Annotated in this window: 89 protein-coding genes and 3 tRNA genes (2 of these 92 cut by a window edge); 52 read left to right on the forward strand and 40 right to left on the reverse strand. The window is 66.1% G+C overall.

The features are described 5' to 3' along the window. Together hrcA and ABLE38_RS04530 are read right to left on the reverse strand one after the other, a co-directional pair. Positions 1 to 822, reverse strand: the 5' portion of a protein-coding gene (gene hrcA, locus ABLE38_RS04525) for a heat-inducible transcriptional repressor HrcA (protein WP_348972964.1). Its footprint begins 222 nt before the window's first position; only the first 822 of its 1044 coding nucleotides appear in the window; it begins with the start codon at positions 820 to 822; its stop codon lies off the left edge, out of view. 48 nt (positions 823 to 870) lie between these two features. Then, positions 871 to 1371 (reverse strand): DUF6438 domain-containing protein, encoded by a 501-nt coding sequence (locus ABLE38_RS04530; RefSeq protein WP_348972965.1) that lies wholly within the window; start codon positions 1369 to 1371, stop codon positions 871 to 873. A gap of 92 nt (positions 1372 to 1463) precedes the next feature. Here ABLE38_RS04530 and rph point away from each other — a divergent pair, with 92 nt between their 5' ends. The 4 genes from rph to ABLE38_RS04550 all read left to right on the forward strand — a co-directional run bounded on the left by rph (position 1464) and on the right by ABLE38_RS04550 (position 6001). Continuing rightward, a complete protein-coding gene (rph, locus tag ABLE38_RS04535; RefSeq protein WP_348972966.1) occupies positions 1464 to 2177 on the forward strand; it encodes a ribonuclease PH in 714 nt (237 codons plus the stop codon). Beyond that, a complete protein-coding gene (gene rdgB, locus ABLE38_RS04540; protein ID WP_348972967.1) occupies positions 2174 to 2809 on the forward strand; it encodes an RdgB/HAM1 family non-canonical purine NTP pyrophosphatase in 636 nt (211 codons plus the stop codon). The genes rph and rdgB overlap by 4 nt, the downstream gene beginning before the upstream one ends. A 97-nt stretch (positions 2810 to 2906) precedes the next feature. Continuing rightward, positions 2907 to 3089, forward strand: coding sequence for a hypothetical protein (locus tag ABLE38_RS04545; RefSeq protein WP_348972968.1), 183 nt, complete (start codon positions 2907 to 2909; stop codon positions 3087 to 3089). A 347-nt stretch (positions 3090 to 3436) separates the two neighbouring features. Next, a complete protein-coding gene (locus ABLE38_RS04550; protein ID WP_348974449.1) occupies positions 3437 to 6001 on the forward strand; it encodes a TonB-dependent receptor in 2565 nt (854 codons plus the stop codon). Between the two features lie 62 nt (positions 6002 to 6063). Here ABLE38_RS04550 and ABLE38_RS04555 read toward each other — a convergent pair whose 3' ends face one another. The 3 genes from ABLE38_RS04555 to ABLE38_RS04565 form a co-directional block, all read right to left on the reverse strand. Next, on the reverse strand, positions 6064 to 7398 hold the full coding sequence (locus tag ABLE38_RS04555; RefSeq protein WP_348972969.1) for an ATP-binding protein: 1335 nt from the start codon (positions 7396 to 7398) through the stop codon (positions 6064 to 6066). Positions 7399 to 7400: 2 nt separating this feature from the next. After that, the gene (locus tag ABLE38_RS04560) at positions 7401 to 8150 is read right to left on the reverse strand and encodes a response regulator transcription factor (protein WP_348972970.1); all 750 of its coding nucleotides are present in this window, start codon (positions 8148 to 8150) and stop codon (positions 7401 to 7403) included. A gap of 69 nt (positions 8151 to 8219) precedes the next feature. Beyond that, positions 8220 to 8305 (reverse strand) — tRNA-Tyr (locus ABLE38_RS04565). A gap of 124 nt (positions 8306 to 8429) precedes the next feature. Between ABLE38_RS04565 and ABLE38_RS04570 the strand changes: the two genes are divergently transcribed. Genes ABLE38_RS04570 through ABLE38_RS04580 form a run of 3 tightly spaced genes read left to right on the forward strand, consistent with a single transcriptional unit; the run spans position 8430 to position 11577 of the window. Continuing rightward, the gene (locus tag ABLE38_RS04570) at positions 8430 to 10046 is read left to right on the forward strand and encodes a M20/M25/M40 family metallo-hydrolase (RefSeq protein WP_348972971.1); all 1617 of its coding nucleotides are present in this window, start codon (positions 8430 to 8432) and stop codon (positions 10044 to 10046) included. Continuing rightward, entirely contained in the window at positions 10046 to 10795 is a 750-nt protein-coding gene (gene rlmB, locus ABLE38_RS04575; RefSeq protein WP_348972972.1) for a 23S rRNA (guanosine(2251)-2'-O)-methyltransferase RlmB, read from the forward strand. The genes ABLE38_RS04570 and rlmB overlap by 1 nt, the downstream gene beginning before the upstream one ends. A 17-nt stretch (positions 10796 to 10812) precedes the next feature. Further along, positions 10813 to 11577 (forward strand): hypothetical protein, encoded by a 765-nt coding sequence (locus tag ABLE38_RS04580; protein WP_348972973.1) that lies wholly within the window; start codon positions 10813 to 10815, stop codon positions 11575 to 11577. A gap of 151 nt (positions 11578 to 11728) precedes the next feature. Here ABLE38_RS04580 and ABLE38_RS04585 read toward each other — a convergent pair whose 3' ends face one another. Continuing rightward, positions 11729 to 12046 (reverse strand): 2Fe-2S iron-sulfur cluster-binding protein, encoded by a 318-nt coding sequence (locus ABLE38_RS04585; RefSeq protein WP_348972974.1) that lies wholly within the window; start codon positions 12044 to 12046, stop codon positions 11729 to 11731. Between the two features lie 63 nt (positions 12047 to 12109). Here ABLE38_RS04585 and ABLE38_RS04590 point away from each other — a divergent pair, with 63 nt between their 5' ends. Then, a complete protein-coding gene (locus ABLE38_RS04590) occupies positions 12110 to 12733 on the forward strand; it encodes a DNA-3-methyladenine glycosylase 2 family protein (RefSeq protein ID WP_348972975.1) in 624 nt (207 codons plus the stop codon). A 72-nt stretch (positions 12734 to 12805) separates the two neighbouring features. On the opposite strand, the gene ABLE38_RS04595 is transcribed toward ABLE38_RS04590, so the two are convergent. From ABLE38_RS04595 to ABLE38_RS04605, 3 genes are all read right to left on the reverse strand, one after another. After that, positions 12806 to 13687: an ROK family protein gene (locus ABLE38_RS04595; RefSeq protein WP_348972976.1), complete on the reverse strand. Its 882-nt coding sequence runs from the start codon at positions 13685 to 13687 to the stop codon at positions 12806 to 12808. Positions 13688 to 13845: 158 nt separating this feature from the next. Continuing rightward, positions 13846 to 16992 (reverse strand): TonB-dependent receptor, encoded by a 3147-nt coding sequence (locus ABLE38_RS04600; protein ID WP_348972977.1) that lies wholly within the window; start codon positions 16990 to 16992, stop codon positions 13846 to 13848. Positions 16993 to 17056: 64 nt separating this feature from the next. Next, positions 17057 to 17275, reverse strand: coding sequence for a hypothetical protein (locus ABLE38_RS04605; protein ID WP_348972978.1), 219 nt, complete (start codon positions 17273 to 17275; stop codon positions 17057 to 17059). 40 nt (positions 17276 to 17315) lie between these two features. On the opposite strand from ABLE38_RS04605, the gene ABLE38_RS04610 reads away from it, so the two are divergent. After that, entirely contained in the window at positions 17316 to 18347 is a 1032-nt protein-coding gene (locus ABLE38_RS04610) for an aldo/keto reductase (protein WP_348972979.1), read from the forward strand. A 32-nt stretch (positions 18348 to 18379) separates the two neighbouring features. Then, a complete protein-coding gene (locus ABLE38_RS04615; protein WP_348972980.1) occupies positions 18380 to 19048 on the forward strand; it encodes a hypothetical protein in 669 nt (222 codons plus the stop codon). A 1-nt stretch (position 19049) separates the two neighbouring features. On the opposite strand, the gene ABLE38_RS04620 is transcribed toward ABLE38_RS04615, so the two are convergent. Genes ABLE38_RS04620 through ABLE38_RS04630 form a run of 3 tightly spaced genes read right to left on the reverse strand, consistent with a single transcriptional unit; the run spans position 19050 to position 23484 of the window. Then, complete coding sequence (locus ABLE38_RS04620; protein ID WP_348972981.1) at positions 19050 to 20285, reverse strand: cytochrome P450; 1236 nt, start codon at positions 20283 to 20285, stop codon at positions 19050 to 19052. Beyond that, entirely contained in the window at positions 20282 to 21868 is a 1587-nt protein-coding gene (locus ABLE38_RS04625) for a hypothetical protein (RefSeq protein WP_348972982.1), read from the reverse strand. The genes ABLE38_RS04620 and ABLE38_RS04625 overlap by 4 nt, the downstream gene beginning before the upstream one ends. Next, a complete protein-coding gene (locus tag ABLE38_RS04630) occupies positions 21850 to 23484 on the reverse strand; it encodes a hypothetical protein (protein ID WP_348972983.1) in 1635 nt (544 codons plus the stop codon). Before ABLE38_RS04630 ends, ABLE38_RS04625 begins: the two co-directional genes overlap by 19 nt. Before the next feature lie 220 nt (positions 23485 to 23704). Here ABLE38_RS04630 and ABLE38_RS04635 point away from each other — a divergent pair, with 220 nt between their 5' ends. Then, entirely contained in the window at positions 23705 to 25267 is a 1563-nt protein-coding gene (locus ABLE38_RS04635; RefSeq protein WP_348972984.1) for a family 43 glycosylhydrolase, read from the forward strand. 245 nt (positions 25268 to 25512) lie between these two features. Here the strand turns inward: ABLE38_RS04635 and ABLE38_RS04640 are convergent, their stop codons facing one another. Next, entirely contained in the window at positions 25513 to 29451 is a 3939-nt protein-coding gene (locus tag ABLE38_RS04640; protein ID WP_348972985.1) for a tetratricopeptide repeat protein, read from the reverse strand. A gap of 167 nt (positions 29452 to 29618) precedes the next feature. On the opposite strand from ABLE38_RS04640, the gene ABLE38_RS04645 reads away from it, so the two are divergent. Further along, a complete protein-coding gene (locus ABLE38_RS04645) occupies positions 29619 to 31244 on the forward strand; it encodes a hypothetical protein (protein WP_348972986.1) in 1626 nt (541 codons plus the stop codon). Between the two features lie 356 nt (positions 31245 to 31600). Here ABLE38_RS04645 and ABLE38_RS04650 read toward each other — a convergent pair whose 3' ends face one another. After that, the gene (locus ABLE38_RS04650) at positions 31601 to 32257 is read right to left on the reverse strand and encodes a TRIC cation channel family protein (RefSeq protein WP_348972987.1); all 657 of its coding nucleotides are present in this window, start codon (positions 32255 to 32257) and stop codon (positions 31601 to 31603) included. A gap of 122 nt (positions 32258 to 32379) precedes the next feature. Here ABLE38_RS04650 and ABLE38_RS04655 point away from each other — a divergent pair, with 122 nt between their 5' ends. Beyond that, entirely contained in the window at positions 32380 to 33885 is a 1506-nt protein-coding gene (locus ABLE38_RS04655; RefSeq protein WP_348972988.1) for a tryptophan halogenase family protein, read from the forward strand. 150 nt (positions 33886 to 34035) lie between these two features. On the opposite strand, the gene ABLE38_RS04660 is transcribed toward ABLE38_RS04655, so the two are convergent. Beyond that, positions 34036 to 35244 (reverse strand): alginate export family protein, encoded by a 1209-nt coding sequence (locus ABLE38_RS04660; RefSeq protein ID WP_348972989.1) that lies wholly within the window; start codon positions 35242 to 35244, stop codon positions 34036 to 34038. A 58-nt stretch (positions 35245 to 35302) separates the two neighbouring features. After that, positions 35303 to 36670 (reverse strand): cation:proton antiporter, encoded by a 1368-nt coding sequence (locus ABLE38_RS04665; RefSeq protein WP_348972990.1) that lies wholly within the window; start codon positions 36668 to 36670, stop codon positions 35303 to 35305. Positions 36671 to 36875: 205 nt separating this feature from the next. On the opposite strand from ABLE38_RS04665, the gene ABLE38_RS04670 reads away from it, so the two are divergent. The 3 genes from ABLE38_RS04670 (at position 36876) to ABLE38_RS04680 (ending at position 38189) form a co-directional block, all read left to right on the forward strand. Further along, complete coding sequence (locus ABLE38_RS04670; RefSeq protein WP_348972991.1) at positions 36876 to 37100, forward strand: type II toxin-antitoxin system Phd/YefM family antitoxin; 225 nt, start codon at positions 36876 to 36878, stop codon at positions 37098 to 37100. Further along, a complete protein-coding gene (locus ABLE38_RS04675; RefSeq protein WP_348972992.1) occupies positions 37101 to 37598 on the forward strand; it encodes a PIN domain-containing protein in 498 nt (165 codons plus the stop codon). It begins immediately after the preceding gene. A 72-nt stretch (positions 37599 to 37670) separates the two neighbouring features. Next, entirely contained in the window at positions 37671 to 38189 is a 519-nt protein-coding gene (locus tag ABLE38_RS04680; protein WP_348972993.1) for a GAF domain-containing protein, read from the forward strand. Between the two features lie 52 nt (positions 38190 to 38241). On the opposite strand, the gene ABLE38_RS04685 is transcribed toward ABLE38_RS04680, so the two are convergent. Continuing rightward, positions 38242 to 38634 (reverse strand): response regulator, encoded by a 393-nt coding sequence (locus tag ABLE38_RS04685; RefSeq protein WP_348972994.1) that lies wholly within the window; start codon positions 38632 to 38634, stop codon positions 38242 to 38244. Positions 38635 to 38637: 3 nt separating this feature from the next. Next, the gene (locus tag ABLE38_RS04690) at positions 38638 to 39006 is read right to left on the reverse strand and encodes a response regulator transcription factor (protein ID WP_348972995.1); all 369 of its coding nucleotides are present in this window, start codon (positions 39004 to 39006) and stop codon (positions 38638 to 38640) included. Positions 39007 to 39193: 187 nt separating this feature from the next. Between ABLE38_RS04690 and ABLE38_RS04695 the strand changes: the two genes are divergently transcribed. The 7 genes from ABLE38_RS04695 (at position 39194) to ABLE38_RS04725 (ending at position 51176) form a co-directional block, all read left to right on the forward strand. Then, entirely contained in the window at positions 39194 to 41740 is a 2547-nt protein-coding gene (locus ABLE38_RS04695) for an ATP-binding protein (protein ID WP_348972996.1), read from the forward strand. Between the two features lie 258 nt (positions 41741 to 41998). After that, positions 41999 to 45187, forward strand: a complete 3189-nt coding sequence (locus ABLE38_RS04700; protein ID WP_348972997.1) for a TonB-dependent receptor — start codon at positions 41999 to 42001, stop codon at positions 45185 to 45187. A 184-nt stretch (positions 45188 to 45371) separates the two neighbouring features. Beyond that, complete coding sequence (locus ABLE38_RS04705) at positions 45372 to 46079, forward strand: SapC family protein (protein ID WP_348972998.1); 708 nt, start codon at positions 45372 to 45374, stop codon at positions 46077 to 46079. Continuing rightward, positions 46076 to 47113 carry a cupin-like domain-containing protein gene (locus ABLE38_RS04710; protein ID WP_348972999.1) on the forward strand — a complete coding sequence of 346 codons (1038 nt, stop codon included), beginning with the start codon at positions 46076 to 46078 and terminating at the stop codon, positions 47111 to 47113. Before ABLE38_RS04705 ends, ABLE38_RS04710 begins: the two co-directional genes overlap by 4 nt. A 13-nt stretch (positions 47114 to 47126) precedes the next feature. Continuing rightward, on the forward strand, positions 47127 to 48608 hold the full coding sequence (locus ABLE38_RS04715; RefSeq protein WP_348973000.1) for a tryptophan halogenase family protein: 1482 nt from the start codon (positions 47127 to 47129) through the stop codon (positions 48606 to 48608). 336 nt (positions 48609 to 48944) lie between these two features. Further along, entirely contained in the window at positions 48945 to 50039 is a 1095-nt protein-coding gene (locus ABLE38_RS04720) for a hypothetical protein (RefSeq protein ID WP_348973001.1), read from the forward strand. A 111-nt stretch (positions 50040 to 50150) separates the two neighbouring features. Next, positions 50151 to 51176: a hypothetical protein gene (locus tag ABLE38_RS04725; RefSeq protein WP_348973002.1), complete on the forward strand. Its 1026-nt coding sequence runs from the start codon at positions 50151 to 50153 to the stop codon at positions 51174 to 51176. Positions 51177 to 51219: 43 nt separating this feature from the next. Here the strand turns inward: ABLE38_RS04725 and ABLE38_RS04730 are convergent, their stop codons facing one another. After that, a complete protein-coding gene (locus ABLE38_RS04730; RefSeq protein ID WP_348973003.1) occupies positions 51220 to 53580 on the reverse strand; it encodes a TonB-dependent receptor in 2361 nt (786 codons plus the stop codon). Between the two features lie 199 nt (positions 53581 to 53779). On the opposite strand from ABLE38_RS04730, the gene ABLE38_RS04735 reads away from it, so the two are divergent. Next, the gene (locus ABLE38_RS04735) at positions 53780 to 54538 is read left to right on the forward strand and encodes a GntR family transcriptional regulator (protein WP_348973004.1); all 759 of its coding nucleotides are present in this window, start codon (positions 53780 to 53782) and stop codon (positions 54536 to 54538) included. Between the two features lie 74 nt (positions 54539 to 54612). Then, positions 54613 to 54972 (forward strand): hypothetical protein, encoded by a 360-nt coding sequence (locus ABLE38_RS04740; protein WP_348973005.1) that lies wholly within the window; start codon positions 54613 to 54615, stop codon positions 54970 to 54972. A gap of 12 nt (positions 54973 to 54984) precedes the next feature. On the opposite strand, the gene ABLE38_RS04745 is transcribed toward ABLE38_RS04740, so the two are convergent. From ABLE38_RS04745 to ABLE38_RS04755, 3 genes are all read right to left on the reverse strand, one after another. Then, a complete protein-coding gene (locus tag ABLE38_RS04745; protein ID WP_348973006.1) occupies positions 54985 to 56874 on the reverse strand; it encodes a DUF4157 domain-containing protein in 1890 nt (629 codons plus the stop codon). 234 nt (positions 56875 to 57108) lie between these two features. Then, positions 57109 to 57300: a hypothetical protein gene (locus ABLE38_RS04750; RefSeq protein ID WP_348973007.1), complete on the reverse strand. Its 192-nt coding sequence runs from the start codon at positions 57298 to 57300 to the stop codon at positions 57109 to 57111. Between the two features lie 39 nt (positions 57301 to 57339). Continuing rightward, positions 57340 to 57468, reverse strand: coding sequence for a hypothetical protein (locus ABLE38_RS04755; RefSeq protein WP_348973008.1), 129 nt, complete (start codon positions 57466 to 57468; stop codon positions 57340 to 57342). A gap of 386 nt (positions 57469 to 57854) precedes the next feature. On the opposite strand from ABLE38_RS04755, the gene ABLE38_RS04760 reads away from it, so the two are divergent. After that, a complete protein-coding gene (locus ABLE38_RS04760) occupies positions 57855 to 58898 on the forward strand; it encodes a rod shape-determining protein (RefSeq protein ID WP_348973009.1) in 1044 nt (347 codons plus the stop codon). 48 nt (positions 58899 to 58946) lie between these two features. Here the strand turns inward: ABLE38_RS04760 and ABLE38_RS04765 are convergent, their stop codons facing one another. Continuing rightward, positions 58947 to 59339, reverse strand: coding sequence for a DUF3597 family protein (locus ABLE38_RS04765; RefSeq protein ID WP_348973010.1), 393 nt, complete (start codon positions 59337 to 59339; stop codon positions 58947 to 58949). A gap of 142 nt (positions 59340 to 59481) precedes the next feature. Between ABLE38_RS04765 and ABLE38_RS04770 the strand changes: the two genes are divergently transcribed. After that, positions 59482 to 60051 (forward strand): DUF4142 domain-containing protein, encoded by a 570-nt coding sequence (locus tag ABLE38_RS04770; RefSeq protein ID WP_348973011.1) that lies wholly within the window; start codon positions 59482 to 59484, stop codon positions 60049 to 60051. Positions 60052 to 60096: 45 nt separating this feature from the next. Here the strand turns inward: ABLE38_RS04770 and ABLE38_RS04775 are convergent, their stop codons facing one another. Continuing rightward, the gene (locus ABLE38_RS04775; protein WP_348973012.1) at positions 60097 to 65904 is read right to left on the reverse strand and encodes an IPT/TIG domain-containing protein; all 5808 of its coding nucleotides are present in this window, start codon (positions 65902 to 65904) and stop codon (positions 60097 to 60099) included. An 82-nt stretch (positions 65905 to 65986) separates the two neighbouring features. Here ABLE38_RS04775 and ABLE38_RS04780 point away from each other — a divergent pair, with 82 nt between their 5' ends. From ABLE38_RS04780 to ABLE38_RS04795, 4 genes are all read left to right on the forward strand, one after another. Next, positions 65987 to 66187 (forward strand): hypothetical protein, encoded by a 201-nt coding sequence (locus tag ABLE38_RS04780; RefSeq protein ID WP_348973013.1) that lies wholly within the window; start codon positions 65987 to 65989, stop codon positions 66185 to 66187. Positions 66188 to 66369: 182 nt separating this feature from the next. Further along, entirely contained in the window at positions 66370 to 66972 is a 603-nt protein-coding gene (locus tag ABLE38_RS04785) for a response regulator transcription factor (RefSeq protein WP_348973014.1), read from the forward strand. Continuing rightward, positions 66969 to 68741 carry a hybrid sensor histidine kinase/response regulator gene (locus ABLE38_RS04790; protein WP_348973015.1) on the forward strand — a complete coding sequence of 591 codons (1773 nt, stop codon included), beginning with the start codon at positions 66969 to 66971 and terminating at the stop codon, positions 68739 to 68741. The genes ABLE38_RS04785 and ABLE38_RS04790 overlap by 4 nt, the downstream gene beginning before the upstream one ends. Before the next feature lie 1175 nt (positions 68742 to 69916). After that, on the forward strand, positions 69917 to 71026 hold the full coding sequence (locus tag ABLE38_RS04795) for a hypothetical protein (RefSeq protein WP_348973016.1): 1110 nt from the start codon (positions 69917 to 69919) through the stop codon (positions 71024 to 71026). A 1270-nt stretch (positions 71027 to 72296) separates the two neighbouring features. Here ABLE38_RS04795 and ABLE38_RS04800 read toward each other — a convergent pair. From ABLE38_RS04800 to ABLE38_RS04820, 5 genes are all read right to left on the reverse strand, one after another. After that, entirely contained in the window at positions 72297 to 73334 is a 1038-nt protein-coding gene (locus tag ABLE38_RS04800) for a CHAT domain-containing protein (RefSeq protein ID WP_348973017.1), read from the reverse strand. A gap of 56 nt (positions 73335 to 73390) precedes the next feature. Beyond that, the gene (locus ABLE38_RS04805) at positions 73391 to 74551 is read right to left on the reverse strand and encodes a S8 family serine peptidase (RefSeq protein ID WP_348973018.1); all 1161 of its coding nucleotides are present in this window, start codon (positions 74549 to 74551) and stop codon (positions 73391 to 73393) included. 33 nt (positions 74552 to 74584) lie between these two features. Then, complete coding sequence (locus ABLE38_RS04810; RefSeq protein ID WP_348973019.1) at positions 74585 to 75517, reverse strand: TIR domain-containing protein; 933 nt, start codon at positions 75515 to 75517, stop codon at positions 74585 to 74587. Beyond that, the gene (locus tag ABLE38_RS04815; RefSeq protein ID WP_348973020.1) at positions 75517 to 76143 is read right to left on the reverse strand and encodes an E2 domain-containing protein; all 627 of its coding nucleotides are present in this window, start codon (positions 76141 to 76143) and stop codon (positions 75517 to 75519) included. Before ABLE38_RS04815 ends, ABLE38_RS04810 begins: the two co-directional genes overlap by 1 nt. Before the next feature lie 106 nt (positions 76144 to 76249). Further along, positions 76250 to 77851, reverse strand: coding sequence for a hypothetical protein (locus ABLE38_RS04820; RefSeq protein WP_348973021.1), 1602 nt, complete (start codon positions 77849 to 77851; stop codon positions 76250 to 76252). Between the two features lie 112 nt (positions 77852 to 77963). Here ABLE38_RS04820 and ABLE38_RS04825 point away from each other — a divergent pair, with 112 nt between their 5' ends. The 7 genes from ABLE38_RS04825 (at position 77964) to ABLE38_RS04855 (ending at position 84333) form a co-directional block, all read left to right on the forward strand. Next, entirely contained in the window at positions 77964 to 78452 is a 489-nt protein-coding gene (locus ABLE38_RS04825) for a hypothetical protein (protein WP_348973022.1), read from the forward strand. A 3-nt stretch (positions 78453 to 78455) separates the two neighbouring features. Further along, the gene (locus ABLE38_RS04830) at positions 78456 to 78923 is read left to right on the forward strand and encodes a helix-turn-helix transcriptional regulator (RefSeq protein WP_348973023.1); all 468 of its coding nucleotides are present in this window, start codon (positions 78456 to 78458) and stop codon (positions 78921 to 78923) included. Between the two features lie 12 nt (positions 78924 to 78935). Further along, positions 78936 to 79430, forward strand: a complete 495-nt coding sequence (locus tag ABLE38_RS04835) for a hypothetical protein (RefSeq protein ID WP_348973024.1) — start codon at positions 78936 to 78938, stop codon at positions 79428 to 79430. A gap of 362 nt (positions 79431 to 79792) precedes the next feature. Next, positions 79793 to 80749 (forward strand): DnaJ domain-containing protein, encoded by a 957-nt coding sequence (locus ABLE38_RS04840; protein ID WP_348973025.1) that lies wholly within the window; start codon positions 79793 to 79795, stop codon positions 80747 to 80749. Positions 80750 to 80930: 181 nt separating this feature from the next. Further along, positions 80931 to 82040 (forward strand): helix-turn-helix domain-containing protein, encoded by a 1110-nt coding sequence (locus ABLE38_RS04845; protein ID WP_348973026.1) that lies wholly within the window; start codon positions 80931 to 80933, stop codon positions 82038 to 82040. Positions 82041 to 82121: 81 nt separating this feature from the next. Then, positions 82122 to 83630, forward strand: a complete 1509-nt coding sequence (locus ABLE38_RS04850; RefSeq protein ID WP_348973027.1) for a S41 family peptidase — start codon at positions 82122 to 82124, stop codon at positions 83628 to 83630. Between the two features lie 370 nt (positions 83631 to 84000). Then, positions 84001 to 84333, forward strand: a complete 333-nt coding sequence (locus ABLE38_RS04855; protein ID WP_348973028.1) for an excalibur calcium-binding domain-containing protein — start codon at positions 84001 to 84003, stop codon at positions 84331 to 84333. A 270-nt stretch (positions 84334 to 84603) separates the two neighbouring features. Here the strand turns inward: ABLE38_RS04855 and ABLE38_RS04860 are convergent, their stop codons facing one another. The 3 genes from ABLE38_RS04860 to ABLE38_RS04870 form a co-directional block, all read right to left on the reverse strand. Beyond that, entirely contained in the window at positions 84604 to 85365 is a 762-nt protein-coding gene (locus ABLE38_RS04860) for a nucleotidyltransferase domain-containing protein (protein ID WP_348973029.1), read from the reverse strand. A 67-nt stretch (positions 85366 to 85432) separates the two neighbouring features. Then, complete coding sequence (locus ABLE38_RS04865; RefSeq protein ID WP_348973030.1) at positions 85433 to 85669, reverse strand: sigma factor-like helix-turn-helix DNA-binding protein; 237 nt, start codon at positions 85667 to 85669, stop codon at positions 85433 to 85435. A 54-nt stretch (positions 85670 to 85723) separates the two neighbouring features. Next, positions 85724 to 87475, reverse strand: coding sequence for a ParB N-terminal domain-containing protein (locus tag ABLE38_RS04870; protein WP_348973031.1), 1752 nt, complete (start codon positions 87473 to 87475; stop codon positions 85724 to 85726). A gap of 700 nt (positions 87476 to 88175) precedes the next feature. On the opposite strand from ABLE38_RS04870, the gene ABLE38_RS04875 reads away from it, so the two are divergent. The 3 genes from ABLE38_RS04875 (at position 88176) to ABLE38_RS04885 (ending at position 89751) form a co-directional block, all read left to right on the forward strand. Continuing rightward, positions 88176 to 88385 (forward strand): AlpA family phage regulatory protein, encoded by a 210-nt coding sequence (locus ABLE38_RS04875; protein ID WP_348973032.1) that lies wholly within the window; start codon positions 88176 to 88178, stop codon positions 88383 to 88385. Positions 88386 to 88498: 113 nt separating this feature from the next. Further along, on the forward strand, positions 88499 to 88765 hold the full coding sequence (locus ABLE38_RS04880; protein ID WP_348973033.1) for a helix-turn-helix domain-containing protein: 267 nt from the start codon (positions 88499 to 88501) through the stop codon (positions 88763 to 88765). Between the two features lie 86 nt (positions 88766 to 88851). Beyond that, positions 88852 to 89751: an HNH endonuclease gene (locus ABLE38_RS04885; protein ID WP_348973034.1), complete on the forward strand. Its 900-nt coding sequence runs from the start codon at positions 88852 to 88854 to the stop codon at positions 89749 to 89751. A gap of 263 nt (positions 89752 to 90014) precedes the next feature. On the opposite strand, the gene ABLE38_RS04890 is transcribed toward ABLE38_RS04885, so the two are convergent. From ABLE38_RS04890 to ABLE38_RS04905, 4 genes are all read right to left on the reverse strand, one after another. After that, positions 90015 to 90314: a helix-turn-helix domain-containing protein gene (locus ABLE38_RS04890; RefSeq protein WP_348973035.1), complete on the reverse strand. Its 300-nt coding sequence runs from the start codon at positions 90312 to 90314 to the stop codon at positions 90015 to 90017. Between the two features lie 3 nt (positions 90315 to 90317). Further along, positions 90318 to 90665, reverse strand: coding sequence for a type II toxin-antitoxin system RelE/ParE family toxin (locus ABLE38_RS04895; RefSeq protein ID WP_348973036.1), 348 nt, complete (start codon positions 90663 to 90665; stop codon positions 90318 to 90320). 247 nt (positions 90666 to 90912) lie between these two features. After that, entirely contained in the window at positions 90913 to 92103 is a 1191-nt protein-coding gene (locus ABLE38_RS04900; protein WP_348973037.1) for an integrase arm-type DNA-binding domain-containing protein, read from the reverse strand. 227 nt (positions 92104 to 92330) lie between these two features. After that, positions 92331 to 92417, reverse strand: a tRNA-Leu gene (locus tag ABLE38_RS04905). 645 nt (positions 92418 to 93062) lie between these two features. On the opposite strand from ABLE38_RS04905, the gene ABLE38_RS04910 reads away from it, so the two are divergent. From ABLE38_RS04910 to ABLE38_RS04930, 5 genes are all read left to right on the forward strand, one after another. After that, on the forward strand, positions 93063 to 96761 hold the full coding sequence (locus ABLE38_RS04910) for a DUF4132 domain-containing protein (RefSeq protein ID WP_348973038.1): 3699 nt from the start codon (positions 93063 to 93065) through the stop codon (positions 96759 to 96761). Positions 96762 to 96859: 98 nt separating this feature from the next. Then, the gene (locus tag ABLE38_RS04915) at positions 96860 to 97849 is read left to right on the forward strand and encodes an AAA family ATPase (protein ID WP_348973039.1); all 990 of its coding nucleotides are present in this window, start codon (positions 96860 to 96862) and stop codon (positions 97847 to 97849) included. A 19-nt stretch (positions 97850 to 97868) separates the two neighbouring features. After that, positions 97869 to 100247, forward strand: coding sequence for a DUF5682 family protein (locus tag ABLE38_RS04920; protein ID WP_348973040.1), 2379 nt, complete (start codon positions 97869 to 97871; stop codon positions 100245 to 100247). Then, the gene (locus tag ABLE38_RS04925; protein WP_348973041.1) at positions 100244 to 101374 is read left to right on the forward strand and encodes a VWA domain-containing protein; all 1131 of its coding nucleotides are present in this window, start codon (positions 100244 to 100246) and stop codon (positions 101372 to 101374) included. The genes ABLE38_RS04920 and ABLE38_RS04925 overlap by 4 nt, the downstream gene beginning before the upstream one ends. Positions 101375 to 101391: 17 nt before the next feature. Continuing rightward, entirely contained in the window at positions 101392 to 103356 is a 1965-nt protein-coding gene (locus ABLE38_RS04930; protein ID WP_348973042.1) for an SWIM zinc finger family protein, read from the forward strand. A gap of 42 nt (positions 103357 to 103398) precedes the next feature. On the opposite strand, the gene ABLE38_RS04935 is transcribed toward ABLE38_RS04930, so the two are convergent. Beyond that, positions 103399 to 103474: transfer RNA gene (locus ABLE38_RS04935), tRNA-Thr, on the reverse strand. Between the two features lie 194 nt (positions 103475 to 103668). Here ABLE38_RS04935 and ABLE38_RS04940 point away from each other — a divergent pair. From ABLE38_RS04940 to ABLE38_RS04965, 6 genes are all read left to right on the forward strand, one after another. After that, positions 103669 to 104961, forward strand: a complete 1293-nt coding sequence (locus ABLE38_RS04940; RefSeq protein ID WP_348974450.1) for a hypothetical protein — start codon at positions 103669 to 103671, stop codon at positions 104959 to 104961. A gap of 106 nt (positions 104962 to 105067) precedes the next feature. Beyond that, entirely contained in the window at positions 105068 to 109666 is a 4599-nt protein-coding gene (locus ABLE38_RS04945) for an NAD-glutamate dehydrogenase domain-containing protein (protein ID WP_348973043.1), read from the forward strand. A 410-nt stretch (positions 109667 to 110076) separates the two neighbouring features. Then, the gene (locus ABLE38_RS04950; protein WP_348973044.1) at positions 110077 to 110748 is read left to right on the forward strand and encodes a PepSY-associated TM helix domain-containing protein; all 672 of its coding nucleotides are present in this window, start codon (positions 110077 to 110079) and stop codon (positions 110746 to 110748) included. A gap of 11 nt (positions 110749 to 110759) precedes the next feature. After that, positions 110760 to 111287 carry a DUF2271 domain-containing protein gene (locus ABLE38_RS04955; RefSeq protein ID WP_348973045.1) on the forward strand — a complete coding sequence of 176 codons (528 nt, stop codon included), beginning with the start codon at positions 110760 to 110762 and terminating at the stop codon, positions 111285 to 111287. 12 nt (positions 111288 to 111299) lie between these two features. Continuing rightward, positions 111300 to 112247, forward strand: a complete 948-nt coding sequence (locus tag ABLE38_RS04960) for a DUF4198 domain-containing protein (RefSeq protein ID WP_348973046.1) — start codon at positions 111300 to 111302, stop codon at positions 112245 to 112247. A 113-nt stretch (positions 112248 to 112360) separates the two neighbouring features. Continuing rightward, a complete protein-coding gene (locus tag ABLE38_RS04965) occupies positions 112361 to 113350 on the forward strand; it encodes an FAD:protein FMN transferase (RefSeq protein WP_348973047.1) in 990 nt (329 codons plus the stop codon). 276 nt (positions 113351 to 113626) lie between these two features. On the opposite strand, the gene ABLE38_RS04970 is transcribed toward ABLE38_RS04965, so the two are convergent. The 3 genes from ABLE38_RS04970 to ABLE38_RS04980 form a co-directional block, all read right to left on the reverse strand. After that, positions 113627 to 114310 (reverse strand): Fe2+-dependent dioxygenase, encoded by a 684-nt coding sequence (locus ABLE38_RS04970; RefSeq protein ID WP_348973048.1) that lies wholly within the window; start codon positions 114308 to 114310, stop codon positions 113627 to 113629. Then, positions 114304 to 114897, reverse strand: a complete 594-nt coding sequence (locus ABLE38_RS04975; RefSeq protein WP_348973049.1) for a tetratricopeptide repeat protein — start codon at positions 114895 to 114897, stop codon at positions 114304 to 114306. The genes ABLE38_RS04970 and ABLE38_RS04975 overlap by 7 nt, the downstream gene beginning before the upstream one ends. Before the next feature lie 101 nt (positions 114898 to 114998). Further along, positions 114999 to 115343, reverse strand: the 3' end of a protein-coding gene (locus tag ABLE38_RS04980) for a TonB-dependent receptor (RefSeq protein ID WP_348973050.1). The gene runs 2187 nt beyond the window's last position; 345 of the gene's 2532 nt are visible here — the last part of the coding sequence; the start codon falls outside the window, past its right edge — the gene reads right to left on this strand; its stop codon occupies positions 114999 to 115001.

Below are 115343 nucleotides of genomic sequence, written 5' to 3' on the forward strand. Positions count from 1 at the left end.
CAGGCGGGCGATTTCCTCCTGCCCCTCGAGCTGGTCGAGCAGCTGGCTGACCTTGTCGAGGTCCTCGGCGGCGGCGGTGTCGATCAGCCGCGCCTGGCCGCGCACGATCAGCACCGGGCGGCGATCGCTGTCCTCGCTCCACACGGCGAGCCCGCGCGCGACCAGCGCGGCCGCCACGCTGTCGAGCGCGGCGCGCTGCTGGCCGAGATCGCGCTCGACCCGGGCGAGCGCCTGGCTGAGCGTAAGCCCGCCGCAGGTGGCGGAGAGGTAGTTGGCCGCGCGCTGGAGCGCCGCCGGGTCCATCCCGCCGGCGAGCTCGACCACGCGGTTCTCGACCGAGCCGTCCTCGCCGACCAGCACCGCGAGCGCGCGATCCGCACTTAACGGCACGAAGCCGAACTGGCGCAGGATCGGCTCGGCCTTGGGCACCAGCACCAGGCCGGCACAGGCCGACAGGCCGGAGAGCGCAGCGGTGGTGTTGGCGAGCGCCGCCTCGACCGGCCCGCGCTCGGCGGCGTTGCGCTCGATCGCGGCGCGCTCTTCGAGCGAGGGCTCGTTCGCCTGCATCATGCCGTCGACGAACAGCCGCAACCCGGTCTCGGTCGGCATGCGGCCGGCGCTGGTGTGCGGCGCGGCGAGCAGGCCGAGCTCCTCGAGATCCTGCATCACGGTGCGGATCGAGGCAGGCGAGAGGTTGAGCCCGGAGATCTGCGCGATCGTGCGCGAGCCCACCGGCACGCCGGTGTCGATGTACGACTCGACGACCATGCGGAACACGTCGCGGGCGCGGTCGGTCAGTTCGCGGATCGGCGGGGTGGTCATCAGGCGTATGTAGTCACCGATCGTTCCACCGTCACCCCGACGCCGGAATCAGGGCCGCTCGCCGATCAGCTCCTGGATCGGCAGGCCTTCCGCCGCCTCGCCCAGCGCCTGCTTGATCGCCTGGTTCTGCATCACGCAGCCATAATAGACATAGAGGTGCTGGCTGTCGCCGATCGCGCGGGTCCAGGTGACGTCGACGCTCGGCATGTCGGTGGCGACATGCGGGCAGGTCTTCTCGCCGGGCGCATAGCGGACCTCGCCGCTCGTGGGGCGCCAGGGGCCGAGCTTGGCCGCGAAGGCATCATATTGGGCGCGGCTGAGCGTGAACGCCTTCTCGCCGGTGACCGCGGTGAAGCGCTTGCCTTCGAACATGCCGGTGCCGTCGGGCCGCACGGTGACGGTGTAGACCGGGCAGCGGCCGAAGCACGGGCCGGTCTCGTAGCGGATCGAATCGGCTTCGATCGGCACCGGCCTGCCCGGCCCGACCTCGTTCTTCGCGCAGCCCGCCAGCGCCAGCGCGCCGAGCCCGATAATCGCAAACCTGCGCATTCCCTGTTCTCCCACGGATCGCGGACCGAGACTGGCGCGTTCCCATCGTTCCGTCTACGTGCCGCTTCAAACCTTGCAGGAGACTGAAGCAGATGCGCCCATCCGGCCGCGCCCCCGACGAAATGCGTGCGATCACGATCGAGCCCCACTTCACCCGCCACGCCGAGGGCTCGGTGCTGATCAGCTTTGGCGACACCCGCGTGCTCGTCACCGCCAGCGTCGAGGAGCGGCTGCCGCCCTGGCTCAAGGGCAAGGGCGAAGGCTGGGTCACCGCCGAATACGGCATGCTGCCGCGCGCAACGCACACCCGCGGCCAGCGCGAGGCCGCCAAGGGCAAGCAGTCCGGCCGCACCCAGGAAATCCAGCGGCTGATCGGCCGTTCGCTGCGCGCGGTCACCGACCTCAAGAAGCTCGGCGAGCGCCAGATCACGCTCGATTGCGACGTGATCCAGGCCGATGGCGGCACGCGCACCGCGGCGATCTCGGGCGCGTTCGTCGCGCTGCGCATCGCGGTGAACAAGCTGATGGCGCAGGGCCTGATCAAGGAAGACCCGATCATCGCCCAGGTCGCCGCGGTGTCGTGCGGCATCTATCAGGGCAACCCGGTGCTCGACCTCGACTATGTCGAGGACAGCGGCGCCGATGCCGATGCCAATTTCGTGCTGCTCTCCAACGGCAACATCGCCGAGGCGCAGGCGACCGCCGAGGGCGCGACCTATGACGAGGAAGGGCTGCTCCGCCTGCTCCGCCTCGCGCGGATCGGCTGCACCCAGATATTCGACGCGCAGCTGAAGGCAATCGGATGACCGGTGAAGGCGAGACTCCGCAAGCGATCCGCAAGCTGAAGCCCGGCAAGCTGGTGATCGCCAGCCACAATGCCGGCAAGGTGCGCGAGATCCGCGAGCTGCTCGGTCCCTATGGGATCGAGCCGGTCTCGGCGGCCGAGCTCGACCTGCCCGAGCCCGAGGAAACGGGGACGACCTTCGTCGCCAATGCCGAGCTGAAGGCGCTGCAGGCGGCGGACCTGTCCGGCCTGCCTGCCCTCGCCGACGATTCGGGGCTGTGCGTCGAGGCGCTGAACAACGATCCCGGCATCTTCTCGGCGCGCTGGGCGGGCCCGGGCAAGGACTTCGGCGTGGCGATGCAGCTGGTCGAGGACAAGCTCGCCGCCCTGCCGCCCGAGACCAGCCGAGACGCGCATTTCGTCTGCGCGCTCGCGCTCGCCTGGCCCGACGGGCATGTCGAGTGGTTCGAAGGCCGCGTCGACGGCACCTTGGTGTGGCCGCCGCGCGGGACGAGCGGGTTCGGCTATGACCCGGTGTTCCTGCCCGAGGGACATGACCGGACCTTCGGCGAGATGGAGCCCGCGGCCAAGCACGCGATGAGCCACCGCGCCGATGCGTTCCGCCAGCTGGTTGGCGCGGTACTCGACGCATAAAGGTGATTCGCGCCGCGTTAACGACGTATTCCCCGCATCTTCGCGTCCGGACTTGGGCTATGACCCCTCGCAACAAGAGTTCAGCGAGGGGTCGCACATGGGTTCAATCCGCCAATGGGCGACGATGATACGACACGTCCACAAGACGCATATCGAGGACGGGATCGAGGAAGAGACGGGCGAGACGCTGGCCCTGTCGCCTGACGAAGCGGACGCGGCCGAGCGCCGCGCAGAAGAAAACCGAGTATCGCTGGTCGAAACGGGGCCCGCGCTGGCCTAAACAGCGCCGTGCCCAACCGATTCATCGCACAGATGTCGGGCAGTTGCATCGCTGAACTGGCGCAGCACCCCACGCACATGTGGTCATTGCGTCACTATTTGACGATATTTTACGCTTAAATTACCTTAGCCGTCGAGCAATCTCGCCGCAGCTTACTCTGAATCTACTCGCAATAACTCGATTATGAACCGAAAATGACACGGCATATCTTAGATTGTTACAAGTGATGTAACAATACTGCCACCGCACTTACTTAGTTGCGCTCCCCGACACCAACACTTGCGGGGAATCAACCAGTGGCAACCACCCATACTCAACGCCTATCGCTGCTGCTGTGCGGCGTGGCCCTGTTCACGGCGACCGCACCGGCGCTTGCAGCGACCTCCAACGACAACAAGCCGGCCGCGCCGCAGGCCGATGCGCCCGCGCCCCAGGCCCAGTCGAGCGACGACCAGAGCGGCCTGGCCGACATCGTCGTGACCGCGCAGCGCCGCGAAACCAACCTCCAGGCGACGCCGATCTCGATCTCGGTGCTGAGCACCGAGAACCTCCAGGATCGCCACGTCCAGAGCCTGTTCAACCTGGCCGACGGCTCGGTGCCGTCGCTGCGCGTCGCTACCTTCGAGGCGCGCCAGTCGGCGCTGACGATCGGCATCCGCGGCATTGTCCCCTACGACCAGAACCAGACCGCCCGTGACGGCGGCGTCAGCGTCTATATCGACGGCGTCGCGCTCGGTAAGACCCAGGGCCTCAACGCCGCGCTGTTCGACATCGAGCGCATCGAAGTGCTGAAGGGACCGCAGGGCACGCTGTTCGGCCGCAACACCGAAGGCGGCGCGCTGTCGATGGTCACCAAGGCGCCCACCGGCGTGTTCGACGGCCGCGTCGTCGCCGGCGTCGGCAATTATGGCAGCCGCAATGCCGAAGCGCATCTCGACCTGCCCTCTTTCGCGAACATCGCGCTGAAGTTCGACGGCGTCTACCAGCACCAGGATCCGACCGTGAAGGATCCGCTCGCGGGCTCGACCGGCTGGAACTATTACGACCGCAAGGGCGGCCGCGCCGCTGCGCGCTGGACCCCGGTCGACGGCCTGACGGCGGACTTCTCGTATGACTATGCGAAGGACGACAACACGCCGCAGTACAGCCAGCTGATCAACTTCAACCCGAAGGGCTACGTCGTCGGCACCTACACCAACCCGAATACGGGCGCCGTCGGCACGCAGCTGTACCTGCCGGGCACCGGCACGGTCGCCACGCCCTGCGGCGGCACCTTCGCGCCGGGCGCGCTCGTCACCAGCTCGAACAACGTCTCCTCGACGCGGGTGGGTTGCATCGCGCCCAAGGCGCCCCTCGTCGGCGTACACCCGGATCGCCAGACGGTTGCCGATGTCGGCGTGCCGCAGCAGCCGAGCGTCGACATCACGCACGGCGCCACCGCGAACCTGAAGTACAAGGTCGCACCGGGCATCGAGCTGCGCTCGATCACCGCATGGCGCGGCGTCAGCACCGACCAGTGGGACAATTCGGGCGGTCCGGAGCGCAGCGTCTTCGCGCCGAACGCGAACTTCAGCCGCTACAGCCTGTCGTACCTCGACCAGCACCAGTTCAGCCAGGAATTCCAGGCGGTCGGCAGCTTCGACCAGTTCGATTTCGTCGTCGGCGCCTATTACTACACCGAGCACGCGACCGAATATGCCGCGACGCCGCTCAGCAACCTGTGGAACGCGGACGGCACTGCCTACACGATCCGCAGCCCGATCGTCACCGGCACGGTCACCAGCGCCAACTCGGGCGCCCAGCCCTATGCCGCCTCGTGCGTGAACACGCTGGCGACCACGGTTCCGCAGTTCGCGAACAGCTGCCAGTTCATCACCCGCGCCAGCCAGGCCTGGGACCACAACTACTCGGCATTCGGCAACCTGACCTTCTCGCCGGAAGGCACCGGGCTGCACTTCACCGCCGGCGGCCGCTTCACCAACGACAAGCGCCACGGCGGGCTCTACGTCGTCAACAACGCGGTGCAGGGCTACACCTTCTCGAACAGCGTCAGCCGCTTCGACCCGATGCTCAACATCGCGTTCGATGCGAGCCCGGACATGCACTTCTACGCGAAGTATGCGACCGGCTTCCGCGCCGGCGGCGCCAATGACCGCTCGCTGACGTTCAACGCGTTCGGTCCGGAATCGGTGAAGTCGTACGAAGTCGGCGCGAAGATGGACTTCTTCGACCATCACGCCCGCCTGAACCTGGCCGGCTACATCATGAACCGCAGCAACACGCAGTTCGACTTCGACCAGTTCGACACCACGTCGGGCCCGACGAGCGGCGCGCATGTCGAGCAGACGCAGAACGCTGGCGACACCAAGATCCGCGGCATCGAAGCCGATCTGACGGTGAAGCCGACCCGCGAGCTGACGCTGTCGGCATCCTATGCCTATACCTACTGGAAGGCGCCTTCGGCAGTGAACCCGCTGACCGGCGGCCTGCCGCAGCAGCTCTACATCGTCTACACGCCGAAGAACGCGGCGTCGGGCGCGATCGACTATCAGCTGCCGATCACCATCGGCGGCGGTGCCAATGTGCGCCTGCACCTCGATGCGAACTATGCGAGCAGCCAGTACAGCTTCCAGCTCGAGCCGACCAAGACCGACTCCAGCTTCGTCGTGAACGGCCGCATCGCACTGGCGGACATCAAGATGAACGAGACCAGCCAGGTGACGCTCTCGCTCTGGGCGCGCAACCTGCTCAACAACACCTATATCTACCGCCGGTCGGACGCGAACTCGTCGCCGGTGCTCAACTACACCGGCTCGACCCTGACGTCGTCCAACTATGGCGGCATCCTGGGCGACTATGCCAACTTCAACCCGCCGCGCACCTGGGGCGCGGAAGCCAGCATCCAGTTCTAAACTGGGTTCAGGCTGAAGATTGCGAGCGGCCCGGAGGGAAACCTCCGGGCCGTTTCGCTTTTCTAGGGTACCAGCGGCAGGTCGAGATGCACGGCAAGCCCCGGCGCGGCGTCGGCGAGCTCGAGGGTGCCGTGATGCAGCCGCGCGATCGCCTGGACGAGCGGCAGGCCGAGACCGTGGCCGGGGCGGTTGCGGCTCGCCTCCAGCCGGCCGAAACGGCGCAGCGCATGGGTGCGTGCTTCCTCGGGGATGCCAGGGCCGTCGTCGCGCACGGTGAGCCGGGCCAGGTCGCCGTGGCGCCGGACGCCCAGCGTGATGCGCGTGCCCGGCGGCGTGTGGTTCACGGCATTCTCGATCAGGTTGACCAGTGCCTGAGCGAGCAGCCGGGCATCGCCCTCCACCGCCAGCGGTTCGCCCGGCGCGATCGTGAGGACATGGCCGCTTTCCTCGATCACCGGATCGAGCGCGGCGCCCGCCTCCTCGATCAGGTCGCCGAGATCGATCCGGGCGAACAGCGCGCGGCGATCGCCGCCCTCGACTTCGGTGATACGCAGGATCGCGGCGAACATCTGGAGGATCTCGCCATTCTGCGCCGCCAGCGCCTCGATCTCGCCGCGCACGGCCTCGGCCTCGGGCCGCACGGCAAGCGCCTGGATGCGGCCGTGGAGCCGGGCGAGCGGAGTGCGCAGGTCATGCGCGATATCGTTCGAGATGCCGGTGAGGCTGACCATCAGCGCGTCGATGCGATCGAGCATGTGGTTGAACGCCTCGGCCTGGCGCTCGAACGGCCCGCCCAGCCCGTCGATCGGCACGCGCGCCTGCATGTCGCCGTCGACGATCGATTCGGCGGTGGTGCGCAGCCGGTCGATCCGGGCAGTGATCGCGCGGCTCAGCGCCCAGGTACCGGCAATCAGCAGTAGCAGGATCGTGCCGAAGCCGGCGGCAAGGATGCGCAGCCGCTGCGCGTCGTGATGCTCGATCGGCTCGCTCTCGGCGACGAGGGTAAGCGCTGCGCCGCCGGGGAGCCGCGTCAGCAGCGCCTGGCCGCGGGTGAGCCCGGCAATGCCCTGCTCCTTGCCGATCGTTGAGATACCGGGCGGCACCGGCGCGGGGAGCACGATGTTGCCCGCCAGGTGCTTCCCGTCCGGCGCGCGCAGCAGGAAGCCGATATCGGCGCTGTCGCGGCGGCGCATCTCGCCGGCGATCCGCTCGACCAGTTGCGCGACCGGGGGATTGCCCTCGAGCAGCTCCGCCGCCTCGCGCTCGAGCCGCTTGTCGACCTGGACGTCGATCGCCCCCATCAGCGCGAAATAGACGGCAGCGGCGGTCAGCAGGGTTGCCAGCGACAGCATGGCGATGAAGGCGATGACCATCGCCCGGAGCGAGCGCAGCGGCATGCTCAGCCGCGAAACATATAGCCCACGCCGCGCACCGTCGCGATCGGATCGGGCAGGCCCGGCACTTCCAGTTTCAGCCGCACCCGGCGGATATAGGCATCGACGATGTTGGTGGTCGGCACGAAATCATAGCCCCACACCTTCTCGAGCAGCATCGCGCGGGTGACGACGCTGCCTGCGGCGCGGACCAGCTCGGCGAGCAGCTTGATCTCGGTCTTGTGCAGCTCGATCGGCTGGCCGGCACGCGTGACGCGGTGGCGCAACAGGCTGACGGTGACGTCGCCCGCGCTCACCGTGGAGTTGTCGGCATTCGGCGACACCCGCCGGCGCAGCACGGTGCGGATGCGCGCGACCAGCTCGTCGATCTCGAACGGCTTGACGATATAGTCGTCGGCACCGGCATCGAGCCCCTCGACCCGCTCCGCCAGCCGGCCGAGCGCGGTGAGCAGGATCACCGGCACGTCCACCTGCTCGCGCCGCAGACGCTTGAGTACATCGACGCCGTCGATCGCCGGCAGCATGCGATCGAGCAGGATCACGTCGAACGGGCGGACCGCGACCAGGTCGATCGCGGCGCGGCCATCCGCCTCGATCTCCACCTGATAGCCCGCGGCACCCAGCTGCTCGGCGAGAAGCTGGGCCAGCTCGGCGTCATCCTCGACGACGAGGACCGAAAGGGGGGAGGCATTCTCGTCCATGCGAAGACCCGATACCGTCGGCTGCGCCTGCGCGGCGGCCGTTCGTTTCCGCATTAGTTTCGCGGGCGAAGCGGGTCGAGGAAGAAGTTGCCCCGAGGGGCGGGTTTGTCGCTGCCGGGGAAATGGTGGACAGGGCTGGATTCGAACCAGCGTACGCTTGCACGGGCAGATTTACAGTCTGCTGCCTTTAACCACTCGGCCACCTGTCCATGGCGCCGTACGGGCGAGAGGGGGCCCATTGCCGAAGCGGCGGGCACCTGTCAACGCCTTGCGCAGAGTCTTTGCGCAGCATAGCGTCCGCCGCTTCCAGAGATTCCACATTCCGGGGGCCCAATGCGCCGACTTTCCTTCGCCATCGCCACTTTGCTCGCCGCCACCGCGGCGGTTCCGCTCGCTGCCCAGGGTCCCGACGGCCCCAGCGCGCCGGTCGACAAGATCGTCGACGAGGGCACCAATCGCAGCGAAGTGATGCGCATCGCCCAGTATCTGACCGACGTGATCGGCGGCCGCCTCACCAACTCGCCTGCGATGCGCCAGGCCGAGGACTGGACGCAGACCAAGTTCCGCGAATGGGGCCTGGCGAACGTCCACAAGGAAGGCTTCGAGTTCGGCCGCGGCTGGTCCGCGCGCAACGCCAGCGCCAAGATGGTCGCGCCGCGCCCGCTCACCCTGGTCGCAGCCCCGCTCGCCTGGACGCCCGGCACCAACGGCCCGATCACCGGCCAGGTCGCGCTCGCGCCGATGGCCGACGAGGCGGCCTTCGCCCAGTACAAGGGCAAGCTGCAGGGCAAGATCGTGCTGATCAGCGAGCCCACCGAGATCGAGGATGCGACCGATCCGGCGTTCAGCCGCAAGACCGATGCGGACCTCGACCGCGCCGACACCTTCCAGCCCCAGAACGGCGCGAACGCCGCGCGCCGCCCGAGCAGCGCCAGCCGCCTCGCCTTCGCCGCCAAGCGCGATGCCTTCCTGAAGGCCGAGGGCGCGATCGCCTATGCGACGATGTCGAGCCGCAACAACAAGCTGGTGCACGGCCAGAACAGCCAGTTCCAGGTCGGCGCCACCCCGCCCCTGCCCGGCTTCGAGCTTGCCGCCGAAGATTATCGCCGCCTCGCGCGTTTGACCAAGATGGGCGCGACGCCCAGCCTCGAGCTCAACAGCGACGTCACCTATGACGACAGCGACACCAAGGCGTACAATATCCTGGCCGACATCCCGGGCACCGATGCCAAGGCGGGCTATGTGATGGCCGGCGCACACATGGACAGCTGGGCGATGGGCGACGGCGCGGCGGACAATGGCGCCGGCGTGTCGATGGTGATGGAGGCCGCACGGATCATCAAGGCATCGGGCATCAAGACCAAGCGCACGATCCGCTTCGCGCTGTGGGCCGGCGAGGAGCAGGGCCTGCTCGGCTCGATGGCCTATGTCGAGAACCATGTCGCCAGCCGCCCGGTCGATGCCGGGCTGACCGGTACTGCGCGCTACATGGGCTGGAGCAAGGCCTTCCCGATCACCCCGGGCGCCGATCATTCCAAGCTCGCGGCCTATTTCAACCTCGACAACGGCTCGGGCAAGATCCGCGGCATCTATACCCAGGGCAACACCGCGGTGGTGCCGATCTTCCGCGAATGGATGGCGCCGTTCAACTCGATGGGCGCGACCAAGGTCGGCACGGGCCGCACCGGCAGCACCGATCACGTGTTCTTCGACGCGGTGGGCATCCCGGCCTTCCAGTTCATCCAGGACCCGCTCGACTATGGCTCGACCGTGCACCACAGCAATGTCGACACGTTCGACCATCTGAAGTCCGAGGACCTGCGCCAGGGCGCGATCATCCTCGCCGCCTTCCTGGTCGATGCGGCCAATGCCGAGGCGTTGCCGCGCGTGCCGGTGGCGCAGGCGCCCAAGCCGTCCGATGAGTTCTACGCAGCACCGGGAGCGCATTGATGGCCAAGCGCGGTCACCGTCCGAGCCAGGCATCGTCGAACCGGCCCCGTTTCTACGGGCGCCACGCGGTGCTTGCCGCGCTCGAAAACCCGGAGCGCACCGTCCGCAAGATCTGGGGCACGCACGAGGCGCTGGCCGGGCTCGACATTCCGTCGACGATCCCGATCATCTTCGCCAATGCCGCCGATCTCGGCCGGCTGGTGCCGAATGACGCGCCTGCCCAGGGGCTGGTCGCCGAAGTCGATCCGCTCGAGGACATGTGGCTGGGCGACCTGCTCGCCCAGGGCGCCGACGACAATCGCCCGCTGGTGATCCTCGACCAGGTGACCGATCCGCACAATGTCGGCGCGATCCTGCGCACCGCGGCGGCGTTCGACGCGCTCGGCATCGTCACCCAGGACCGGCACTCGCCGAGCGAGACGGGCACGCTCGCCCGCGCCGCAGCGGGGACGCTGGAAGTGGTGCCGTGGTGCCGGGTGGTCAACCTGGCCCGCGCACTGGACGAGATCGCCGAGGCGGGCTTCTGGCGCATCGGGCTCACCGGCCATGCCGAAAGCACCCTCGCTGAAGTGATGGGCGAGCAGCGCAAGATCGCGCTGGTGGTCGGCGCCGAGGGCGAAGGCATGCGCCAGAACACCGAAGCGCATTGCGACCTGCTTGCGAAGCTGCCGATCTCGGATAAGGTCGAGAGCCTGAACGTTTCCAATGCCGCGGCGATCGCCCTCTATGCGGTGGCGACCCGCGGCTGACGCCAAAGGGGGATTCCATGCTGCATCGTTTGAGGGCCATCGCCTTCGCGCTGGCCGCGCCGCTGGTGCTGGCGAGCTGCCTGTTCGTGCCGGGGAAATATGAGTCGGCGCTGACCATCCATGCCGACCGCAGCTTCACCTTCGCCTACAAGGGCGAGGTGATGGCCGTCGACCTCCAGGCCTTCATGGGCAAGGCGATGCAGGCCGGCATGGCGCAGGGCGCCAAGGGCCAGGCGGGCAAGAAGGACGCGCCCTCCGCCGAGCCGGACTTCACGCTGACCCCGGCGGAAAAGGCCAAGCAGGATGAGAATTTCCGCAAGCTGGCGGTCGAGGTCGCCAAGGAAGCCGGCTATCGCACGGTCGAATATCGCGGCAACGGCACCTTCTGGGTCGATTACCAGATATCGGGCGTGCTCGATCACGGCTTCGTCTTCCCGTACAATCTCGACAACCAGATGATCATGCCGTGGATCGCCGTGGAGCTGCGCGGCAAGGACGTGATCCGCGTCAAGGCGCCGGGCTATGTCCGGATGAGCGGCAGCAGCACCGGCATGGGCAATATGGGCGACATGAGCGCGCTGGCGATGATGCCGGGCGGCATCGGCGACGCCTTCAACCGGCTCGAGGGCACCTTCACCCTGACCACCGACGCCGAACTGGTGAGCCAGAACAACGAGAACGGCGCGGAGACGGTCGGCAAGGACAAGACGGTCGTCTGGAAGACCGACACCAACACCCATGATGCGCCGATGGCGTCGATCCGGGTGCGGGCGCTGCAGTGACCTTTTCCCCTACCCTCCGAGGAGAGGGAGGGGAACCGTGAAGCAGCGAAAGAAGAGGGGCAGAACGAGAGGTGATCGCTCGCCTCTCGTTCTGCCCCTCTTCCGGCTTCGCCTCACCACCCTCTCCCCGGCGGAGAGAGGGTGAATAAGATCAATCCTCTTCGGCGATCTTGACGCGCAGGCCGTCCAGTTCATCCGTGAACGGGATCTGGCACGACAGGCGCGAGGTCGCGTCGCGGTCGCTGGCGCTGTCGAGCAGGTCGTCCTCGTCCATGCTCATCTTCGGCAGTTTGGCCGCAAATTCCGGATCGACATGAACGTGGCAGGTCGCGCAGGAGCAGCAACCGCCGCACAGCGCGAGCAGCTCGTCGAAGCCGCTCTCGCGGATCACTTCCATCACGCTCAGGCCCGCCGCACCCATGACCTCGCGCTCTTCTCCATCCCGGGTCACGACGATAAGCTTGGGCATGAGATTCTCCTGTTCCGGCTTCGTCCATGCCGCCGAAAGCGGCGCTTCGCAAGGCGCGCTCCCATGGGCCTGAGCGCGGATCAACTCAAGGCATCGCTCGATGCACTGGCTGCACGCGAGCCGCTGATCGCCGCCGCGATCGGCCGGGTCGGCTATCCCCCGCCCCGCATCCGCGCGCGCGGCTACGAGACGTTGCTGCGCACGATCATCGGCCAGCAGGTGAGCGTCGCCGCGGCGGGCTCGATCTGGAACAAGATGGCGGCGCAGCTGGGCGAGCTGACCGACCCGGCCACGATCGCGCGCGCCAGCGACGAGGATCTGCGCGCCGCCGGGCTCTCTCGTCAGAAGGCTGCCTATGCGCGCAGCCTGGCCGAGGAAGTGACCAGCGGACGGCTCGACCTCGCGCATCTGCCGGCGGACGACGAGGAAGCGATCGCGGCGCTCACCCGGATCAAGGGCATCGGCCGCTGGTCCGCCGAGGTCTATCTGCTCTTCGCCGAAGGGCGCCCCGACATCTGGCCGGCAGGCGACCTGGCTGTGCAGATCGAGGTCGGGCGGATCCTGGGGCATCCAGAACGCCCGAGCGAGAAGCTGACGCGCGAAGTGGCCGAAGCCTGGCGCCCGCACCGCGGCGCGGCGGCGGTGCTGGCGTGGCATCACTACAACAGCGAGATGGATGTGATTTGAGGGAGGGTGCTTCCCACCTTACTCGTCACTCGTCATCCCCGCCTTCGCGGGGATGACGATTTTCTTTTTGGCCTAAGCCCCCAGCCCCACCGCGATCGCGCCCAGCGGGCCGGCCATCGTGCCCAGTCCCGGCGCCCCCACCCGCATATCGATCGTCTCCGCCCATTCGGCGAGCGCGCCATAGCCGCCCAGGCTCTCGACCAGCCGGGCGCGGATGCGGGGGAACAGATAGTCGCGCGACGCCACCACGCCGCCACCGATCGCGATCCGCTCGGGCGCTGCGGTGACGACGAGATTGTGGAGCATGGCCGCGAGATCGTGGACGAACAGGTCCCATGCCGGGCCGTCGTCGGGCAGCTGGTCGCCCGGCATGCCGAAGCGCGCAGCGAGCGCGGGGCCGGAGATCAGCCCCTCAAGGCAATCGCCATGGAAGCGGCACCAGCCGGCATAGCTGTCGCCCGGCGCGCGCGGCAGGCGCATATGCCCGGCTTCGCCATGCGCCCAGCCCATCATCGGAACGCCGCCGGTGACCAGCCCGACGCCGACGCCAGTGCCGACCGTGATGTAGGCATGCGCGCGCATGCCCTGCGCGGCGCCCCAGCGTGCCTCGGCCAGCGCAGCGCCGCCGACATCGGTCTGGAAGCCGATCGGCTTGCCGTAGCGCGCCGTGAGGCGGCGGATCAGGTCCGTGCCGCTCCAGCCCGGCTTGGTGGTGGCGGTGATCGAGCCATAATCGGCGCGGGCGGGATCGAGGCCGACCGGGCCGAAGCTCGCCACGCCGATCGCATCGAATGCCCAGCGATCGAGCGCCGCCTCGATCGCCGCCAGCGTCGCCTCGGGATCGGTCGTGGCTATAGTCACCCGGTCGCGCACGTCGTCCGGCCCGGTGGCGAGCAGCGCCACGCACTTGGTGCCGCCCAGCTCCAGGCCGGCGATCAGCTTCGGTTGCGTCATGCGCCCCGGTAGCGCGGTTCGCGCCTGCACAAAAGGCTCTGCAAAACTTGCGCAAAAAGAGGCCGCCCGGAAGCGGCCTGATTTCCCATGGAGGTGGGTTCGGCAGTGGCGGCCGGTTGAAAGGGCCCGGCCGCCACTCCCCCTTTACTGCGAGACCGTCAGAACCGGCCGCGCAGCCCGATCATGACCTGGCGGCCCGGATCGTAGAGCGTGAAGGCAGCATTGTTGAACTGGAAGTAGCTGCGCTGCTTTTCCTTTGTGAGGTTGATCACGTCGAGCGTCAGTTCCGGCGCCCATTTCATGTCGAACACCTTGGCGAAGTCGACGCTCGCCGAGAGGTCATACTGCTGATAGTCGTTCGAATAGAGCCGGGCGAGCGCGATGCCGTTCTGATTGGCGTCGGACGAGACCGAGCCGCGCTGGAACGTGGTCGATGCGCGGATGTTGACGCCGCCATGCTCGTAATAGGCAGTGATGTTGTAGGTCACCGGCGAGACGCCCACTGCGACGGCCGGCGCCGCACCCGAGCCGGTCTGGTCGATCAGCGTCAGGTTGGCGTTGAAGCCGAAGCCGTTGAGGCCGAGCCCGCCGAGCAGGAAGTCGAGCGGCTGCACCCAGTTCACTTCGAGGCCGTTGACCTTGAGCGTGCCGGTGGCGTTGACCTGCTGCTGGAGCACCACGGTGGCGCCGGTGGGGCCGCCGCGCGAGTTGATCGCCGCCTGCTGGGTGGGCGTCAGCGTATCGAAGGTGACGCCGTACGCCGCCAGCGCCGCGAAGGGCACCGTCACCGTGCCGGTGGTGGTGAAGCCGGTCACTGCCTTGCGGAAGGCAGTGAAGCCGACATAGCCCTCATGGCCGGTATAATATTCGAAGCCCAGGTCGATATTGGTCGAGAGATAGGGCTGGAGCGACGGGTTGCCGACCGAGCCGACATCGGCCGAGGGGCTCGAGAAGTTGAGGCCCGGCAGCATCGTGTTGGGATTGGGCCGGGTCAGCGTCTTCGAAACCGCGGCGCGGACCACCGCAGCGTCCCCGAGATGGAAGGCCGCGCTCGCCGAGGGCAGCCAGTTCTCGTAGTTCGAGTCGGTGTACACGAAGTTGGTGATGTTCGGGTAGCAGCTGCCGTCGCGGACATTGCCGGTGCCTGGGCAGGCCGCGGGCAGCGGGCCGGCGCCGTCCGGATCCTGCGAGTTGCGCGGATCCGAGATCGAGACGCGCCCGCCGATCGTCTGATCGGTGTGCACATAGCGGACGCCGACATTGTAGTTCAGGTGGTTGGGCCCGAGCTGCAGGTCGCCATTCGCCTCCGCATAGGCGCCGAGCACCTTCTCGCGGACATAGCCGCCGCTGGCGCCCGTGTTCGATGAGCCAGCCTCGGGCGCGGCGTCGTGGAAGGCGTCATAGTTGGACGCCTTCTTGAACGCGTCCCAATCGACAGTGACGAAGCCCGCCGAGGTAGGCCGGAGCAGGCCCGGCAGCTGCGCATTCGAGATCAGCGAGCCGCCATAGGTGACCGGGCCGGTGGCGCCGGAGGAATAGCCGGTGCCATAGGCCGGGTAGGTCGGATAGCCCGCCGGCGCCGCGCCGGTCTGGACCAGGCCGTTGCAGGGCGGCTGGGTGTTGGGCGAGGGCACGAAAACGCTCGGGCGATCGCCGCACACGGCGTTCTGCCAAGCCTGGCTGTTGTCATAGGCGTTGATCCGGCGCGACGTGTCGTCATAGGCGGCGCCAACCTTCAGGTTGAACGCATTGTCGCCCCAGGCGAGGTTGCCGCGGATGCCCTTGGTCTCGGTGACGCGCTTCTCGTCCTGGATGTTCACGCGGCCGCCCGGCCAGGAGAAGTTGGCGGGGTTGTTGAGATCGATATTGGTGGTGATCGACGGCATCTCGCCGGCGGTGTTGTCGTAATTGACCACGACGCCCGCGCCGGGCGTGGTGAGCACCACGACGCTGGGCGACTCGCGGTGGAAGCTCGACCAGGTATAGTTGGCGGCACCCTCGAACTTGAGCTTGTCAGCGATCTGCCAGTCGAAGCCCGGGTTCACGCCCCAGAACTTGGTCTTCTCGATGAACGGGCGATATTCGAGGAACCACTGCGCATTGGCATAGGTGCCCTTGGTCACCGTGCAGCCTTGCGAGCAGTCGGTCTTGTCGTAGGTGGTGTTGAGCGGGATGGCGGCGCCGTTGCGGCCTACCCAGTTCATGTCGACGCGCTCGAGCTCATTGTCCTTCCAGCCGAACATGCCGTCGACATAGGCGTGGAAGCTCTCGCCCTTGTACTCGAGGCTGGCGATCGCGTTGATGCGGTCCTTGGTACCTTCCTCGAACATCTTGCGGCCGAGGCGCGGGATGATGCCGTTGTCGATCTGGCCGATATTGGCGCCAGGATTGCGGGCGAGCAGGAAGGCCTGGTCGATCGGCGTGCCGGTGATCAGGCCGGCACCGGAGCCGGCGGGCACAGTGGCCGGGATCGTCCAGTTGCCGCCGCCGGTCGGGTTGCATCCGGTCGCCGCGCCGCACTGAGCGGCGGAGAGGTTCGGGTTGGTCCAGCCGATCGTCTCGAAGCCGGTGGTGCGCACCTTGTTGTGCACGCCCGCGACGCCAAGCAGGATGCCGAAATCGCCCATCGTGGTGCTGCCGAGCAGCGAGCCGCGATAGCCCCAGTCATCCGAATTGGTGTTCTTGGTCAGCTGCGCGCCGTAGGTGACGTGCGTGCCCGTGCGATCGAACGGCCGGGCGCTGCGCATGTTGACCGTGCCGGCGGCGCCGCCCTCGACCTGGTCGGCGATGCCGCTCTTGTTCACCGTCAGCGAGGTGAACAGCTCGGTCGGGAACATGTCGAGGTCGACTTCGCGGTTGGTGTTCTGCGAGTCGGTGCGGCCGGTCGAGGCCACCGCGACCGGCGCGCCGTTCAGCAGCACGCGGGTGAAGTTGGTGCCGAGGCCGCGGATCGTGACGTTGACGCCCTCGCCCGTCACTTCGCGGGCGATCGTCACGCCGGGGATACGGTTGAAGCTCTCCGCGATGTTGGTGTCGGGGAACTTGCCGATGTCCTCCGCGAAGATCGAATCGGTGAAGCCGACCGAGTTCTTCTTGGCGTTGGTCGAGCTCTGCAGCGAAGCGCGATAGCCGGTGACGACGATGCTCTGCTCTTCCTCGGGCACGCTCTGTGCCTGCGGGGCGGGCGCGTCGGCGGCCGTGCTGGTGTTCTGGGCGAGCGCAGGCCAGGCCGTTCCGGCGAGCAGAGCCGCGCCGAGGATTGCCAGACGACGCGCAGCGAAACCGGATGCAACTCGGGCGTGCATATATCCCCTCCTGTAAGGGCCTCTTGCGGGCCATTGCTCGCATCGCACCACGCGATGTTAGCGGTCACATTTGGCTATGCCCGACCGGCTTGGCTGTCAACTCATACATTTGCAGCGCATTAGTTTTCAGCCCTTGCAGCCACTTACCGCGCCACAGCACGGGATATTGCCGCATCGCGGCATATTGTCTGAGTTTGCTGACACCGTTGCCATGGCGCCGACTCACGGCGCGGCCGCACAAAAATCCCGCGCGCCGCCATTGCAGCGCAGCGCGGCGGACCACATTTGCGGAGCTCCTCCCCTTCCGCCCAAGAGGTCCTCCCATGCGCTACAACCAGCTCGGCCGCTCCGGCCTGATCGTCTCCGAACTCTGCCTCGGCGCCATGACCTTTGGCGGCGAAGGCGGCATGTGGGGGCGGATCGGCCAGCTCCAGCAGGAAGAGGCCGATGCGCTGGTCAAGGCGGCGCTCGACGCGGGGATCAACTTCTTCGACACGGCGAACGTCTATGCCGAGGGTCGCTCGGAGAAGATCCTCGGCCAGGCGCTCAAGAACCTCGGCGTGCACCGCGACGAAGTGGTGGTGGCGACCAAGGTGCTCGGCCGGATGCATGACGGCCCCAACGGCGCCGGCGCCTCGCGAGGCCATGTCATGGCGCAGGTGGAGAAGAGCCTCGATAGGCTCGGCACCAGCCATATCGACCTCTACCAGATCCACGGGTTCGACAGCGTCACGCCGATCGAGGAGACGCTCTATGCACTCGACAGCCTCGTCCGACGCGGCACGGTGCGGTATATCGGCTTGTCCAACTGGGCAGCGTGGCAGGTGATGAAGGCAGTCGGGATTGCGGCCGCGCGCGGCTACGCCTCGATCGCATCGCTCCAGGCCTATTACACCATCGCCGGGCGCGACCTCGAGCGCGAGGTGATCCCCGCGCTGGAGAGCGAAGGCGTTGGGCTGATGGTGTGGAGCCCGCTCGCCGGCGGCTTCCTTTCGGGCAAATATACCCGCGACGGCGAAGGCGAAGGCCGCCGCGCCGGGTTCGACTTCCCGCCGGTCGACAAGGACCGCGGCTATGACGTGGTCGACGTGCTGCGCGACTTGGCCGAGGCCAAGGGCCGTTCGGTGGCGCAGCTCGCGCTGGGCTGGCTGCTGCACCAGAAGGCGGTGTCGAGCGTGATCGTCGGCGCCAAGCGGCCCGAGCAGCTGGCGGACAATCTCGGCGCGGTAGAGGTGGAATTCACTGCGGAGGAGCTGGCGAAGCTCGACGCGGTGAGCAAGCTGCCGGCGGAATATCCCGGCTGGATGCTCGAGCGCCAGGGCGGCTATCGCGGCGGACCGAGCCCGCGGCGCTAGCGCGGGCCGCGGTGCTCCGCTAGTTCGGGTTCGTGGAAGACCCCGCCCCCGAAGCGCCCGCACCGGCGCAAGCCGATCCCGAAGCCCAGGCGCGCGCCGCCGAATCCGCTGCCATCCGGCGGCGATGGATAACGCTGGGCGAGATCCTGGCGGTGCTCGCCGTCGTCATCCCAGGCCTGGCCTTGTGGAACAGCTGGAGCGAGCGGAGCGACACCAAGGCGGAGCAGGTCGCGGACGCGCAGCGCGCCTCGGCGCGCGCCGGCACGCTGGTGCTGGTCGCCGCCGATGCGGGCAAGCATGTGCTGACGCTCAAGACGGCATCCTCCGCCCAGTCGGTACAGAGTCAGAAGATCCTCTTCCCCACTGCGCTCGGCGCGGCGCCGGCGGAAACCACCGGCGAGCCGCGGATCGAGGCCGGCTGGTTCGAGCATCCGCTCGAAAAGGCCCGCGAAGCCGCGGGGCTGCCGGACAACAGCCGCGGCGACGAGCGCCTGCCCGTCGTCATCGTCACGCGATTCCTCGTGGACGGCGACCCGCATGAGGATGTCGCGATCTACGATATCGGCTACACGATCAGCGGCCGTTTGCTGAGCGGCCATAGCGTTGCCCTGCGCGGCATCTCGCTGGTTTCCCGGACCAAAACCGCATCCGCCCAGGCCAAGCTCGACGCCCGCTGGAAGCAGCTGATCCCGGCCAAATGATCTAGTCGAACGCTACCGTCAGCGATTCCGCGAAGGGGCCGTTCTTGACCAGCTTGCCCGCCTTGCCGGGCGCCCGGCGGAGGTTGCCGCGCTTGAGCAACGGCTTGAGCATCAGATGCAAGGTCGCGCGGTTGATGTGGCGGCCGAAACACTGGTGCAGCTCATATCCGAAATGGATGTAATCGCTGGCGGGGCGGTGCGGATCGAAGCGTGACGGATCGGTCACGCGCCGCGGGTCCATCATCGCGGAGGCGAAGGCGGCGAGCACGGTATCGCCTGCCTTCACTTCTGCCTGGTGCGAGGTGCCGCGCGCAATCACGCCGTCAACCAGCACGTTGCGCGGCAGGCCCGGCGCCAGCGGATCGAAGCGCATCGCCTCGACGACAAAGCCCCAGAGCAGATCGTCATCCCCTGCCCGCGCCGCTGCCTGCGCGCCGGCAAGCGCGTCGGGCCGGCGAAGCAGCTGCTCCATCGCCTGGGGCACGACCATCGGCGGCTGGGGCGGGCCGCCGACGATGAAGCCCATCAAATTGGTGCGGATCTCGACGTCCGAGAAACCGGGCACACCTTTCGTCTGCAAGGCTAGGCAGCGCGACAGCACGTCGTCGCGGCCGGGCGAGACCTTCCGCGCGGCGATTTCCCGGTCGATATGCGCGCGCAGCGCCGGGGCGATCTGGTCGACATCGGCGCGCAGCGCAGGATCGCCCTTGGGATCGGCGAACTGGAACTCGAACAACCGGGTACCCCATACGCGCAGATCGCCGCCGGTCGGCTCGGGCACGCCGAAATAATCGGCGAGCACCGAGAAGGTGACGCGGCGCACCAGCGTGTCGACCACTTCGACCCGGCCCGGCGCGGCGGCGACGATCGCCTCGGCCATCGCCTCGACCTTGTGACCGAGTCCGGGCAGGTCGCCGGGGCGCACCACCATGCGCATCGCATCGGTGTCGCGGTGATAGAGCGGGGTGTCGGCCATGCCGAGGAAGAAGGGCTCGCCGCCCATGATCACGTCGAGCTTGGGCTTGTAGGGTGCGCCGAACACCGGATCGGTGCCGAACACTTCCTTCACGTCGTCATAGCGCGAGGTGAGCGTCATCCCGCCGAACTTCACCACCGGTTTCCAGTGGCGGAAAAAGGCGAAGGCATAGGGCATCAGCGCGAACACCCTGCCCTCGATCCAGCGCGCCAGCCCCTTCTTGCCGGGGCGCAGCACGTCGCGCGAGGTGAGCGCGTTCATAGCGAGCCGAGATAGTTGAGCGCCGGCATGCTCGGCAGGAAGAAATATTCGCCGCCCGCCATCTGCACGAAGGTCTCGACATCGATGATCCGGCGATAGGGCTCCTCGGGGATCGTCATCTTGCCCTTGGGGCCGATCAGCGGATCGGTCTCGTCATAGAGCACGGCGAAGTTCGGATTGAGGATCCAGGTCTGCTGGACGAACTCGAACTGGCGCGTGATGTCGGTGTTGAGGCAGACGAACAGCAGCCCGCGATCGACGTCGTCGGGCGTGGGCGGCACGCTGATCGTCGCGCCATATTTGCGGCCGCGGCGCAGGATGCGGTGATTGTTGGCCGCATCGAGCAGCGTCTGCTTGTCCGCCGGGGTGGGCGCGAGGCCGTCGCGCGGATTGGCGCGGCGGACATGGCTGCCCAGAGGGCAACCGGCGCCGTGGCGATCGCGGTCCCAGAAGCCGAAATCATTGTTCTCGACCGGGATCGTGCCGCCGAGCGGACAGAGCAGATTGCCATGCGTGTCGCGCCCGACCACGCGCTCGGCGAGCCAGGTGGTGGTGACGTGCCCCGACCCCTCGGGATCGCGCTCGCGGATATGCGCCGCGCCGGCGCGCATCGACTGCCAGAAGGCATAGACGTCCTGCTTGAGCTCGCGGACGACCATGTAGCTGCCGTTCAGCCCGAGGTCGCAGAAGCCGACGCCCTTGGGATGCGCGGGCAAGCCGCTGGTGTCGCCGATCCCGTCGGCGATCACCGGCCCCTGCGCGACTTCGTTATGTCCGTTGAGGTGCCCCATCAGGATCTCGCCAAGCGGCACGCCGTTCCAATGGTCTTTGGGGACGTTCTCGCCGGTCTTGTAGACCACGGTGCCGTCCTCGAACGGGATCGGCTGCGAGACGCCATCGGCAAAGCCGAAATGCTCGCGGGCTATGCCCTGGGCGTCGAGCCGGAGGTCGAGCGGCAGGCGGTGGACCACCTTCACTTCGAGCGGCTCGAGCGCGTTGCTGACCTCAGCGCACCAGGCCTCGGCCGCCTCGTCATGCTCGCAATAGAGCAGCAGCAGCGCGTGGACCGTCACCGGCGTCTTCACCCGCTCCTCGCGAATCTCCTCGCGATCATCGAAGGCGCGCGCCTCCTCATCGACCGCGGCATCGTCGAGCGGGGTGTTGCCGCTCCACTTGGGGCCGCCCGGGATCACCGTGCCCTGCCATTCCTCGCCGCGCCGATCACCGAGACGGCGCAGGCGATCCTCCTGGAACATGCCCTCCTTGAAGGGCCGGTCGAACGAGGCGAGCGCATTGGCGTTGAGCCCCATCTTCTGGAGGCCCGACCAAGTGAAGCCCATCGCCACCGCGCGCGGATCGCGGCCATCGGCGTCGGTCACCTTGGCGACTTCCTGCAGCGCCTTGAGCCAGGCGCCGCCGCCCTTCTTCTTCACGCCCTTCCAGCCGAGCTCGAGGAACAGCGCGCGGCCGGTGGGCAGATTGGCGAAACCGCTCACCACCAGGCCCTGGGCCTGGGTGTTGGCGGGTGCGGAGAGATGCCAGCTCGGCGTGCCGCCGCCCTCGCTCACAGGTCGTTGATCCACGCGGCGGCCTCCTTCTCGCTGAGCTGCTTCTTCCGGAGACCGCAGGCGATGCGGTAATTCCGCTCGACCTGCTCCGCGGTGAGATCCTTGTAGGCCGAATACCAGAAGCGGCTGACCGCCATCGAGTGGCGCGCCCATTCCTTGAACTGGCGGCCATGGCTGGCGCCGTCCTTCACCAGGAAGCGCGTCGGCGGGAAGCCCACCCCGCAGCACCAGGCGAGCGTGAGCCCGGCATGCGCTTTCTCGATGAAGTCATCGAGATAGCTTTCCCAGGTCTGGTCGAAGTTCGAGAAGAACATCAGCCGGCTGTCGTTGTTGACCCGCGCCCAATGCGCGAAGTGGATCGTGCGCATCGAGCCGAGATAGCCGTTGCGGGCCGCCTTCTGCGCGCGGAGCAGCAGATGCAGGCCGTGATGGCCGACGCGGATCAGGATCGCGCGCAGCACGCCCGGCTTGATCAGCACCACCGAGCCCATGTGGTTCTGCGGGATCCAGTCCTCGCGCCGCGCCATCTCGCGCAGCATCTTGGGATCGACCGGGGGCGCGTCCTGAGAGGCGTCGCGCCGCTCGAGCCAGCGCAGCCAGACGAGGATGCCGGCGACCGTCACCGCGATGCTGCCCGCGCTCCAGCCGGCCCAGATCGCCATGTCCCACCAGGCCGGCCAGAAGGGCTTGTGGCTGAGCCACGACCAGACCGGCGCGGCGACGAAGGCGGCGATCGCGGCATAGACCGCGGCGGCGATCACCGCCGGCACCAGCACGTGCCGCAGGAAGAAGGTGAGGAAGCTGAACCGCGTCGGCGTCGCCGTGCCCGGCAGCGGCTTGCCCATCTTGTAGAGGATGCCGGTGAAGACCGCGAACAGCGCGACGCAGAGCCCGACATACCATTGCCAGGCGAGCTGGCTCTTGAGGATCAGCCCGGGGACCGACAGCGCGGCGACCACCAGCAGCACGAAGCCGGCGAGCCGGGCATAGTCGCCGAGGCTCTGGGCGAGCGGGATGCGGGCGGGCGCGGGCTGATCGAGCCAGCCGAACTGGGGGACGAGCGCGGCGCGCAGCCTGGCGTGGATCTCCACCGGCCGGAGCTTGCGATAGGGGCTGGGGCCGCCGTCATTGCTGTGCGCGAGCTCGGCGCGGGTGCCGAGGAACAGCTTCTCCTCGGCCAGGATCCGGTCGCGGGTCATGCCGCGATTGCCGTGGTGATAGACCGTCGGGGTGAGCGTGCGCGCCTCGAGATAGGGGGCGATCGGAGCGCGGCTGTCGGGTGCGGTCACGGCGGTGAACAGCGCGCTGGTGTCGTCGAGCGGGCATTTGCAGCAGCGCAGGAAGTTGCGCAGATCGGGGCCGATCGCGGTCTCGAGCTGCGCCCAGAAGGGCCCCGGGGCACCGTCGAAATTGGCCTCGATCACGAAGAGCGGGTCATAGTCGAAGCCGGGAAACGCGGTGAGCGACATGAAGTGCACCGCGGGCACCGTCGTCAGGAAGTCGGCGAAGGGCCCGGTGCCGCCCGAGGGATTCTGGCTGCGCCGGTCGCGCAGCGCGTCGAGCAGGCCCGACAGATGGTCGAAGCTCTCGGGCTTCACCTCGAGTGCCACCGATAGCGTGGTCTGCCGCATCCCCGTCCGCCCCCTCAAGCCTTGCCCGACTGTAGGGTCTGCATTTCGATGAAGGATAGGAAATATTCGACTTCGCGCCAAAGTGGACGCAACGGTTACCAAGGCGCCCTAAGGTGGCACCCGCGAACTGCCCTTCCCCAGAAATGACATCGGTGTCATAACCGCCTGAAAGGGAGAGGAACGGATGGACATCAGCCGGCGCGGAACATTCGGAGCGCTAATGTTGGCAGGCGCCGCGCCGCTGCTTCGGCCGGACGAGGCGGCTGCGGCGGCAGTGGACGCTCCGGTCCCCGAGCGGAAGCGCGGCTTCGACAACCAGCGCATCGCCGACCTGGGCGACGGGCGCTTCCGCAACCCGCTGCTCGCCGGCGACCACCCCGATCCCGCCATCCTGAAGGACGGCGCGGACTATTACATGACCTTCTCGAGCTTCGACTCGTACCCCGGGCTGACGATCTGGCACAGCCGCGACCTGGTGAACTGGCAGCCGCGCGGCGCCGCGCTCACCAAGAACATCGGCGCGGTGTGGGCGGTCAGCCTGGAGAAGCATGCCGGGCGCTACTTCCTCTACGTGCCGGTAAAGGCCAGCCCCAACTCGATCTTCGTGATCTGGGCGGACCATATCGACGGACAGTGGAGCGACCCGATCGACCTGGGGCTGCACAGCCATATCGACCCCTGCCACGCCGTGGGCGAGGACGGATCGCGCTGGCTGTTCCTCTCCGGCGGCGACCGGGTGCGGCTTTCGGAGGACGGACTGTCGACGGTCGGGCCCGTCGAGCATGTCTACGACCCCTGGCACTATCCCGAGGACTGGGACGTCGAGGGCTTTTCGCCCGAGGGACCGAAGATCCACCGCCACAAGGACTGGTTCTACATGATCACCGCGGTGGGCGGCACGGCGGGACCGCCGACCGGGCACATGGTGATCGCGGCTCGGTCGCGCTCGATCCACGGGCCCTGGGAGCAATGCCCGGCCAACCCGCTGGTCCGCACCACGAGCAACGACGAGGCCTGGTGGTCGCGCGGGCACGCCAGCCTGGTCGAGGCGCCCGACGGCAGCTGGTGGGCGGTCTATCACGGCTTCGAGAACGGCTATTGGACGCTGGGGCGCCAGGCGCTGCTCGACCCGATCGAATGGACCGCCGACGGCTGGTTCCGGATGAAGGGCGGCGACCTGTCCAAGCCGATCCGCAAGCCCCGCGGCGGCGCCGCGCTGCCGCACGGCCAGGCGCTGTCGGACGATTTCAGCGGGCCGCTCGCGCTCGGGCGCCACTGGAACTTCTTCAAGCCCGCCCCCGGCGAGGCGGACCGTGCGCGCACCGAGGGTGGCGCGCTGATCCTGAGAGCTTCGGGCAAGGCGCCGGCCGACTCCTCCCCGCTCCTGCTGATCGCCGGCGACACCGCCTATGAATTCGAATGCGACATCGAGATCGCGCCGGGCGGCACGGCGGGGCTGGTGCTGTTCTACGACGAGAAGCTCTATTGCGGGCTCGGCTTCGACGAGAAGCGCTTCGTCACCCACCAGTACGGCATGGAGCGCGGGCGCCCGGCCAACCCCTATGGCCGACGGCTCAGGATGCGGGTGCGCAACGACAGGCACATCGTGTCGTTCCACCTCTCGGGGGATGACGGGAAGAACTGGAAGCGCTTCGACCGCGGGATGGAAGTGTCGGGCTACCACCACAATGTGCGGGGTGGGTTTTTGATGCTGCGGCCGGGGCTCTATTCGGCCGGCGAGGGCGCGGCAACGTTCCGGGATTTCCGGTTCCGGGCGCTTTGACTTCGTGAGACCGAGGAGAGCGATGGGGCGACCGGGTCGGGAACTCATAAGCGACAGCTGCAAGTACAACGGCTGAACGGCTGACACTGGGTGGTTAGCGGACTTGGCCTAGATCAAGCCGTCAGGTCAGCTTTGCGCTCAGTACTCAGTCATTCGGCCAGGTTCGCCGCGTCCCTGAAACCTGCCATTCGTTCAGGCGATCGCAGGACGTCGATTATTGAGTGGTTGATCTAGCGCGTCAGCGGTCACGCGAATCCCGGCAGGAAATGCCCCCTGGCCCAGTCCCTGACGTACTGCTGGGCACCTGGAAAACGTACCGTATACTTGATGACCACCGCGAGAATGTTGCGCCATTCGTCACGCTCGCGGATCAGCCTTTCGAGTATCAGGCCGGTCGCGGGTTCCCGCACGGCCCTGACACTCTGCGTCGACCACAGGTGGGCGATCGCCTCGCAGGCGGCCTGGACGTGCGACCGCACTTCGGCCTCCTTGCCCCCGAGGCGGCTGACCAGCGCAGTCGCCCGGCCGCCCAGCCTGCCGTGCTGAAGAGAATCCATCTCCATCCCGAGCGCGATCATGCTGCCGGAGACGCCGAGGTAGGATTGGCCACTCGCGATCATGTCCACCGTGAGCTGGGTAAACTCCTCGCTCGGAAGCGCGCCGATGTCTGCGGCATGGGTGAGGGCCGAATGGAGCCACGCGGACCTGTCGCCGCCGAGACCCTTGTGCATCGCTCGAAGGGCTAGGTCGTCGCATAGCAGCAGGTGTCCCGACCTCAACGATATGGCAATGGCGTCCAGCATGTCGCTGCGGCCCGACCGGACGTGGTCGCGAACGACGGGAGGCAGCGTCTCGTCCAGAACCACAGGCCTCGCGGCATCATTGACCTCAATCCAGGCGAGCGCTGCGGAGACGTCATCACGCAATTCGGCGACCCGCTCCGACGGAATCTCCGTGTGCAAGATCTTGCCGTCCTGATACGCGATCGACCCGTGTCCCGAGGTTATTGACATCGCCAGCCGCTCTCGTCGGGCCTGCAGTCGGTCGACGACACTCTGCGGCACTGATATCGGGCCACACAATCTCGCCAGCCGATCCAGTACCTTCAGCCGCCATGCCGACCAGAACGCGAGCAAGTCGAGCACGCACCCCTGGCCCGAGTTGGCAATGATCGAATCGCGCGAAGAGAGGCGCTCCTCCTCGTTCCCTGCGGCGACGGAGAGCCTCAGCCCCTGCTCGACGATGCCGGCAGCCACATCGATGGTGTCGAGCCCGAGTCGAGCTGCCAGCACATCGATCGGCATCCCACTAGCAAAATGGCTCTCCTGTTCGGCGAGCACCCAGTCGTGGCGCTCCTTGAGCGACGCGATCAGGTCGTCCAGGCCGTTCGGGCTCGTTGGATCGATCGTCATCGACTTGAAGCCGAAGACTTCTGGGAAGCGCTTCTCGTAGTTCTCCAACACGTAGTGGAAGCGCGCGACAATCTTGTGGCGCAGCTTGGTGATGGTGCCGCGGCGACCGTCAGGCGCCGTGAAAGCGTCACCGACGGCAAGCCCCATGACGGCGCGGACCAGCGGGTGCTCCGGCTCCCAGGAGTCGGAGTCCATTGATCGCAGACGGGAATCCGGCTCCACGATGAAGAAGGCGGTGCCGCCGTCATCATACTCGACATCGACGGCGACCTCAGGTGCCACGACCTCGGGCGACCAGGCGTCGGGACGCACGCCCGGCTCCTGCCCCTCCCGTATAGTCATCGACGAGAGGGTCATCCAGGCCCTCGGCTTGTCGCGGTGAACAAGGAAGAGCTTGTACGCGTAGCGGGCTGCGCGATCATGATGGCCGAAGTGGCTGAGCAGGTTAGCTACGCGGAAAGGGTCACGCGATCCTTTCCACGGCAAATCCTCGATCGGCTCGTCGATAGCCTCGAGCACCTGCCGGGACCGGTCTAGGCGCAGCAGCGCCTCGATCCGGAGGAGGACGGCCTTCGGGAGGTCTGGTTTCAACTGGAGCAGGCGCTCCGCATTTACCAGCGTACGCTCGACATCGCCCGCGTTCCAGGCATGACGCGCGTCGAGCCAGAGTACGTCCGGGTGTCCACGCACAGCGTCCGAGGCGGCGGCGAGCGCGTCGCGGTACTCGCCGTCTCGTCGCGCGTCGGCGAGCGCCGTGAGAAACAGGAACGTCGCCGGCCTCGGGCTCGACAGGTCGATGTGATCCGTGACCAGATCGGCCGCATCGCCGGGCATCCCTGCCTCGAGCAAGGCCTCGGCCACGAGGAACCGGTCAATCGGGTTGACGTCGTCGCCCAGTTCCGACGCGATCCGCAGCAACCTGTCGTTCGCCTCCTCGTCCAGGATGCCTGTCTGCCGGTCCCTCTGAACCTGCAGCAGCTTGGCCGCCACCACGTCGCCGGGGTGACGAAACATGTCCTCGATCGCTTGGTCCGCTGCCTCCAGGTCCTTCGCCATCAGGGCAAGTTCCACAGTGAGCCTGCGCCGCATCCCGGCGACCCGGTCGTCGGCAGGCTCGGACATGCGCTGCAGGATCGCCAGACGATCTGCCGCGGTCCCGGTCCTGGAGAACTGCGCCTTCATGAGCACCGTCTCCGGCTCCGTTCCCGGCTCCAGGACGGAGAGCGCTTCGTCGAGATGCCCGCGGTCGATCAACGACATCGCGAGCAGGCGCATCAGCTGGTCCTCGCTGGGCGCGGCCCTCAAGCCCTCCCTCAGGAGGCCCTCTGCTTCCTCGTTGCGCCCAGCGAGCCTGAGGAGGAGAGCCCCGTTGCTCACGTGAGCCATGAGGTCGTGATGATGCTGGTACCCGTTGCGCAGGAAGTGAACCGCGTGGGAGTGCATCTCGGTGGCCGCCGAGTCGATCTGCGCGTCCGTCACTGCATCTTTGCCGCCCACGACGTGCACGCGACTGTCCACGGCGATCGACAGGACAGCAAGCGCCTTCTGTCGGCCGATGTCGTCGAAGTCGCTCTCGCCATCGGGCAGCGCAAGCGTCCTAGCCTCCCACCCGGGAAGCCAGCGCTTCCTCAGGAAGTCGGCGACCGCCAGCTCAGCCGTGGCGGTGCCGCGCAAATCCTCCGGCACCAGGCTGTCCGGATCGCCCTGCCAGTCAGAGCGGGACGCCGCTTGAAGCAGTGCGCTCAGCGCGAACGTTGTCCTGTCGGGTCGGGCCAGCACCTCCCGCGCGATCCTCATGCCCTCGTCGGGATCTCCCTTGATCGTCTTCGCTATGGAGAGGTTGGCGAGTGCGCCCGGGTCGTCAGGCCGCATCGCATGCGCGCGCTCGTAGGTCTCGGCGGCGTCGAGCTCCCGGCCCTGGTCCATCTGCGACGCGGCAATGTTGGTCTCGATGCGGTAGCGCGCCCACGGCGCGTCGGCGGCCTCCGGACTGTCGCGCAGCGCGATCAGGCGCTGTTCCAGGGATTTGCCGCCGCCCTCGCGGACTAGGTCCCGGAGCACGTCTATCTTCGCGTGCAGGGCTGGACTCTCGTCGCCAATGCCTCCCGGTCCAGCTGGCTGCGCGTCTGGCTGCGGCGCGAGCTTGTAGCCCCTCATCTGCTGGGCGATCGTGTCGGCTATGATGGCCATCAGCCCTTCGGCTTCCGTGCCGGAGCTCGGATCCGGCTCGACGGGCCGCGCCGACGCCACCACGCCGGGCATGAAAGCGTTGTACGCCGGCTCGTGCATCGCGATCAGCGTCTGGAGCTGCCCCCAGCCATAGACGTGCACGGTGAGGTCGTGTCCCTCGGCCCGCAGCTCGCGCTCCACTGCCTTGGCGGCCTGGTCCGACTTCGTGTCGTCCGGCGCAGTAGTCGCGAAGATGATCTCCTTAAGGCCGAACTCCAGCGCTAGCGCGCTACGGCAGTCCTCCATGATTACGGACTGCTTGAGGCTCTTGCCTATGTTGCGGCACTGGATTCCGACCGCATGCGCGGGATCTGCGTTCCGGTAGCCCAGTATGTCGATGCCGCCCTGCTTCTGGCCGTTCCGCCCGTACTCCTTCGTATTGGGATCGCGCAGCTCCTCCCTGAAGAGGACGACGCAATTCCGCTGCAGGGCGCCCCAGTCCCTGGGCTTCACAATCTCGCTCGCCAGCCGCGCACCCAGTGGCACTGCGCCGTTCGTGGCGAATCCGCTCGTTCCGCCATCGCTCTTGATCTTGGATGCCATGGTGCGATGTTAGGGAACATGTCAGGAACTACAATTCCGAAAGCGATGCTGCCGCGGCCCATGCACAGGTGTTTCATCGGCTTGTGGTCGAAAGCGCAGTGCAGGTGGTCCCAACCCGCCTAGGCTCGCGATAGAGGGGGGGCAGCGTGGGTCGCCTAGGAAGGGATGTGTACCGGCGGAAGCTCGAGCGCCATCTTTCGCAAAGCATCGATGAGCCGATGATCAACCTGGTCTCGGCGGTTGTGGCGGCGCAGGCCGGAAACGCCAGTGCGCTCCAAGCAGTGGCCGACCTACCGCCGGAGGCGCTCGGCGCCAAGCTAGGCTCGCCCTACCACATTCCGCTTTGGATGCTCGAGACGCTCGTGAACGAGCTGCTCGCGACGCCGAAGGCCAAGGGGCTCGGCGTGGCCCGAACCCGACTCTTGCGCACTGACTCCTTCGGGACGCTGCGCGCGCTCCAGTCGATCCTGATCAACCTGGAGAACGCGGAGGACGGGATATTCCTGGAGCGGCACGACGTGTTCTACGAGATGGCGCGCATCGCCCAGCGGCAGTTCCCCTGGCAGCGCGGCGTCGCCAACGGACCCCACATCTACAGGTCCGTGCTGCTCTACGGTTCGGGCAGCGCGAAGGAGTTCTTCGAGGCGGATTTAGGGATATCCGTTGCCGACTTCATCAAGACGGGCGTGTGCATGTACGGCGGACTCGCCAGAGCCGACTTCGTCCCTCGGGAACGCGACCTATCCAAGGTCAACATCTCGCCCGAGGTGCGGGAGGCCGCACTCGCCCGTATCTGCGTCGACCTTGCTGAGGCACGAAGACTCGCCGCCAGCATGCGACGACACAAGCGGCACACGGGCTACAGTCCGAGTTTAATGCGCGACTACCCCATCATCGCCTTCGGGGAAGGTGGGCAGCGCCTGCGATCGCCGATTCCCCAGCTCATCATGTACCGCTACACCTCAGGCCTCTACCTCGACGTGGTGAAGGGCGGTCCATCCGTCTGGACCGGGATCGGCAAGCGCTTCGAGGGCTATGTGCTCGAATACCTGCAGGCGATGATGGATGAGCACACTGTCACGCCAGAGATCGAATACGGTCCGAAGAAGTCCCGCTACCGAACACCCGACATCCTCGTTTCGAAGGGACCGGCCGTTGTCGCCGTCGTCGAGTGCAAGGCCAAGCGTATGTCCTTCGACGCGCGATACGCGGACGATCCGGTGGCGGCGGCCTCGGTCGGCTTCGAGGAGCTCGCCAAGGGAATCTTCCAGATCTGGCGCTTCTTCGCGCACGCGCGGAAAGCAGTGGCAGGCGCCCCCGTCCTGGCGGCCAACTGTCAGGGTATCATCGCGACCGCCGACAGCTGGCTGGCGATGGCGAGCAACCAGGCTGAGGACGTCATCGCAAACGCGCATGCACTCGCTGACGCCGAGGGTGGCATAGAGCCAGAGGACCGTAGGGAGATCGCGTTCTGCCAGATCGAGGACATTGAGTTCGCATTGCAGACCGGCGACGGTGACAGCTTCCTCACGGCGTGCCGGGAGATCGCCTCCGGCCCGAAGAAGGGCTTCATGCTGTCCGTCGCACATGCGGCAAGCAAGGGGCTCGAGCGGCCTTTCCCGTTCCGCGACAGGATGCACGAGCTCCTTCCCTGGATTGAGGACCCACAAAGTGAACTGACTCGGCGGGCTGGCATCTGCCGGGTGGCGCTCCGCTCCAATCCTGACACCGATCTCCAAAACCAGTCGACGCGGTCGGGCAACCAGCCACCATTCGAACCCGCAGAGGACTGACCATGACAGCAATCCGATAGTCGACACCTTCATCAACGGATGCCGTTTCCGGGGCAGTGCATGCTCCCACCGCCTGTCGCCGTCGAGGTCATCGAACGAAGGTCTGCTCTCAACACTTGTTGACCTTAAAGCGGTCAGTCCCCAAGCGGCCCAAATCCGGTCGTTTACGAACGACAGGTGCAGTGTCCGCTATTGGGGCGAAAGACGACGGGCCGCTTAATGAGCCGACGTCCTAGTGCCGATCGGGCGGCCGGACTCCGTGCGCCACGGCACCGCCTGACACGCCCGGGTAGCGCGCGGCAGTGGCGGGGAGGTCGGCGGGTTCGCCGGTGAGCGGGCCGGCGAGGAAGGATGGGCTAGCGCAGATGCGGCAGGCGCCACTCGCCGAGCAGCGCGGCGGTGCGCAAGGCGAAGATGGCGATGCCGGCGACCGCGCCGGCCAGGTCCGGGCGGACGGCGAAGCGGCGCACCAGCACAAGGAACAGGGTCGCCCCCGCCACCGCCACGGTCGCGTAGAAATCCTCGTGCAGGACGGCCGGCACGCGCGCGATCAGCACGTCGCGCAGGATGCCGCCGCCACAGCCATTGACCGTGGCGATGATCACGACCGACGCGCCGTTCAGCCTGTAGTCGAGGCTCTTGCGGGCGCCGGCGACCGCGGCGAGCGCCAGGCCGATCCCCTCGAAGATGTCGACTGCGACGGGCGGGGTATAGGTGCCGATGCCGCCGGTCAGCACCGAGGCGACGATCACGCCCGAGGTCGCCGCCAGCGCGAGCGCCGCATAGCGCCAGTCGCGGAACGGCGCCGGGGGATGCTCGCCGAGCAGCAGGTCGCGGATCACCGCCCCGCCGACCGAGCCGACGAACGACAGCACGAGGATACCGAACAGGTCGAAATCGGCGTGGACCGCGGTCAGCGCGCACTCGGCGGCAAGGATGAAGGTCGCGGCGAGATCGACGCCGTCGAGCACACGGTCGCGGATGCGGCTGGTGGCGAGATCGTCGAGTCTCATGGCGCGGCGCCCCCTTGTCTCAGGGTGCGAGCGTAGAGCGAGCGCCCGCCCCGCTCAACCAGCCAGTGGCCTTGCCGCGATCCCCGCGCTAGGCTGGGCGCGACATGGGCAAGAGGCGCATCTTGATCGTCGGCGGGGGGACTGCCGGGTGGCTCACCGCCGCCTATCTGGCGCGCTTCCTCGACCTGGCGGACCAAGCGCAGATCGAGATCACGCTGCTCGAATCGCCCGAGCTTGGCATCATCGGCGTGGGCGAAGGCGCCTTCCCGACGATCCGCACGACGCTGCAATTCCTCGGCATCGACGAGACGCGCTTCATCCGCGCCGCATCGGCCACCTTCAAGCAGGGCATCCGCTTCAACGACTGGCTGCACGCGCCGCAGGCGGACGGCACGCGGCACCATTATCTCCACCCGTTCGAGGCGCCCTTCTATACCGAGGGCAGCAGCCTGGTGCCCTATTGGCTGCTTCAGGATCCGGAGAGCCGCCCGCCCTTCGCCGAGGCGGTGACGATCCAGAACCGCGTCGCCGAGCGCCAGCGCGCGCCCAAGAAGGCGGGCGAAGGCGAATATTCGGGGCCGCTCAACTATGCCTATCATTTCGATGCGGCGCGGCTGGCCAAGGTGCTCCAGGCGCGCGCCGAGGAGCTGGGCGTGCGGCACGTCACCGGGCTGCTCACCGGGGTCGAGCTGGGCGGGGACGGCGCGATCGCGCGGGTGCGCACCCGCGAGCAGGGCGCATTGGAGGCGGACCTCTATGTCGATTGCTCGGGCTTCCGCGCCGAGCTGATCGGCAAGGCGCTAGGCGCGCCGTTCAAGTCGGCGAAGCACGTGCTGTTCACCGACCGGGCGCTGGCGTGCAAGATCCCGTATGGCGATCCCGACGCGCCGATCGAGAGCTTCACCGTCGCCACCGCGCACCCGGCGGGCTGGACCTGGGACATCGGGCTGGAGGGCGCGCGCGGGATCGGCACGGTCTATTCCTCCGCCCATATGTCCGACGACGAGGCGGCGCAGGTGCTGCGCGGCTATATCGGGCATGACGCGTATCGGGCGCGGATCATCCCGTTCGAGCCCGGCTACCGCGAGGCGCAATGGGTGAAGAACTGCGTGGCGGTGGGGCTTGCGGGCGGGTTCCTCGAGCCGCTCGAATCGACCGGCGTGGTGCTGATCGAGGCCGCGGTGGGGATGATCGCCGAGCTGTTCCCGCATAGCGGGCCGATCGACGCGCCGGCGAAGCGCTTCAACGAGCTGATCGTCGCGCGCTTCGAGCGGATCATCAACTTCCTCAAGCTGCATTATTGCCTGAGCCGGCGCGACGAGCCGTTCTGGCGTGACAACGCCGATCCGGCGTCGATCCCCGCGGCGCTGCAGGAGCTGCTGCGGCAATGGCGCCACCGCCCGCCGGGGCGCTTCGACTTCACCCTCGACCTCGAGAGCTTCGCCTTCTTCAACTACCAGTACATCCTCTACGGGATGGACTTCCGCACCGACCTGTCGGGCGGTCGCGGCGATTTCCCGAACGTGGCGGCGGCGGAGAAGCTGTTCGCGCGGATCCGCGGGTTCGCCGAGCGGGCGACGGAGGACCTGCCGAGCCACCGCGCGCTGATCGCGGCGATCAATGCCTAGGAGCTGAAATCCTCCCTCGCGCAGCGGGGGAGGTGGCACGCGCAGCGTGACGGAGGGGGCCGAGCCGCGTGCGTGACGCGCGGGGAGATGCCCCCTCCACCACTCGCTACGCGAGCGGTCCCCCTCCCCCGCTTCGCGAGGGAGGATTGTTCAGAGCGTCCAATCGAACTGCAGCCAGGCCTTGTCGGTGTCGGTGGCGAAGGCGTCCGCCCTGTAGTGCGCGTAGCGAGCCGAGAGCGCGTAGTGGCCGCGCTTCACCCCTGCGATCAGGTCGAGCTCGTCGCCATAATGCTGGCCGAGCCGGTCGCTGTCGAAGCGGTGCCAGGTCGCGCCCAAGTTGATCGCGTCGAGCGGGCCGATTTTCTTCCAGCTATAGCCCGCGGTGCCGTAGAGGTCGCGCAGGCCGTTCGGCGGGGTGGTGCCGAACTTGCCGGCCCAGCCGTTGAACTTGAAATAGGAGGCGAGCGGGGTCTGGACGCTGGTCAGCGCGACGCCCTTGTCCGCGCCGAGGACCTCGTAGCCGGCGGTGAGGCTCAGCGCCTTCGCGTTGAGGCTGAGCTCGCCCAGCCAGTAATCGGCGGCGTAGCGATTGGGGTTGCGGCGATAGTCGCTCTGGCTGGCCCAGCTGGCAGCGTAGCCGAGCGTCACATCCTTCGCGAGCTGCTGCCTGCCGGCGAAGCGGACGCCATAGGTCTGGCTGGAGAGGCGATAGCCCTGCACCGCGGCTTCGTCCTGGTCGACCAGATAAGCGAAGCCGGTGAGCGTGCCGGCGCGGGTGCCGTAGCCGAGGTTGACGAAGACATTATTGCCGCCGATCGCGCGGGGCCGGGCGCCGGTGCCGTTGCGGCCGTTCACCGTGAGCACGTTCCAGCTGTATGCGAGGTCGAAGGCCAGGCCCTGCGCCTTGCCATATTGGATGCGGAGCGCGTCATAGGTCTGGTCGCTCTGCCGCCAGGGCGCGGTGCCGACGAAGCGATCGTCAGCGAAGTTGAGGCGCTGGCGGCCGGCGGTGAAGGACTGGCCGTCCTTGCCGGCATAGCGGATCTGGGCGCGGTTGAGCTCGACGTTCTCGGGGTCGACGACGAGCGGATAGGCGGTCTTGCCGTTGGTGCCGTCGTTGTAGAGGTCGGCGAGTGCGACCACGCCCTCGGCCTCGACCAGCGCCGACCAGCCGTTCCAGCTGGCGGTGAGGCCGGGGCGGACGCGCAGGGTGACGGCATCGGCGTCGTTGGGCAGGCCGTCCTGGTCGACATGCTCGTAGCGCAGGCGGACCTCGGCGCTGGGGGTGAGCTTGACCTGCTGGGCGTGCGCGGTGCCGGCGGCGAGCAGCGCCGTGGCGCAGAGAAGCGCGTTCCTCATGTTGTTGCTCCGGAAAATTCCCCGTCCCGCGGATGCGCGGGACGGGGGGAGGAGGACCTCAGGCGACGGCAGCGAGCTTCGGCTCGAGCGTTTCCAGCTCGCCGCTTGCGCGTGCCTTGCGGCCATAGACCGCTTCGAACAGGGGGGTGGCCATCACGGTGGTGACGATCGCCATCAGCACCAGCATCGAGAACAAGGTCGGGCCGATGATGCCCTTTTGCAGGCCGATGTTGATGATGATCAGCTCCATCAGCCCGCGCGAGTTCATCAGCGCGCCGATGCCGAGTGCGGTGCGGTTGTCCTCGCCGGCGACGCGGGCGGCGGCATAGCAGGCGCCGAACTTGGCGAGCACCGACACCGCGAGCACGCCTGCCGCGATCAGCAGCAGCTCGACCGAATTGACCATGTCCATCCGGGTGTTGAGGCCCGAATAGGTGAAGAACATCGGCAGGAGCAGGACGACCGCGATCGGCTCGACCTTCTTCTTGAGCTCCTCGACGAACAGGCCGCGCGGCATGCAGACGCCCATCAGGAAGCCGCCGAAGATCGCGTGGATGCCGATCGCGTCCATGATGAAGGCCGAGGTGCAGAACAGCATCATCGTGACCGCGAGCATGCCCGTGGTCATTTCGCCCTTCTCCTCGACGATGCGGCCGAGCGGGGCGAGCAGCTTGCGGCCCCAGAGAAGCATGAAGCCGGTGTAGATCACCGCGCCGCCGATCGCGAGCACGGCGACGCCGGCACCCGCGCCGAAGGTGGCGAGCACGATCGCCAGCACGCACCACGACGCGGCGTCATCGAACGCGCCGGCGGTCAGCGACAGCGTGCCAAGCGCCGAATTGGCGAGGCCGCGCTCGTTGATGATGCGGGCGAGCATCGGGAAGGCGGTGAGCGCGATGCAGGCGCCCATGAACAAGGTGGCGTTGGCCTGGCTGATGCCGGGGGTGAACAGGCCGGGCACGGTCAGCAGGAACGGCGTGATCAGCGCGGCAAGCAGGAACGGCGCGACGATGCCGGCCGCCGAGACGCCCGCGGCGCTCTTCGCCTTGGACTGGAAATGATCGAGCCGCAGCGTGAGGCCGACCATGAACATGTAGAGCCCGACGCCGAGCTGCGCGCCGGTGTAGAGCACGTTGCGCGCCTCCTTGGGGAAGATTGCGAGCTGAAGATCGGGGAAGAACAGCCCGAGCAGCGACGGCCCGAGCACCACGCCCGCGATCATCTCGCCGACGACCTGGGGCTGCTTGAGGAACTTCTGGCCGAGCCAGCCGACCACGCGGCAGGCGAGGATGATGATCGCCAGCTGGAGGAAGAAATGGATGCTGAAATCACCCGGCGCATAGCTCTTCGCGGCGTTCACCGCGGGGCCGTGCGGGCTGAGCACATCGGTCAATGCGTGCCAGGCACCGTTCAACAAATCGAGCATAAAACCTCCCCCGAAATCCTCTCTGCGCGGCGCCATTTGCGCCTTTCGCAGGACTGAGGGAGCCCACGCCAAGGGCGCTGCGCAACCGTAAATTGTCTGCGCACATGCATTTTCCGGGGTGCCGGGAGGTTTCTGTTGCATGTCGCCCACACAGTAGTAACGTACCTACATGACAACGCGGACAATCTAGGTACGTAGGCACGAAATGAAGGTCGTCACCAGCCGCGAATTCAACCAGGACGTCAGCGCCGCCAAGCGAGTCGCGCGCGGCGAACCGGTGTTCGTCACCGATCGCGGACGCCCGACGCACGTGCTGATGAGCATCGACCAGTTCCGCCGCCTGACCGGCGAGCGCGAGAGTATCATCGACCTGCTCGCCCTGCCGCCGGGCGCGCCCGACGCAGCCTTGAGCCCGCCGGAGCGCTGGTAGATGTTCCTGCTCGACACCCCGATCGTCTTCGAACTGCGCCACGCGCGCAGCGGCGGCGCCGAGGCGGGGCTGACCGCCTGGGCATCGAGCGTGGCGCGCGAGCGGCTGTTCCTCTCGGCGATCAGCCTGGTCGAGCTCGAGACGAGCGCCGCCGACGCCGCGCGGCGCGACAAGGCGGCGGGCGCGGCGATCCGGGGCTGGATCGACGAGCGGCTGGTGCCGGCATTCGAAGGACATATCCTGCCGCTCGACGCAGCGGTGGCACGCCGGCGCGGCCAGCTGGCGATTGCCGAGACGCGCGACGCGCTGTTTGCCGCGACCGCGCTCGAGCATGGCCTGACGCTGGTGACGCGCAACTCCGCCGCGTTCAAGGGCGCGCGGGTGAAGCTGTTCGACCCCCGGGGCTACACCGCCGATGCGGCCGACGACGAAGGCGATTGGCGCGAGGCCGGGCGCGCCGGACCGTTGTGGCTCAAAAATCTGTTCGTGCGCGGCTGAACCCGGATACGCGGATACGCGTATTCTCCCTTCACCAAGTGGTTAGACAATCTGTGGCAAGGAGCTGCCATGGTGCCCAAGTTGAAACCGATCTTCCACGCGCTCGCGCCCTTGCTGCGCAACGAGAAGCAACGCCAGGCCGCGGTCGACAAATATGGCAACACCGCGAAGGAGCCGTCGCCCGAGCTGCGTGCGATCGTCGAGGAAGTGGCGGAGCTGTTCGGCAGCGAGATCGGCGTCGCCACGGTGATCGACCGCCAGCAGCAGCACATCCTCGCCTGCCACGGCGCGCAACTGGGCTCGACCGATCGTGACATCTCGTTCTGCGGGCACACGATCGCGCGGCCCAACGAAGTGATGTGCGTATTCGATGCGGCGAACGACCCGCGCTTCGCCGGCAACCCGCTGGTGCTCGGCACGCCGCATATCCGCTTCTATATCGGCGCGGCGCTGATCTCGCCCGAGGGCGAGGCGCTCGGCGCGCTGTGCGCGATCGACAAGAGCCCGCGGATGAAGCTGCTGCCCGAGCAGAGCAAGCGGCTGCGCGAGCTGGCCGACCGGGCCGCCGCGCTGCTCGCCGCGGAAGTCTAGGATCGCCCTATCCCCTCCCTGCAAGGGAGAGGGAATTCAGGGAGGGAATGCGTCAGGCGCTGGCTTCGCGGCGGAAGCTGTTGTTGCGCAGCACGTCGGTCACCCGCTCGACCAGCTGATCGGGCTCGAACGGCTTGACCAGATAGTCATTGGCGCCCGCGCCCATCGCCTCGTCCACCGCGGCTTCGCTGCCCTTGGCCGAGAGCATCAGGATCGGGGTGAGGTAGAGTGCCGGCAGCCGGCGCAGCGCGCGCAGGATGTCGAGCCCCTGCATGCCGGGCAGCGACTGATCGAGGATCACCAGATCGGGCTTCTTGAACGCGATGGTATCGAAGGCGAGCGTGCCGTGGTGGATGACGCCGACGATATGCCCGGCCTTGCTGAGGATCTGCTGCACCACCGCGCCGACCAGCTCGTCATCCTCGACATAGATGATCCGCGCCATGATTCAGGCCTTTCCCAGCATTTCCTCGACGCGGAAGACGAGCTCGTCCGGATCGAAGGGCTTTTTGAGATAGTCGTTGGCGCCGGCGAACCGCGCCAGTTCCTCGTCGCGCTCGCTACGGCGGCCGGTGAGCATCATCACGGGGAGATCGGCGAAGTCCGGCATCTTGCGCAGCTCCTGAACCAGGAGAACGCCCGAAAGCTCCGGCATGTTGCAATCGAGTATGACGAGGTCCGGACGACGCGCCTTGATCACGCGCAGCGCCTCTGCACCGTCCTTGACCAGCCCCGCGCCATGCCCCGCGGCGATCAGCGCATCGCGGGCGATCTCGCCCACGATCTCGTCATCGTCCGCAATGATGATCCGCGCCATTGTTCCTCACATCCACCGGCCGGCAAAAAGGCCGCTATAACCTAGTTTATAACGCGTATCCGGGAATTGGTTGCTGCCCCGTGCCCAAATTTGTCGCTTTCCAATGTTTCCAACGTTGTGCCGGATCCCCGGGAAAGAGCGTTAATGCTTTTCGCCTAGGGGAAGCAGCGATGCAGGAGGTCCGCCGATGGCAGAGTTACTGACGCGCCGGTCCCAGGGGCTCGTCATCGTCGCGCTGGTGCTGCTCGCGTGCAGCGCCGCCTCCGGCGTGTGGCTGTTCTCGCAGAAGCAGACCGCCGACAATTGGGTGCGCCACACCTTCCAGGTTTCCGACCGGCTGTCGCATGTCCGCATCCTGACGCTGCGTGCAGAAGTCTATCGCCGCGGCTATCTGCTCACCGGCGACCCCGAGGCGCGCCGCAGCGTGGAGGGAATCCGCCGCGACCTGCCCGGCGAGCTCGCCGCGCTGCGCGAGATGACCGAGGACAATCCGCGCCAGGCCAGGCGGATCGACTATCTCAAGGCGCTGATCGCCCAGCGGCTGGTGGAGACCGAGCAGACGCTAGCGATGCGCGGCGCCAACCGCGCGGCCGAGGCGACGGCGCTGCTCGGCAGCCAGGCCAATCGCCAGGAAACCGCGCGGATGATTGCGCTGATCGCGCAGATCGGCGGCGAAGAGCAGGCGCTGCTGCAGACGCGGCTGAAGCGCGCGGGCGGCTATGAAGGGCCGATCCAGGTCGCCGGGATCGCCAGCGGGCTGCTGGTGCTGCTGCTCGCCTATCTGATCGCGCGCGAGCGGCGCGAGCGGATGACCGTGCTGCGCGACGCCAATCGCCGGCTGCACGACGATATCTCGCGCCGCGAAGTGGTCGAGGCCGAGCTGGCGCTGCTCGCGATGAACGCCACCGACGCGGTGCTGCGCATCGATCTGGAGGGGCTGATCATCTATGCCTCCCCTTCGGCCGAGCCGGTGATGGGGATCGAGCCCGAGCGGCTGCTCGGCATGCGCATCGGCGTTGCGGTGGCGCCCGAGCACCAGGAAGAGATGTTCGAGTTCCACCACCTGCTTTCCTCGGGCGAGGTCGAGCGCGGGGTGATCACCTATCGCACCCACCGCGCGGACGATCCCAGCCGCGAGCTGTGGATCGAGGCGCATTGCGGGCTGGTGCGCGATCCCGCCAGCGGCGCCGCGCGCGAGATCATCGCCTCGCTGCGCGACGTGACGCGGCGCAAGCAGCTCGAGCTCGAGCTCGAGGCGGCGCGCGAGCGGGCGGAGACCGCGGTGGAGGCCAAGTCGAGCTTCCTGGCGAACATGAGCCACGAGATCCGCACCCCGATGAACGGCGTGCTGGGCTTTGCCGACCTGCTGCTCGCCGCCGAGCTGCCGCCCGAGCAGCATCGCCAGGCGCAGCTGATCGTCGATTCGAGCCGGGCGATGATGCGCCTGCTCAACGACATCCTCGACCTCTCCAAGATCGAGGCCGGGCAGATGCAGGTCAGCCCCGAGCGCGTCGACCTGCGCCACGCGCTGAAGGGCTGCCTCAAGCTGATCGAGCCGGCGGCGGCGCAGAAGGGGCTGACGCTCGAGTTCGACATCGACCCCGCGCTGCCGCGCTTCGTGATGGTCGACGGGCTGCGGCTGCGCCAGATCGCGCTCAACCTGCTCGGCAACGCCGTGAAGTTCACCGGCCAGGGACGGATCACGCTCAGCGCACGCCAGGCGGAGGGCGACGGCGGCGCGCCGCGCATCGACGTCGCCGTCACCGATACCGGCATCGGCATCCCGCCCGAGCGCCACGCCGCGATCTTCGAGCAGTTCGTCCAGGCCGAGCAATCGACCGCGCGGCGCTATGGCGGGACCGGGCTGGGGCTGGCGATCAGCAGCCGGCTGGCGGCGCTGATGGGCGGCGAGCTGGGCCTGCGCAGCGAAATGGGCGAAGGCAGCGCGTTCACGCTCTGCCTGCCGCTGGTGCCCGCCGCGGAGATGGGCGCGGACGAGGCTGCCACCGCCGGCCCGGCGCGCACCGAGCGCGCGCTCAGCGTGCTGGTCGCCGAGGACCACGACGTCAACCAGCTGTTGATGCAAGAAATGCTCGCCCGGCTGGGGCACCGGGTGACGATCGTCGCGGACGGCGCCGCCGCGGTGGAAGCCGTTGCCGCCAGCCAGGTCGAGGGCCGCCCCTTCGACCTGGTGCTGATGGACATGCAGATGCCGGTGCTCGACGGGATCGGTGCCACCCGCGCGATCCGCGGCGCCGGCACGCCAGCCGAGCGGCTGCCGATCGTCGCGCTGACCGCCAATGCCTATGCCGACGACATCGCCGCCTGTGCCGAGGCCGGGATGCAGGCGCATCTCGCCAAGCCCATCCAGCTCGCCGAGCTGGCCGCGGCGATCGAGCGCTGGGCGCTGGTGGCCCCCGCCCCTGCCCCGGCGGCCGCGCCCGCGCCGGCGATGCAGCTCTCGCCCGCGCTCTGGGCCAAGTTCGCCGCGCGCAAGGCCGAGCTGCTCGAGGCCGCGGACGCGTTCGTGACGGGCGGCGGCACCGACGATGCGGCGAACGAGGCGCTGCGCGGGCTGCTCCACAAGTTCGCCGGCTCGGCCGGGCTGTTCGGCCAGGCGGCGCTGGGCAGCCAGGCATCCGCGCTGGAGGATGCGCTGGAAGACGCCGCCGCCGATACGCGCGCCGCATTGGCCGCCGATTTCCTCGACTCGCTGCGCGCCGATCCGGCCTGAAACCCGCCAAAAACGGCACGGCGCACCGAAACGGGGCAAAAAATCGAGCGATCCAGCGGGGTTGGAAGCGCATCCAGCGCACTACCCTGTCGCAGTGATGCAACAGTTTGCATCATTCTGTAACTGTAAACGGTTCCAGTCGAGTTGGCCGTGTTGACACTCGTTTCGATGATGATAGCGATAACATCGGGAGGGCACCCGGCCCGCCCTAAATAAATACAAAGTCGCGTCCAGTAAGGGCGCGCTGGAGGAGGGGTTATGAAAAGCTTGAGGCGCTCGCCTGTACTTGCGCGTTCCGCATCCGTCTTCGCCGTTGCCGTAGGTCTTGCCACTCCCAGCCTCGCCTGGGCGCAAGCCGACAACGCTGTCACAACCCAGTCAGCCGATAGCGGCGGCCAGGAAGCCCAGGACGACAACTCGATCGTCGTCACCGGCATCCGCGCCAGCCTTGAGCGCTCGATCCAGATCAAGCGCGAGGCCCCGGGCATCGTCGACGCGATCTCGGCGGAGGACATCGGCAAGTTCCCCGACACCAACTTGGCGGAATCGCTGCAGCGCATCCCGGGCGTGTCGATCAACCGCACCAACGGCGAAGGCTCGCAGGTCACCGTCCGCGGCTTCGGCCCAACCTACAACATGGTGACGCTCAACGGCCGCCAGCTCGCCACCTCGAGCGTGGCGGTGGTCGGCGGCGACGAGAATGCCGACGGCGCGCAGGGCACCAGCCGTTCGTTCGACTTCTCCAACCTCGCGACCGAAGGCGTGCGCACGCTCGAAGTCTACAAGACCGGCCGCGCGGCCGTCCCCTCGGGCGGCATCGGCGCGACGATCAACGTCGTCTCGCGCAGGCCGCTCGACGACGGCAAGACCGGCTTCAACGGCAGCATCGGCGCCAAGGCGGTCTATGACACCAGCGTCAACAACTGCCTCGACTGCGGCTCGAAGGTCACGCCCGAAGTCTCGGGCGTGCTGAGCTGGGCCGATCCGGACAAGCGCTTCGGCGCGATGATCTTCGGCAGCTACCAGAAGCGCAACTTCACGTCGATCAGCGCCACGTCGAACGACTGGAACATCATCCCCTACAGCACCTTCCTGACCGGCGGGTTCGTGCGCAACACCCCCGCGGTGATCGTGGGCAATCCGCCGACGCCGCAGATCTGCGCCGGCACCACGCCGTCGCCGACCTGCACCGTGGTCAACAATGCGCCGAGCAACCCGAACCAGCTCGTCGCGATCCCGAACGACAGCCGCTATCACTATGCCGAGGGCACGCGCGAGCGCATCAACGGCCAGGCAGTGGTGCAATTCCGCCCCACCGACGCGCTGACGATCACCGCCGACGCGCTCTATGCGCAGAACAAGCAGAGCGAGACGCGTTCGGATCTCTCCAACTGGTTCAGCCGCCCGTTCGACGTGGTGACCTTCGACGGCAACCCGACCGTCGCCACCGCGACCTATCTGCACGAGACGATCAACGGCCAGAAGGACGAAGGCTTCGAAGCCCAGTCGCGCGCGCAGAAGGGCAAGCTCGAGGATTACGGCCTCAACCTCGAATGGGAGATGGCGAGCAACTTCTCGCTGAAGCTCGACGGCCACATCTCGACCTCGTCGAGCACGCCGGACAACGCCAATGGCTACTCGTCGACGCTGGTCGGCATGGGCGCCAATGTCGTCGCGGCCCACTCGGTGAGCTATGCCAACGGCATCCCGCAGCAGGACATCACCCTGGGCGCGAGCGGCCCGCTCGACGTCAACGATGTCGGCTCGCAGGTCGGCCGCACCGATACCTCGTCGCAGCGCCAGAAGGTCAAGGAACTGCGCGCCGACTTCGGCTGGGATTTCGGTGAAGGCAGCCGCTTCGAGTTCGGCGGCAACTATCGCAACACCGACATGCACCAGACCTTCGTCGCCACGCAGCAGACGCTGGGCGACTGGGGCATCACCGCGCCGGGCGACGTGAATGCGCGAGCGCCGGGGGCGCTCACCGCCTTCTGCCTCGAGTGCAAGTTCGACAAGTTCAATCCGGGCGGCGATCCGGAATCGCAGCTTGCCTTCCGCGGCGTCGCCTCGGATCTCTATTCGATCCTGTCGCCCTATTATGCCGCCCAGGGCAAGGCCGTCGGCGTCACGTCCAGCCAGGACAACCGGGTCAAGGAAGAGATCTGGGCTGCCTATGGCCAGCTGACCTGGAAGGGTGAACTGGGCGGCGCGCCGGCACGCCTCGTCGCGGGCATCCGCTACGAGCACACCAAGTCGTCGACCAGCTCGCTCGAAGCGATCCCGGCCGGCATCGCCTGGGTGTCGGACAACGACTTCACCGTCTCGATCTCGAACCAGACGCAGTTCGTCAACGACGGCACCAGCTACAGCAACCTGCTGCCGCAGATCGACTTCCAAGTGGAGTTCGCCAAGAACCTGATCGGTCGCCTATCGTACAGCAAGACGATCGCACGCGCGAACTACGGCAACCTGTTCACCGCGACCACGGTGGGCGGACCGCCGCGCCCGACCAACAATGGCGGCATCGCCAGCGCGTCGGTCGGCAACGCACGGCTGAAGCCGCTCGAATCGGACAATTTCGACGCGTCGCTCGAATGGTATTTCAAGCCGGACAGCTATGTGTCGGTCGCGTTCTTCGACAAGCGGGTGCATAATTTCATCGGCACCGGCCAGACCACCTCGTCGCTGTTCGGATTGCGCGATCCGAGCTCGGGCGCGGCGGGCAGCCGTTCCGGCAATGCCAAGGCCGCCCTGGCGGGCCTCGGCGCCGACAGCAGCGACGTGAACCTGTTCGTCATGTCGGCACTGATCCAGGCGACCGGATCGGTGGCGGCGGCGACGGCGCAGTTTGCCGCCAACTACAATCCGGCAACGCACTCGCTCAGCGACGCCTATGTCCAGACGATCAACAACACCTATGATCTGCAGGGCATCGCCAGCGATCCGCTCTACCAGTTCCAGGTCTCGCAGCCGATCAACAACAAGGATGCCGAGATCTATGGCGTCGAGCTGGCCGGCCAGTATTTCCTCGGGAATACCGGCCTGGGCATCGCGGCGGCCTATACGCTGGTGCGCGGCGACGTCGGCTTCAACATCGGCGCCGATCCGTCGCAGGACCAGTTCGCGCTGCTCGGCCTCTCGGACACGTTCAGCGGCACGCTGATCTACGAGAAGCACGGCATCTCGGCGCGCGTGGCCTATAACTGGCGCGACAAGTTCCTTTCGGGGATCAACCGCCAGGGCTCGCGCAACCCCGAGTTCACCGCGCCGTTCGGCCAGCTCGATGCTTCGTTCAGCTACGAGATCACCCATAACATCGCGGTCACGCTCGAAGGCATCAACCTCACCGAAACCGCGGTGCGGACCTATGCCCGCGACGAGAAGGAACTCTGGTACGCGCAGGAGCTCGATCGCCGCTTCCTGCTCGGCGCGCGCTTCAAGTTCTGAGCCGAGACCGGGAGAGGGGCTGTTCCATGCCCCTCTCCCCGCCCTCTCCCCCACAGGTGAGGAGAGGGAGACAATAAAGGGGGAATGGGGGTCGTCGCCTGGTGCGGCGGCCCCTTTCTCTCCCGCGATTGAGGCGGCCCGCGCTTTGCGCCATGCTGGCCCTTCCTCGAGCTGGATCCGCTGCATGTCCCGATTGGTCGCCCTCGATAATGTCGCCCATGCCGATCTGCGCGTCGCGGCGCGCCACGGCGCCGCGCATGGCGACGCGGTCAACCAGGCGCTGCTGTTCCCGACCGAGTTCGCCGAGGCGCAGCGCGACTTCCCGATCCTGTTCCTCCGCGATCCCGACGAAGGGCTCCAGGCAGTCGCCCTGCTCGGGCTCGACCGCGACGAGAACCTGTTCCTCGACGGCGACCGCTGGACGAGCCATCACATCCCGCTGCTGTTCCAGCGCGGCCCGTTCCTGATCGGGCTGCTGCCGGACAGCGATACGCCGGTGATCCAGATCGACCTCGACGATCCCCGCGTCGGCGCGGCGGACGGCGAGGCGCTGTTCCTGCCCCAGGGCGGCCAGTCGCGCTATCTCGAGCATATGAGCCGCGTGCTCGGCGCGATCCATGTCGGCATGGCCGATACCGCGGCGATCTATGCCGCGTTCGACGCGCTCGGGCTGATCCAGCCGGTCGCGCTCGAGCTGATGCTCGACGACGAGCGCCGCTATGTGGTGCGCGACCGCGAGGTGCTGTCCGCCGAGAGGCTCGCCGCGCTCGGCCCGGCCGAGCTCGACGGGCTGCACCGCGCCGGCTATCTCGGCAGCGCCTTCCTGCTCGCCAGCTCGCTCGGCAACATGGCGCGGCTGATCGAGCGCAAGAATGCGCGGGCGGCGGCGTGAACGCCGTCGCGGCCCATGCCCCGGCCGTGCGCGAGCTGCGCGGCGTGGCGCTGGACGCGATCCCCTATGCCGCGCTGCTCGCCGGCCAGGCGCCGGTGGTCCTGCGCGGCGTCGCGGCGCACTGGCCGCTGGTCGCCGCGGCACGGGCTTCGGACGGCGCCGCGATCGACTATCTTGAGCGCTTCGACAGCGGCCAGCCGGTGGTCGGCTTCACCGGCGCGCCCGAGATCGGCGGGCGCTTCCACTACAATGCCGAGCTGACCGGCTTCAATTTCGCGGGCGCCCGAACGGGCCTGACCGCGCTCCTAGAGCGGATCCGCGCCGGGCTCGATGCGCCGGCGCCGGAGAGCTTCTATATCGGCTCGACCGATCTCGACCGCTATCTGCTGGGCTTCCGCGCCGAGAACGACCTGCCGCTCGACGACCCGATGTTCGCGCATGGCGTGCTCGCGAGCATCTGGATCGGCAACCGCACCACCGCGCATGCGCATCACGACATGTCGCACAACCTGGCGATCTGCGCGGCGGGCAAGCGGCGCTTCACGCTGTTCCCGCCCGAGCAGATCGCCAATCTCTATCCCGGCCCGCTCGAGCCGACGCCGGGCGGCCAGGTGCTGTCGATGGTCGACTTCGCCGACCCCGATTTCACCCGCCATCCGCGTTTCCGCGACGCGATCGCCAGCGCGCAGGTCGCCGAGCTGGAGCCGGGGGACCTGCTCTTCTATCCCGCGCTCTGGTGGCATCATGTCGAGGCGCTGGAGCGCTTCAACGTGCTGGTGAACTACTGGTGGAACGAGGCGCCCGCCTTTCTCGACACGCCGCAGACCACTCTGCTCCACGCGATGCTCAGTCTCCGCGACCGTTCGGATGCGGAGAAGGCCGGGTGGAAGGCAATGTTCGACTATTATGTCTTCGGCCCCGCCGGCGAGGCCGCGGCGCACCTGCCGGCGCATGCGCAAGGGCCGCTCGCGCCGATCGACGAGACATTGGCGCGGCGGCTGCGCGCGCAGCTGATCAACAAGCTCAATCGCTAGGGGGAGACGCGGCATGGACCAGGCACCGGTAAGGCGCATCGTGATCGCCGGCGGCGGCACCGCGGGCTGGATCGCCGCGGCGGCGCTGGTCAAGCTGATCGGGCCGCTGATCGAGGTCACGCTGGTCGAGAGCGACGAGATCGGCACGGTCGGCGTCGGCGAGAGCACGATCCCCACCGCGCGCACCTTCCACCAGCTGCTCGGGATCGACGAGCGCGCGTTCCTGCGCGAGACCAGCTCGACCTTCAAGCTGGGCATATTGTTCGAGGATTGGGCGAAGCAGGGCGACCGCTACATCCACAGCTTCGGCCAGATCGGCAAATCGACCTGGATGGGCGACTTCCACCATTTCTGGATGCAGGCGCGCGCGGAAGGCTGGGGCGGCGAGCTCGGCGACTATTGCTTCGAATACCAGGCCGCCAAGGCCGGGCGCTTCGCCATCCCCGACCAGGGGCATATCAACTATGCCTATCACCTGGACGCCGGCCGCTATGCCCGCTTCCTGCGCGGCTTTGCCGAGCCGCAGGGAGTGGTACGGGTCGAAGGCAGGATCGAGCGCGTCGAGCAGCATCCCGAGACCGGCTTCGTCACCGCGCTCATGCTCGCCTCGGGCGAGCGGCTGGAGGGCGACCTGTTCCTCGACTGCACCGGCTTTCGCGGGCTGCTGATCGAGCAGACGCTGCAGGCCGGCTATGCGGATTGGGGGCATTGGCTGCCCACCGACAGCGCGTTGGCAGTGCAGACCGCCTCGGTCGGCCCCGCCGTTCCCTACACGCGCGCCACCGCGCACGAGGCCGGCTGGCAATGGCGCATCCCGCTGCAGCACCGGGTGGGCAACGGGCTGGTCTATGCGCAGGCATTCCTCGACGACGACCGCGCCCGCGCGCTGCTCGACAGCCGGATCGAGGGCGAGAAGCTGATCGAGCCGCGGATGATCCGCTTCAAGGCCGGGCGGCGGCGCAAGGTGTGGGACAAGAACGTCGTCGCGCTCGGCCTCGCCAGCGGCTTTGTCGAGCCGCTCGAATCGACCAGCATCCACCTGATCATGATCGCGATCACCCGGCTGGTGCAGCTCTTCCCGTTCGGCGGGGTGCGCGACGGGGTGACGGCGCGGTTCAATGCCATGAGCACCGCCGAGATCGAGAAGATCCGCGACTTCATCATCCTCCACTACCACCTCAACCAGCGGGGCGACGGCGGCTTCTGGGACCAGTGCCGGACGATGGCGATCCCCGACAGCCTGGCCGAGCGTATCGCGGCGTGGCGCGACGGCGCGATCGCCTGGCAGGCATCGGACGACCTGTTCCGCGTCGACAGCTGGGTGCAGGTGATGCTCGGCCAGCGGCTCGAGCCGCGCAGCCACCACCATATGGGCCGGATGATCGTCGAGGGCGAGCTTCAGGGCGCACTCGGCAAGCTCAAGTCGGACATTGCGAACACCGTCGCGCAGATGCCGGCGCACCAGGATTTCATCGACCGCTATATCGCGGGCTGAACCGCCCCTGGACCGTACCGCGCTGCGCGAGCGTTGCTGAGGTTCGCCGATCTGGGTTAATTGCACGACAATTTTATCATTATAGTGCAACTAGAGCTTGCCGATATTCCCCCGGTCCATAGGATCGCCCGCGAGACGGTCGGCAGCCCAGCGCGGCGCACGCACCGTCCGTGAGAGGATTGCCGTTGCGCAGCACGCAGCCATTCGCCCGCCATCCCGGCATCCGCGCCCGCTTTCGCGCGGCTGGCTCCGGCACCGCTTCGCCCTTCGCGCCGGGCCATGGCCCGCGCCCCATCTGGAGAGTGTGCAGAGCGTAAAACAAGCAGGAGAGGTATAATGAAAACAAGGCATTACCTGTACGGCGCCGCGCTGGCGGCGACTCTGATCGGGGCCGGCGCAATGGCGTGGGAAGCGGACAGCCCGGCGGACGGCGGATCGGTCCAAGTGCCGGTCGTCGGCCAGGTTCTATCCACGCTGACCACCCCGCTCGCATCGAGCGGCACGGCGCCCGCGGCCGCGACGATCGCCGGCGACGTGATCCGCCACGACATCGCCGCCACCACGGTCGATTCCACCGCCACCCAGAAGAACAATTCGCAGACCGGGGTACCCAACAAGAACCTCACCCTGGTCCCGACCAGCCCTTCTTCGCGCAAGGGCAAGCTGGCGCTGTTCCTCATGGGCACCAACAGCACCGAGACCAAGGAGCAGGAGATCGTCTATGCGGGCGCCCGGCGCGGCTATCACGCGATCGCGCTCGCCTATCCCAATTACGACGCGGTGGCGGTGCTGTGTGCGGGCTCGACCGACACGGCCTGCACGGGGAACGTGCGCAAGGAGATGCTGACCGGCGCCAACGTCAGCACGAAGGTGACCGTGGCGGTGCAGGATTCGGTGGAGACGCGGCTGCAGAAGCTGCTGACCTATCTCAACGCCACCTACCCTGCCGAAGGCTGGGGCGCCTATCTCTCGGGGACGAGCATCAACTGGTCGATGATCAGCGCGGTCGGCCATTCGCAGGGCGCCGGGCACGTCGCCTATCTCGCCAAGCTGCATTCGCTCTACCGCGCGACGATGATCTCGGGCGTGGCGGACAAGACCGCGGCGGGCGCGGTGGCGCCCTGGCTGTCGAACACCAACGTCACCCCGGTCGCCAACCAGTACGGCTTCTCGCACACCGCCGACAGCACGGTGACGATCGCGACGGCGGAGGCGAGCTGGAACGCGATCGGGCTGGCGAGCCTGGGCGCGCTGACCTCCACCGACGGGGCCGCGGCGCCCTATGGCAATTCGCACAAGCTGAAGACCTCGCTCGCCGCGGTCGGCGGGGCGAACATCCATTTGTCGATGGCCGATGACGACAAGATGCCGCGCACCAGCGCGGGCACGCCCGCCCAGGAGCCGGTGTGGGATTATGCGGCCTTTCCCTGATCGCGGCTGAACCGGCCCCGGCGGCGCTCACGGGCACCGCCGGGGCCAACCGGGTCCCCAACAACAGAGGTGCACATAATGCGCGTGAGACGATTTCTTTGCGGGGCCGCGATGCTCGCGGTCGCGGGCTGCTCGACCGGCGGCGGCGGGCCGGTCAACCTGCCGACGCCGAGCCCGAGCCCCTCGGCCAGCCCGTCGCCAACGCCCTCCCCTTCGCCCTCGCCGACCGGCACCGCCGACATCACCCGGCACGACATCGCCGTCACGACGGTCGATGCCAGCGCGGTGCAGGCGAACAATGCGCAGACCGGGGTGCCCAACCGCAACCTGGTGCTGGTCCCTACCAGCCCGGCGGCGCGCAAGGGCAGGCTCGCGCTGTTCATCACCGGCACCAACAGCACCGAGGTCAAGGAGCAGGAGATCGGCGAGGCCGGCGCCCGGCGCGGCTATCACGCGATCACCATCGCCTATCCGAACTGGAACGCCGTGGCGGTGCTGTGCACCGGCGTGCTTGACGACGAATGCACCGCGAAGGTGCGCGAGGAGATCTTGACCGGCGTCGACTTGAGCGACCGCATCGCCGTCGCGCCACAGGACGCGCTGGAGCCGCGGCTGCAGAAGCTGCTCGCCTATCTCGCCGCCACCTATCCGGCAGAGGGCTGGGGCAGCTTCCTTGCGGGCGGTGCGGTCAACTGGCCGCTGGTCAGCGCGATCGGCCATTCGCAAGGTGCCGGGCATGTCGCCTATCTCGCCAAGCGCCACGCGCTCTACCGCGCGGTGATGCTCTCCGGCGTCGCCGACGTGACCGCGACCGGGCAGACCGCGCCCTGGCTGTCGCGCGCGAACGTGACGCCGGCGGCGAGCCAATATGGCTTCTCGCACACCGCGGACATGACCGTGCCGATCGCGATCGCCGATGCCAGCTGGAGGGCGATCGGGCTGGCGGCGTTCGGCGCGCTGACCACGACCGACGGTGCCGCTGTGCCCTTTGGCGGCTCGCACCGGCTGACGACGTCGCTACCCGCGGTGGGCGGGACGAACATCCACCTCTCGATGGCAGACGACGACAAGATGCCGCGCAACGCGGACGGCACGCCGGCCTATGCGCCGGTGTGGGACTTTACCGCCTTTCCCTGAGACACAGCGGCTCCGGGCCGGAACCCGGAGCCGCTCCCCCATCTTACCAGCGGTAGGACGCGGTCACGCCGAAGGTGCGCGGCTTGTTCCAGCGCACCGAGAGCGGATAGCCCGCCTGGGTGAACTTGAGCACCTGCACCGCCTGGTCGGTCAGGTTGCGAACGAACACCGCGAGCTGCATGTTCTTGTAGGTGAGCCCGACCTGCGATCCGAACAGATCGACGTCGTCCATCGGGATGTACGGCGTGGCGAGCGTCACCGTGTCCTGCCCGCCGCCGCGCTGGCCCGAATAGCTGACATTGACGAAGCCGTTGAGGTCGCGCCCGAGCGCGTGGCGGTAATCGAGCGTCGCCGACATCGTCCAGTCCGGGATCTGCGCGACCGGCGAGTTGAGCACCGGCAGGCCCGAGATGCCGGCGGGCACCGCGACAAAGGTCGCGCGCTGCGTTGCCGCGTTGAGCGCGATCGACAGCGTGCCGCCGGCTGCCTTGAAGCGGCCGTCGAGCGCGGCCTCGACGCCCTTGGCGTGGATCGTGCCGCCATTGACGTTGAAGATCTGCAGCGCCGAAAGGCAGGCATTGGTGACCGCGCAGCCATCGTTGATGCTGGTGATCGCGTCATGCGTGCGCGACAGATAGCCCGAGACGCGGACGAACAGGCTGCGCCCGATGCTCGACTTCACGCCGGCTTCGTAGCCGATCGTGTTCTCGTTGCCATAGGTGAACTGGAAGGGATTGGGCGCCGCGGCGTTGAAGCTGCCGTTGTTGACGCCGCCGGCGCGATAACCCGACCCCGCCTTGGCATAGAGCAACGTGCCGCCCGATCCGGGGATCTTGTAGCTCGCGGTGAAGGTCCAGGCCGGCTGGTCCGATTTGAACGAGAAGGTGCTCGGCAGGCGGACATTGGCGCCGGTGTAGAGCAGCGTCACCTTCTGCGTGGCGGTCTTGTAGTCGTGCGAGAAGCGGCCCTCGCCGACCAGGGTCAGGTCGCCGATCTGATATTGCAGCGAGGCATAGGCCGCGAACGAATAGATGCGCTGGCGGGTGTCGCTGAAATTGCCATAGGCGAGCGGGAACGGCGTGGGGCAGTTCGCGGAGGTCGGCAGCGGCTTGATGCAGACCGGCGCGCTGGGCGTGCCCGTGCAGAAGCTCGCCGCCAGCGTGACCGTGCAGGGCGAGGAGACCACGGTGCGATCATAGGTGTCGCGCTGGTAGAGCCCCTCCCCGCCGACGATCCAGGTGAGATCGCCCGATTTCCCGGTCAGGTGCAGGTCCTGATAGAGCGTATGGTCGCGCACATCGGTCTTGGTCTGGTCATAGGGATAGGTGCCGATCTCGCCGAGCGCGCGCATCTGCGAGACGGTGGCGAGATCGAGCCCGCTGACGAATTGCTGGGTCGAGCGCCAGCGCGTCGCCATCGTCGTCGATTCGAGGCTGACGCCGCCACCGAGATCGAGCGAGCTGGTCAGCATCACGCGCAGCGATTTTTGCTGCATGCTGTCCTTGCCCTCGTGCGACGCGGTGAAGCGCGACTGGACATAGCCGAGCGGGATCTGCGGGTTCACGCCGCCGCCGGGGATGACATAGGTGTTGAGGAAGCTGGGCAGCTTCAGGTCCTGCCCGTCGACCAGCAGCGTCATGTCGAGCGGGCCGGAGCGATAGCGGATCTGGCCGCGCGCGTTCCAGCCATTGGTGCTGTCATAATAGCTGCCGCGCAACGGGTTGTAGTAGAAGCCCTTGGTCTGGCTGTAGACTTCGGCGCCGACACGCACGGCGATGTCGTCGCTCAGCGCCTGATTGACCACCGCGGACATCCGGTCCTGGTTGAGCCCGAAGGTGAACTGGTTGCGGACATAGCCGCTGTTCTGGAACTTGGGCTTGGCGAGGATCAGGTTGATCACGCCGAATTCGGAGTTGCGCCCGTAGAGCGCGCCCTGCGGCCCCTCGAGCACCTCGACGCGTTCGAGATCGAAATAGTCGACGGTCTTGAAGTTGCGGCCGCCCAGCGTCGAGCTGCCGACATAGGCGCCGTTGACGAACAGGCCGACGCCGGAATCGGCGCCGGTGGCGCGCTGCGTGCCCGATCCGCGGATCGAGACTTCGGCGAGGTTCTCGCTCGCCACGTCGTTGAAGCGGACGCCGGGCACGGCGTTGATCAGGTCGCCGCCGCTGGTGACCGGGCCCTTGGCCTGGAGCTGGTCCGCCGTCACTGCCGAGATCGTGCCCGGCACGTCGCGGATATTCTCCTCGCGGCGGCGCGCGGTGACGATGATGTCGTCGTCGCGGCCCTGAGCGCGGGCGCTCGTCGCCTGCGCGGCGGGCGTATCGCTGGTTGAAGACTGGGCCAGCGCCGGCGTCGAGACGACGAGCGCAAGGGTGGCCGTAGTGGCAAGAAAATCTCGCATGCATCCTCCCATGGCGCGCATTTTTGCGGCGCCGGGGCAAAGCATCCGCCGACTCGTACATCAATGTCAAATATATTGTACGACAATCATACCATAATGGTCTTACAAATGGACTATGGATGATCTTGCCTACGCGATGGAATCTATCGCGCTGGATTGGTAAGCACCTGCCGTGCAACCATCCGCGAGAGACAAGCCTTTGACCGACAAGCGAGACTCGACGGACCGTGAGACGCAGGCAGGCATGGGCATGACGCCCCCCGCCAACGCCGAGGAACTCGCCTTCGCGCTGCGCCAGCAGATCCAGAAGAGCGAGCTCGCGCCCGGCGAATGGCTGCGCGAATCGCGGCTGTGCGCCGAGTTCGGCATCGGCCGCTCGATCGCGCGCCGTGCGCTGCGCATCCTGGCCGATGACGGGCTGGTCGAGATCGAGGAAAATCGCGGCGCGCGCGTCTCCGCCACCACGGTGGAGGAAGTGTTTGACCTCTATGAGGTGCGCGCGGCGCTCTACGGCCTTGCCGCGCGCTTCGCCTGCCTGCGCGGATCGGACGCGGCGATCCGGCGCATGCTGGCCGATATCGACCGCCTGCTCGAGGAGGCCGCCAGGGGCGAGCCCGCCGAGCAGATCATCGCGCAGAGCGAGAACATCTTCAGCGCGATGGCCGCCTGCGCCAGCCCCGATGCGCAGAAGATGATCGAGGCAGTGCGCCGCAAGACGCGCTTCCACTTCTCGTTCGCCGCGCTCGCGCTCGCCGCGCATGATTCCGGCCCCTATGCCCATTGGCGCGAGGTGCGCGCCGCGCTGGTCGCGCGCGATGCCGACAAGGCAAGCCAGGGCGCGCGCGACATCCTCTATTTCATGCAGGGCGAAGTCGCGCGGATCATGCTCGCGCGCGGCCCCCGCCTGCGCGACGAGGTGCCCGCGCCCGCCAAGAGGCGCGCCGCCGGCCGCCGCTGAGACGGCACGGCGTTGCGGCCGCTGTCCTTTCGCCCGCACTTCGGGCAGGGGCGTGCCAAGCTTGGGAGAATGGTATGAGCGATCCGGCAAAGGCATGGGACGGCGCGCAGGTCCGCAAATGGCTGGAGCGCCGGCTCGAGGCGGCGAAGCTTGACCAGGCGGCGGCGGACCGGCGCGGCTATGAGGCGCGAGACGAGTATGACCAGGCCGCGGCCGAGGAATGGGTCTGCCGGGCATTGAAGGATGCGGACTGCACCGGCGACCAGGCGCTGTTCGCCAAGCGCCTCAAGGAGCTGATCGCCCAGGAAGACTATGCCGCGACCGGCATTAATGACGATACGCGGTTCGAGCGGCATGTGCGCGGCGTGCTCAGGAAGCTGGCGAAGATGACCAAGGCGAACGAGGGCTTCGAGAAGACGCTGCGCTATCAGTGAGCGCCACGCGCCTCAAGGCGACGGCGGCGGCGCTGACGGTGGCGGCGACGCCCCGGACGGCGGCGAGGGCGCGGTCGGCGGCGCCGCGCCGGCGGGCTTGGACGGAGCGCTGCCGGCGACCAGATTGTCCATGTCGATCCAGCCGATCAACGTGGTCGCGGAGGCGAACCACGGCGTCTTCGAATCGCCGGGCGCCACCCGCAGATCGTCGAGGCAGACCTTGATCGCATTGTTCTTGGATTTGAGACCGCCGCCGTCGATCGTGTGCCACAGCTCCCATTTCTCGTTCGGCTTGTCTGGGGGGCTCGGCGCCTTCTCGAAACTGTCGAACACGGCGATGTGCTTGAACGCGCCCTTGCCGAGCGTGACCGTGGTCGCCGCGCTGACGCCATAGCCCTGGGCTGCGCCGGCGCCGAGCAGGACATATTCGCCGCGCTTCGGGTGCTCGGTCAGCGGCGCCTTGGCATAGTGGATTTCCTGGTCGTGCTTGTGCATCTCGTCGAGCTTGGCCTTGCGCCCGTCGATCATCGCCTTGAGCTTGTCGCGCTCATGGTCGACCCCCCGGATCTGGGTGTTGAGCTGCTTGATCGTCTGGGCCTGGCCGACCATCTGGCCCTTGGTCTGCAGCACCATCTGATGCTTGACCAGCAGCTCCTGCTTCTTCTTCTGGATCTCGCCGGAAAGCGCCTTGGCGCCGTCCTTGTTGCCGCTTTCCGAGGCCGCCTTGCCCGCTTCGACGAGCAGCTTCAGCTCGTCGGCGAGCTGCGCTTCCTCGAGATCGAGGACTTTTTTCTTTTCCTGCAGCTCCTCTCCCGCCTTTACCGCCTTTGCCAAGCGCGTGAGCGGGCCGTCGACCTTCCGGCCGCGGCGATCCGGCTTCTTGGGATCCTCCAGCGACGCCCGGTTGAGCCGCATCGTTTCGGTGTACACGTCGATCTCGGCCTGAAGCTGGTACTCGGCATCAAGCTTGCGCTTGGCGTCGGACAGGAGGCGGCTGGCGGCCCGGGTTTCCTTGGCGTTGCGCCCCAGCTTCTTCGATCGCTTCGAGATCGCGTCGCCGAAGGTCTGTCCGGCGAACTCGACGCAGGTCGTGTAGTTCTTCATCGGCGCGACCTCTCGGGTCCGGGTCTCTTCCTTGCCGTCGACCTTGACCGTGTAGGTCTGCGTGTAGCCCGAGCGGATCTTGTCGATCTCCTCCTGGGACATGATCGTCGCCTCGGACTTCTGGCGCCCGCCGGCGGATTCGATGACGGCCTCCCGCATCAGGTCGCCTTCGGAGACCAGCTTCTCGGGCTCCTCGACCGGGGCGACCCCGCTTGCACCCGGCGCCGCTTGCCGCTGGACGGCGCTACCGCCGCCGGCGCTCGCCGCAATCGGATGGCCGGAGAGCAGACCCCCGGCAGGTCGACCCGCGACGACCGCGTCGGCAACCGAATCCGCCTGGCGCTCATAGGCGTCGCCGACCCGGCCCATGCCGCCCTCGACCGACACGCCCCGGCGCTGCTGGACGACATGGGCGAGCTCATGCGCGAGCAGCCGCGTGCCCTCCGCCGTGCCGGGCCGATATTCGCCGCGGCCGAAGACGATGTCCTGGCCCGTGGTGTAGGCGCGCGCGCCGATCGCCTGCGCGGCACTTGCGGCGTGTCCATCAGCGTGCACCCGCACTGCGCCGAAATCCTGTTGGAAGCGCTGCTCGAGCAGTGCGCGCGGAGCCGGATCGAGCGGCTGGCCCGGCGACCGCGACACCGCGTGCGCAGCCGGCGCGGCGGCGTGGCGGGCGGGAACCCGGCTGAGCCCGGAAAAGGCGGGGGTGGCGGTGCGCGCTTCGCTGCGCTGGATGCGCGGAGAACCGCGGGCAGCGACGGGCTGAAACGTCTTCGGCTTCCTGGCTATGGTCCGCATCACCAGTCTCCCCTTACGGACAAAGCCGACAGAATGGGCGAAGGATCTTCCCGCTAACAAGCACGCATAGCAGCACGGGGCTGACAAGTCCCGATCCCATGCCGGAGACAATAGTGCAAGTCAGCCAGGGACCGCAGAGCGACCTTTTCGATCACAAACCGTCGCGAGTCCGGATACGGCAATTGCCGCGCAAATCGCCGAGGGCATGATCTTCGCTGCGCGACAGCTCGCCCTTCATTCTGCCAACTGAGTCATTCCCTGGCCACGCAACTTGCGGGCCTCGCGCTGCTCGGCAGCAATACCTTCCTTGGCCCAGGCAACGGCCGCGACAATCGCGATATCTCTGACGTTCTCGAGCGTGGCCGTGTCGGCCAGGGCGCGCTGGCGCACCTCTTCCGTGCGGCAGAAGATGGCAGTCGGTTGCATGGGTCGGGCTTTCGAAAGGAGGAGCAATGGCGAGCGACGTCAGGCTTTCTTGAGCGGCTGCACCAGCGGCGTGCCCTTCAGCGCCGAGCTGATCGGGGCCAGCTTGGGTGGTGCTGCCTTTTTCGGCTTGCGGATTTCCTTGCTGGTTCGGCGTTGACCCTTGGCCATGCGGTGTTCCTTCCTGTCGGTTTCAGAGATGCGTGGAGCGCGCCGACGAGCGCGGCCGCGCCTTGGCGCGCTGCGGCGGTGCAGGGACGATCGGCATGGGGAGGCTCCACAACAGAGCGGGAGCATGAACTCTCAGTCGCACCCAGGCTCGCGGCAGGCGGTGCGATACACGCTATGTGGGGCACCGACGGCGGTTGCGCCACCCCGGCACCTCGCAAATCGTCACGCACACCGGCAGGAAAGCGCTCGCATCGGCGCCGCAGCGGGTCATTCAGCCGCTAATGGCTTGACCCGCCCCGGGTAGCGGCCCACCGCACCGGCCCGCGCGATCGATAGAGCCCTCCGCAAACCTGCGAAGCGCACGCGATGCCAACAGATTGAACTTGATGCGATTTCCCCGTCTTTTCTCCAACGGCTCCTTCGATCTCGCGATCGACCTCGGTACAGTAAACACAGTGATCTACCTGCGGGATCGCGGCATCGTGCTCAGCGAACCCTCGGTGGTGGCGATGGAAACCACGGGCGGAATCTCGCGCGTCCGCGCAGTCGGCGCCGAGGCGAAGCTGATGCTCGGCAAGACGCCCGACAATGTCCGCACGATCCGCCCGATGCGCGATGGCGTGATCGCGGACGTCGACGTGGCGGAGCAGATGATCAAATATTTCATCGACAAGGTCCGCGGCCGCGCGATGCGGCTCGGGCGCCGCCCCGAGATCGCGATCAGCATCCCCAGCAGCGCGACCCAGGTGGAACGGCGCGCCATCCAGCAGGCGGCCAGCAATGCGGGCGCGGGCAAGGTTTATCTGATCGAGGAATCGATGGCGGCGGCGATCGGCGCCGGCCTGCCCATCACCGAGCCGCTAGGCGCCATGGTGGTGGACATCGGCGGCGGCACGACCGAGGTCGCGGTGCTGTCCTTGAAGGGCCTGGCGTACAGCGCATCGATCCGCGTCGGCGGGGACCGCATGGACGAAGCGATCGCATCCGCGATCCGCCGCAAGCACAACCTCATGGTCGGCGAAGCGACGGCGGAGCGGATCAAGGTCGATATCGGCACCGCCCAGGTGCCGGAAGACGGAATCGGCTTGATCCGGAAGGTCAAGGGGCGCGACCTGGTGAAGGGCATGCCTTCCGAAGTGGAGGTGAACCAGGGCGAGATCGCCAATGCGCTCGCGGACCTCACGGCCCAGATCGTCGAGGCGGTGCACTCGGCATTGGAGAAGACCGAACCCGAGCTGGCCGCCGACATCTATGACCAGGGCATCGTGATGACCGGCGGCGGCAGCCTGCTCGCACATCTAGACGACGTGCTGTCCAAGGCGACCGGACTGCCCGTCGTGGTCGCGGAGAACGCGCTGATGTGCGTGGCCACCGGCGCCGGGCGCGCGCTTGAGGATCCGGTGTATCGCGGCGCGATGTCGTCCACCTGAGCGGGCAGGCGCGGGCGCCCTTCGTAGGCCCCGCGCCACGCCGGCCGGTCAGTTCCGCAGCGAATCCGGGACCACGCCGCCATTCTCGGCGAGCTTGTCCATCACCGCCTTGTGCAGGGCGATATTCTGCTCCGCGCTGCCATCCTCCCCGGCATGGACGCCGAGTTCCTGGCCGAGCTGCTTGCGCGCATCCAGGCTCGAATCCAGATCGAGCAGCTTGAGCAGGTCGACGATCGAGCTCTGATAGTTGCCGCCGCCATCCTTCATCTTCGCCACTTCGGCGAGCACGGCACCGACATCGACCGGCTCGGCCGTCTGGGCGGGAGCCGGCGCGGCCGGCGCCGATGCAGCGGGAGGCTGTGCGGGTGCGGCAGCAACCGGCGCGGGCGCAGCTGCCTTGTGGCCGAAGATCTTGCCCATGATGTCGCCGAATATGCTCATTTCCGCCTCCTCTTTCGGGACCAGCCCGCCATGTCGATGCATGCCCAACGTCGGGGCGTCGCCAAAGGTTCGCGCACGGAACGGCGACCGGTCCGGGTTCGTTCACGCTTCGGCCTTCGCGCCGTCATCAGAGAGGATTGATATGTATCGAGCACGCTGGATCGTCGTGGGGGCCTCTGCCCTCGCGCTCGCCGCTTGTGGACACAAGGACGAAACCACGACCACCACCAACACCGTGACGACCGAGAACACGGTCATGGCCGACAACATGGTGATGCCGGCCGCTTCGCCGAGCCAGCAGTTCGCCAATGCCGCCGCATCGAGCGACGCCTTCGAGATCGCCAGCTCGCAGCTGGCGGCAACCCAGGCGGAGTCGCCCGCGGTCAAGAAGTTCGCCGCCGAGATGATCAAGGCGCACACCGAATCCACCGCCAAGCTGAAGACCGCGGCGGCCGCGGCGACGCCAGCGGTGGTGCCCGATGCCACGCTGGCGGCGGAGCAGCAGCAATCGCTGGATTCGCTGAAGCTGCTCAAGGGCGCGGACTTCGACAAGGCTTATGCCGGCGCCCAGGTCGATGCGCATCAGAAGACGCTGGCCGCGCTGAAGGTCTATTCCACCACCGGCGACGTGCCGTCGCTCAAGGCCTTCGCCACCAAGCTGCTGCCGACCGTCGCGGCGCACCTGAACATGGCGACTGCCCTCAAGAAGTAGGCCAGCGAGCGGCCGGCGCCTCGCTCGGCGCCGGCCCGCTTCGTTTCAGAACGACTTGGAGAGCCGGAGCTGCAGCGTGCCGGCCTTCTCCCCCTCCCCCGCGCGCAGGCCGGTCTCGGCGTCGAACGACCAGCCGCCGCTCAGGATATCGAACCGGGCACCAAGGCTGAGCTGCATCTGCTCGCGCTTCCAGCCATTGCCCGAGAGCGCATAGATCGCCGCGCCCGGGATATCGGCATAGTCGAGCCACTGCGCGTCGACATCGGCAAATTCGTGGCTCCACTCGGCACGGACGCGCGGCGTGACCGAACCGAAACCCGTCTTCCGGCGAAGCTGGACCGTGCCGCCGATCGCGCCGGTGAGCGATTGCACCGCGCGCGCATCGAAGCGCAGATCGTAGCGGCTGGCTCCCGCCTCGGCATAGGCGTCGAGATCGGCGCCCAGATATTCGCCGCGGCCATAGAGCGACCATTGCAGCGCGCCGCCGGAACGGTCGATCCCGAGCGAGACCGCCGCCACCGTATAGCTGCCGCCGCGCTTGCCCCGGGCGAGGCTGTCCACCGCCGCGGCGATGCGCCGGGTGGTGAAGTCCAGCTGGCCGCGGCCGACCATGCCGTCGAGGAACATGCTCCTGCCCGGCTGCAGGCTGGCATAGGCGGCGTAGATCGTGCTCTTGCCGCGCACCTGCGCCGCCGATCCGATCCGGCTCAGGTCATTGCCATAGCCGCCGCCCAGGCCGACGAGCAGGTTCCCGGCCAGCTTGACGTCGGCACCCGCGCTGAGGCCCGCGGTGGTCGCGGTGACCTTGGTGCGATCGGTGGTCGCATCGCGCGTGCCGATATCGATCGCGCCACCGGCCCAGGTCGCCACCGAGCCGATCCGGCGCGTGCCGTCCGCCTCATCCTCGCCCGCCGCCCGGTACTTGTCCGTCTGGCGAGCAGCGCCCGAAGCACCGACCGCGTGCGGATCGCGCGCGAACATCCGGCCGTTGCCCAGCGTGTCTCCGCGCGAGAAGGGCGAGCCGGGATTGTTGGCGAACTGGCCGAGCGCCGGATCTTCGCCCGACATGCGCATCCGCTCGGTGATCGCCAAGCCCCAATTCTTGTCGTCGGGGCGCTGCATCGCGGTGGTCGCGTCGCGCGCGCCGAGCGTCACCCCCATCGCAAGCCCCGCCTGCCCGCCGCCATTGTGGAGCTGCTCGTTGCGCCGCATGAAGTTGGAGACCTGCGCCCGCGCGAAGCGGCGCGCCGCCTCGGCCTGGGCATCGCTGATCGCCGCAACATTGGGATCGCCGCGCGGATCGGGCCGCGCCTCGACCGTCAACGTCACCGTCGAGGGCAGCGAGGCGCCGAAGACGTTGCTCAGCGTATAGGTCACCACGATCGTGCCGCCGAAGCGATTGTTCGGCGTGACGTCGAGGCGATAGCCGCCACTCCCCGTCGCGGCGATCGCGGTGGTCGCCGCGCCCGCGGGCGTGAGGCTGACCACCGCGGCGCCGGTGAAAGGCCCGCCAACGGCGCCGTCGGTCAGCACCACTGACATCGCCTGGCCATCGCCCGTCTTGGCGATCTTGGGCGCCGCCACCGGCACCTGGCCGACCACGGCGATCGTGACGGTTCCCGGCGCCGAGTTCCCGCCCGGACCGCTGGCGATGAAGGTGAAGCTGTCGGTGCCCGCGAAGTTCACCGCCGGCGTGTAGATGGCGACAAAGGGCGCGGCGGCAAGCCGGGCCCGCGCGCTCGCGGCCGCCGCAGGGGCGCCAAGGGTGACCACGCCATGTGCCGGCTGCGTAGCGATCTGGATCGTGTCGTACACGCCCGTGACCAGCGTCGACAGATCGATGCTGACGCTCGTGCCCGCGGTGGTGGTGCGTCCATCGACCGAGCCCGTGCCGGGTGCCGCGATCGGCGCGGGCGGCGTCGCCACGCTCAGGCCCACCGTTGCCGCCGCGGACGTGCCGCCGGGCCCGATCGCCGTCCAGGTGAAGCTGTCCGCGCCGAAATAGCCGGCAGTCGGGACATAGGTCACGACATCCCCCGCCACGCTCGCCGTGCCGTGCGCCGGTGCGGTGCCGATCGCGATGCTCGAATGCATGCCGCCGACCAGGCTCGACAGGTCGATCGCGGTGCCGGGACTGTCATAGGCCACGGCCACGCCCGCCTTGTCGGCGGCGGTCGGAGCGGGCGGGACGGCAATGTTCAGCGTCACCGTGGCGGGTGCCGAACTGCCGCCCGGGCCAGTCGCGACATAGGTGAAGCTGTCGACGCCGTAATAGGCGGCCGCCGGCGTGTAGGTCACGACATCGCCTGCGATGGTCACGGTGCCGTGCACGGGCGCGGTGCCGACCGCGATCGAGCCATGCGGCCCGCCGGTAATGGCGCCCGACAGGTCGATCGCCGCGCCGGTACCGCCAAAGGGCACCGCCACGTCGCTCCTGTCGGCGGCGGCCGGCTTGTCGATGAAGGTGTAGGTGGTGCCGCCCGTGCTGACCTGGCCGTTTACCGTCACGCTGACCGACGCGGCACCCGAGCCAGTGGCCGGCGCGGTGACGGTGAGCGCGGTCGGGCTCGCGGCAGTGACGACGCCCGCCGCCGCGCCGAAGCGGACGAGGTTGTCGCCAGGCACGGCGCTGAAGCCAGTCCCCGAGATCGTCACGACCTGGCTGACCGGGCCCGAGCCGGGCGATATGCCGGTCACGCTCGGCACTACCGCAAAGCCGCCGCTGCCCGTCGCCGAGCTTTGCGTGTAGCCGCTGGGCGTGGACAGGCTGAGCGTGAAGCCCGAGGCCGCGCCCGGGGTGACGCCGATATAGTCGAGCGTGATGGTGCAGCCGCCCGTGGGCACGATCACGTCGTTGAACTGGACGACCGACGCGATGGGAGCGGCCGTCGATCCGATCGCGCAGCTGCCGCCCGGGGCGCCATTGGCACGGGTGACGAGCGCGGGCACGTTGAGCACCGCGGTGACCGGCGGGCTGTCCGCCGCATTGGGGTTGCTGAAGCGGATCGTCATCGTACCGGTTGCGCCGGCGGCCAGCGAGGAAGGCGTGAAGCCCGCCGCGGCGGTAATGGCGTGCCCCGTGCCGATGGTGATGCTCTGCTGGATCTGCGCCGCGGCGTTCCAATTGGCATCGCCGGGCTGGCTGGCATCGATCCGGCAAGTACCGGTGCCGGTGAAGCTGACCGTCGTGCCGGAAAGTGCGCAGCCGGTGCTGGTGCCGTCGAGCGCATAGACCACCGCCAGCCCCGAACTCGCGGTGGCACCCACGACATAGGGCGCGCCGCCCACCGCTGCGCTCGGAGCGATCGAGGTGAAGCCGATCGTCTGGTCGCCCTTGGCAATCGTGACGTTGACCGTGCCGAGTGCGGAGACGGCCGGGGTCTGGCTGTCGGACGCTGAGACGGCATAACTGAAATTGCCTGCCATGGTCGGCGTGCCCGAGACCTTGCCGGATGCAGGGTCGAACGCCGTTCCAGGCGGAAGCGAGCCGGGGACGGCGAGCGCATAGGAATAGGGCGCGACACCGCCTGTAGCGGTATTGGCCTGGCTGTAGCTCGCACCCACGCTCGCGCCGGAGGCGGCAGCGGTAGTGATCGCCAGGTTCGCGGGGGTGACGGTGAAGCTGCGCGACACGGTCGCCGCCGCCGTCCAGATGCCGCCGCCGGCCTGATCGGCGTCGATCGTGCAGGTGCCGGTCTGGAGCAGGGTCAGCGTGTCGCCGGCCACGGTGCAGATGGCGGTGGTGGCCGACGTGAAGCGCACCGGCTGGCCCGAACTCGCGGTCGCCGTCAGCGTCAGCGGCGAGGCGGAGAGCGATGCGTCGGCCAGTGCGGCGAAGCTGATCGCCTGGCCGACCGGCTGGACGGTCAGGCTCACGGTCGCCGGGGACGAAGTGCCGCCGATGCCGATGGCCTTGTAGGCAAAACTGTCGCCGCCGGTGAACCCCGCGTCGGGCGTGTAGGCCGCCAGGTCGCCGGCGATGCTGACGGTGCCGTGGGTCGGCTGGGTGGTGACCTCGATGCTGGTATGGCTGCCGCCGGTAATCGCGTCGGACAGGCCGATCGGCGTCGGCACGCCCGCCGGGACCTGGAGGGTGAAGGCGCCTGCCACCGGCGCCGCGGCATAGCTGTACACGTCGGCCGCCGAAGGCGTGCTGGTGCCGCCATAGGGCGTCCTGACAGTGACATCGACCGTACCTGTGGCGCGCCCCGGCACCTCCGCCCTGATCTGGGTGTCGCTGTCGACATAATAGGGGAATGCGTTCGTGCCGCCGAACTTGACTGCGAAGGTCGGCGTGGCGCCGGCGAAGCCGGAACCGCTGATCGTCACCATGCCGCCGCCGGCGATCGGGCCCGCATTCGGCGAGACCGCGGTCACCACCGGCACCGCGGCATAGGTATAGCCATTGGGTATCGCGCCGCTCGTGCCGCCTGGGGTGGTGATCGTCACCGCGAGATTGCTGCCTGCGGCATGGGCGGGCGTGGTGAAGGTCAGCGCGGTGGCGCTGGCAACGGTCACGCTGCTGGCAGGGACGACGGTGCCGCCGATCGTCACGCTGGTACTGCCGGCGACGAAATTGGTGCCGGTCACCGTCACCGCGGTATTGCCCGCCGCGGGACCGCCATATGCCGACATCGCGCTCGCCGTCGGCACTCCGGCATAGACGTACCCACCGGGCACCGCGCTGCTCGTCCCCGCGGGGTTTGCGACCGTCACCGCGACCGTGCCCGCCGCGTGCGCCGGCGTGTTGAAGGTCAGCGTGGTGTCGCTGGCGACGGTCACGCTGGCGGCCGGGACGGCGGTGCCGCCGATCGTCACGCTCGTCTTGCCGGCGACGAAATTGGTGCCGGTCACCGTCACCGGCGTATTGCCCGCGACGGGCCCGGCACCCGGCGTCAGCGACGCCGCCGTCGGCACCCCGGCATAGGTGAAGCCGCTGGACGGCGCCCCGCTCGTCCCGCCCGGGGTGGTGACCGTCACGGGGACATTGCCCACAGCGTGGGCGGGCGTGACGAAGCTCAGGAAGGTGCCACTGGTGACAGCCACGCTGCTCGCCGGAATCGCGTTTCCGCCGATCGTCACGCCGGTGTTGCCGGCCAGGAAGCCGCTCCCGACCACGAATACCGTCGTGCCGCCCGCGGGCGGCCCGAAGGTCGGCGTCAGGTTCGTCGCGGTCGGAACGGCGAGATAGGTGAAACCGCCCGCCACCGGATCGGTCATGCCGTCCGGCAGCACGGCCATCACCGTGACATTGCCCGCCGCGTGGGCGGGCGTGACAAAGCTCAGCGAGGTGGAGCTGTTGACGGTCACATTGGCCGCGGGAATGATCGTGCCGCCGATGTTGATGCCGGTATTGCCGACGACGAAACCGCTTCCCGCTGCCGTCACGCTGGTTCCCCCGGCAGCCGGTCCCGCAGTCGCCGACAGCGCGCTGATCGTGGAGGTAGACGACACATAATAGGTGAAGGCGTTGGACATCGTGGCGGTGGTTCCGCCGGCATTGGTGATCTGCAGATTGACCGCCGCCGCGGCATGGGGCGGCGTGACGAAGCTCAGCGACGTCTTGCTGAGGATGGTGACGTTGCTCGCGGGCACACCATCGACCAGCACCGTGGCGCCGCTGACGAAATCGGCGCCCGTGACCGTGACGGTCGTGCCGCCAGAGGCCGGGCCGGTGGCAGCGTTCAGCGAGGTGATCGTCGGGATCGGGATGCAGGTGAAGGTAAAGCTTGCCGTGCCGGCATTGGAGCCGGTGCCGCTGTTGCCATAGCCCAGCGTAAGCTCGGCATCGGTGACCTTGTAGCTCCCGGATCCGCTTTGAACGGTGCCGTTGACCAGAGATACCCCCTGCATCCCCAAAACTGGGACGGCGCTCTTCGTGGAGGTCCAGCTGTATTTGACGATATCGCCCGCGGTTTGATCATAGACCGTGGTGTTGCTCCAGGACTCCCGCGAGAAGCTCCTGTTGTACGTGCCCGAGTTGATCGCGGTGCAAGCTGCGGATGCCCAGGCGTTCGTCGATGGAAGCGCGGCAAGCAGCACCAAGGCGGCCGAAACGACGCCGCGGCGCGATTGTCCCATGACGATGCCGGCGACGCGCGCCGCGATTCCCCTGCTCTTCCCCATGGCCGGCTAGGAGCCGGAATGGTTTCGACCGCGCAACGCTACAGGTTGACCGTCGGCCGGTCAGAACGGTCAATACTGACTGCTGACGGCGCGATTTTGGTCGATTATGAAACAGGCATCGCCGCTCGGCCCGCTTCCGGCGCCCGCGCTTTCCTTCCTGGCCCTGGCCAACGCGAAGTCCGGTAGACCGTCATGCCCTTCACGATCCTTTCCATCGACGATCATGGCCTGTTCCGAACCGGCATCGAGCTGATCGTCAAGGGGGCGTTCGGCGGCGTGAACTTCGCTTCGTTCGCCTCGCTCGGCCAGGCGCTGGAAACGCTGACCGCCGCGCCCGAAATCATCCTGCTCGACCTGCATCTGGCCGGGATCGGCGGGCATGACGCGATCCCGCTGCTGAAGCTGCGCTGGCCGGGCAGCCGGATCATCGTCGTCACCTCGGTCCAGGACGAAGCGGAGATCGCGCGTGCGCTGGCGGCCGGCGGCGATCTCGCCATCCTCAAGTCGGAGGCGCCCGAACGCCTGATCGGAGCGATCCGCGCGCTTGCGCCGCATTCGCGGGGTATCGCACGCTCGCACCCGGAGGCGCAGCCAGCCACGGACGCGCCCCTCACCGGCCGCCAGCTCGAGGTGCTGCGCCATCTGCGCGAGGGCCATTCGAACAAGGCGATCGCCAACCGGCTGGGCATTTCCGAATTCACCGTGCGCGGGCACGTCCAGCTGATCCTCAAGCTGCTGCACGTGTCCAGCCGGGCCCAGGCGGTGTTCGAGGCCCAGAAGGCCGGCATCCTGTGAGCCGTGCCGAGCCGGCGATTCCCGATGAGCTGATCTCCGAACGTGCAGTGCGCATCGAGCAGGTGCGCCTCGTCTACCGTGCCGTCGGCCGCGCCGGCTGGACGATGCTGTTCCTGTCGATCCTCGTCGCCGCGGTGCTGCACGATCAGGGCTGGCCGATCCTGGTCTGGCTGGCGGTGCAGGTCGCGCTCAAGCTCGCGACCTTTGCCGAGATGCGCTGGTTCTTCTCGGAAGCCAGCATCGAACGCAATCCCGAGGCCATGGCGCGCCGGCTGATCCTGAGCCAGATGCCCCACGCCGCGGGCTGGGCGAGCCTGCTCTGGCTGGTCGCTGCGCACGCGACGCCGGGAGAAGTGCCGTTCGTGATGGTCATCCTGGCCGGCGCGGTGAGCGGCGGCGTCACCACCTATGGCGCGCTGCCGCGCGTCCACGCCGCCTATATCGCCACCTTCGCCCTGGTCGAGCTGATGGCGTTCGTCTATCTCCGCACGGCCGGGGTCGACGATCCCTATGTCCTCTACGCGCCGCTGCTCAGCATCGTCTTCGGCGCCGGCATCTTCATGAACACGCGGATCGCCGGCGAATCCTATCGCCAATCGATCCTGCTGCGCTTCACCAATGCCCGGCTGGTACGCCGGCTGGAACAGGAAGTGCGGAGTGCCGAGGCGGCCGATGCCGCCAAATCGACCTTCCTTGCCGCCGCCAGCCACGATCTGCGCCAGCCGATCCACGCGCTCGGCATGTTCCTGGCGCTGCTCGAGGGATCGCGGCTGAGCGCGGCACAGCGCGAGACGCTCGGGCTCGCCAAGTCGGCACTCCGCGCGTCGAGCGAGATGCTCGATGCGCTGCTCGATTTCTCGCGCGCCGAGGCGGGCGTGATCGTGCCGCGGCCCCAGGTCTTTCCGATCAACGCGGCGCTGCGCCAGATCGAAGAGGAAATCGGCATCACCGCCGACGAGAAGAAGCTCTTCTACCGCACGCGCGACTGCGAGGCGCTGGTCGAAGCCGATCCGGGCCTGGTCAAGATGATCCTGCTCAACCTAGTCAGCAACGCGATACGCTACACGACCAAGGGCGGCGTGCTGATCGGATGTCGCCGGCGCGGCGCGCGGATCGTGGTGGAAGTGTGGGACAGCGGCAGGGGCATCCCCGCCGACCAGCACGAGGCGATCTTCAGCGACTTCGTCCAGCTCGGCAATCCAGAGCGTGACCGCCGGAAGGGCCTGGGGCTGGGCCTGGCCATCGCGCGACGCCTGGCGCGGCGGATCGGCACCGAGGTTACGCTGACCTCCACCGAGGGGCGCGGCAGCGTGTTCCGCTTCGACCTGCCCCTGGCATCCGCGCGACCTGCCGACACGCATACCGGACCGGCGCGAGAGGCGAGCGACGGAGATGCGACCACGCCCTCCGCGCATATCCTCGTCATCGAGGACGACGAGATCATCCGTGCCGGGCTCGGCACCCTGCTGCGCCGCACCGGCTATTCGGTGGATACTGTCGAGACCATCGCGCAGGGGCTCGCCAGCGCGAGGAAACAGGCGCCTGACCTGGCGATCTGCGACCTGCGCCTTCGTGCCGGAGAGAATGGCGCCGACGCCGTCCGGCAGCTGCGCGCCCAGATCGGCCGCCGGGTCGGGGCGCTCCTGATCACCGGCGAAACCCATCCGGAACGGATCGCGGAGGCCGCGCGGGAGGATATGGAAGTCCTGTACAAGCCAACCCCGCCCGACCGGCTGCTCGCGGCCATCGCCCGCGAGCTGGCGCGATGAAATGCTTAGCGCCCTGGGCCCCGGGCGCGCAGTCCCGATCGGCGTGCCGGCAGAGAAGGCGATGCCGGGCTTGATGCCGACGCGCCCCAGCGTGGCCAGCAGCTCCAACGTGACGCCATTGGCCCAGCCAAAGCCCGCCTGAATGAGATACGCCCCCCCCCCGATCCGGCCGCGCCCATCTCGACATCGTATTCTTGACGATGTGGTGGGTGGAAGCGGCAGCTACGCTCCCAGCTTCTGCCATTCAGCTGGCTCGGCCGGATCCTGAAGGCAGCCATCGCCCCCGCCGGGACGGCGCGGCGATAGTAGAGTTTCTACCCGCGCCAAAGCACGCCACGGGCAAATCCCGGAGCAGATTAGCGTAGCAAACGCAGCCTTCAGCAAGGACGGTTTTCCGGGATTTTCCACTCGAAGATGGGCGATTTTCCCATAGCCGTTTGTCGTAGCAAAAGCTCTCCGGGGATCGCCTTTCCGACGAGCCCCGAGCATTTTCAATGCCGTAGCTGGTGCCAGAAGAGAATCAAATCATTTTCGGCAAGCAATTCTCATGAAAAACAATACTGCAAAATCGTTTCGGATATACCAAATCGTTGCGGATATACCACCAAAGATAGAAACTCGAATTACTGATATAATGGATTCAAGCCCCGCTTTCTTCTAACTTACTAAGGTCCGACGGCAAAAATTATAGTCACGGTGAGGCGATTTGTCCATACCCATCCTCAGCTTTCCGTTAGTTACTACTTTTCGAAGCCGACGCAATCTCGTACCTACGCGTCTCGGGCGCACCGGGCTCAATGGCAGACCAGCGGAAACGCGGGTCGCATTGAATTGCACAAGCACGGTGATGGCCCCGTCACCCGGAATACTGCCAATGTTCACGGGTATCTGCGGACGATCAGCTGGAGAGGAAGTCGCCGCACAGTTGGTGCTGCCGGATATCGCCTCGGCAGCCGACGCGCTTTGGCTGCGGGATCGTGTCGGCCGCGCTTATGGCCCATCGACGGGACCGAATATCATCGGCGCCTTGTTGCTCGGTCCGGCGATGCGGCCTCGTGGCGGTGAGGGTAGAATCTTTACGCTCGCTTGGAATGGCAGTGAGCGTTACGCGAAGGGCATCTATTCGCCGAGTTGGCTCGCGGCTCGGGCTCGATATTGGAAAGTGGAGCGATCTTTTGAGGAAGCTCGGCTCGTTCGCCTTTCCCTGTAATTTCGCGGCGCTGTACATAAAGCAAGCACTGGGAAACTATGATTTACACAGGGCTCCTGTCCGGGACACGCATGTGGAGATAGTTGTGCCTGATTTGCCGAATACCCTGCAGTTGCGATCAGCGTCTGATTTGATCGCGGAGATTCGCGCGACAATCACGAGCCGCCATGCCAAGGCAATCGCATCAATTCACGGCGAGCAGTTTTTCATCGACGTCAGGAAAGGAGCGACGGGAAAGGATTTCGACCTGGGCGTGCAATGGATCCTCCATGCCCAAGCCGGGACGCTCGACAAGCTGGAGCATTTGCTGACGCGCGATGGAGTGTACGAGATCTTCGAACTCCTAGCGATCGCGCGGAATCTCTTCGAGAACCTAATCTGGCTGCGCCTGTTCAACATCGACTCTCGTTATGGCGTGGTATTCTATCGGGAATTTCTCGATCAGCACAAAAATGATCTTGAGCAGCTCATCGCCAAAATGGCGGCGGAAGCCGAGCTATTCGATGAATTTGCGGCTTTGGATAGTGCCAACACGCACGCCGCCTTTGAGGACGCCATAAAAGAAAAGCCCCGCTCCGACGCCAGCATGAAGGCGGCCAGCGAGCGACATCGCCAATTGGCAGACGCTCTAGATGCCAAGGCACGTCGTGGCTTCGCTCTTTTCGCCGCGGCTGCCAAAGTGAACTCGTATGGCTGGCAGGCCCACCTGATCCGCACGAAGGCGATCCCGGATCGTCAGGAAATGCTGGATCTTGTGCTCGGCCATATTGCGGACCTCGAAAATAGGGAGTTGCGCGACGCCGCTGCCGGCATCGCGGCTCTGCCGCGCAAGAGATGGAACTGGCGCGAGCAGGCCGAGCGGGTCGGCATGGTCGATCAGTATGATTACCTCTACCGCTTCACGAGCCGCCTGCTGCATGCCACGCCGATGAATATCATCACCGAAAAGACGCTGGTCGAAGGGGAGGATATCATGCTGCTCGAATACATATTTGTCTCGGTCAGCGACCTCCTTGATGAGATCGAGCGATTTGACTTTCCAGACAGCTCCAACGCCATTGCAGTCACATTGTAACGGCTGCCTGGGGCCTGCGCCTGTGGCGCGCCAAGGGGATCATCATCACGTTTCCCTGCAGTGAGATCTCCAATCGCCGCATTTCGCCCTAATGGAGAAGCTTAGCGAGCGCGGTTCGTCACATTGATTTCAGCTTATCAGCCGCCATAGTGCCATTTAAATGTAGCGAGTTTGCCGCGCGAGGCGTATGGATAAATGCGCCGCACCCGAACAGCGTCGGACAAAGTAGCAGGAAAAGCGCTTATTTCTCAGTCCGTTGCTGGACGCCTGGGGACGCCAGCTGACTGGAAAATGGTGCCAGAAGAGAACTCGATAATTTTAAGTAAATATCTGATTTAATATTAGAAAACTAAACTAGAAATTCCGACTATGCCAAAATCATGACCCGGACCTGTTTTCGTATTGCTGGATCGAGTCTCAGGTAAATTATATTTCTTCTTAGATTGTGTCAAATTGTTCCACGCAATACCATTACGCTCGCTTTGGAATTGCCATTTTTGCCGTTTGTGTACTGAGATATTGGACCACATGGAGACCAGTGCCTTTCCTCGCGAAACATCATACCTGTCAGGGCCGGCGTTGAATACGCTGGAGGAATCTCAGATTCCGTCGCGACGAGTCGTATCTCCCGACGCTTGCGCACTTTGGCGGCACGCTTTCTTGGCCGCGAGCCCTTTAGCCGCAAGGCGCTGACCGACGAAGCCGCTGTCGTCGCCGCGCAAGATGATCTAATGTTAATAGGAAAGCGCCGCTAGCGAGCAGACGTCAGCCGGGTGGGCAACTAAGCGCGCACGCAGGATGGAACATCGACCGCGCATTCTTGAGAAATTTTGAGATTCTCAAACCTTACCTCACTTCATGGCCAGTCATCCATTCTGGACTGATGCAATTTGACGACCGCAAGCGCTCCATCTCAGCGACTTGATTTCGTTCGATCTATCAGTCAATTGCGGCGCTGCAGCCGTGGCGTGGGGATATTCCAAGGGGGCTGCTTAAATCCCAAAATTGTCCCCGACGCTGGTCTGACTGTGGGTGTACGGCTCATCAAGAGGCCCCGCACGATACGGAGGCGAGCCATATGACGCTCACCCTCGCCATCGAGACCAGCCAGCCAAGCGGGAAGAAGTTCCGCCTGGCCTTGGGGCTTTCGCTGCCCCTCTGGCTGGTCGGGTGGCTTTTCTCTCACTTCGGTTGACTTGATGGGAGGGCGCCCTGGCAACAGGGCGCCCTTTTTCATTAATCTCGGCCAGGACTGTTTGCTCAAGACCAATCAATCGGCGGCCAGCACAACCCCCAGATCCATTTTCGCCATGCCCCGGGACCGCCGCGAACCGTCATTGAGAGCAAGGCTGGACACGGCGTCACGAACCACCTCCGCGATTGCGGCAGGCAGCGGCCCCTGCCACTCTTCCTCGAAATAATAGCGCTCCAATGCCGCTACCGTGTCCGAGCTTGCCGAAAGGATCTTGTGCTCGGCTGTGACGACCGAGCCATACCAGCGCATCGTCCCGTAATAGGTAAAGCAAGGCTCAATCCAGATCTCGCCCTGGGCCGGATGCGCCTCCAGCAGCCAGCTCCGTGCGTCGGCGAGGCTTTGTCCCTTCGAAGGCCGGAGCGAACCATCATCCGTGAAAAACTGTGCCTGCCGCGTCGAGGGCGGCGTGCCGGCGAAACCGAACTGGATTTTCGGGCGCTCGACGGTGAAATTTTTCTGGGGTTCCTGGTGGCCATATTCGAGCCACTTGTCGATCAAGGGGAAGCGCGCCACGATACGCAAGGGATCGACCAGGCGGGTGTGCGACGCTTTTTGTCCGGGCGCCGAATGGAGCTCTGCTGCGACGGCGCCCTCGTCAACCAAATCGAGCATCGTCGCGGCGGCATCAAACGCGCCCTGAAGCGACGCTGCATTGGCAAGGCGGCCGTATAGGGTAGCGGTCATCGTACGAGCGCCAACATTAGATATCGCGGCATTAGTCCCGATGACGAAGTCAGCGCTGCCGGCAAGCTTGCGGGCCATAGCGTTGGAGTTGCACGCATTGATGACAACAAGCTTAGGCCGCACGCTCAAAGCGGCCAGCAACCTCGAAAGCATGTCTCCGTCTAGGGCGACATGGCCCCGTTCCGCGTGCGCGAGGACGATCGTATCGTCCTGTCCGTGCGCCGCGAAGTGCAGGATATCCGGCGAGATACGCGCGATCACATCCGGCAAGCTATCAATGGAGAGATAGCTATAGGTGCGAAGATCAATGGCTTCGGAGGTTGCCGCTAGGTCGAGCTTTTCTTGAAGGAGGTTGATCTCCTTCTCCACCTGGAGGGTATCGGCTCCCTCGGGATTGCTCGCGACGTACAATATTCTCATGGGGACTAGGCCTCGCCGCTTGGAGCTTGGACAAGCCCCTCACCCACATCGGCCGGATCAGCGGGGGCAACCAGTCCCTCCATCCTGCAGGACGCGCGAAGGCGCGCCGCGACCGCTGAACTTTTAGAATTTGGCCCCAGCTTTTGCCACCACAAGGCCGCGATGCCCGCGACGTGCGGGCACGCCATCGACGTGCCGCTCAGCGCGGTCAATCCGCCTCCCGACCGGGCAGATAGAATTGCCTGGCCGGGGGCTGAGAGTACCGCCAGGGTGTTGGAAAAATCGGCGACCGCCAGTCTCTCCCCACTCTGCCTGAGTGCTGCGACGGAAATCACATCGTCGGCTGCAGCGGGGAGCGCCGCGGCGATCCTGTAATTGGGGTCGTCCTGCCGCTTGCTTTCGTTCCCGGCAGCCGCGACGACGATTGGCGAAGTGCCAAAGGCGCCTCGGGCACGGACCTCGCCCATGATCGCGTCGAACATCCGCAAATTGCCGCGATAGGCCTCCAGCGCGACCGAGGTCGCCAATGCCGGCGGCCAGCCGTCGGCGACGTATTCCTCAACCATGCCGGGGAAATCGAACCCGAGCGACATGCTGATCACATGCACTCGCTGCTCGATCGACCAATGCAGGGCATTGAACACCATTTCGGAACTGCCACGACCGTCATCGCCAAGAACCTTGCCGATCAATGCTTTGGAGATCCCAGGCGCTACGCCGATCCTGTGGCCCTCAATGTGCCCGAAGATGGTGCCGGCGCAGTGCGTGCCGTGACCCTGGCGATCACCGTCACCGCTGCCGCTAAAATCGCGCTGCTCCAACTGCACATGGGCGAAGGCTGGGTGGCCAGCATCGATGCCGGTATCCAGAACCGCGACGCGCACGCCGCTTCCGTCGAATGGCGAGCGGTCCGCTCCCACTGCGGCGATACCCCAATTGTCTCCATCCGCCCCCTCGGCTGCCATTGGCTTGATAAGCCTGGTCGGCATTACCGGGGTGATCGAAGTTCCCGGCGTTCGTGAGATTTCGGCCACCGCCGCGTCGGCAAGGCGTTCTACCGCCAGAGTCGGTCGCGCGCCGCCGTCTCCGAGTGCTTCGACTCCGCGGGTCATAATATCCCCGCTGCGGGGCCGTGCAGCCCTTTGAAGGATCAAATAAGTTCGCATTATTCCCCTCCCCGCATCGCCGTCATGTTCCGCTCAATCTTCCCTCTGAAGGCGCGAGCGGACCTTCTTCTCGATGATGTAATTTCGCAACTGGCGGACTACGGGTCCATAAAGCGACTTGCCCGTGACATCCGCCCTCGTCGCCGGATAGGTTAACGGCTTGAGACCCTTGAACTCCTCAGGAAGGTCGGCGCGCTCGCCCTCGCAGATGAGCAGCACGGTCCGGTGACGCCCCAGAGCGGACATAAGAAAGCCCAGCTCGAAAAGTATCGAAACACCGGGTCCGCCGTCTTGCGCACTGGATCGCCAAAGATCCGCGGGATGGGCGAGGACGATTGCAAAATCGGCCATCGCGGCTTTTTGCCGCAAGCGGTCGAGTTCGTAGCTCCCCGGCGGAGCCAGATCCTCGTCGCTCCAAAGCTGCGTATCGGGGAAGTCCACGCTCAGGGCGAGCCGGATTTCCTCGGCTACCGGAATTCGGTCCTCGGCCGCGATCATGAAAATGCTGGGTTTGTCGTTCGCCGCGTTGATGAAGCGATTGCGCTGCTCGATCTTAGTGGTGAGTTCGATCGCCAGCAGCTCCCATATCTCAGGTTCGCCTTTGGCCGCGTCGCGAAGCGCGGAAGAACTGCATTTCAGCGCGACGACCTCGGTCGCCGCGATCACGGTCGAGGTGCGCGGAAGCGCTGAATTGATCGCAGCAAATTCGCCGACGACTTCCCCGGCACCGCGGCCATAGGAAATGTCCATCCCGTTAATCCAGAGATCGATTTTTCCAGACAGCAGGAAATAGGCATCGCTGTCGTTGGCGCCTTGGACGATGATCTCGGCGCCAGCCGGAAACGATACAAGTTCGCCCGCATCGACCAACGCAGTAGCAACAGCCTTGCTGTTGCCCAGGATTCGCTGCTTGCGCACCGCGTCGATCCGGGCAGCGCGGTCCCGGAAGCGCTCGATCGCTTCCATCACGCAGCCTCCTTCGCCGCCAGGGGACAACCCGCCATACGCCCGCAGCACGCCGCACCCTGCGATCGCAGTGCATTGAAGAAGCGCGCCTCCCCGCCGCGACGAAGCGCTTCCGCCTCGATCAATCGCACCATCGTCGCGCGATGCTGACAAGCGCGTAGCGGCATCGGGAGCCCATTCGCATCCTCGCAGCCACGTGGGCAGCTGATGCCCCGCAGGTGCAGGCGGCCGGTGGTCGGATCTACCGGCGGCATCCGACCGAGCCATCCCTCGCCGGTCTCAAGCCAAGCGGAATATTCCTCGCCAATCCCCGCTTCCTCCGCCGCCTTTTCCGCCTCGAGCTGCGCGTCGGCTGCCACTGCCCCGTGAGACAGCCATCGGCCACCAGGCCAAAACCCGCGGCGGCCGGCATGGTGCTGGTTCACCAGATACTCACCCAGGCTTTGCCAGAACGCCGCGACTTGCCGAGCCTCGCGGACCCGAAACGACCATCGGCCGATACAGAAGCTTCCGCCAGGATTGATGTGAAGTTCGGGACATGCAGCGGGCAGACGGTCGCCCGGTGTACGCTCGCCGACGATCAGGAAACCGTCCTCCTCCCGGATCGTCAGCACGAATGCGGCCACGCGCTCTCCGCTCGGAAGCGGCGGCGCCGCTATCCAGTCCGACCAACTATCGCCAGAGGCAAGAAGGGTGGCCCAATCAGGTGCGAGCCTGAAGAGAGGATCCTTATTACTCGACATAGGCCCGCGCGGGGGTAGTGGCGATCGCCGGTGCAGAAATTGCTGCGCCGGCTCCCGCGACCGAAGCTGCGACCTTCCGGGCGTTCACCTGGGTTTCGACATCATCAAAGACGAGGTCATCCGCCACCTGTCCGGACTGGAAAAGGCGCCGCACAGCCGGGGTGGCCTGCGCATAGGCGGTCGGGCCGATCTTGGTTTCAGTCGCCCCGCAGTCACGCTGGCACTGCTCCGACGCGCGGACCGCGAGGCTGGATGCCGTGCGGACTGCGCGATCGCCGCGAATGCCGATCCGTGAAATAGGCGTCCAGCCCAACTCGAACCCGATCGCCAGCCCCAGCTTGCTCGCGCCCGGAACCAGCAGCTGACAGAGCTTAAACGACGAACGAAGCGCTCCCGCGCAGCGCGCCGCAAGGGTGACGGACTGTGCCTCGTCGGTGTGGCGCGCCGTGCCATCGGCAATCAGCCCATGGATGGAATCTCCGATGAAACGAACCTTTCGACCCGAGAAATCCTCCTGAAGCACTGCGTTGAACTCGGAGCGCAGGATATGGAGAAGGCGCACCGCCTCTGCCAGGCGCCCGGAGGCCATGCAGGCATCGATATAGGCGGTGTAGCGGTCCAGATCGGCAAAGATTGAGACCAGCGGCATGCGGATCGAATTTGCAGGCGCGAGTACCGCATAGTCGATCGAGCGAAGAGGTGGCGTGTGATGATGGAAGCCGAAGGCGCCGGGTGACAGCACCGCTGAACCGCTGCCGCGCAGATCTTCCCGCCACTTTTCCAGCCGACCACGCGTGAGTTCGGTAATGTCGCGCACAGCGCTGCTTCCTGCACGCAAGCGAGCCAGCTCAAAGCCGTTGGCTGCGATCGAGCGCTCTTCCATCAGCGTCGTCGCGCGGCGCATCCCGAAGGCTGCCCGCACACGATCCGAAAGGAAAATTCCCTCTTCTTTGCCTTGGGCGAGCTTCGCTGCATGATTGGCCGCCGAACCGATGAACATCGGCTCACGCTCGTCGCTCCGCCCGCTATTGATCGCGACGCAAGGTCCAATATCGATGCCGATACGGAAACGAGGCCGCAGATTAAGATCGCGCAGGAATTCCTGACCCGCTGCGCCCGCCAGCCCTATAATCTCCTCGGCGAGCCCGATCGCCGCGGCAACCCGCTCGCCGAGGCTCGCGTCGCCGCGCGGTTCGATCACGACGGCGTGCATACGAGCACCGTGATGATCGACGCGCTGCCCGCCGGCATGTTCGACAACGCGGTCGCCGGCGCCATAGAGCATATGGAGAAAGGCGAGGCCCTTGGCATGGCTGCCGGGAGTTTCGCGGCCGTCCTCCAGACGGACCTCGTCATAATTGAGTGCCCGCACATAGAGCTGAACCGTATCGACAAGGACGGCCGCCCCGTTGGGCAGATCGAACAGAGGTGGAGCTTCCGCACCTGCATGGTCGCCTCGAGCTCGAGCCGACAGGCGCTTTGCTTCCAGGAGCGGCAGATATTCGTCCGCATAGCGCTGGACGCTGATCTGCGGTGCATTTTCCTGAAATTTCCGGATGCGGGCCTCAGCTCGCTGACGTGACCAACTCATCGACTTCCTTTCCCAAAACCTTGCAAAATCCCCCTCTCTGCTTAACATATATATTCAACTTTCCTCAGTTTCGCAACCTTGCGATTTGGGTAACCATCGCGGGAAAAATGCGATGGACCGTCCGGAACTTAAGGACTATCTTAAGTCGAGGAAGGGCCAGGCAATGGGGCGTCGCGAACAGCGTGTCGCAACTGAAATGTCCCTGGCGCGAATCAATGGGCAGCGCTGGGGCGTTGCCATGTGCGATACGGAGTGGGCGAAATTTTCGGACCAGATATGTCCCGACGCAAGGGTCCGCCTGCTCGCGATTCTCGATCATTTCTGCGACTATGGTGAAGCCAATCTCCCGCGTGGCGCATTTCGCTGGCTGTCACCGGATCCAGGCTTGGAGGGCGCTGCTCGCCAAGGCGCGTTCGAGGCACGCGGCGTGGTCGTCCGGGGTCGCGCAGCGCCGCAATCCGAGCAGCAGATGTTCTTCGTGACGGCGATCGAGCAGGACCCGCCGGGCGCTCCCCCTTCTCCAAAACCTTCACGCCGACGGGAGCCGGATGGCCGTCAGGCGCATCTACCCCTTAGTTTTACCGCAACCGAGAGGAATTGAACCGTGGCAAAGATCCAGGATCTAGATCGGCTCGACTGCGAAGGGCGCTTGGCCGAAGAGCGCTTTCTCCTTCTGGCTCAAGTGGAAATCCAGAAGCTCCTCAACGAGAAGAAGCTGCGATACCGCGATCTTTCGAAAAGGCTGGGAGTGAGCGAGGCTCGGGTCAGCCAAATGTTCGGAGACGAAGCGTCCAACCTGACCATCAGAACGATAGCACGTGTTTTTCATCAGCTGGATGAAACTCCCGTACTCATTTCCCGGCGGGAATTCGAGCGTCTGACAGGCAATCGTCCCTCACAAGAACCAGAGGAAGAGGCGGACGGGAACTGGGAGGTTCTCGCTGAGGATGTTGCGAATTTCACGGTCGTTCAGGGGCATCTCGTCAGCGACCTCGATGGCAGCTCCCCGTTCAAGACGCCGCGCAATCGTGAGTGGATAGATGCAGCCCCCGCCTTGCTCCGTAAGGCTTGAGGAACCTGGAAGATGTCGAGCAAAATTCCGACAACAGATGCCAAGACCTACAATGCGATGATCGGCCGCACCACGTTGCGCGGTATTCTGATGACCGAATCGCGCTTCGACATGAAGCCGCAAGCACTTGCGATCACGCATACCAACCTCAAACGCGAGGTACGATCGCATGTCGACGAGGTGGTGGTGACGCCCGAAGGCGTGCTTCATGGATTCATTCGTTTCGAAATGTCATCACGACAGAAGCGACAACGCATGATTCATGTGAGCGCCAAATATTTTGTAAGTTATCTCGTCGAAGGCGGATGTGCACAGGATACCGCCGAGCTCTTCATCGACCGAGTCGGAAGGTTGGCGGCATATCCATATTTCCGAGCGTTGACCGCATCTCTCGTAGCACAAGCGGGTGCGCAGATCCCGCCCCTGCCGATTGTCAGTTTCCAGCCGAGGAACGTAGACTTTGCGAAAGATTCGGGGCCGGCACTTAGCCCGCCCCCCGCAGATTGAAGGAGCTGCAACCGTTCTAGTCGGCGGCCGGCCCCTCGTAAAAAGCTGGCCGCGGCGAACATTTTTGTGACAGCAGCGGCCTCTCGTTTTGCAATGCACTGGCTAGAATCCGCCAGTCCGCAATCGGCCAAGGCGGCCATGCTCGGGCGATGGATCGAACGGCAGGAAGTGGGCCGACAGTTGCCTGTCTGCTTTAGTCGGCAAGATGCCCTATTACTGCCATTGCTCTGTGTTCAGGAAGTTTGCGCATCGGGGTCCAGCTAGAGAAGAGCGGCAGTTCGTCGCCTGAGATGCCCTGAACCTATAAAATCTAAGCGCGCTCGCGTATCGTCATACCCGTCACGAAGAGGGGGACGTAAAACATGGTTGAGTTCGACCCCTATGCAACGCTGGGGGTCACGCGCGATGCGCCCGATTTCGTGATCCAGGCGGCATATCGCGCCTGCCTCAAGAAATACCATCCCGACCAGTACCACGGCGCCGATGCACGACAGCGGACCGCCGATATTCTCGAAGCGTACCGCCTAATCGGTGATGCAGAGGCCCGGGCTGAGTTTGATTCCGCACCGAGCGGCGGGGCGTACCGGCCGCCGCCACCTCAGCCAGTGCGATCCTCGGCCGGGATTGTCGAGCCGCAGCGCTTCCCGCCGAAATGGCTGGTGCCTGCCGGCATCTTTGTCGGAGTTGTCGTGCTTGTGTTCTGGGCGGTGCAACGCCAGCAGCCAAGTCCTGTGGCGCCCCCCGCAAGCGCAGTCGCTACGCCCGATGAATTGGCGGCACCTGAGCCAGCGCCGGCTCCTAGCGCGACGCCGACCCTAACAGCCTTGCCGACCCTCGATACGATCCTGGCGTTCAAGTCTCCCGTCGGCTGCGACATGACTCCGGCCACCAAGAAGCTGTTCACCCACATGGTTCGGCTCGACCAGACCACCTATGCCGCATCGCAGGGGCCGGCAGTCACCGTGCCAGGCTTCGCGGCACAGCTGACTCCGACGTTCTCGCGCAACCGCAATGCCGAGCCCGGCATGGATGTTCGAGATGTCGAAGCCACCCTGCCGACCAACGGCCTCTGGCACGGCTTTCACGTCAGCAAAATCCGCTACCGCTTTATGGAGGAGTCGAGCTTTTGGGAAATGCAGATCCGCTTCTTAGAGCCGCCCGCCAAGCTCCGCACAGCGCTCAATGGACTTGGGTTTCAGCTCCCAGCGATTGGCGAATTCCGCAAATTCTCAAGCGAGGATGAAGTGAGCGCCGGGATCGGGGTCGAAGAAATTCCCGGCGGATCTGCGCTGACCTGCGGATCATCGATGTATTACTGAGCCGCCTTGTGCGGATAGGGCTAGATGTCAGGAAGTTTCCAGCCGGGGTGTGACCGATTGTGGGCCGCAAACGGACCGGCAGGTTTCAGTAACTGAACTTCAATAAGTTGTCATTCGCCTCGCCTGCGCTTCGCGCAGAAATCACTCCATTTCGAATGGCACCCGGCGCTAAGCATAGCCGATGGCATTGCTGACATTTGGATGGCGCACGGCGCTATTGCTGTTCGCCAGTATCGAGATGCTGGTCTTGGCTGCGGCGCTGTGGCAGCCGCTCGCGAACCGAACTGCGAACCGCATCCTCTCGTGCCTGCTGATCGTCCTGGTTGGCGTTATCCTGCCTTTCGCGATCGGCTTTGCCGGCTTCTACGATCGCTTTCCCTGGCTGTCATTTGCACCTTTCGCGGTTCCGCTCGCGATCGGGCCGCTGCTCTATAGCTATGCCTATAGCCTCGCGTTCGCGGCGACGCCGCCGCGGCTCGCGTTGCACCTCGTGCCCGCGCTGGCGCAATTCGGCTATCAGGCAGTGATTTTCCCGCTGCCCCTGTCCGTCAAGAACCATTGGGACGCCATTGCCACGCCCGTGCTGGCGCCCATACTGATGCTTGCGCTGATCGCAAGCCTGGCGGGCTATAGCATCGCCAGCCTGCGGATTCTGCGCCTTTATCGCATCGCACTGGCACAGCAGCGCAGCGATGACGACCGGCTGAGTGCACGCTGGTTGAGCCGTGCGGTTGTGGCATTGCTGCTCCTGCTGGCGATCTCTTTGGCGTACGCCGCGTGGAATGCTTTCATCGCACCGCTCGACTATTTCGGCGTCATTGGGCGCTATCTCGCGATCGCCGCGATCGGTTGCTATCTCGCGATCGAAGGGTGGCGGCACGCCGATTTGCGGCTCGCCCCAATTCCGGTCCCCTCGAATGACGAGCCCCCAGCCCCCTCCCGTGACTGGAGAGCGCAAGGAGCGGCATGGGCGTCGCAGGTTCGCGATGCCAACTGGCAGCGCGATCCGGAACTCTCACTCGCTGCGCTGGCACGGATGCTCGGCACCAATACCGCATACCTGTCGCGCGCGCTCAACGAAGGCCTTGGGGTGAGTTTCTCGACATTCATCGCGGGGCTTCGCTGCGACGATGTCGCGGCAACGCTACGCTCGGGAAGCGAAATCGATCTGCTTCGCCTCGCCCTCGACGCGGGGTTCGGGTCCAAAGCAAGCTTCAACCGCAGTTTTCGCGCGCGCTTTGGATTGTCGCCGTCGGCATATCGACGGGCACACGCCTCAAATCCGAAATAGCTTCTTGCGCTTCGGAATCTGAGGCGAGCGCGTCGTCCAATAGGTGGACTTGGGCTTGGATATCACCAGGGACGCAAAGACATGCACTCCAACACCTCGCGCCGGTCGTTTCTCCAAGCAGCCGGCGCCGCCGTCGGTGCCGCTGCAATAGCCAGCCCTTCCGCGCTTGCATCCACGCAAGTCGCCAATCTCGGCGAAGATGCCGCGCTTCTCGCACGTGCTTATGGCGCGCTGCATCCAGGGCTGTATCGATACAACAGCCCGGCGCAAATGGACGCGCGCTTCGCTGCGCTACACAATAGCCTGTCGGCTCCGCGCAGCCTGAGCGATACCTATCTCGCCTTCGCGCGGATCACCGCCGCTGTGCGCTGCGGCCATAGTTATCCTAATTTCTACAATCAGACAGACGCAATCACTGCGGCGCTGTTCGACGGACGCAGCCGTCTGCCGTTCCTTTTCCGCTGGATCGGCGAGCGGATGATCGTGACCCGTGACTTATCCGGCGCGGGACTGGAGCCAGGCACGGAAATCCATTCGATCGAACGGATAGAAGCAAAGCGGCTATTGTCGAGCCTGATGCCGTTCGCGCGGGCCGACGGTCATAACGACGCCAAGCGTAGACGGATTTTGGCCGTCGAAGGCATCGATCGCTTCCAGGCCTTCGACATCTACATGCCGATGCTGTGGCCGCAGTTGGTGTCACGCGGCAAGATCGCGGTTTTCGCCACGAGGCCGGGTCGGCCTCCGCGTCGTATCGACCTGGCTCTCATGACGCCTGCGGAGCGGCTTGCGGCAGTACCGCCCATCGACACGAAACCCAAGGATGCTGCGCTCTGGTCGCTCGATCGCAAGCCGGACGGCATCGCATGCCTGACCATGCCATCCTGGAGTGTCTACAACGGAAGCTGGGATTGGCGCGCCTGGCTCGAAGCGCGGCTCGACGAAATTGCGACCGATGGCACCCGCGGCTTGATCATCGACTTGCGCGGCAACGAAGGCGGGCTCGATTGCGGCAATCCGATTCTTGCGCGGCTCATCGAACGCGAGATCGCGCCCGTGGTGAATGCGCGACGGGTGCGGGCCCGCCGCGTACCCGATGATATCAGGCCGCATGTCGATACCTGGAACAAGCAATTCTACGACTGGGGCGGACGCGCCACGGGGCCGCGGGGCGACGGATTCTACGATCTGGCGACAAGCGACGATGATGCAAACGGAGGAATGACCATTCGTCCGGCGGGAAAGCGATTTGGTGGTAAGGTGGTCGTGCTGACGGATGCGAGCAACAGCTCGGCGACCTTTGGCTTCGCCCAGGTCGTCAAATCGGGACGGCTCGCGAGGCTTATAGGGCAGACGACCGGTGGAAATCGTCGCGGTATCAATGGCGGTGCCTTCCTGTTCCTGCGGCTGCCGGCATCGGGCATCGAGGTCGATATTCCGTTGATCGGCTATTTTCCGCCCGGCGCGCAGCCCGATGCCGGGATCGTTCCCGACATAGTAGTTGAGGAGACGCCCTTCGACATCGCCGCCGGACTTGATCGGACGATGTCGGTTGCCATGCGCGCTGCCGTTGGTCGCGATGGTTCGTAGCGCCTTCGGGATGGAAATTCGGCCGCTTTTGAGAACGATGCGGTGACCACCAAATGGCTGCAACCTGAGCGCGTAGCTGTCGCTAGCCGCTTCATCGGCCGTCTACAGAAAATTGCAGGTCACCGGGTTGGTGCCAACAAAACCCGCAGTTTTCCGCCGATTCCGGGAGGAGCGGCACTGTCGACGAAGAGGCAGTGCCAATTTTCTTGCCGAAAAACGATGTGCAGACAAACACTTGCGGCGCCACCGGTGCCGTAGCTTTATCTTGCCTTACGCCGCACCCCCTCAAATACTGCCTTCCCGACCGCGATCAGTCCGAAATGGTGCAATCATCAACGGGTTCGCAAGCAGACGATGCGACCCTGCCACGATGCAGCGCAGCCCATCGGTCAGACGCACGCCTGGGCGGCGGCGCCACGCTCCGCGGCGTCGGGAAAGCGGTGGCAGTTTCCTACGAACGCTGGTCTCGCTCTCGCTGATTACGGGCGCCGCGACATGGATTCTCGAACCCGATCTTGAGTCACTTTGGACCCAATTGACACTATCTCCGGAGGCACTGAAAGCGAGGGAGGCAACGGTCTTCTATGCGGGATGCGACGAAGCGCGGGCGGCAGGCGTGGCACCAATACGCCGTGGCGAACCTGGCTATCGTGAAGGTATGGATGGCGATGGTGACGGCCTAGCGTGCGAGCCATATCGGTAGCCGTGCCGCTTAATTGGCGGACCATGCCTGCGCGTCTGGACGCCGCGCAGAGCATGATCGACCACCAATAGCGTTGCGTTCTGAAAAGACGCGACGGCCTATTGCCGGCTGGAATTTACTCGCCGGCGGCAGCTCGCAATTCCGCCAATCGTTCCTCGCAAAGCGCCGCGACAATGTCGCGAAGGCGGACGATCGACGCGGCAAGGGCCTGCAAGTCCTCAGCGGTGATCGCGTAGCTCGCCGAGTAACGCGCCTCGACATAGGCGCGCTTCAGACGTTCAAATCGGGCTCGATCTGCCTTGGTATCGCGAGGCCACGCCTCGACCAACCGGGGTTCCTTGTCCTCTGCCAACGAGCGTAGGAATTTGATGTTATGCGAGCGCGGGAAGTACAAAGTCCGCACGAGCAGGAGGCAGTATATGCTCGCTCGGCGGACTGATGAAGGTCAAACGCTGCCGCTTTTCTCCACTCGGCATCTTCTGCTTTGGTCGCGGAAATGCGCGCTCGCTCGATCCACACGTCTAGCGAGTGCAACCATTGATCGAAGTATTCCTGCGCCATCCGATACGCATCTGACGCGCTGAGGGGCATCGGCGTCGCGAGTGGATGGCAGGGCAGCTCGTAGATCGCGACGCCATCGCGGGCGATGTCGGTCCAGAAATACTCTCCGCGTCGGAGTGCCTGATTCACCTCGTCGAGCGAATGGACGATGATGTTGACCGGCCGCGCGATGGTGGCGTCGCGGGCGATCCGGTCCTCGGCGACGTACCAATAATCGGCGATGTCGGTGAGGTCTTCATGGCTGACGACGATTAGCAAATCGAAATCGGACTGATAGCCATTCTCCGGCTCATCGACCCAATCGCTGCGCGCATAGCTGCCGAACAGGATGATCTTATAGACCTTGCCGTCGCGCTTGTGCGGCTTGGTCGCGGTCGCGATGGCCTTGTCGAACTCCTCGAGCAGAATGTCGCGGACGCGCGCCATCTCGCGCTGTTGCCGTTCGGGGAGATGATCCAACTCGGTCTTCATGAAACCACTCCTAACCGGCGTTGCGCGAAGCGCAAAACTCGCCGGGCGGGAGCCCGGCGAGAGAAGTTCAACGACCCCGCCACCAGCGCCTCGGCGGTCTGCTCAAGCGGCGGTCGATGCTCGCTAGAGCCTTTGCCAGATGCTGCTCGACGTCGCGCACCGCCAGCCCGGTACGCTCTGCGATCTCAGCATAGGTCATGTCATCGAGCCGGGCGGCGAGGAAGATTTCGCGCCGCAACCGGGGTAGTTTACGCACTGCCCGTTCGATCCGGCGCATGGTCACGGGGTCAGGATCATCGGTCATGATGTCCTCCGGATTTGAGGAAGTCCGGCGGCGCGGTGGCCGCCGGACATGCGCTCACGCGGCCTGTTGGAAGGGCTGTGGCTCGACTTGCGGGGCGATGGACGCATCGAGATCAGCGACCTTAGCGGCCCGGCTTACGGTGCCGACACCACCGCGCGCGGTGTAGGCGGCAGGCGGAAAGGCCATCCATTTCGGAACCCAGTCCTCGACCTTGCCCCGGCCATTCTCGCCGGTCAGACAGTCGCGGATGATGCCCCGCTTCACCTTGCCGGTCGCGGCTTCGTTGGCGGCGGCAACGTTGGCGCCCGCCACATCGGCCAGCACATGGCCGAGCACTTCCCGGTCGCGGATCAGGTCGAGCAGCGCGTCGTCGGTCTGCCAGATCTTGGCCATATCGGTGCCGAGCAGCGGCCTCAGCACCTCGACCAGCACGCTCCCAGCCTCCAGCGTCTCGGCCATGACGATGGCGAGAATATCGAACAGCGCGGGGTCGGGAAGGTCGAGCAACCGGGTCAGCAGGCCCGCCAGCCCCTGCTCGCCGTCATAGCCGCGCGTCACGGTCAGGGTCTCGGGATCGAAGCCGAGCAGCGCGAGAACCGCCCGCCGCTTCTCGTCGAAACGCGCCTCGGACGCGCAGCTTTCAACGCTCTCCGCGATGGCATCGCTCGCCGCTTTCTGCACCTCGATACGGACATTCCACAGCGGCGAACCGACAATGACATGCGCGACCATCACCCGCAGCGCGAGCGAGGGATGATCGGCCAGATCGGCACGCACGGCGGCATGCCGGTGCAGATCGACATAGTTCTGGATAGGCGCGCTGACCTCAGGCCGTACCGGCTTGTCGTCCTGGCTGACCTCGCCTTTGGCGCGCTTCTGCGCTTCCTTGATCGAGATATAGCCCTCATGGACGGTGACTTCGCCGCGCGCGCTGACCGCGAGGAACACCTTGCCACCCTTACGCTTGGGGCACCGCTCATGCTCCCAGCTATGAAACGTCTCGCCGGTCGGAAGCACGACCACGTCGCGCCATCCGGCCTCGCGATAGCTCTCGGCCTTGGCCTCGATGGCAGGCGTCTGCGCCGCCCAGAAGCAGGCAGTGTCCGCGAAATAGCGCTCCTCGCCGAACAGGTCCGACACCACTTCGCCAGCATAGTTGGCAACGTCGAATGGTGCCGAACTGACCGGCACGGATGCACCGCCGAACAGCCATGCCTTGAGCTGGTGCCCGGTCGGGCAATGCGCGCCGGGTTCGTCAAGCAGCGCCAGCCAGTCGCGCTGCCGGGCCTTGGAGACAAGGGTCAGATGCCGCACCGTGACCGCGTCGATATCGCCTTTGCGGTGCAGCCCCCGGATGCGCGGGAGCAGGTTGCCCAAGGCCAAAGTGCGCTTCACCTGCAACTCGGTCAGTCCGAAGGTGAGTGCGATATCCTCCGGCGAGCGCCCCTCGCGAACCAGCCGCGTGAAACTTTCCCACAGGGTCACTTCGTCGGGGTCCAGCCGCGCGACGTTCTCGATCAGCGAGGCTTCCAGCGCCGCCGCATCGTCGCCCGGCGCCATGATCGCGCAGGGCAGCGGCTCGGCTTCTCCGCTCTCCGCCGCCACGGTCAGCGCCGCATGAAAGCGCCGCTTCCCCGCCACGATCTCGAACTGATCTGCGCTCTCGGAAGGCCGCACGATCAGCGGCACCAGTACGCCCCGCGCCCGGATCGACGGCAGGATGTGCGACAGGTCCGGCTTGCCCTTGGCCCGCATATTGGCGGTGGAAATGCAGAGCTTGGCGGTGTCGATATGCTTGAGTTCCATCTGTCCTACTCCTCTTCAAACACCGCACCGGCCCCGGAAAAGGGGGGTGGGCGGCAAGGAGCGGACCGGCAGTCCCGCTTGAGCGGCGGGCTGCACCCGCAGGGGCCAACGCAGTGCCGCACCCGAGGCTTGCCTCGGGTTGCAGCCCGGCGCGGCGGGACTAGAGGGTAGCGACGCCCACCCCCCTTGGCCGCGGCCGGCAGGCAACGCCGGCGCGCAGCGCCGTCCGCAGATCTCAGCGCAAAGCGCCCGAGCCGAAGGCGCCAGCAAAGACGCACTCTCGAATCCGGACGGCCGGCGCGGTGGCGTGCGCGCGGACCTGGGGGCCAGCCGTCGCCGTGCCCTCCGACCGGATTGAGTGTGGTACGCGGCTATATAATAATGCCGCGGACCCTGGCGGCTTCGCAGAAGTCCGCCAGCGCACGCTCCTCCGAAGCCGCGTTCTATTTCGCCGGTCTGGCCGGCACTCGCGTCAGCGATCGCAACCCGAATGGGCCGAGACGCGAAGTGGCTCGGCGGCGCGCAGCGACGTAGAGCGCAATCACGCACAGCGTGAGACGCCCCGAGGTTTCCATGCGAACCGCCAAAGTTCCACAAAGCGCCCCAACGCTACGATGCGCGCGCTTCTCTCCAACACGCACAAGGCCCAACCTTGCCTTGAGGCGCCTCACCGACACGCACTTCAAGCAAGGTGATACCAATGGAGACCAACACCCCCGATCGCATCCTCCGGCTCAACGCCGTACTTGATCGAACCGGCCTTAGCCGGTCGACCCTGTACCGGAAGATGGACAGCGGCACCTTCCCCAAGAACCTCAAGATCAGCACGCGCTGCGCGGGCTGGCGCGAATCCGCCGTCAACGCGTGGATGCGCAATCCGATCTTCTACGACGTCCAGTCCGGGCAATAAGCGCAATCTCCTCCGGTAGAATGCCTTCACGTCCGGATGGGTATTCTACCGGGGGAGGACTCCGCCTCCTGTCGTCATGACCAACGCCAATCAAAGGAGGCTTGGAAATAACCATGACATCACCCCGCCCGCACCAACCCTATGGCGGTGCAGACACCTACCCTGACCATCCGGAATCCCACAGGCGCCCGACAATTGCGCCGATCACGGTGCGCATCGCCGATGCCGTGACCATGCTCGGGATCGGCCGCTCGCGAATCTATGAGCTGATGCAGTCCGGCGACATCGAGACGATCAAGCTCGGCCGCTCCACCCTCATTCCCGTAGACAGCCTGCACGCGATGATCGAGCGGCTACGACGCGAACAATCGGGCGGCTGACGGCAGGCCCGATCCCGGCTGACTCCAAATATCATGCCGCAGACGCAGTGACTGGTGTCGCTCGGCGGAGCGTCTATCCTGTGCGGATGGCCTTCGGCGTATTCATCCATCGATCGGACTCGATTTACGACGACAGCCCCGCCGAGCGATATCAGTTTCCCGCGCAATATCTTGGCAGAGCGCAGCCAACCGAGGGCGATTGGATCATCTATTATGAGCCGCGCAAGGTGCAGGCCACGCGCGGCTATTTTGCGGTGGCCAAGGTGGAGCGGATCATCCCCGACCCCTCGGCGCCCGGCATGTATCTCGCGCTGATTGAACCGGGCTCCTATCTCGATTTCGCCAATCCGGTGCCGTTCGCCGGCCCGGAAGGGCCGATCGAAACCGGCGTGTTGAACGAGCAGGGCCGTATTTCCGGCCGCGCCCAGTCGGCGGTCCGGCCCTTGTCGGCTGCCGACTTCAATCGCATTGTTGCGATCGGCCTCAACGACGACGCACCATTGCTGCCTCGAATCGGACTTGCCCCGGAAAGCGTAAGCCTGCGCGAAGAACCCACCCCCTTCGTCTTTGAGCAAGAGCGCATACGCGTTCCCGCGCTCACATCACGCCTAGTGCGGGATCGGGTATTCCGCCGAATTGTGCTGCGCGCCTATGATCAGCGCTGCGCCATCACTGGCCTCAAGCTGATCAATGGCGGTGGTCGAGCCGAGGTCGAGGCCGCGCATATCCGGCCAGTCGAGGCGAACGGCCCCGATATTGTCAGCAATGGATTGGCGCTCTCGGGAACGGCGCATTGGATGTTCGACCGCGGGCTGCTGAGCCTTGCGGACGATCTTGAGATCCTGGTCTCACGCCAAGCCAATGATCCTGACAGCATCCGCGGTGTGATCAATAAGAGCGGCTATGCCCTCGCGCCCGTTCGCGCGGCGGAGCGACCCCATCCCCATTTTCTCGCATGGCATCGAGAGCATTGTTTCAAGCAGTGAAGGCGGCTTGATCGACTGCGGTTCAGTTAAGGAACACGAGAGGCGGCAAGGCCGCGATTCTCCGGAAAAAGAAAAAGGGCGCTGGTTGCCCGACGCCCCTTTCATATCATGTCGGTCGGTACCCGATCTCCAGTATTTTCGTCCTTACGACGTGGCCACTGTTGGCGCTGCCCGATCCTACGCCCCTGTGACAGGGCGCTCCATATTTAGAGACCGCAAGGTGTAAGTGCGGTCTTTCTGTCCAAGCTGTATGGCCGCCGGCCTTAGGACAACTCCACCCGCAGCTGCCGGCCAACGGCCTTAGCAGCACGATTAAGGGTATCGAGCGAGACGTTAAACTCTCTTGGATCAAGAATGCGCGCCAACTGCGCGCGGCTCGTGTCCATGAGCTCCGCCATCGCGGTCTGAGACAAATTGCATTCCTTCATGGCAGCGCGCAGCTGCATGGCAATGATGCGCTTCACAGCGCGATCAGTTACCTCTTCACGGATGCCCTCTTCGTCGAGGAACGTATCAAGGGACGTCAAGCCCGCAAGCGAGCGAGTCCCTTCCTGGTGTGGCATGTCTTAGCCTCCTTTCATGATGAACTCGGCCTTGCGGCTGCGAGCTACATCCAATTCAATTTTGGGTGTCTTCTGAGTCTTCTTGATGAAGGCGTGAAGCACCACCAAGCTCTGCTGCTCGCTGTCGAACATGAAGATCAATCGAATCTCGCGCTTGGAGGGCAGTGAGCTTCGTACTTCCGCCAGTCCCGACCCAAGTGAGCGGCACAGTGGCATCCCGAGTGGATAGCCGATCTGCACGACTTTCAGATCTTCGCCTACCTTCTTCTTGTCAGCATCCGGAAGGTCGCGGATGACATCTAGAACGACCTCTTTACCAGCGGCCGTCTGATAGAACAGAACCTGAAACATCTCTCATATTTCCCTTATTAATCCGTGCTTTATCCATATCTGCTTCCTTTACATGCCCCATCCAGGGCGAGCTTTTGCCTCATCCGAGGCAGTTACATTGGTTCCATCCGGAACCGTGCACGCAACCATCCGGTCACGCGATCTCTTTGTACCAAATATGGTACATGTGTCAAGGGCTATCTCGCTTCGTGAAGCTGATGGCGCGCCCAGTCAGATGAATGTGGAGGGAAGCGGCAACAGGAGGACCTCACGGCACTTCGTCGCGAAGCTTCTCCAGATAGTCGCTCCACCACTGGTGCATGGCGACGCGCTCCTCCCAATAGGCGCCGCGATTATAGGTGCCGCGAACGGCATCCTTGTCCGCATGGGCTAGCGAACGCTCAATCGCGTCGGGGCTCCACTTCCCGCTTTCGTTCAATAGCGTTGATGCGGTGGTCCGAAGACCATGCGCGGTGACTTCGCCAACCGCATAACCGAGGCGGCGGAAAACCTGATTGACCGTGTTCTCGCTGAGCGGCCGACGTGAAGTGTGAAACGCCGGAAAGACATAGCCATCCGGACCAGTCAGGGGATAAAGCTCGGCCAGATACGCCAGAACCTCCAGGGAAAGCGGAACGGCGTGCGGCCTTCGCATTTTCATGCGCTCGGCTGGTATCCGCCAGACCGCATTGTCGAGGTCGAATTCTGACCAGACAGCGTTTCGAAGCTCGCCTGGTCGAGCCATCACATGCGGAGATATTTGCGCTGCCAGCCGGGAAATGGCCTGGCCCGAGTAGGTATCGATCGAACGCAGCAATTCGCCCACCGCCTTCGGATCGATGATTGCGGCGTGATGCGTGGTCTTCGGTGTGATCAGCGCTCCCCGAAGGAATGCGGTCGGATCGGTCTCCGCGCGCGCGGTGGCCACACCGTACCGGAATACGCGCCCGGCAAACGATCGGCATCGCCGCGCGGTCTCGTACTTGCCCTTGGCTTCAATGCGTTTGAGGGCTGCCAGCACATCGATCGGTTTGAGGTCGGCGATCGGATGCCCGGTGAGTGGCGCAAGCTGTTCCAGCAACCAATGCGCCTTAGCCGTCGTCGTGTCGGCCCGCCCTTCGGCTACAGTCTTTGCGATATACTCCAGCGCGACCTCGCCGAAGGTATTGGCGGCGTTATACACCGCCAGAAGCTTCGCGCGTTTGCGTTCGAGCAAGGGGTCGATCCCGTCTCGGAGTTTCTGCTTCACTTCGTCCCGCTTCTGGCGGGCCTCTGCCAGGCCGACCTCGGGGTAGCGCCCGAGCGCTAGCCGCTTGTCCTTGCCGAGATGGATGTACTTCACGCGCCACAGCTTCGAGCCGCTGGGATGCACCTCGATGTAGAGGCCACCTTCGTCAGCTTTTTTGTAGATGCGGTCGATCGCCTTGAGGGCGCGGATCTGCAGGTCTTTCAAAGCCATCAGCCTAACTCCCGATACAATCGGTTCCGTTCGGATGGCGACCATGATTCCCAGTCGAAATGGCCCAGTGGGCCATCATTTTATCGGGGCCATTTTTTGCCCCGATCATGGCCCATATGGCCCTAGTATTGACTGGAACCTGCTCGGATCGTTTTAGACAGAACCATCGAAAAAGTGGCAGATTTCTGCCGTTTTTCGATGGTCTGGGATACCCCGAGACAGGTATCTGGTGCCCAGAAGAGGACTCGAACCTCCACGCCCTTGCGAGCGCCAGCACCTGAAGCTGGTGCGTCTACCAATTCCGCCATCTGGGCACGGGGTAGGCGAGCGCCTCTACGGGGGTCGCTATGTGCTGTCAACAGCACCAAGGACAATTTGCCGATCAATTCGTCGCGCTTGGCAAAATGGCGAGCTACGCGCTTGATCCATCGGCGATCGCGGCGAGAATGAGCTGTCGTGGCGATCGCTCGACGCCATCACCGGCAGGAGGTCGGATGGGTTCGACGATGATCGCGCTCGGTGGCGAAGCAGCTCCCTTCGAGCACATGAAGCGCCCCTCCCGTCCCGCGTCAAAAGGCCCGTACGTTTTGATCAAGCCGGGGCAGCAGCCTGCGAGACGATCTCCGTCGAATGGAAGACTTCAGGCTCACTCCCAGCGACGCCGAGCAGCGCTTGCTGTCCGGCGCCGATTGCGAATGGACGCCCCGGGGCGGGGGCACCAAAGATGTCTGCTGCCGGTTAGGTGCGCGGCCATTTCGGTTGTCACCCAGGGATGACAGGTTCCTAGACCTGCTCCGCGTGGACGAGATCGATTCCGGCGAAGGGCATCTTCCCGGCCGGCACATGAAGCGGGCGACGCCACGAAGGCGTGGAGCGGATTGCCTATCAAGCGGAAATCCACCTAGTGCTAGCCCTCAGTTCTGGCCGTCGATTATAGTCGAGAGCAGGGGGGATGGCTGATGCGGCGCTTGTTCGGTGTAATTTTCGGCGCTGGGCCACTGGCCGGATTCGGCGATGCTCGGCTGGAGAAGCATTTTTCGGCGCTTGATCGAGCAAGTCCAGGTCTGATGCGCAAGACCGTGACGTTCGTTGGGACTGGCGATGGCGGTTCGGTCCTGTCCACGCTCGGGACTTCGGCGGTCATGTCGGCATGGAAAAGCAGGGCGGGCAGATATGTCGGCGGCCCATCCCCCGTGTTGCATATGCTTGCCGACGGAGGTGCGGATCTCGAAGTCTTGATGCGCTTCGGTCAGGCGATGGCAGCGCTCGACCCACTGCCGCAGGGCGGGCATTGGGGAACGTTCGGCACCAAGAACGCGCCGGACTGGTTTCGTCACGCGATCTCGAGGGATGCTGGCAACAATCGCACCAAGACGCTCTGCTCCGTGAGCCGCCTCGCTTCTCTGGCAACGGTCGGAGGTGCCGATCCCTCCGCCGTTTTGGACATACTTTTCCATCCCGGCCCTGGCGTATCTTACGGCACGGCGCACAGCACCGAGATGTTTGGTGGTGTCGCTGATTGGCTTGGCTCGCAGGTCGCGCTGGTGACCGAGCATCAGTCGAACCTCGATGCCGCAGGCCGCGTCGAACTGGCACATGCGATCGGTCGTTTCGATTTGGCTGCCCGCTATCTCGATCTGCTGGTCGAATACGGAACCTCCGTTGCCAAAACGGTGAGAGCGGCGGCGATGAAGGCGCTGACGGCGGCACCGCGGGACACGCTGATTGCTGCGCTCGACGACAGATATTCGAAGTCGAATCCCGGCGTCCGGGTCGAACTCATAGCCTTCGCCCTTGGTGCCTTGGGCAGTGATTCCGCCGCATTGCTCAAAGGCTGGAATGAAGCGGAAGCGGAGAAGCGCCCGAAAGATGCTCTCAGCCGTGCATTGGGCAACGTCGCACTTGGCAAAGGTCCGAAGCCGGCGGTCGGGCCGTGGGAGCGCGGATATGTCGCGCTTGACGGGTCCACCATTGCCTTGCCAGCGCGGCACCCCCTGCCGGAACCGAAGCGCCTGCCCACCGAGGTGTATGATCTGCTTCGCCCGTCCGTCGAAAGCTATAATGCAAACCTGCGCGCGTTACAGGAAGCGAACAAGGGCGAAAAGCATCATTGGAGCCGGACGCACCAACTGATTTCGGACGCGGATCTCGCGGCGTTTCGCGATGTTGCGGAAGGCCGCGCCAAGCCCACGAGCCGGCAGAACTGGAACCAGGGAATGCGTGGCCTCCAGTGGGCGAACCAATATGTGAAATGGGACGTAAGCGGCGTCGCCGCATTTTACGCGAGCCCCGAACTGAGCTTGCGGCATTTGATTGCGATCATTCGCCACGATGCGCATTGGAATTTTCTCGCGATCCTCGGGGGCGGCTTCGGACACGCCGGCGCGCAGGAACTGCAACGGCGAATCAAGACCAGCGCGGATTTCCAGGTCGCGGCGGATTTGTGGGTGGAGATGGGCGGCAACCCGCCCGCGGTCGAATATCTGCAACTCGCGTGGCAGGCCTCCCTCGCGAACGTCGACCGGGAATTGTTGTGGCCTCAGGTTGCGGAAGCGTTTGACGGGATCGACGAGGCGCTGGGCCTTGCGCCGCAGAAGCATCAGCCGGGATTGCACGCCGCGAATGCGCTCGATCTGCTGGAGACGCTGCCCAAGGTGCCGCACCGCTATATGATCCCTCTGATGACGATCGCCACGGGATCGCAGAAGACGTTGCGATTGCAGGCGCGCAACCTGCTTAGCGGCGCGCCGGACATTGATGTCGCGATCATCGATCTGCTCGACGACGGCAAGCAGGAAGCTCGTGCGAGCGCCGCCGATTGGCTTGCTGCGCGAGGCACGACCTCCGGCATCCCGGCGCTGCGCAAAGCGCTGAAAAAGGAAAGGAGCGAGATCGCGCGCGCGGCAATCATCACTGCGCTGCAACGGCTGGGTGACGACGTTTCCGACTGCTTCGATCCCAAGGGGCTGCTAAAGGATGCCGAAGCCGGGCTCGCCAAGGCTTCGACCAAAGGCCTCGAGTGGTTTCCCTTCGATTTGTTGCCGCGCTTGCATTGGCAGGATGGGAAAGCCGTCGATCCAAAGATTGTACGGTGGTGGGTGGTCCTGGCGCACAAGCTGAAACAGCCCGGGAGCAATGCGCTGCTCGATCTCTGGCTGGACCGGCTGGTGAAGGAGGATGCGCGCCGCCTGGGCCTTTTCGTGCTGCGAAGCTGGATCGAGCACGACACTCGCCGGCCCACTGAGGATGAGGGCAATGCCTATGCCGCCGCCAACGTGGCATCGGTCCTGAGCCAGAACCAGCGGGCGGTGCGGCAAAATCCGCGCTATGCGGAATATTATGTGACGGACCGCGACAAGCTGTTCGCGATGCTGAAGCGCACCAAGATGGGTGAGTATTTCGGCAGCGCGAATGACAGCAAGGGCGTGCTCGCGCTGGCCACCCAGGCCGAGGGCGCGGATGCGGCCGCGGCGGTGCGGGCCTTCCTGAAGGATCATGGCGCCCGCATCTCGCAGGACAAGGCGCTGCTCGAAGTTCTGGCCGCAAGTTCGGCGCCAGCGGCAATCCAGGTCGTGCTTTCCACCGCGAACCGTTTCAAGGCTCGGACGGTGCAGGAGCATGCCGCGGCGCTGATCGAACGCATCGCCGAGCGGAGGGGGTGGACGCCGGAGGAACTGGCAGACCGCACCATCCCGACGGCCGGGCTCGACGAGCGAGGCGCGTGCGAGCTGGATTGCGGCGAGGGTCGAACGTTTCAGCTGGTGCTCGACGCACAGGATGCGCTCGTGCTGCTCAACCCGTCCGGGCAACCCGCCAAGACGCTGCCCAGCCCACGCAACGAAGAAGAAAAACCGCTGATCGCAGACGCGAAGAAGCAGGTAGCGACTGCGCGCAAGGAGCTCAAACAGGCCGTTGGCGCGCAAACGGAGCGGCTATACGAGGCGATGTGCCTTGAACGATGCTGGTCGGTCGACGATTGGGAGCGGTATTTGCTGCGTCACCCGATCGTTGGGCGGTTGGTGCGTCGGCTGGTCTGGATCGGGACCGATAGTGACGGAGAGCCATGCGCGCTGTTTCGCCCCCTCGATGACGGCACGCTGAGCGATGTGAACGATAGCGAAATCGCAACCGACTCCATGAAGCAGGTGCAGCTCGCGCATTCGAGCCTGGTCACCGCGAGCGAGGCGGCGGCATGGCGCACGCATCTCTCCGACTACGAAGTCACCTCTCCGTTCGCCCAGTTCGACGAGGACCTGCCCAAGCTTGTCGAGGGGGATGGCGACAAGACCTCGATCGACGATCGCCTCGGCTGGATGATCGAGACCTTCAAATTGCGCGGCATAGCGAACAAGGCGGGCTTTGTGCGCGGCGCGGCTGAGGATGGCGGGGTCTTCATGACCTATGAGCGCCGCTATGAATCCGCAAAGATCGTCGCGCAAATCGAATTCACTGGCAGTCCGTTGCCGGAGGAGAATATCCCCGCCGCGCTCCAGCAATTGCGTTTCGCGAAGCTGCGGCGCGGGGGATGGCACGGGAATGGCGTGCCACTGAAGGAAGTTCCACCCGTGCTTCTCGCCGAAAGCTGGAAGGCATGGCATCGTATCGCCGCCGCCGGAACCGGCTTTGATCCGGCTTGGGAGAAGAAGGCGGGATGGTAACCGAAACCGCACTGCGCGCGCCGGCGGAGGAACGCTATGCCGACGAACTGGCGAAGCTGGCGGAAGCCGATGATTCGCCGCGCCCCCGCGGCTGGACCTTGTCGGCCCGGGCGGTGCGGCGGTTCATTCTCGGCGAACCGAGGCTTGGCGTCGTTCGCAAATTCTATGGCGACGATCCATTGGTCGATCGCGCGATCGTCAGCTTGATGAGCAATCAAGGGCTGATGCTGGTCGGAGAACCCGGCACGGCAAAATCGATGCTCTCGGAATTGCTGGCGGCCGCGATCAGCAACGATTCCGCGCTGGTCGTGCAGGGGTCTGCCGGCACGACCGAGGATCATCTGCGCTACGGCTGGAATTACGCGCTGCTGCTGGCCGAGGGGCCGAGCGAGAAGGCGCTCGTCCCCTCGCCCGTGCTGACGGCGATGCGCACGGGCAAGATCGTGCGGTTCGAGGAGATTACGCGATGCCCGCCCGAGGTTCAGGACGCGCTGATCTCGATCCTGTCGGAAAAGGCGCTCGCCGTTCCCGAGCTGGGTGCCGAGCAGGCCGTGCGCGCCACTCCCGGATTCAACGTCATCGGCACCGCCAATTTGCGGGATCGCGGCGTGCACGAGATGTCGAGCGCGCTCAAACGGCGGCTCAATTTCGAGACGGTTCATCCGATTGCTGACCCGGCGCATGAACTCGAACTGGTGCTCAAGCAATTGGGCGAGCGGCTCGGCCCGGCCGGTGTGAAAGCCGATGTGGGCGCCGATGTCGCCGATATCCTGGTCCAGACCTTCCAGGACCTGCGCACCGGCCGCACGAAGGAAGGCGCTAGCCTGACCCGGCCCGAAGCGGTGATGTCGACCGCGGAGGCAGTGAATGTGCTTCATGCAGCGGCGCTGGAGGCGGCGTTCCTCGACAATGGCAAGCTCACCGGCGCACATCTGGCGCGGCAGATTCAGGGCGTGGTCATCAAGGACGAGCCCGAGGACGGCAAGCGCTTCAAGGCCTATCTCGATCACGTCGTGAAGGAGCGTTCGGCGCGAAGCGGACCGTGGCGGGACTTCTATCAGGCGGCGCGCGCGCTGCGCCTGACCTGAGCTTCGCCCCGAACTCCATATGCCCGAGGATGCGGCAATCCTGCTGTCAGACCCGGAGCGCGACATCCACATCGCGCCGATCCGGCACCATAGCCCGGCCTGCGCCTGGCATCTGAACGCCATGATCGCGCAGATCGGCCCGGCCGCCATCTTGATCGAGGGGCCGGACGATTATAACCCGCTGATCCCGTTGCTGACGCATGCGGAGACGCGCCCCCCGGTCGCGATCGTATCGATCCTCGAAGGGCCTGTTCGCAGCGCGAGCTATTTCCCCTTCTGTGCGCATAGTCCTGAATATGTCGCACTCCAGGAAGGCGCGGCACGCGGCGTGCCCGTCCGCTTCATCGACCTGCCGGCGACCGACAAGGCAATGCGCGACGATGATTGGGATCCGTTCGATCCCGCCAAGCCGCTCGCGCTCGACGAGCAGGCTTTCGACAGCAGCGATTATGTGCGGGCATTGGCGGACCGCCTGGGGTGCCGCGATGGCAACGAGGTCTGGGACCAGCTGTTCGAAGCGAGGATCGGAGAGGCGGACTGGCGCCGGTTCTTCGGCAATGTCGGGCGCTATTGCAGCCATATGCGCGAAAGCACTGCCAGGGCGACGATGGAGGCGGACGGCTCGCTCGCCCGCGAGGCGCATATGGTTGCGCATCTCGCCCAGATGCGACGCGAAATAAGGGGGCCGATACTGGCGGTGGTCGGCGGCTTTCACGCGCCGGCACTGGCCGACGCACTACCCACACTGGAGCATGTCGCGGCTCCTCCACGCGGCAAGGCGGAGCGGCCGCCCTATTTGATCCGCTATGGCTATCGGCAGCTCAACGCGCTGACCGGCTATGGGGCCGGCCTTCCGCTTCCGGCCTATTACGAAGGCTTGTGGCGGACCGTGACGGCAGGAGAAGCTGCTCCTTTCGAAAAGCTCGCGCACCGGTTGATCACCGATTTCGCCGCGCATCTGCGCACCGCGCTGCCCGGCGCCTCGACGGCGGTGCCGATCCTGGTCGCGACGCTGGAGAATGCGCATCGGCTTGCGGAGCTTCGCGAACGGCCAGGGCCCTTGCGCGATGACCTGATAGACGCCTGCCGCTCGACCTTCCTGAAGGGCGAGGAAGGCGGCGACGCCAGTCCGGTCATCGCCGAACTGGTGGCTTTCCTCACCGGATCGGCGATCGGCGACGTCCCAGCGTCCGCGGGCTCGCCGCCGCTGGTCGAGGCGGTCAGGCAACGGGCACGCGCGCTCGGTTTCCGCATCGACGATGGCGAGCGGCGCAATCGCGAACTCGATATCTACCGTAAGCCTCGCCACCGCGACGCAAGCCGCTTTCTACACGCAACTGTGTTCCTCGACACGAATTTCGCGAAGCGCACCGGCGGGCCCGATTTCCGTTCGGGCGTCGATCTCGATCGGTTGATCGAGCATTGGTCGGTCATGTGGTCACCGCTGTTCGAAGCGCGGCTGATCGAACGCGCGGCGGATGGCGATACGATCGAGGAAGCGCTTGCCGCCGAGCTCAACCGCCGCCTCGCCGCGCTCGAAGCGCGGGGAATGGGCGGCAACGCCAGCGCCGCCATCGATCTGTTCGCGGCGGCCTGCAAGGCCGGAATAGCCGGATATGCGGAGCGCGTGCTGCCCGTGATCGAAGCCGATATCGTGCGAGACGCCGACCTCGCTTCGGTCGCCGGGGCGCTGCGCGATCTGATCGGATTGTGGCGGGGGCGCGCTGCGCTGGGCCTCGAGAATGGCGCGGAGATCGAGAGCCTGATCGGCACGACGTGGCGGCGTGCGCTCTACCTTCTGCCCGACCTCGCCAACGCTGGAGAGGACCGTGTCGCGGCGACGCTCGATGCGCTGGTGTTGTTGTACGAGGCGACCGGGCTTGCCGACGAGTCCCTGCGCGCGCTCGATCCGGTCCTGTTCGACGAGGCGATTGCCGCGTTGCTCGACACCGAACTCGATCCGGCGCTTGCGGGCGCGGTCGCGGCGCTGGCGTTGCTTGCGGGCAGGATAGACGATGCGGAATTCGCTGCACGGCTCTCGGGCGAGTTGCGGGGCGCTTATCCTGAGACGGCGCGCCGGATTGCCTGGTTACGCGGCGTGATCGCAATCTCGCGCGAATTGCTGTGGCGTGTGCCCGAACTCATCGAAACAGCGGATGAGGTCCTGTCGGCACTCGACGATGGCGGCTTTGTCGAATTGCTCCCGCACCTGCGCATGGCGTTCGCCGCGCTCGATCCGCGCGAGATTGATCGGCTGGCGTATGCGGTGGCGGAGCGGCATGGCATCGATGCGGCTGCGATGATCGTGTACCACGATCTGCCTGAAACGGAGGTAGCAGCCAATCTGCGCGCCGATGCGCATGTCCGCGAAATGCTCGAAGCGGACGGCTTGCTGTGAGCGGCGATGCGCCGCAGCTCAAGCGCTGGCGGATGGTGCTGGGGCGCTATGCCGATCCGGCGCTCGACGGTCCGGCACTGGACGGGGCCGAACGGCGCATGGATCGTGCGCTCGACTATCTCTATGCGCGCGAGCTTGCGCAGCGCGGCCTGAGACAAGACAAACCTGCGTTCGGCAGCCTTGACCCTAGCCGCCTTTCCGCCCTCGACTGGATCGGCGAGGTGCGCGAGCTGTTCCCACGCTCGGTGCTCGAAATGCTCCAGAGCCACGCGGTCGACCGGCTCGGCCTGACCGAACTTCTCAGCGATCCCAGGACGCTGGATTCGCTCGAACCCAATCGCGATCTGCTGAAGGCATTGGTCGCCTTCAAGGGACGGGCAAGCCCGGCGGTGCAGGACAAGATCCGCGAAGTCGCGCGCAAGGTGGTCGAGGACACGATCCGGCGGCTCAAGCCATCGATCGACCGCGCCTTTTCCGGCCGCCGCAATCGCTTCCGCCGCAGCCAGACCAAGCGGCTCCAGGATTTCGACTGGCGCGCCACGATCCGCGACAATCTCAAAAGCTATGATCCCGAACGCAAGCGGATCATCGCCGACCGTCTCCGCTTCACCGGGCGTTCGCGACGCCAGCTCCCCTGGACGATCATCCTGTGCGTCGATCAATCGGGGTCGATGCTGGGATCGGTGATCTACGCCGCCGTGATGGCCGCGATCCTTTCCGCCTTGCCGTCAGTCGACGTGCGGCTCGTCGTGTTCGACACATCGGTGGTGGATTTGACCAGCGAAGTCGCCGATCCGGTTTCGGTGCTGATGTCGGTCCAACTCGGCGGGGGCACCGATATCGGCCGCGCCGTCCAATATTGCGAACAGCAGATCAAGCAACCGAGTCGGACCATCTTCGTGCTGCTGAGCGATTTCTGCGAGGGCGGCCCGGTCGCGCCGATGGTCGCGGCGGTGCGGCGGATGGCGTCGGCGCGCGTGACTCTCATCGGTCTGGCTGCGCTGGATGACCAGGCGGCACCCGACTACGACCGCGCGACGGCCCAGCTTCTCGCCAATGCAGGGATGCAGATCGCCGCGCTGACGCCGGACCGTTTCGCCGAATGGATCGCGGGCATCATAGAATGACCCTCGCGGCGACCCTGATGGCATTCGACGAAGCCGCGCTCGCTGCGCTGGCCAACAAGGGCATTGTTCGCAGGGCCGCGCGCGATGTCGAAGAAGGAAAGGCATCGGTCAGCGGCTGGGAAGGTGAGACCGCCATCGTCTCCGCGGACGGAGAAACGGTCCGCATCGACGCGCGCGGTCCTGCAAAAGCGAGTTGCACCTGCCCAGCTCCCGGTATTTGCCGCCACCGGATCGCCGCGGTGCTTCTGCTCCAACAGCAGGAAGAAGCACCGGCAGAGGACGCCGCGCCGAGCCTGACTGCCGAAATCGCGGCGCTTGCCGAAGAAGCGATGATCCGCTTCGCCGGTCGCGCGGCGTGGCGAGCCGCGCAGGAGATCGCAGCGAATGGCGGCGAAGTCTCCGATGCGGGAGCCACCTTGGTCATCACGCTTCGCGGGGAAGACACCGAGGTCCGGTACCTTCGCGGACTCGGCATCGAGGGCATGGTGTCCAAAGCGCCGCCTGCGCGGCGCAAGGCATTGCATGCCGCCGCGCTGATCCTGGTGCGCCAGGCTGTCGGCGTGGCGGTAAACGAACCCACGGCCGAAGCAGAAAAGGCACCGGCAGGCATCGACGAGTTCTTCCTAGGCGAAGTCCGTGATGCACTGGCCGATGCTGGCCGCAATGGCCTCGCCCTGGCCCCGCTAGCGCTGGAAGAGCGCCTGTTCACCCTGTCTGTCTCCTCGCGGGCTGACTCGTTGCCTCGCCTGGGCGCCATGTTGCGTGGCATTGCGCGCATGCTGCGCGCGCGCCGGATGCGAGATTTCCGCTTCGATCCCGATGCCTGCCTCGGCGCCATCGCCACGGCGGACGCGCTCGTTCGCGCGCTTCTGGCTGCCAGCGATCCCGAGCGGCGTGCCGGGCTGATCGGATTGGTTCGTCAGGCCTATGCGGAAGTCGGACCGCTCCAGCTCTACGGCGCTGGAGGAGAGACCTGGCGGGCGGAGGGCGGCGCACGGGGCGCAACTGCCTATTTCTACGATCCTGTATGTGACCGCTGGTTCACCGCATCGCTGGCGCGTGGTGCGGGCCAGGATCCGTTCTTCGATTCCAGAAATGCCTTTGCCTCGGAAGCGATCTGGGGCGGGCAGACGCTCGCCGGGCTGTCGCGAGCGGAATTCCGGTTCGATAGCGTCGCGGCATCGCCCGGAGGCCGTCTTTCGACAGGCACGGCAAGCCGGCCGGAAATAGCGGGCGCCACCACGCTATCCCCCGGCTGGGCCTGCGCATTCGATAGCTGGGATATGCTCGCCGAACGCTTGCGAACCCGGCTCGTCGGGAGCCTGGTGGCACCTGCTGCCGCGCGGGAGCCGGTCGTCCTCTGGCCAAGGCGCACCGGGAGGCCCTGGTTCGACGATCTTACCCAGCAACTGCACTGGCCTCTAGAGGATCGCGGCGGACAATGGATCGCCGTGTCGCTGGCCAACGACCCGGATCGCCCCGCGCATTTCGATCACCTGGCATCTGCAATGTTCCGCCCCGGCTTCGGCGGCGCCGTTGTTGCCGCAGCGTCCATCGCCGGGACCGCGTTCGAACTTCGACCGGTGGCGCTTTTCGACGAGAATGGCATGCGGTCGCTCGATTTCGAGGAATCGCGTGCACCGAAGCGCAGCTTCACGGATTTCCTCCAAACCTATTCGAGGCGCACCCGTAGCGTTCCGGTTCCCTACGCCAAGTCTGCCGGCATCTCGCTTCTGGCAAAAGCAGCGGCCGAGCTGACGGGAATCTCCGAAACAGGCTGCCGCGCTATCAGCCGTTCCTGCAGCGAGCGCCTTGCAGAAATCTGCGCCCAGGCGGAGCGCATCGGGCTGCGGACCGTCGCAAAAAGCCTGGCGCAACTCGCCGAGGACGACCGCCGACTGGCCAGCCAGGTTCTGATCAGTCGCTACATCATCGACCGGATGCGAGCACAGCTAACAACGCTGCCCAGGCTGCGGCTCTGAACCTGAACGGCGAGACTTGGCGCGATATTGCCCGAAAGGTGATGGTGCCGCCTACAGGACTCGAACCTGTGACCCCCGCATTACGAATGCGATGCTCTACCAGCTGAGCTAAGGCGGCCAAATCGGAGCGTGGAGCCCCGAAGGAGCGGCGCGCTTACCAGCATCATTCCTAGCTGACAAGCGTTGCGAAAGCCTTGCGGTGAAAACCTCCGTAAAACCCCGCCTTTACGCGACGTTTACCACATGGCGGGCACAAGACGTTCTACAAATATGGGGGCGCACCCTGCCCCGAGTGGAGCATTTGGCATGGACATGGCGCGCGGCATCAACCACCCGCTCGACTCGCAGCCCGAGGGCGCGGCGGACGAAGCCGTCAACGATCGCGCACTCGTCATCGGCAATGACGAGCGCCGCATGCACGTGCGTGCGTACAATCATTGGGTGTCGCTGCTCCACGGCCGCGCCTATCCGGCGATCGAGGATCTCGATCCGGACAACATCATCGATTTCGGCGCGCACAGCGTGCTGCTCGACTTCTCCAAGGGCGTCGACGATCCCGCGATTCGCTTCCTCGGCAAGGCGCTGCGCGAGGAAACCGGGCTCGACAACTCGATCACCCATGTCGCGCAGGTGCCCAGCCGCTCGCTGCTCTCGCGCCTGACCGACCATTATCTCCAGATCATCGCCAATCGCGCGCCGATCGGCTTCGAGGCCGAGTTCGTCAGCACGCGCGGGCACAACACCCTCTATCGCGGCATCCTGATGCCCTTCTCGTCCGATGCCGATGCCGAAGGCGACACGATCGACTTCATCTACGGCGTGATCAACTGGAAGGAACTGGTCGACGCCGAGACCCAGGCCAAGCTCGAGGCCGAGGTCGAGGAAGCCCGCCGCACCGCGCCGCGCAGCCTGGTCGCCGCCCCGGTCTGGGCCGATGGCCCGAGCGCCGGCTTCGATGCGCCGGCCCCGGTCGCCGAGCCCGAAGTGGCTGCCGCCGAATCGCGCATCCCCGCCGATGCCAGCCTGTCCGACAAGCTGATGCTCGCCCGCGAATCGGCCGCCGCTGCGCGCGCCTCGGATACGCGCAGCCGCTCGGCGCTCTATCGTGCGCTTGCCCGCGCCTATGATTTCGCGCTCGCCGCCGATGGCAATGCCGCGGACTATGCCGAGCTGCTCGAGGATGCCGGGCTCACTGCCCAGGCCCGCGCGCCGATGACGCCCGCGGTGAAGCTCGTCTTCGGCGCCGACTACGACAAGACCCGCGTCACCGAGTTCGCCGCGGTGCTCAGCTATGCCAAGCGTGCCCAGGTGCCGCAGGGCGGGCTCGACGCGTTTCTCGACGGCGCCGAGGGCGGCATCAAGGGCGTGGTCAAGGCCGAGCGCGCTTTCCGCCGCCCCGCCCCCAAGCCCGACCTGTTCGCCCAGATCGCCGCGGAGCTACGCAGCCGCCCGCCGCTCGGTCATGTCGATCTCTCGGTCGAGATTCCGGCGAACAGCGAGTTCGTTGTGCTGCTCGCCCGCGCCGGCAAGCAGGGCCTCGACATCGTCGCCCAGGTCGAGGACAGCCCGCTCACCGAGCGCGCCGTTCGCAAGGCCGCCGCATAAAAATCGCTTCTCGTCCGTTTGGTGTCGAAAGCCTCTCGTCACTTTTGTAATTTTCTTACACGACGAGTCTTGAGGCTTTAACCACACAGGCGTAGTCGGTTCTGCCATGAAAAACATGATGACGTCGCTGACGCAGGCGTTCGAGGCGCGGTTGCTCGAAGGAGCGCTGCCAGGAGAGTTGCAGGACTTCGGGGAGGCCGAGCGGGCCGAGGCGGCGAATTTCGTCGCCGAGGCCGCCGCAGTCCGTCCGCCGGACACGGCGAAGGTCGCGCTGGAGACCTTCCAGGGCGAGGAGAGCCGCCGGATGCGGCTCGCGGTCGTCAACGACGACATGCCCTTCCTCGTCGATTCGATCTCGGGCGCGATCGCTGCCTATGACATCGCCGTCCACCGCATCATCCACCCCGTGATCGCCGTCGAGCGCGACAAGGCGGGCAAGCTCGAATCGATCGGCGCCGGCAAGCGCGAATCGATGATCTATATCGAGATGGAGCGCGCCGACGCGCGCACGCGCCGCAGCCTGTGCATCGAGCTGGAGCGCACGCTCGCCCAGGTGCGTGACGGCGTGCACGACTGGCGCGCGCTGCAGAGCGCGATGGGATCGGATGCCGCCACGATCGGCGCGCGCGAAGGCGCCAAGCTGCTGCGCTGGTTCCAGGAAGGCGCGATGACGCTGCTCGGCCACGAGACCTGGCGCACCGACGGCAGCGTGTCCGACCAGCTCGGCCTCGCCAAGCACGAGCTCGACACGCCGATCCTCGCCGAGGCGTCGCGCAAGGCCGCGGTCGCCTATTTCAAGCAGGGTGGCGAGGCGCCGCTGCTGCTCAAGTCCAACTCGATCTCGCCGGTGCACCGCCGCGTGCCGCTCGACATCGTCGTGGTGCCGATCCTCACCGGCAGCGAAGTCACCGGCCTGTCGATCCATGCGGGCCTGTGGACCAGCGCCTCGCTGTTCGCCAATCCGGAGGACGTGCCCGTGCTGCGCGCGCGGCTGGAAGGGCTCGAGCGCAAGTTCGGCTTCGATCCCAAGGGGCATACCGGCAAGGCGATGGCGCATGCACTGACCGCGCTGCCGCACGACCTGACCACCGCCTTCGATGCCGATTCGCTCGAGCATCTCGTGCTCACCTCGATGTCGGTCGCCGATCGGCCGCGCTCGAAGCTCGTGCTGGTCAAGAGCCTGCTCGGCCGGCACTTGTTCGCGTTCGTCTGGCTGCCGCGCGACGAAGTCGCCACCACCCGGCGCGAGGCGATCGGCCAGATGCTCGCCGATGCCGCCAACGCCAAGATCATCAACTGGACGATCGCGCTCGAGGACGGCGAAGTCGCGATGCTGCGCTACACGCTCGACCTGCGTGCCGGCGGGACGATGCCCGATGCCGATGCGCTCGATCACCAGCTCGAGCGGATGATGCGCGGCTGGGTGCCCGCGGTCGAAGCCGCGCTGCTCGAGGATGCCGGCCCCACCGGCGCCACGCGCCTGGCGCTGCGCTATGCCCAGGCCTTTCCGCCCGCCTATCGCACCACCTTCACCCCCGAAGAGGCGGCGCGCGACATCCTGCACCTCGCCCGGCTCGAGGGCCCCGGCGATCGCTCGGTGCGGATCACGCCGGTGGAGGGCAAGGCCGGCGAATATCGGGTGAAGCTCTACGCCCAGGGCGCCGCGCTGGCGCTGTCGGACGCGGTGCCGGCATTCGAGAATTTCGGCTTCCGCGTGATCGAGGAAGTGCCGACCGAGCTGACCGGCGGCGCCTTCGTCCACGATTTCGCCGTCTCGGCCGCGGGGCTGAAGGGCGATGCCGTGGTGATCGAGGAAGCGCTCGCCGCCGTCCTCGAGGGCAATGCCGAGAATGACAGCTTCAACCGGCTGATCGTCGAGAGCGGCATGAAGCCCGCCTCCGTCGTCCTGTTCCGCGCCTGGTTCCGCTACCTGCGCCAGACCGGCATGAACTTCGGCATGGCGACGGTGGTCGACGCGCTGCGCCGCGCGCCCGGCGTCGCCAATGCGCTGATCGAGCGCTTCGACGCCGCGCACAATCCGGAGCGCGCCGGCGACGACAAGGCGATCGAGGCGGCCGCCGCCGCGATCGAGACCGGTCTCGCCCAGGTCCAGGCGATCGACGACGACCGCATCCTGCGCACGATCCGCGGCGTCGTCCTCGCGACGCTGCGCACGAATGCCTATGCCCCCGCCGCCCGGGAAGCGCTGGCGTTCAAGATGGATTCGGCCAAGGTGCCGGGCCTCCCCGCCCCGCTCCCCTGGCGCGAGATCTGGGTCTACAGCCCGCGCGTCGAGGGCATCCACCTGCGCGCCGGCCCGGTCGCCCGCGGCGGCCTGCGCTGGTCCGACCGCCGCGACGACTTCCGCACCGAGATCCTCGGCCTGATGAAGGCGCAGCGCGTCAAGAACGCGGTGATCGTGCCGACCGGCGCCAAGGGCGGCTTCTATCCCAAGCAGCTCCCCTCGCCCGCCACGGACCGCGACGCCTGGTTCGCCGAGGGCACCGAGAGCTACCGGATCTTCATCCGCACCTTGCTGTCGATCACCGACAACATCGTCGCCGGCGAGGTGGTGCATCCCGACGGCGTGCGCATCCTCGACGGCGAGGACCCCTATTTCGTCGTCGCCGCCGACAAGGGCACCGCGACCTTCTCCGACGTCGCCAATGCGATCGCGATCGAGCGCAACTTCTGGCTGGGCGACGCCTTCGCTTCCGGTGGCAGCCACGGCTACGACCACAAGGCGATGGGCATCACCGCCAAGGGCGCCTGGGTCTCGGTCCGCCGCCACTTCCTCGAGATGGGCACGGACATCCAGTCCGAGCCCGTCACCGTGGCGGGCTGCGGCGACATGTCGGGCGACGTGTTCGGCAACGGCATGCTGCTGTCGAAGTCGATCAAGCTGGTCGCCGCGTTCGACCACCGCCACATCTTCCTCGATCCCGATCCCGATCCCGCGGCGAGCTGGAAGGAGCGCGACCGCATGTTCGCGCTGCCGCGCTCGAGCTGGGCGGACTATGATCCCGCGCTGATCTCGAAGGGCGGCGGCGTCTTCCCGCGCACCGAGAAATCGATCCCGCTTTCGCCCGAAGTGCAGAAGCTGCTCGGCCTCGATGCGAAGGAGATCGACCCGGTCTCGCTGATCTCGGCGATCCTCAAGGCGCAGGTCGGGCTGCTCTGGTTCGGCGGCATCGGCACCTATATCAAGGCCGCGAGCGAGAGCCACGGCGATGTCGGCGATCCCGCCAACGACCGGCTGCGCGTCAACGCCGAGCAGCTGCGCTGCAAGGCCGTCGGCGAAGGCGCGAACCTGGGCGTGACGCAAGCCGCGCGCATCGCCTTCGCGGCGCAGGGCGGCCGGATCAACACCGACTTCATCGACAATTCGGCCGGCGTCGATTGCTCGGACAATGAGGTCAACATCAAGATCGCGCTCAACCGCGAGATGATCGAGGGCCGGCTGGCGTTCGAGGACCGCAACGAGCTGCTCGTCTCGATGACCGACGACGTCGCGCACCTGGTGCTCGAGGACAACCGCCTGCAGACGCTTGCGCTCTCCTTCATGGAGAATGACGGCTATGTCGCGCTGCCCAGCTATGTCCGCGTGATCGAGATCCTCGAAGGCTCGGGCCGCCTGGACCGCGCCGTGGAGGGCCTCGGCTCGAACGAGGACCTGCTCCGCCGTGCGCAGGACAAGGACGGGCTCACCCGCCCGGAGCTCGCCGTGCTGCTCGCCTCGACCAAGCTCGCGCTGCAGGATGCGATCGAGCATGCCAGCCTGGGCCATGATCCGGCGCTGGAGGCCGATCTCAAGCAGGCCTTCCCGCCGGCGATGCAGAAGAAGTTCGCCAAGGCGATCGAGGAGCATCGCCTGCGCGGCGAGATCGTCGCGACCAAGCTCGCCAACCGCGTGATCAACCGGCTGGGCGTGCTCCACCCCTTCGAGCTGGCCGAGGAGGAAGGCGCGGCGATGGCCGACATCGCGGCGATGTTCGTCGTCGCCGAGCGCCTGTTCTGCCTGCCGGCGCTGTGGGAAGCGGTCGAGACCGCCGAGATCTCCGAGGGCGCGCGCATCGCGCTGCTGGATGAGATGGCGGTCGCGGTGCGCGGCCAGGTCGCCGATCTGCTGCGTGTCTGCGCCCCCGGCGCCAGCCCGGCCGAAGTCATCGCCCGGCTCAAGCCCGGCATCGACGCGCTCGACAAGGCCGCCAAGGGCTTGCTGCTCGACGAGGTCAAGGCCCAGTCGAACCGCATCACCGCGCAGCTCGAAGCGGCCGGCGCGCCGGGCGAGCTGGTCGCCAAGGTGGTCAAGCTGTTCGAGCTCGACGGCGCGGTCGGCCTCGCCGACCTCAGCGTCCGCATGGGCCTGGAAGTGACGCCGCTCACCCGCGCCTTCACCTCGCTCGGCCAGGCGCTCGGGCTCGACTGGGCACAGTCGACCGCCGCGCGCATCACTACCGGCGATGTGTGGGAACGCCTGCTGATCGCCGGGCTCGCCCGCGACTTCCAGCAGATCCGCCTCGAGTTCCTCAGCCGTGGGCAGAAGGAAGAGCCGCAGGCCGCGGTTGATGCCTGGCTCAAGGCCAATGCCGGCCGGGTCGACCAGTTTGCCGGGCTGGTGCGTCGCGCCCGCCAGTCGGCGGTGCCCAATGCCGCGATGCTGGCGCAGATTGCCGGCCAGGCGCGCGTACTGCTCGGCCGCTAGAGGATCATTCCGGCCGGTCTGCGGACCGGCCGGAGGTCAATGGTTCAGGCTTCCGGATCGGGACGGCGCACCGGCTGGGCACGCAGAATCAGATACATGCCGCCCAGGCAGGCGATCACGCCCAGTCCACACACCACCGCCAGATCGATATAAAGTCCCGACATCCAAATCCTCCCCAAGCTTCTTATGGGAAGGAAGCTGCGTAATTTCTTGAAGCTCGGCAAGAAACATTCGTCGCTGCATTGCAATGCAACTTTGCTGCACTTGCGAGGAAGCGTGCCGCTTCGGGGCAGTATTTGCAGAGCAAAACCCCACGCAAAATCAATCGCCCGGCGCATCCCAAGAGGTTTGCAATTGCGAATCGTTCGCGTTATCCGCGCCGTAACGAATCACGGAATCGCTCACCCAAAATGCACGCCCCCACCGCCCAGGCAGAGCTGGCCAAGGCAGAAGCCGCCAAGGCAAAGACCAAGCGCGCCCGCAAGAGCTTCTGGCTGAAGCAGCTCCACACCTGGCACTGGATGAGCTCGGCGATCAGCCTGGTCGGGATCCTGATCTTCGCGGTCACCGGCTTCACGCTCAACCATGCCAGCGACATCGAGGGCGCCCCCAAGTCGGTCGACCGCGCCGCGCAGCTGCCCGCACCGCTCTTCGCCAAGGTGAAGAGCGACGATGCGCCCGACAGCAAGAAGCCGATCCCGGCCGATGTCGCCAAATGGATCGAGGGCCAGGTCAGGATCGATGCGAGCGGCACCGCCGAATGGTCCGCCGAGGAAATCTACCTCGCCAAGCCGCGCCCGGGCGGCGACGCCTGGATCGCGATCGACCGCGCCACCGGAGCCGTCACCAGCGAGACCACCAATCGCGGCTGGATCGCCTATCTCAACGACCTCCACAAGGGCCGCAACTCGGGCGGCTGGTGGAAGCTGTTCATCGACATCTTCGCCTTTGCCTGCCTGGTCTTCACGCTCACCGGCCTGGTGCTGCTCTGGATGCATTCCAAGCATCGCAAGAGCACTTGGCCGATCGTGATCGCCGGCCTCGTCATCCCGGCGCTGATCGCGCTGTTCCTGATCCACTAAGGGGATATCCCATGCACTATCGTATCGTTGGAATGACCGTGGCGGCGATCGGCGGGGCCGGCGCCTTCCCGGTGGCGGCCGGCGCGCAGACGCTCGACGTCACGCTCACCCTGCCGCGCATTACGGTGGCCGAATATCACAAGCCCTATGTCGCGGTGTGGCTCGAAAAGGCCGGATCGCCCGCGACCACGCTGACCGTGTGGTACGATGTGGGCAAGCGCAACGACGGCGGCAGGAAGTGGCTGTCGGACGTGCGCATGTGGTGGCGCGCCTCGGGCCGCACGCTGGCGCTGCCGGCCGACGGCGTCTCGGGCGCCACTCGCGCGCCGGGCACGCACAAGCTCAGCTTCGTCGGTGGCCGCGGCAAGGTGCCCGCCCTTGCAGCAGGCGCCTATACGCTGGTGGTCGAGGCCGCGCGCGAAGGCGGCGGCCGTGAAGTCGTCCGCGTGCCCTTCACGCTCGGTGCGAACGGCGCTGGCGCGGGCAAGGCTGCCGGCACCGGCGAGCTCGGCGCGGTCGCCGTCGCCGCGCACCGCTGAGGGAGGACGCAGATGCACTTCTTCCGCCACCCCGTCGCGGCGATCGCCGCGATCGCCGCGATCACCGTGCCGCAGGTCGCCATGGCCGCGCCGCGCAGCTGGATGCTGCCCTCGGGCACCAATTTCGGTGGCGAGGCCTGGGTCACCGTCGATGCGGCGCTGTCCACCGATCTCTTCTATCCCGATCATCCCGGCCAGCCCTGGGCGCCGGTCGCCACCGCGCCGGACGGCACCACCGTCGAGGTCGAGAACCTCAACAAGGGCAAGCTGCGCCTCACCTTCGATCTGCACCTCACCCAGCAAGGCACCTACAAGCTCGCCATCGTCTCGAACGGCGTGATGGGCAGCTACCTGCTGGACGGCGAGCGCAAGATGCTGCCGCGCGGCACCACCACCGATACGCTGGCCCAGGCTATCCCCGCCGGCGCCACCGAGGTGTGGACCGCCGAGAACAACAGCCGCATCGAGACTTTCGTCACCTCGGGCGTGCCCAGCGACACGGTGTTCAAACCGACCGGCAAGGGCATCGAGATGGTCCCCGTCTCGCACCCGACCGATCTTTCGGTGCAGGATAGCGCCACCTTCCAGTTCCTGCTCGACGGCAAGCCCGCGGCGGGCATCGCGGTCAGCGCGATCAACGGCGGCGTGCGCTACGCATCGAGCCTGCAGCAGCTCGAACTCAAGGCCGATGCCCAGGGCAAGGTCACGATCAAATGGCCGTCCGCGGGCATGTGGTGGGTCAGCGCCAGCATCGGCGCCCCGCGCGGCGAAGGTGGCCCCGGTGGTCCCGGCGGCCCTGGCGGGCCCGGTGGCCCGGGCGGTGAAGGCCGCCCTGCCGGCGCTCCTGGCGCTGGCGGTCCGGGCGGTCCCGGCGCCGGCGGCGAAGGCGGATTTCGCGGCCCGATGACCCCGCCCCAGCGTCGCGCCAGCTATGCGATGACCGTCGAGGTGCTGGGCTGATCTTCCGCCTTCCCTTTCTTAGTCATCCCCGCGAAGGCGGGGACCCGGAGCCAAGCAGGACAGCGCTCTGTTACTCTGGATCCCCGCCTTCGCGGGGATGACGGATTAGGGAAATGACGGTCGATCCCAGAATAGCCATCCCATCGGGGCTCTCGCCGGCCGCGTTCCATCGCCGCCAGGCGGGGGCCCCTGTCCTTTCCTGCGCCGGCGAGACGATGGGCACCAGCTGGTCCGCACGCATCGTCGCCGCGCCCGACGGTATCGCCGCGCGCATCCAGGCCGAGCTCGACCGCGTCGTCGGCGAGATGAGCCACTGGGCGCCGAAATCGGACCTGTCCCGCTTCAACCGCAGCGAGCCTGGCCGCTGGCAGCCGCTGCCGGTCGGCTTCGCCAACGTACTCGCCGCCGCGCTCGAGGTGGCCGAGAAGAGCGCCGGCGCCTTCGATCCGGCGATGGGCGCGCTCGTCGATCTCTGGGGCTTCGGGCCGCCGGGGCCGCGCGCCGGCATCCCCGACGCCGCCGAGATCGCCGCCGCACGCGCCGTGTCGGGCCGCGCCCATATCGAGCAGGACGGCCGCCGCGCCCGCCGCACCGCGCCCGCTACGCTCGATTTCTCCGGCATCGCCAAGGGCCACGGCGTCGATCGCGTCGCCGAAATGCTGCGCAGCATGGAACTGCCCGATTTCCTCGTCGAAGTCGGCGGCGAGCTGCGCGGCGAGGGTATCAAGCCCGACGGCCAGCCCTGGTGGGTCGATCTCGAGCCCGTACCCGGCAGCCGCCTCGCGCCGATCCGCGCGGCGCTGCATGGCCTGTCGGTCGCGACCTCGGGCGACTATCGCCGCAGCTTCGCGCATGCCGGCCGCGGCTATGCCCACACGCTCGATCCGCGGACCGGCCGGCCGCTGGAGAACCAGGTCGCCTCGGTCAGCGTGCTGCACCCATGCTGCATGCTGGCGGATGCCTGGGCGACTGCACTGAGCGTGCTGGGGCCGGAAGCCATGGCGCTGGCCGAACGCGAAGGGCTGGCGGCGCATATGGTCGTGCGCGCGGGCAGCGGATTCGCCGAGCATCTGTCTCCGGCGCTGCGCACGATGCTGGGCTAACTCCCCAATACCGTCATCCCGGCGAAAGCTGGGATCTCAGCCAATGCGCGGAAGGGGCCGAACGAAATTCCGGTTCGCCGGGAAGGCGGCGTTGCAATGTTGGATTTCCTGTGTTTGGCTGGCCCAGCCGGACTCGCATCCGACCGCTATTTGAAACCGTCAGCCTGTAGGAAATTCATCACAACAAAGCTGCGAAATTCCCCTGATCCGCGTAACAAAGCATCAAGGCGTCCCGCGGAATTCTCTCCCGTGTCACGACCTTCGTGACCTTCCGGCTCAGGCGTCGGCCCAGCGGCGTAGGAGATTATGGTACACGCCGGTCAGCTCGATCACCGAGCGATCGTCATTGCCGAGCGCCTGCACCAGCCGCTGCACGGCCTGGTCCATCTCGAACAGGATGCGCCGCGCGCCGTCGTCGCGAACCATCGACTGGATCCAGAAGAAGCTCGCCACGCGCCGCCCGCGCGTCACCGGCTCGACGCGGTGCAGGCTCGACGAGGGGTAGAGGATCGCGTGCCCGGCCGGCAGCTTGACCGACTGCGTGCCGAACTGTCCCTCGATCAGCAATTCGCCGCCGTCATATGCCGCCGGATCCTCGAGGAAGACGGTCATCGACAGGTCCGAGCGGATGCGGAACTCGGTGCCGCGCTGGATGCGCACCGCATTGTCGACATGCGTGTCGAAGCGCTGCCCGCCGCCATAGCGGTTGAACAGCGGCGGAAAGACCTTGAGCGGCAGCGCGGCGGCGAAGAACAGCCCCGATCGGCCCAGCGCATCGAGGATCATCGCCCCCGCCTGGCGGTGCGCCTCGCTGCCTTCGGGCAGCTGCTCGTTATCCTTGGCGAGCGCCGATTGCGCGCCCGAAGTGGCGTTGCCGTCGATCCATTCACCCGCGTCGACGATGCCGCGCAGCGCCGCCACTTCCTCCGGCGAGAGCAGCTCGGGAATGGCGATCAGCAAAACAATTCCTCCAGTTCGGGCCAGGTCGAGCCCTTGAGCCAGCCGCGCGCCTTTTCGGCAAAGGCCGGGGTCGCGGTCTCGCGGCACTTGGCGAGCCAGCCGCGCGCCGCATCCAGTTGCCCGGCATCCAGCAGCATCCGGGCATGGTTGAACGCCCCCCGGAAATCGCCGCCTTCCGCCGCCCGGGCATAGCATTCCGCCGCCCTTGCCAGATCGCGCTCCACTACCCAGCCGTCCTCATGGAAGCTGCCGACATAGTTGATCGCCTTGGCATTGCCCATCGCCGCGGCTTTCTGGAACCAGGCGAGCGCGGCGGCCTTGTCCTCGGTCAATCCCGCGCCGAGCGCCAGCGCCGTCGCGTAATTGTACATGCCCCAGTCGAGCCCGCGCTCGGCGGCGATGCGGAAGCATTCGGCGGCACGCGCCTTGTCGATCCTGGTGCCCCAGCCCAGGTCGTAGCAGCGCCCGACCATGTTGAGCGCCATCAGATGGCCCTGCGCCGCGGCCTTGTTGAACCAGGCGAAGCCCTGCCGCGCATCGCCCGCATCGAGCAGCATCTGCCCGAGCACCGCCTGCGCCTCGGCCACGCCCTGCTCCGCGCCCGCACGAACGAGCGCCGCCCGCTCCTCCGGCGAACCGGAGAGGCGGGCGGCGATTTCCGCCGCAGAGAGGGAATTCAGCGCTTGGTTCAGAACTTGACCCCCAGCGTGGCGAACGCCGAACGGCCCGGCGCGATCGACGCATAATGCGCCGAATAGGCCTGCGGGAAATAGACCTTGTCGGTCAGGTTCTGCACGTTGACGCTCACATCGAAATGCTCGTTGATCTTGTAGCCGAGCCGGGCATCGAAGCGCCAATATTCGGGCACGCTGCGCAGCAGTACCTTGGTGGCGGGGTTCACCGTCACCACGCCGGCCGCATTCTGCGTCGCCGTGCGGTTGTCGCTGTACCCGCCGAACACGCGGCTGGTGTAGAAGGCGCCGCCGCCGAAGCTCAGCCCCTTCACCGGCGTCAGGTTCGCCCACAACGTGAA

The sequence above is a fragment of the Sphingomonas sp. KR3-1 genome (assembly GCF_040049295.1).
Classification (GTDB): domain Bacteria; phylum Pseudomonadota; class Alphaproteobacteria; order Sphingomonadales; family Sphingomonadaceae; genus Sphingomonas.

Excerpts from the sequence above, each read along its gene's own strand:
- ABLE38_RS04695 (WP_348972996.1), top strand. The coding sequence starts at position 39,194 with ATGGCAGAGTTACTGACGCGCCGGTCCCAGGGGCTCGTCATCGTCGCG.
- ABLE38_RS04715 (WP_348973000.1), top strand. The coding sequence starts at position 47,127 with ATGGACCAGGCACCGGTAAGGCGCATCGTGATCGCCGGCGGCGGCACC.
- ABLE38_RS04865 (WP_348973030.1), bottom strand. The coding sequence starts at position 85,669 with ATGACCGATGATCCTGACCCCGTGACCATGCGCCGGATCGAACGGGCA.
- ABLE38_RS04580 (WP_348972973.1), top strand. The coding sequence starts at position 10,813 with ATGCTGCATCGTTTGAGGGCCATCGCCTTCGCGCTGGCCGCGCCGCTG.
- ABLE38_RS04910 (WP_348973038.1), top strand. The coding sequence starts at position 93,063 with ATGCGGCGCTTGTTCGGTGTAATTTTCGGCGCTGGGCCACTGGCCGGA.
- ABLE38_RS04775 (WP_348973012.1), bottom strand. The coding sequence starts at position 65,904 with ATGCAGGGGGTATCTCTGGTCAACGGCACCGTTCAAAGCGGATCCGGG.
- ABLE38_RS04665 (WP_348972990.1), bottom strand. The coding sequence starts at position 36,670 with ATGCTCGATTTGTTGAACGGTGCCTGGCACGCATTGACCGATGTGCTC.
- rph (WP_348972966.1), top strand. The coding sequence starts at position 1,464 with ATGCGCCCATCCGGCCGCGCCCCCGACGAAATGCGTGCGATCACGATC.
- ABLE38_RS04805 (WP_348973018.1), bottom strand. The coding sequence starts at position 74,551 with ATGCGAACTTATTTGATCCTTCAAAGGGCTGCACGGCCCCGCAGCGGG.
- ABLE38_RS04660 (WP_348972989.1), bottom strand. The coding sequence starts at position 35,244 with ATGAGGAACGCGCTTCTCTGCGCCACGGCGCTGCTCGCCGCCGGCACC.
- ABLE38_RS04560 (WP_348972970.1), bottom strand. The coding sequence starts at position 8,150 with ATGCGGAAACGAACGGCCGCCGCGCAGGCGCAGCCGACGGTATCGGGT.
- ABLE38_RS04770 (WP_348973011.1), top strand. The coding sequence starts at position 59,482 with ATGTATCGAGCACGCTGGATCGTCGTGGGGGCCTCTGCCCTCGCGCTC.
- ABLE38_RS04960 (WP_348973046.1), top strand. The coding sequence starts at position 111,300 with ATGCACTTCTTCCGCCACCCCGTCGCGGCGATCGCCGCGATCGCCGCG.
- ABLE38_RS04855 (WP_348973028.1), top strand. The coding sequence starts at position 84,001 with ATGCAGCGCAGCCCATCGGTCAGACGCACGCCTGGGCGGCGGCGCCAC.
- ABLE38_RS04860 (WP_348973029.1), bottom strand. The coding sequence starts at position 85,365 with ATGAAGACCGAGTTGGATCATCTCCCCGAACGGCAACAGCGCGAGATG.
- ABLE38_RS04685 (WP_348972994.1), bottom strand. The coding sequence starts at position 38,634 with ATGGCGCGGATCATCTATGTCGAGGATGACGAGCTGGTCGGCGCGGTG.
- ABLE38_RS04570 (WP_348972971.1), top strand. The coding sequence starts at position 8,430 with ATGCGCCGACTTTCCTTCGCCATCGCCACTTTGCTCGCCGCCACCGCG.
- ABLE38_RS04705 (WP_348972998.1), top strand. The coding sequence starts at position 45,372 with ATGTCCCGATTGGTCGCCCTCGATAATGTCGCCCATGCCGATCTGCGC.
- ABLE38_RS04920 (WP_348973040.1), top strand. The coding sequence starts at position 97,869 with ATGCCCGAGGATGCGGCAATCCTGCTGTCAGACCCGGAGCGCGACATC.
- ABLE38_RS04720 (WP_348973001.1), top strand. The coding sequence starts at position 48,945 with ATGAAAACAAGGCATTACCTGTACGGCGCCGCGCTGGCGGCGACTCTG.
- ABLE38_RS04725 (WP_348973002.1), top strand. The coding sequence starts at position 50,151 with ATGCTCGCGGTCGCGGGCTGCTCGACCGGCGGCGGCGGGCCGGTCAAC.
- ABLE38_RS04530 (WP_348972965.1), bottom strand. The coding sequence starts at position 1,371 with ATGCGCAGGTTTGCGATTATCGGGCTCGGCGCGCTGGCGCTGGCGGGC.
- ABLE38_RS04785 (WP_348973014.1), top strand. The coding sequence starts at position 66,370 with ATGCCCTTCACGATCCTTTCCATCGACGATCATGGCCTGTTCCGAACC.
- ABLE38_RS04835 (WP_348973024.1), top strand. The coding sequence starts at position 78,936 with ATGTCGAGCAAAATTCCGACAACAGATGCCAAGACCTACAATGCGATG.
- rdgB (WP_348972967.1), top strand. The coding sequence starts at position 2,174 with ATGACCGGTGAAGGCGAGACTCCGCAAGCGATCCGCAAGCTGAAGCCC.
- ABLE38_RS04810 (WP_348973019.1), bottom strand. The coding sequence starts at position 75,517 with ATGGAAGCGATCGAGCGCTTCCGGGACCGCGCTGCCCGGATCGACGCG.
- ABLE38_RS04690 (WP_348972995.1), bottom strand. The coding sequence starts at position 39,006 with ATGGCGCGGATCATCATTGCGGACGATGACGAGATCGTGGGCGAGATC.
- ABLE38_RS04600 (WP_348972977.1), bottom strand. The coding sequence starts at position 16,992 with ATGCACGCCCGAGTTGCATCCGGTTTCGCTGCGCGTCGTCTGGCAATC.
- ABLE38_RS04620 (WP_348972981.1), bottom strand. The coding sequence starts at position 20,285 with ATGAACGCGCTCACCTCGCGCGACGTGCTGCGCCCCGGCAAGAAGGGG.
- ABLE38_RS04870 (WP_348973031.1), bottom strand. The coding sequence starts at position 87,475 with ATGGAACTCAAGCATATCGACACCGCCAAGCTCTGCATTTCCACCGCC.
- ABLE38_RS04590 (WP_348972975.1), top strand. The coding sequence starts at position 12,110 with ATGGGCCTGAGCGCGGATCAACTCAAGGCATCGCTCGATGCACTGGCT.
- ABLE38_RS04930 (WP_348973042.1), top strand. The coding sequence starts at position 101,392 with ATGGCATTCGACGAAGCCGCGCTCGCTGCGCTGGCCAACAAGGGCATT.
- ABLE38_RS04950 (WP_348973044.1), top strand. The coding sequence starts at position 110,077 with ATGCACGCCCCCACCGCCCAGGCAGAGCTGGCCAAGGCAGAAGCCGCC.
- ABLE38_RS04945 (WP_348973043.1), top strand. The coding sequence starts at position 105,068 with ATGAAAAACATGATGACGTCGCTGACGCAGGCGTTCGAGGCGCGGTTG.
- ABLE38_RS04635 (WP_348972984.1), top strand. The coding sequence starts at position 23,705 with ATGTTGGCAGGCGCCGCGCCGCTGCTTCGGCCGGACGAGGCGGCTGCG.
- ABLE38_RS04755 (WP_348973008.1), bottom strand. The coding sequence starts at position 57,468 with ATGGCCAAGGGTCAACGCCGAACCAGCAAGGAAATCCGCAAGCCGAAA.
- ABLE38_RS04875 (WP_348973032.1), top strand. The coding sequence starts at position 88,176 with ATGGAGACCAACACCCCCGATCGCATCCTCCGGCTCAACGCCGTACTT.
- ABLE38_RS04740 (WP_348973005.1), top strand. The coding sequence starts at position 54,613 with ATGAGCGATCCGGCAAAGGCATGGGACGGCGCGCAGGTCCGCAAATGG.
- ABLE38_RS04840 (WP_348973025.1), top strand. The coding sequence starts at position 79,793 with ATGGTTGAGTTCGACCCCTATGCAACGCTGGGGGTCACGCGCGATGCG.
- rlmB (WP_348972972.1), top strand. The coding sequence starts at position 10,046 with ATGGCCAAGCGCGGTCACCGTCCGAGCCAGGCATCGTCGAACCGGCCC.
- ABLE38_RS04650 (WP_348972987.1), bottom strand. The coding sequence starts at position 32,257 with ATGAGACTCGACGATCTCGCCACCAGCCGCATCCGCGACCGTGTGCTC.
- ABLE38_RS04940 (WP_348974450.1), top strand. The coding sequence starts at position 103,669 with ATGGCGCGCGGCATCAACCACCCGCTCGACTCGCAGCCCGAGGGCGCG.
- ABLE38_RS04545 (WP_348972968.1), top strand. The coding sequence starts at position 2,907 with ATGGGTTCAATCCGCCAATGGGCGACGATGATACGACACGTCCACAAG.
- ABLE38_RS04765 (WP_348973010.1), bottom strand. The coding sequence starts at position 59,339 with ATGAGCATATTCGGCGACATCATGGGCAAGATCTTCGGCCACAAGGCA.
- ABLE38_RS04555 (WP_348972969.1), bottom strand. The coding sequence starts at position 7,398 with ATGCCGCTGCGCTCGCTCCGGGCGATGGTCATCGCCTTCATCGCCATG.
- ABLE38_RS04700 (WP_348972997.1), top strand. The coding sequence starts at position 41,999 with ATGAAAAGCTTGAGGCGCTCGCCTGTACTTGCGCGTTCCGCATCCGTC.
- ABLE38_RS04850 (WP_348973027.1), top strand. The coding sequence starts at position 82,122 with ATGCACTCCAACACCTCGCGCCGGTCGTTTCTCCAAGCAGCCGGCGCC.
- ABLE38_RS04825 (WP_348973022.1), top strand. The coding sequence starts at position 77,964 with ATGGACCGTCCGGAACTTAAGGACTATCTTAAGTCGAGGAAGGGCCAG.
- ABLE38_RS04880 (WP_348973033.1), top strand. The coding sequence starts at position 88,499 with ATGACATCACCCCGCCCGCACCAACCCTATGGCGGTGCAGACACCTAC.
- ABLE38_RS04630 (WP_348972983.1), bottom strand. The coding sequence starts at position 23,484 with ATGCGGCAGACCACGCTATCGGTGGCACTCGAGGTGAAGCCCGAGAGC.
- ABLE38_RS04750 (WP_348973007.1), bottom strand. The coding sequence starts at position 57,300 with ATGCAACCGACTGCCATCTTCTGCCGCACGGAAGAGGTGCGCCAGCGC.
- ABLE38_RS04890 (WP_348973035.1), bottom strand. The coding sequence starts at position 90,314 with ATGCCACACCAGGAAGGGACTCGCTCGCTTGCGGGCTTGACGTCCCTT.
- ABLE38_RS04895 (WP_348973036.1), bottom strand. The coding sequence starts at position 90,665 with ATGTTTCAGGTTCTGTTCTATCAGACGGCCGCTGGTAAAGAGGTCGTT.
- ABLE38_RS04820 (WP_348973021.1), bottom strand. The coding sequence starts at position 77,851 with ATGAGTTGGTCACGTCAGCGAGCTGAGGCCCGCATCCGGAAATTTCAG.
- ABLE38_RS04955 (WP_348973045.1), top strand. The coding sequence starts at position 110,760 with ATGCACTATCGTATCGTTGGAATGACCGTGGCGGCGATCGGCGGGGCC.
- ABLE38_RS04745 (WP_348973006.1), bottom strand. The coding sequence starts at position 56,874 with ATGCGGACCATAGCCAGGAAGCCGAAGACGTTTCAGCCCGTCGCTGCC.
- ABLE38_RS04885 (WP_348973034.1), top strand. The coding sequence starts at position 88,852 with ATGGCCTTCGGCGTATTCATCCATCGATCGGACTCGATTTACGACGAC.
- ABLE38_RS04595 (WP_348972976.1), bottom strand. The coding sequence starts at position 13,687 with ATGACGCAACCGAAGCTGATCGCCGGCCTGGAGCTGGGCGGCACCAAG.
- ABLE38_RS04610 (WP_348972979.1), top strand. The coding sequence starts at position 17,316 with ATGCGCTACAACCAGCTCGGCCGCTCCGGCCTGATCGTCTCCGAACTC.
- ABLE38_RS04760 (WP_348973009.1), top strand. The coding sequence starts at position 57,855 with ATGCGATTTCCCCGTCTTTTCTCCAACGGCTCCTTCGATCTCGCGATC.
- ABLE38_RS04965 (WP_348973047.1), top strand. The coding sequence starts at position 112,361 with ATGACGGTCGATCCCAGAATAGCCATCCCATCGGGGCTCTCGCCGGCC.
- ABLE38_RS04670 (WP_348972991.1), top strand. The coding sequence starts at position 36,876 with ATGAAGGTCGTCACCAGCCGCGAATTCAACCAGGACGTCAGCGCCGCC.
- ABLE38_RS04640 (WP_348972985.1), bottom strand. The coding sequence starts at position 29,451 with ATGGCATCCAAGATCAAGAGCGATGGCGGAACGAGCGGATTCGCCACG.
- ABLE38_RS04585 (WP_348972974.1), bottom strand. The coding sequence starts at position 12,046 with ATGCCCAAGCTTATCGTCGTGACCCGGGATGGAGAAGAGCGCGAGGTC.
- ABLE38_RS04730 (WP_348973003.1), bottom strand. The coding sequence starts at position 53,580 with ATGCGAGATTTTCTTGCCACTACGGCCACCCTTGCGCTCGTCGTCTCG.
- ABLE38_RS04900 (WP_348973037.1), bottom strand. The coding sequence starts at position 92,103 with ATGGCTTTGAAAGACCTGCAGATCCGCGCCCTCAAGGCGATCGACCGC.
- ABLE38_RS04675 (WP_348972992.1), top strand. The coding sequence starts at position 37,101 with ATGTTCCTGCTCGACACCCCGATCGTCTTCGAACTGCGCCACGCGCGC.
- ABLE38_RS04845 (WP_348973026.1), top strand. The coding sequence starts at position 80,931 with ATGGCATTGCTGACATTTGGATGGCGCACGGCGCTATTGCTGTTCGCC.